This is a genomic window from Sodalis sp. (in: enterobacteria) (genome assembly GCF_036327475.1).
GTDB lineage: Bacteria > Pseudomonadota > Gammaproteobacteria > Enterobacterales > Enterobacteriaceae.
Window position 1 is genome coordinate 922,744 of the sequence record NZ_CP132913.1, and the last position, 115,343, is coordinate 1,038,086.

Genomic DNA, 115,343 nt, shown 5'->3' on the forward strand with positions numbered 1-115,343 from the left:
TACGGCTGTAGAGCTGCCGGGTGTCCGGCAGCGCATCCAGATGATGGGGTCGCTATAGGAGTAGGTGCCGCCGTAGGCACTACGGTTGTTAAAACCGTAGTGCGGAATTGTTCGTTGAACCGATGTCCCAATACGTCGCGCAACGTTTGCTCATAAAGCCACCGCGATCGAGCTGGGCCGGATCGCCATAGTTATCCGGCAAGTTGGAACATCGAACCCATGGGTATTAGCGGCATATGCTCACCGTCTACCATAACAATAAAGCTGGCCTTTCCCGTCGAGAAATTCTTCAATGACAATACGGTACCTCACATCGCCAAAGCGTTGTCGGCCAGCATATCGTTCACAGCGTATTCTGCGTCCATAGGTATAATTGCCCGCCAACACGGCAGTGGTGCCCACCAAATTGCTGATGGAATATCCATACAGGCGCTAAGCGTGCTACCGTCCTGTTCTCGGGTAGTATGGGATTTGACTAAGATAAGATAGGAGGCGTCGGATATGTCCGTCTAATTCATCCGCATTCCGTCGATTAACACTAGCACATGACTGACATTGAAGCCACGGATGAAAAGCGAACTTCACTGACCAAGACCGCCTTCTGGCCGATATCCATCCGGCGCCAGTACCGAGGATACGGGCTGTGGAAGCGGTTGGCGGTCACAAGCAGCGCCTGGCCTAGCAGCCTGCAGCGGCATTATTATCTTGTTCCTAGCTGGAAAAGGCCGGGACGGACAGCGTCACCAGTACGGTTGTTTTTTGTTTTAGACATCTCTTCGTATCCAATCGATTGGCATAACGTATCTGCCTACAGGTACTGGCCGCCTTCGGCGGACCCTGGAAGAGATGGCGCTTAGCCTGCCCATACTGTTCCGGCGATAAAAGTATCCAGGGAACAAATGCGCTGGGACGCTTACACGCCAAAACTGGACATTAACGGTTTATCCCCACAATCACTGGCAAAAGCGGTCAGTACCGCCCAATTAGCAGGAAATGACCATGACACCACAGACGTTACCTCTCGACCAGTATGAACACCAGTTGACGGAAAAAGCGAACCGTCTGCGGGAGATGATGCTAGCGTTCCAGGCGCCCGAAGCGCAGATTTTTCGATCGCGACCGGCGCATTATCGCATGCGAGCCGAGTTCCGCATCTGGCATGATGAGGGCGATCTTTATCACATCATGTTCGATCAGCGGACCAAAGCGCGGATCCGCATCGATCATTTCATGGCCGGCAGCGCTCTCATCAATACGCTAATGACCGAGATGATGACGGCCATACGCCCTGAGCCGGTGCTGCGCGCTAAGCTGTTTCAAATAAACTATCTTACGACACTGAGCGGTGAAGCGGTTGTCACGCTCATTTATCACCGACCGCTGGACAATGCCTGGCGCGATGGCGCCGCGCATCTACGTGACGCATTGCGCACCCGCGGGTACCATATCCAGCTCATCGGTCGCGCCAATAAGATTAAAATTTGCCTGGATCGCGATTATGTCGACGAGCGCCTTCCAGTCGCCGGCCGCACACTTATCTACCGACAGATTGAGAATGGCTTTACTCAGCCTAATGCCGATATCAATATTCACATGCTGGAATGGGCGTTGGCGGCTACCGAAGATGCGCAGGGAGATTTACTGGAGCTTTACTGCGGCAACGGTAATTTTTCCCTGGCGCTGGCGCGTCATTTTGGCAAAGTGCTGGCCGCCGAAATCGCCAAACCATCGGTGAAGGTGGCACAGTATAATATTGCCGCCAACCACATCGATAACGTACAAATAATTCGTATGTCGGCGGAAGAATTTACTAAGGCGATGCGGTGGGAGCATGAATTCACCCGTTTGAAGGAGATTGACTTGCGCAGCTACCGCTGCGAAACGATTTTTGTCGACCCGCCGCGCAGCGGGTTGGACGATAAGACGGTGAGTATGGTGCAAGCCTATCCGCGCATCCTATATATCTCCTGCAATTCCGACTCCCTGTGCCGCAACCTCACTACGCTCGCCGCTACGCACCGTACTGAACGGCTGGCGCTGTTTGATCAATTTCCCTACACCCATCATATGGAATGCGGCGTGTTGCTGGTACGTAAGGCGACGGCGGGTTGACGCCGACGGCACGGCACGCCGGAGCTTAACACTAGAGGCAACGCCTGGATATTCCTACAAGGCCGTGTGCCGCCCCTCGTGCGTCGTCAAGCAGAGTAAGATTACCAATACCAGGGTGGTCATGTCGATGGCGCGAAGACGTCAGACCGGCGCCTCCTGTCTAAGAAACAAGACGGTCGGACCTATGGCGGCAAGCGATTCCTCGCCCGGACTGATGCAGGCATCAGTAATTTTCATCTTCGTCCATTTGCGTCCGGCGCAGCATTTTCAGCCTCCGGCCAATCCATAATACCAGCGCTACCACCAGAATTGACGGCACAAAATTGGAGCCGATAGCGGGATATTCGGCGCACACAATGGCGCTGTACACCAACAGGCCAAGCAGAAAATTCGCCGCCACCAATAATGGATGCCCAGGCGGCATTACATAATGCTGATAACGCTGATGTAGGCGGTACAGCACCAGCGTCAGCGCGATCGGCGGAAAGAGGGAAAACAGAACGATGGCGCTAAACAGCGCGGCGAAACTGCCGTTAAGGGACAGGCCCGCACTCCACGCCAACAGCAGTGTGCCTTTCTCTGCGAGGGAATTTTGGGTCATTTGTTACCTGCCATTATTCTGGGTAAGGACGGTACCAATAAAGCTCCTTTGGAAATCATACGCAACTGCAGTACTAACCGCTCTTCCAGTTGGCTGCGTTGCTCTAGATCGACATTCAGCGCTTCGGCGCCGGCATCGAAGACGATGATAACCATCACTTCCGCCTGCGCTTCGGTAAAATTGCGCGGCATATAGTTTCACATTCCAAATAATCGGCGAGCTCGGCAATAAAGTGCTTGTTTCCCGTGCCACCGCGGCGCGAAAGGTGCTTGAGGTACCGGAGCGTTCGCGCAGCAGCGGGCAGAAGGTATTGAGGTTGTTACCGATAAATTCCACAAATGTGGCCACCGAGGTGCGGATCACATACCCCTCGTCGATACGCTGACGCGTCTGGCGCATCAATTGGCGCAACATCAAGCCGATTTCGTTCACCATGGTAGCCCCAATTCATCCACATCGCGGAAATGGCGATAAACGAGGTGGGCGCGTTACTGGATTGGCGGGCAACTTCACGCAGGCTCAGACTGGCAAAACTGCGTTCAGCGCCTAACTGGCTGAATGCCGCCTCGTGAGCGAACACCGCGTCTGCTTTTGTTGCGCTCTGATGCCCATTGTTGCGCTCTGATGCCCATACAAACTATCCACAATAATTTTCAAAGAACAACGATATCAAAATTTGTTGCAACAGCGTTGATATAAACTGTGTATTTTAACGACCTGTACGCCTTGCCACCCTCAGCGACCAGGGTCTGACAGAACGATCTGTGTTGTTACGACCCATCCACCTACATTGACAATTTGGATATACAGGTACTGAGACAACAATTAGGTTGTTAATTTGCATTCAGCAGGTTGGGACAGCTATGCAACTAAAGTACGATTACGATACCATTATTGTCGGTTCCGGACCGGGCGGCGAAGGCGCTGCCATTGTGGTCGACTAAGCGTGGCGCGCGCGTCGCTGTGATTGGCGCTATGACAACGTCGGCGGAGGTTGCACCCATTGGGGCACCATTCTTTCAAAGCGCTGCGCCAGGCGGTCAGCCGGATTATTGAAGTCAACCAGAGTCCGCCGCATGGCAATCCCCGCCTGCCCATACCGATTTCGCTGATATTCTGCGCCACGCCGATCAAGTCATAAAGCAGCAAACCCATATGCGCCACGGCTTTTACGAGCGCAATCACTGTCAGATATTCACCGGCGAGGCCAGCTTCGTCGATGAACACCGGGTGCAGATCCATCATGGCGATAATACCACCGAAAACCTAAGCGCGGAAAATATCGTCATCGCCTGCGGCTCACTCCCCTACCATCTCCAGAATGCAGATTTTGACCATGCACGTATTTACGATAGCGACTCTATCCTCGATTTAAAACACGAACCACAGCATGTTTTATTTACGGCGCCGGCATCATCGGCTGCGAGTACGCATCCATTTTCGCGGTATGAACGTCAAGGTAGATTTGATAACACCCACGATCGACTGCTGGCGTTCCTTGACCAGGAGATGTCTGATGCCCTATCTTATCATTTTTGGGAAAACGGCGTGGTCATCCGCCATAACAAGAAATCAAAGGGCTCGATGACGGAGTTGAGGTGCGTTTCGTTCTGGTAAACGCATGAAGCCGATTGTCTGCTTTACGCCAACGGCCGCACCGGCAATACCGCCCCTTTCAGTGAGATAATGTCGGGCTGGAAGCGGACAGCCGCGGCCTGATTACAGTCAACAGCATGTATCAAACCGCCGCCAGCCATATCCATGCGGTCGGCGATGTGTTGATATCCCAGCCTGGCCTCCGCGGCTTACGATCAGGGCCGTATCACCGCACAAGTGATAATCAAAGGGCAAGCTAACGTTCAGTTGATCGAAAGTCGGACGGGCGCAGTTTAAACACCTGGCACAGGCGCAAATCGTCGGCATGAGCGTTGGTAGCCTAAAACTGTTATTCCACCGCAAGACGAAACAGATTTTGGGTATTCACTGTTTTGGCAAGCGCGCCGCCGAAATTATTCATATCGGCCAAGCCATCATGGAGCAGGAGGGGAAGGCAATACCATCGAGTATTGCGTCAATACGACTTTCAATTACCCCATTATAGCGGAAGCTTGCCGGGTTGCAACGTTAACAGGTTAAACCGCCTGTTTTAAGCTAGCACCCATGTAGGCTTGCATATGGCTGCGGATACAGTCCGCCAGTTTCTCATAACGTGCACGCAGCGATGAGCCGGGGCGGTACACTAGCACGATAGTGCGTTTAGGCTCTGGTTTATAGCAATTGAGATAGCAAACGCCATCCCGTTTGCGTTCCCGGGGTACCGCCAGCGAGGGCAGCAGGGTGATGCCGCTGCCCGCTGCCACCATATTACGTAGGGTTTCCAGACTAGTAGCGCGAAAATGAGTATCTTCATCGGCGCCGGCCTGGAAGCAGAAACCCATCGCCTGGTCGCGCAGACAGTGGCCGTCTTCCAGCATCAGCAGCCGTTCGCCGGCGAGATCCGACATCGGCACCCGATCGCGATCAGCCCAGGAATGATCGGCATAGATAGCCAACTGCATCGGTTCATCGAACAGCGACACCTCGATAAACGCCTCCGACTCTTTCATCCGCGCCAAAATAGCGCAATCCAACTTGCCGCTGTCAAGCTGCTGCAACAGCTGACTGGTTTGTGACTCGTGCAAATACATTTCCAGCTTGGGAAAGGTCTGGTGCAGCGTCGGAACAATATGCGGCAGTAGGTAGGGCCCCACCGTGGGGATAAGACCCATATGCAGCGGCCCAGACATGGATTCCCCCTGCTGGCTGGCCATTTCGCGCAGAATTTTGATTTCCCGTAGTACCGTACGCGCCTGATCCACTAGCAGCATGCCAGCTTGGGTAAACAGCACTTTACGGCTGGTTCGTTCCAATAACATCACGCCCAATTCATCTTCCAGCTTGCGCACCTGTCCGCTGAGAGTGGGCTGACTAACATGGCAGGAATCGGCGGCGCGTCGGAAATGACGATGCTCGGCCAAGGCCACCAAATACTCAAGATCGCGAATGTTCATGAAGTCCTCCGTCGACGCGATAGCCCGCGTCGATATGTAGAATATCAATCAACGATTAGCCTTATCAATAGCTAAAACTAATAATAATCCCTGCAGTAGACTCAAGCCGCCGTTTTTCATCCATCCAGTTAATAACGAAAAGGATCCCGCACGCCATATTCCATACCCGCCAGGACAATCAATGAATGAGTGTGTCAACCGATGAACTTTCAACCATAAGACGATAATCGTTTTCATGCTGGCCGACTTGCTCTTCTAGCCATTTGCCGCATTATAACGAGCTGGCGTCGGGGCTGTTTGCGCCTTTCCGTTAACAGCGCTTGTTATGAATGCCTGGCAAGCGGACCAGCATGCGGACCAGCATGCGGACCACATTCGACTCATTCCCGACGGCAACGGCGAATTCACCCGCGGTATGGCATATTGGTGTAGGAGGCAGCTTGGGCTTCGGTCCCCGTTCTTAGCACTACTCCATGCTGGTGCGCAGCGGCGTAGTTGAAAATGATGTTCATTGAGCCGGACAAATCCGGCGATCCGTTTAAAGTGTCCGACACCGATACGATGCCATGTCATCTGGCGCCGAGATGTCAGGTGCAGGCGTCGATGTCATTATTTAAAACCCGGTGGCCCGTTTTGATGGTCAAACAGATGCTGGTCGAACGCGGTATGCCCTGCGAGGAAATTTTACTCGGGAAAGACACTACCTCCGTCAGCCTGCGCGCGGTTACGGGACGCGCTACGGTGCCGTAGGTGTTTCAGCAGCAAAACATATTGGCGACAGTGAAGAATCAGCGGCGTTTATAGAATGGGCGTAGGCGCGCGCCCCATGTCTAAGGCGGCAGCGCCGCGGGATGAACATTTTCTCCCCGGGCCCAGAGCCGTTCACGTCATGCCAGATGTTGTTTTGCCTCGGCGATAGCCTGGCGATCTGTTCCGGCGCCACGTCGCCTTTCGCCTTATGCGGCGGCAGGCATGACGTCACTAATACCTGATAGACATCATCACCTATCATCTAACTGAAAGCCTGCAATTGCTCAAACAGCAGCGCCTCCAGGGCAGCCCTGGCGAATGCCTCCACTACCTCTCACAGAAGAGATGGTGTGCCTTGCGAAAGGGAATACTCCGCGCCACCAGATAATCCGCCAGTTCTATGGCGTTAGTGTAGCCCTGCTGCGCCGCTTCACGGCAGCACGGCGATTCAGCTGAATGCCATCGAGCACCAACACCGCCCCATGTGCAAGCAGTCAAGCTAGGTATCCAGCGCGTCGAATAATCCCTCTTTATCTTCCTGCATACCCTTGTTACAGGCCAGCGACAACCCCTCGAGCGCCATCATCATAGTGGTCAGCGTGCCCTACACCAGGTCGTATTTACCGCGGATAAGCTCTATCTTATCGGTGTTTTTCTTCTGCGGTATCAGCAACGAACCGGAGGTGACGCGATCCGATAACTCAATGAAGCTCGCCTGCCAGTGTTAAAGAAGATAAGATCTTCGGCAAAACGGAAAACGGGAAAGATGTATCATGCCGATGGCCGTGTCCGATAACAACTCCAGAACGTGATCGCGATCGGAAACGCTATCAGGATGTTGCGGATGGCGCTAGCAAAACTCAGCCAACTAGCCGATCGCGTCGATGGCGTATGCGGTGCCGGATAACGCACCGGTGCCTCGTAGTTGTCCAGTAAGCCCGGTTTGATAATCAATGGATTCATTGTGTTGTTGAAAGAGCCTGCATCTGCGCATAACCAAAGCGGATATTGGTGTACTGTACCGCTTTCGCCGCCGCTCCATTGAGCAGATTATCCTCGGCGGCTATCACACTCAGATGTTCACCCTGCATTTTAAACCAATATCGCAAATGGCGTGCCACTACCGCTTTGAGCTTCAGCACTCCTACTCGCAAGGCCGCACTAGCGGCAGGATGCCTGAGGGCAAAATTGCCCAAATGCGGCATGAAAATCATCGGATACCCAAATGGCTGGCGATTTCAAGCTGGTAGCGATGGGTGAAGATACCGTAAAGCTGCAGACTAACTTCGCAGAAGCCATTGCGGGCGTTGCCTTGCGGCCGGCGTCGCTGACCGCATTTATCACTGGCCATTGTTCGCCGGTAGCATCTTCCTACTACTCCGCTAGACCGTATACATACACCACGGTTCAGTCAGCATGCTGGTGCTCGCACCCGTCATTTTGCAGGTAAAGTCTGCCTTATTGACGCAGTAGGCGCTGGAAAGATCAATTACCACGCAGCCGGCCGACAGAAACTGCGGTACCATCGTATGGATTACTGCATGGGCGATAGCGAGAAACACCACATCGGCACGCTTCGCCAATCATCGTCCATCGGCTGTAGCGGTAGATCAAATAATGCCTTTTAGCCGCGGATGCAGTTTGGAGAGCAATTTGCCGGCGTCGGCGCTCTGCGCGGAAACCATCAGCGCGGCAAGATTCATCTGCGAGTGGCAGGCCAGATGGAGCGCGCGCTCGGCGCCCCTATAACCGCTGGCGTCAACAATCAGCATATTCAGCATGAAATTTATTTGCCTTCTTAATCTTGTCTAAAGGGAAGTTGGGCGATTCAACGCCAATCCGCTGCTCACTCACGAGGTTAAGCGTAGTGGTCGAATATTTACACTATCCAAGGTAAAGACTGTCAACTGCAATAATAAAATACCCATTTATTGAGTTCTACTATGCACTTGTTGCCACGTCGTCCATCAGCGCCGCCGACACCACGCTGAATCAGAGTAATGGAGCGTTAACACTTTGCGAGTAGGCTGGTTCCGTGATGTGGGGTTTCAGGTTGAAGTCCAGACGGTGCCGGGGCACACAACAAGTTTAACATGCTGGCAGGCATAGGCAGCGCGGGCCGGGGATTGTTATTAACGGGCCATAGCGATACAGTCCTGTTCGACGATGGCCGCTGGATGCTGGTCCTTTTGTCCAGATCGAGCACGACAAGAAGCTTTAAGGCCTGGGTGCTGCATGCAGATAGGATCACAATGATCTGGCGGAGTACACAAGTAGATCACGCGGCCTGTGCCAATTTATCGCCCAATATTGGCATACCGATGAAATCCGTAAACACCGCCCAACGCCGGTTGATGAGGCACGTTGTGGTTCCGCAGTGGCGGAAAATAGCCTTTGGGGTGGCACGTTATTACGCGAGCTCAATGAACAAACTGGAAAAGGTTTTCATAAGACTACCAGTGGAAAATGTCCCGGCGACATTCACCACCTGGATGGGCGGAGACCGCGATGGCAACCAGAATGTTACCGCCGACATTACTCGCTGTATGCCGCTGCTCAGCTGCCGGAAGGCGGTGAGTTTTTTGTGCGCGATATACAGGTGCTAGTCTCGGAGCTGCACCCCGAGCTGCGCGCGTTGACCCTGGCGGCGAAAGAGGAACAAGAACTTTATCGCCGGCTAATGAAGCGATGGCGCGCGCAGCTGCTCAGTATCCAGGACTGGTTGGCGGCACAGCTGCGCAGTGAACATCGCGCGACGCCACCGGATTCAACTTTGTTAATCGCTTTTCGATTGTTATCAGTCGCTGCACGCCTGCGGCATGACGATCATCGCCAACGGTCAGCTGCTGGATACGCTGCGGCGGATCAAATGAATCGGTATTCAATTAGTGCGCATCGATGTGCGCCAGGAAAAGTGCCCACCATACTAAAGCGTTGAGCGAAATTACACGCTACTCGTGGCTGGAAGATTATGCCAGTTGATCGGAAACAGATAAGCAAGCATTCTTGATTTGCGAGCTTAATTCTCGGCGACTATTACTACCCCGGCGCTGGCAGTTGAGCGAAGAGACCACCGAAGTGCTCGATACTTGCCAGGTGATCGCCGACACCCCATGGATCGGTGGCCGCCTATGTGGTTCCATGGCATGCACGCCTTCGGACATCCTATCAGCACATTTATTGCTGAAAGAAGCGGGCTGTGATTATACCTTACCGGTGGCGCCGCTGTTTGAAACCATGGGCGATTTGAATAACGTCAATCGGGTCGTGACTGAGCTGCTTAATATCGATTGGTATCGCAGTACCATTCAAAGCAAGCGATTGTGATGATTGGCTATTCCGATTCCGCCAAAGATGGCGGTGTGATGGCCGCCTCCTGGACGCAATACCGCGCGCAGGGGGCGTTGATCAAAACCTGCGATGAGGTAGGTATCTTACCCTGTTTCATGGTTGCGGCAGTTCCATCGGCCGCGGCGGCGCGCTGGCCCATGCCGCACTGCTCTTGCAGCCGCTCGACAGCCTGAAAGGCAGCCCGCGCGTGACCGAGCAAGGCGAGAGATTCGCTTTAAATACGGTCTGCCGGAAGTCGCTATCAGCAATCTGGAGTGTATACCGGCACCATCCTTGAAGCCAATCTGCCGCCGCCGGAGCTTCGCCAGGAGAGCGGCGCCGCGCTGTGGAGGAGCTGTCGACGGTCTCTGCGATATGTGTCGCGGCTACGTGCGCGAAAATTCAGATTTCGTTCCTTATTTCTGTTCGGCGACGCCGAGGCTGGAGCTAGACAAATTACCGCTCGGCTCTCGGCTGGCCAAACGCCGGCCCTCCAGAGGGCGTCGAAAGCCGACGCGCCATCCCCTAGATCTTCACCTGTACGCAACCGCCTGCCTGATGTTGCCGGCCTGACTGAGCACCGGCGCAACGCTGCAGAAAGCTGTGGAATCCGGCATGCTGACCAATTGGAAACCATGTGGCGACTGGCAATTTTCTCTACAAGAATCGGCATGCTGGAAATGGTTTTCGCCAAAAGTGGCCTGTGGTTGGTTGAATATTACGATCAGCGGCTGGTCGAGGAATCGCTGTGGCCGCTGGGTAAACAGTTGCGTCAGCAGTTGGCGGACAACATCAACGTGGTGCTGACGATTTCCAACGATGATTATCTTATGGCCGATTTACTGTGGATCACGGAATCCATCGACCCGCGCAATATTTATGCCGATCTACTGAACGTGCCGCATGCTGAGCTGTTGCATCGCTCACAGCAGCAGGAGTAGCCCGATGCGCGGGTGAAACAGACTCTCATGGTCACCGTTGCCGAGATCTCGGCTGGCATGCGTAACACCGGCTGAGCAACGGATGCGTCGGCGGCGGGAGACGGCTTGAGCCAGAGGGGTGCCGGCGCCGTTACAGGATGGCACACGGTGGAGTCTGCGAGGCCGCTGTTGTTGGCAAGGGACAGTGGTCGTCAGCATGAAGTGCTGTCCTGTAGCGTCTGGTGGCCTTATCCATCGCGCATAAACGCCTGCCAGGCCATACAACTAACCCGTGGCCAGGTTGGCCGCATAGGCAGTCTTGATCTCCGGGCGCACCACAACGCATGGCAGATGGCAAAAATTTTGCTGAGAATTTTTACCATGTCCATGACGATGGAAGCCCCACCATCTCGCATAACTTTCCACCTCGAAAGAACCGGGCGATCGCCCGACTGGCGCCCGCATCCACTTTCTTTTTCAGCTTGATGAGATCCGACTGGGCGCTTTTACTTCTGGTATGCACCTTAGGATAAGCCGCCACGGAAATATCGAATCGCCCACCTTTCTTTTTGAGCAGCGCGATCAAATCAACGCCGTACATCGCTGGGCGGCAAATCGCCCCATAATCTGGCGGATCCTGCCGCTTCAGCAGTCCTGTGCAATCGCCTGCAGCTCGTGCGGAGAGGCGTCGATGCAGATCAAATGCAACGCGGCATCAATATTAATATCTTTGATAATGCTGCGAGGTATACTCGCGTTCAATAGTTCGCGCCGTATGTCGCCGAGACAAAAGTCGGTTTCAATTCGTTCAACCAGTCGATAGATTGCCATAGGGTCTGTTCCATCTCGCTAGTGCGGGGCGCAAAAGAGACGCTTATATCTAGCCCTGCAGTTTAGCCAGATTCTGATTCAACACTTCCCGCTGATTGGCGTGAAAGAAATTCATATTTATACCTCACAACACAATGTAGGGGTACAAATGACTGAATTCGCGATGTTCGTAAATCAATTCATTGTTGCCGGAGGCGAGTAATATTCAAGGCACGTGAATTAATTTCAATTTGTCCGCGCGGAGATGAACCAATTACAACAATATAGCGCAAGCGCGGCCTGGTGCAAACGGACCTGAACAGCGGCAACCATGGAAAAGCGCGGTACCACATTGTGGATTCTTGGCAAAGGTGCGCATGGCATGACAATGGGTGGCTTTGCCGTCGAGATGACTTGGAGATAGAGCGTAAAACGCACGGCTCGCATCTGGGGTCAAAGGCGACGGAGTGATACGCTAGCGGCCCCGATTGCCATGGGAACTGCTATACACTGGCGCACCGTTTAGGCTGCACCCGCACATGCCCTACTTGAAGGATATGGACGACGTACAACGCCGGCCACACTGCCATTTCTCGTCATGTTCCGCTGTCTCAGACGGCACGCCACTGCGAACTTATAGAAATTGCACCAAGCGGTTTGGATCCGACTGAATAGTCCGGGCTGTCACATTCTGTCCGGCGCTTGTCCCGCGGATAACCAACGAGTTATCATGGTACCAGTGACTCCCGATAGCGAAAACATTGTCGCAAGGCAGCAGTTAGGTCATCGGGTGTTCTCGCCGCATCGCCTCCACGCCAACTCGCACCTTGCTGTTAGCCTTGAAGCGCGCAATACAGCGTAACATCATCCCCATTTCTTTCGCCGCTTAAAACCGCTACAGCGTGTACTCCTTAAGCGCCTTGCCGCCACCTTACAAAGAGGTGCTCTATCGGCCCAGCTTCGTAAGAGAGCGCCACCAACGTTCGACACACCTGATTAGGGTCGATAGCAAATACCCCGCCTCGCGGGCTCGACGCGCGGATCGTGCTCTGGTCAGCACTTGCTGCCAAGCTTGCTCCACCAGTTCGGTAAAGGGCTCACTGCCGTCAAACTGCAAAACAGCCAGAACAAGGTGCCGGCCACCGTCGCGTTGTAAAGCCAGTGACGACCGGTTTGACGTATAAATCCGTAGCTGGCCAAATCCAGATACTGATCAGCAACATCCTAGCTGGCGGTCACATCCAGCACGACTAGATCCTCATGCGGGTTGGAGTGCATCCACAAAAGAGCTCTTCCGACCCCACAAGCATCGCCTCGTCGCTGAAGAAGGCCAGCGCCCGGCTTGCACCAACCCGTCGTAGCTAAACAGGCTGCGCTGGCTGTCAACCCGCCTATGAGAATGAATTCAAAGCCGATGCGTGCCGACAGGCTTTTGCTCGCGGGCAAAGTTCCAGAAAATGGAAACCAATATTGCCTTTGCTGAACAGCATCAGGCCGATACGTTTTCAGCGCGAAACAGCGAGGTGTGCAGTCCCTGCATGACATGCTCGGTAAGCCCGACGCCTAGCACCGCCACCAGACTGATGCCGTCTTCGGCCTGCCAAAAGAATTCAATAGGCTGATACTTCATCTGCCGATAGAAACGGCGGCTGTACAGCGGATGTTGCGCCACGCCGGCGCCCACAAGCGCCACCAGCGCCACTCCCTCGCGCAGTTGTAAATGCGCCGGCAAACCGGCCTGTTCAAGACTATGCAGTGCGCTACCGGCAACCTCCGACGTGTAACACAGCTGCAACAAACGCCGGTCGAGGTGCACCCCTACTGCTAGCGGTTTGATCTGGGCGCGTTTTAATACCAGCTCTATTTCTTTGTGGACCAGAGCGAAGTCGTGCTGCGGCGAGATAGTGAGTTCAATCAGACAGACATCATCATGACTGGTGACGATTTTCGAGCCAGTCCCTGGGGCCAATACCCGGTCAATGCGCGTGGAGCCTTGCTCCGGCTGATAGCTACAGCGCAGCAGTAAATCGATATCGCTAGCCGATACCGGCTGTAGGGTACGAGCGTGCAGAACCGGCGCCGCGAGACGCGCTAGCTCGCTGGCCTCATCCAAGCGCAGCAGCGGCAGTAGACAGGCATCCTTTACTTTACGCGGATCGGCACTGTAAACGCCGGCCACATCGCTCCAGATAGTGACGCGAGCGACACTGGCCAGCGCGCCAATTTGTGTGGCGGAGTAATCGCTGCCGTTACGGCCCAACAACACCGTATCACCCGCCTGGTTGCGGCAGATAAAACCCGTCACCACCAGCCGTTTGGTGGGATACTGGGTCAGTAACTGCTGTAACAGCGGCCAAGAACGTCCTTCATCTACCTGTGGCTGGGCGGCGCGTTCAGCGTGGAGAAAATCGCGAGCGTCCAGCCACTGCGCCTCCATATCAAGCTGGCTGAGCAGCGCCGCCATCAGCCGCGCCGACCAGATTTCACCGTGCCCAATCACCTCGGCGTAAACCGTGTCGGTGATAGGACCGTCAAGCAGTGCTGCCAGCCGCTCCAGGTCGCGAATGAGCGCAACAAGCAATCCTTCGGCATCCGCGTTGGGCAGCAAGCCGTTGATAAGCTCGCTTTGATAGCGTCGCAAATTCTGCTGCACCTGATGGGCGGATAGGTGATCACTTTGGCTCAGGGTCAACCAGCTTATCAGCTGGTTGGTGGTGCTGCCCGCAGCGGAAACCACCATTAGATCGCCAGGCTGGCTGTATTCGGCCATAATCTCTGCCACCCGCTGATAACATTTTACGTCAGCGAGACTACTGCCGCCAAATTTATGCAATTGACGACCAATCGAGTTGTCTGCGCTTACTGGTGGACTCATGCTTACCTCTGTAGTACCGGCTGAAAAGCCTATTCCAGATCAGCAATTAAATCTTCGCTATCTTCGATCCCGACCGACACCCGCAGCAGAGCTTCTGTGGGATAAGGCTCTCCACGCACCCAGCGATTCGGGTGGGGAAGCATCTCCAGAAAACCGACGCTGCGCGGTTTCGTCGCTGTCCAGTTTAAAATGAGCATCGCGCTAAAGCCGCTTTGCTGGCGGCAGGCGATGGCATAACCGGGGTCTCCTGTAGACCGGGATAATACAATTTTTCACCTGTGGATGTTGCTGTAAATAGGCGACAAAATAGCTTGGGCATTGCTTTTCTGTTGCCCTATGCGCGGCGTCAGGGTACGTATTACGCGTAGCAGCAGATAGCTGTAACGCGCTGGCGGTCACGCCAATATGTTTCCCTATTAAGCCAATTCGGTGGCGATGTCCGTCTCGTTGGCAATCACCATGCCAGCCACTGCATCGGAATGCCTGTTGAGAATTTGGTGCAGGAATGCCAACAACCAGATCGGCGGCCAGCGCCTGAGGCTGTTACAGCGCCGGACTCATAAGGTGTTATCCACCACCCGCAACAGCGGGTTACTGGGCCTTTCGGTTAATGCCAGCTTCTGCTTGGCGGCCAGCGCCTACGTGTTTGCCCGATCAACAAACTGCCTGATAGGCGCCACACCTGCTTTGACTTCCAAACAGTCGACAGCTGCCGCCATGGGCATCATGGCGCGCCGCCAACAGATCACGGGGTTAGAGAAAGACCGTGCACACCAAATGAATAGCTGATATACCGCTGCTGATCATTACCGCGCCCGCGCCGCCCTCCAGCTCCGCTAGCACCTGCTGCACCACATTGCGCGCCAGGTTACTGCCACGGGAGTAGTCGCGCGTGGCTGGTTGAAGTCTAAAATTATATGGGTACTCGCAAGGTGATTTGGCAGCACAACACAGCCGAATTGCTCATCGTTATTCAGCTCGCCGCGAACTGCGATTGTGGCCCACTTGCGCGTCATAGTGTCACACCCTGACAAATGCTAAAAATGAGATGAAAGAGTAAACCGCATTAAAGATAGACGTCAATACATCTGAACATCTAAACTTCTTTGCGTATAGGTTGAGCACAGAAACAATAACCGCTAAAATTATACTGAATTGAACAGTTAAAGTCCATTTCATCTGTTGTAAGGTAGGTGGAGGGTAGGGTTTGGTGGGTGGAGGGTAGGGTTTGGTGCGAAACGATAGGAAATGGTGATAAACAGCAAATTTGGTCGGCATTAAAGTAGAGCGTTTCCCGTACATACGGCATAATTAGCGAACTTTCTGCAATTTATATTCATTCATTGAGACACTAAGGCATCCCATGGCGGAATGGAAAGGTGAATATGTCAGCCCTTATGCTGAACATGGTAAAAAAAGCGAACAGGTCAAAAAGATAACGGTATCCATTCCGCTGAAGGTTCTGAAGATTCTGACCGACGAAAGAACCCGGCGTCAGGTTAACAACCTGCGCCATGCGACCAACAGCGAACTGCTGTGTGAAGCGTTTTTGCATGCGTTCACCGGCCAACCGCTACCGGACGACCATGATTTACGTAAAGAGCGAAATGACGAAATCCCCGAAGTGGCGAAAAAAATGATGCGCGAAATGGGGATAGCTCCCGAGACATGGGAATATTAACATCGAGCAAACCTGACAAGGTGCACAAGACCACCGTGCGCGTTAATCGGCAACAACAAAGATCATTGGCATCTTAGCTCCTCCCCGCACCGCGCGGTAACGATTCTGACGAAGTGTCAACCGACACACCGGCCTTTACTACCCCAAAGTGCCCCAAGCGGTGCCGCCTATCACCACTGCCCGCATTGTGGATTTGGCTGCCGTGAGCGCCCGGGGAATTGGCGTTAGCCGCGCTTGGATGAAGTCAATTTGAGTGAGCGATAAACAAAGCTTGGGCTTGGCATACTCCTTCTATCAGCCAGCGTACCGCGAGCTAGTTCTATTCGCCATCTTCCTTTTTTGGCATGTTCGCATGCAACTATTTAACCCTGCAGGTAGGTGGCGATATTTAAACCCGAGACGACTAACCGCCGTGGCCTGACTTACCGATCGGCATTATCTTCCATTGCCCGACGGGTAAACGAAATGACCATTGTAAGATAATAGATCACTAGACAATGAGAGAGCACGGCGTCACCCGTGCGACAAAACCTTAGCTCATCTCACATAACAGGCGGTAATAGTGGCTCGCCGTTTACAATCTTTGGTTATTATTTATCCATACACTGTCACCCGCTATTTCTGAGATGCATATTTACCGTGGCGCGCGAAGCACCGTACAGCAGATAAACATTCAAGAAAATTTATACCTTGCTTAAGGTTTTTTATAAATTATATCTCGGCCGCGCCAGAATTGGCTATATGTCATGAGGCTACAATCATCTATCGCTTTCATCTACAGAGTGCAACCAAGTTCATAACAAAACAGATTCGGTGAATAACTTTATAAAGTCATTCATCCTCATATAGAGCTAACTCCATGAAGGTTTATTTATTGCCAAAATAGCGCCCCAGACGATAAATGGGTGATTCATGCCTAAGAATCTGCGAAACACCACATTTATAGTGATCAAAAAGATCACAACGGACAATCCTAAGATCTTTAACCGCAGCGTTTGCCATGTATATAGCCATTAATTGTCTGCATTTTCCTGGCAGTTTTGCTTTGCTCAGATCGATATAGTTAAGATCTGCATAGCTCAGGTCAGCGAAGTTCAAATTTACACCGGTAAAATCTGCGTCTGTTAAATAACTACCAATAAGTTTAATGAAGGTCAAATCGGCATCGATAAAGTCGGTACCGGTAAGATTGACTTGGACAAGATTAACACAATACAAATTGACCCGGGTCAAGTCAGCGTGATTCAGTTAGGCTCGAAAAGTCGCCTCGTCAGATTAGCGCTGGCCAGTTCAGTCCCAGTCAGGCTAGCATCGATTAGCCTCGACAAAGGTCGCATTGCACAGGTCGGCTTCGATCAATTTAGCACGGTTTAAATCTGCTTTTATTCAGATTAGGCCCGCTGAGGTTGGTGCTACCAAAATCGGCACGAACCAGCCTAGTGCCTAAGTTGGCGCCTGCTCAGTTAGCCCGGATGATATTCGCATGGAAAAGATCAGCATCGGATAGGCCAGTACCGGCTTCAGCTTGTACCAGGTTAAGGCCGATAAGACTCACTTACCCTTATCAGTCAAAATAAGAGTGGGTCTTGCGCAAACCGAAACCCTTGTCTGAGCAATAGCAGTATGCCTGGACATCAATGTCATCTCAACATTTCCCTTTCCGCGACGGATACCGCCAAATGCTAAAAGATCTAAAATATGCTGGAAAGACCTAAGGGGGTTATGGCATCCTGCAACGGCATGCGCTAACGCGATGCCCGCGGCACAAGCAAATGTCAAGGTGTTATTGGTTATTAATTTCAATCATACAACCTTGATGTCTTGTAGTGTGTGTATTTGACTGACAGAGCGAATATAGGAAAAGTGCTATAAATTCAAGACTTGCAGAATCACGTTGCCTCACAACGCATCGTTAACTCATGATTCTGTGATATAATAATGACGTAATTTAAGCTATTTCCTATGTATTGATCTGCGTGCGCCGATGCAGATACCAATTAAAAAATTAATATGTTATTGATTTAAACTTGTCATAGTCGGTTATATCTATCAACACAGGTAACGCAGATTATTTGGTGTTTTTCGGAAGTACGGTAAAAAGGTGAATACTTTATTTAGCAGATTCGCGCGCGTTCATTAATGAGTTAATCCTCTACTATCGCTATAGCGCAGATAGATTTTATAAAGAGAGCCTATTTGGCCTTACTGATTCATCACAATGAAAAACGCAGCGGAATTAATATGAGGGAGCGAGTAACTCTTTTCGCCAGGCACGATAAAATCTAAATATCGGTTATTAGCTAAAAACCACGAAAACCATAGCCATATTAAAGCTAGACTAACTAAGAGAAGGTCAATAACTCTTTTATCAGAACGCAAAATGCTGATAAAAGGTGTCGGCGGCGCCTTTTCTTCTGATGGGGCAATTATTTTTTGCCGACCGGAATGCTGAAACGCTTGTTGAAGCGATCAACACGACCACCTGTATCAACAACATGTTGCTTACCAGTATAGAACGGATGGCAAGCGCTGCATACGTCCAGGTTAAGGTCGTGGCCCAGAGTAGAGAGGGTTTTAATGACATTACCACAGGAACAGGTTGCAGTAATTTCTACGTATTTCGGATGGATATCTTTTTGCATGGAAAACCTCTTCGTAAGGCCGTGTCGCTATCTGGTCTACTTTAGCCAGACATTACACGAATGGAGTTTATCACTTTAGTACCGGACGACATCAAAGGTAGCGAATCATATGAAATGCCGCTAATTTTTGCAAACACAATCTGCACACAAAAGGCAACACAGTGTACACTATCAGTGCTTTTTAACACCCAGGATGGATGCATGCCAGTTGTAAACGTTGCATTACCGGTGCCGCTGGCTCGGACTTTTGATTACTTTTTGCCTACTAACGCCGCGCCTGCGGTTGGGGGGCGAGTGCGAGTTCCGTTTGGTCAACGCCAGACCATTGGTATTGTCACCGCCATTCGCGAGCACAGCGACGTGGCCATAAATAAGTTAAAGCCTATCAGTGAAGTACTCGACGACCGGTCGCTGTTTTCCGACAGCCTTTGGCGCATACTGAACTGGGCCGTCGGCTACTACCATTACCCTACTGGCGAAGTGCTGTTCCACGCTCTACCGATCCTGCTTCGTCAGGGCAAGCCTGCTGAGATGGCGCCACTATGGCAGTGGTTCGCCACGGAACAGGGGCGCAGCACGCCACCCGATAGTTTGAAGCGAGCGCCCAAACAGCAACAGGCGCTGGCAGCGCTGCTGCGCGGGCCAGTTTATCGTCACCAAGTAGGCGAGTTGCTGCTTGCAGACCCGGCGCTGCAAGCGCTGCGCTCCAAAGGATTATGCGATCTGCGGCCCCAGGAGGTGGAGGTAAGCGACTGGCGGCCAAGGTTTGATGTTAATGGCGAACGGTTGCGGCTGAACACTGAACAGGCCAACGCCGTGAGCGCTATTCGAAGCGAGGACGATCGGTTCGCCGCCTGGCTGTTGGCCGGCGTGACCGGCTCCGGCAAGACCGAGGTTTATCTGACGGTGCTGGAGAATATTCTTGCCAAAGGACAGCAGGCGCTGGTGCTAGTACCGGAAATTGGTTTGACGCCGCAAACTATTGCCCGCTTTCGTGAGCGCTTCAATGCGCCGGTTGAGGTCCTGCATTCGGAGCTCAGTGACAGCGAACGGCTGGCAGTCTGGCTTAAAGCGCGCCGCGGCGAATGCGCTATCGTCATCGGAACCCGTTCAGCATTGTTCACCCCGTTCGCCCGGTTGGGGATTGTTGTTATCGACGAGGAGCACGATGGTTCTTATAAGCAGCATGAAGGCTGGCGCTACCACGCTCGCGACCTGGCGGTTTTTCGCGCACGGGAAGAGAATATACCGATAGTGCTTGGCACCGCTACGCCGTCCCTCGAAACCATTTATAATGTGCAGCAGAAAAAATACCGCCAGCTCACCTTGACCAAACGTGCCGGTGGCGCCCGGCCGTCCGTCCAACACTTGCTGGATATGAAGGGGCTGCTGCTGACACATGGTCTTTCGACACCGCTGCTGGATAAAATGCGCACGCATCTGCAGGCCGGCAATCAAGTCATGCTGTTTCTTAACCGGCGCGGCTTCGCGCCTGTGCTGCTGTGCCATGAATGCGGCTGGATCGCTGAATGCCAACGCTGCGCTCACTACTACACGCTACATCAGCATCAGCGTCAATTGCGCTGCCACCACTGCAACAGCCAGCGCCCGCTGCCGCATCAATGCCCACAGTGTAGCTCCACCCAGTTGGTGGCCGTCGGGTTAGGCACTGAGCAGCTGGAGGCGGCACTAACGCCACTGTTTCCAGAGGCGCCGGTGACGCGTATCGATCGCGACACTACGGCGCGCAAAGGCACGTTTGAGGACTATCTGGCCCAGATACAGCGCGGCGGTCCGCGGATTTTAATCGGCACACAAATGCTGGCCAAAGGCCACCATTTTCCAGATGTTACGCTGGTTTCGCTGCTAGACGTGGATGGCGCGCTTTTCTCCAGCGATTTTCGCGCCGCCGAACGTTTCGCCCAACTTTATACCCAAGTTGCCGGCCGCGCCGGCCGCGCCGGCAAACAAGGGGAGGTTTTACTGCAAACCCACCATCCCGAGCATCCTCTACTGCAAACGTTGCTGCATCACGGTTATATAAACTTTGCCAATCAAACGCTAGAGGAACGCCGCCAGGCGGGGCTGCCCCCCTTTACCAGTCATATCCTGTTTCGCGCGGACGATCACGACAACCGCCAGGCGGGGCTGTTCCTTGATCAATTACGCCAACTGTTGAACACCAACCCACTTCGGGATAACGCCCTATGGCTCATGGGGCCTATCCCCGCGCTGGCGCCCAAGCGCGGCGGACGATTTCGCTGGCAGTTGCTGTTGTCGCACCCCTCGCGTCTGCAATTGCAACGCCTAGTGGCTACTAGCTTACCGCTGATAAGCACCCTGACTCAGGCGCGCAGGGTCAAATGGTCTCTGGATGTGGATCCCCTCGACAGCTGACGCGTAGGTTTTGCGATTGCACTTCGGCTAGAGTAAAGATAAAAATCAGCATGAGATTGCCCTCTGCTCGTCGACGTTGAATCTGATATAAAGGGGGCCATAGAGCATAAATAGGGCCACGGTGCCACAAGAGTAATACATGGAACAAAAGAGCCGTACTAGTGACGCGACAGTGCGGGATTGGAGCTCCAGGCGGGCGTTTCCACCGCGACCGCCTCATGGGCGCTGATGCGTCCAGAAAAAGTGTTGCCGGCAACTTGCAGTGCGGGCGGCGCAGCATCGATTATGCGCCGCTTACGCCGAGTCGCCTAATAAAACGCGGACGAGAGCGCCATGCTTCTGGCGTTGGTGCTTCGATACATCTCAATGAGGTTGTGCGCGACATTCAGGAAACCGCCGCCGCGCAAGGTTGTTGACTATTACTGTTGTCGCCCAGCACCGACGCAAAACCCCTTACAACATGATCTACGGCAAAACGATTCATGGTATGTTTCTGCTCGGCGCCTGAAATATGATACCTTTTCGCATCGATGGCGATATGCGCTCAACCCTGCTTTCCGATGAATATGCGCTGGCGCTGACAACAATGCATACTGATAATTTGACCGCGGCCTGGCACATAGGACTCTATATCATGGGCCATTGTCGCATCGCCTGTATCAGCGGTCCGGCGCAGTTGCCGGCGTGCCAGCCGCGTCTGGAGGGTATCGTCTGCGCTGCGGCGTCACGGCATCGCGCCGCGATAACAAGGCGTCTTCCAAGGCGCGCTAAATTGCCAGACCGGCAAAGCGTGACTTAACATGTTGATTTAACTAATAGAGCTGCCTGCCGCTATCTTTTAGCATAGCGAGTATGATAGCGCTAGGGGTGCTGGCGAAAGTGCTCGACCTCAGAGTATCGAAAGAATTATCCCTGACTGGGTTCGGCAATTTAACGGCGGCGGCCATTGTTGCACACCACCCACGACGGCCGCGAAGCAGTGCTGTTATCTTGCGCCAATCAGACAACATGCGGCAAGGGCGACATCCTCTATCTATGCTCGACAGTGAATTGGACGTCACTGATGCACACTTCGGAATGCTAACGCTGGTCAAATATTATTGCCTTCAGTAACATGGACGGGCCTGATAATTATCTCAAATTTAGCGAAACGATAGTGGCACAAAGAGACTATGTAGGCCATGGCAAGTCTTCGGGTACGTGGCGTAAAACGACCAACCGTAAAAAGAAACGCTCCTCCTTCGGCACGTCCAAAACGATGATCGCACTGGCGGTGGCCGTACTGATTATGTTTGTTAGCGGTCTCTATTTCATCGCGCATAACAAATCGGATGAAGCGGTGATTGTGCCTAATTGCGGCAAAAATGCCGGCAGCGGGTTACCGCCCAAGCCGGAAGAACGTTGGCGTTATATTAAGGAGCTGGAAAATCGTCAGATCGGGGTGCAGTCTCCCACCAAGCTAACCGCTGGTAGAGAGGAGGTGGCTTCGCCGGCACAGCTGACCGATGAGCAGCGTCAGCTGTTAGAACAGATGAAGGCAGATATGCGGCGTGAGCCCACGCATTTGAACAAAGTGGCCTATAACGATCACGGCAAAGCGCCCGCAGTGGGCGCGGCCAAAACCCGGCCAACCACCCAAACGCCGAGCAATCCGTTCAGTCAGCAATCGGTGCAGGATATATCGCCGCCGACCACGGTCACGCCTCATCCGGCACGTCAAATCCACGCGCGCAGTCAGCCGACTCAGAAAAGCGCTGAGCAAAATGCGGCGAAAGAGTCGACAAAGGAGAAATCGCGGCGCTGGCTGGTTCAGTGCGGTTCGTTTAAAACGACGAACCAAGCGGAGTCGGTGCGTGCCAAACTGGCCTTGGCCGGCATCGAAAGCCATATCACTACCGGCGGCGGCTGGAGCCGCGTCTTGCTGGGCCCCTATTTCAGCCGCGCTAGCACCGATAAAATCTTGCAGAGCGTACGCGCTGCCGGAGTATCAAATTGCATCCCCGTTGCCGACGTGGGTTGAAAACCCGCGTTCCCGCCCCATTTAATAGTTGTCCTCGCCCCGCATTCTTTGCGGGGCGCTCACTATTGCCATTCCAAGGGGTTACTCGTGACAACAATCGTAAGCGTACGCCGCAATGGGCATATCGTCATCGGTGGTGATGGACAGGCTACTCTGGGTAATACCGTCATGAAAGGTAACGTGCGCAAAGTCCGTCGCCTGTATAATGAAAAAGTTATCGCGGGCTTCGCCGGTGGCACCGCAGATGCTTTCACCCTATTTGAGCTGTTTGAGCGTAAGTTGGAAGTGCACCAGGGCCATCTGGTCAAAGCGGCCGTTGAATTAGCCAAAGACTGGCGCACCGACCGCATGCTGCGCCGTCTAGAAGCCTTGCTAGCGGTGGCCGATGAAAACACCTCGCTTATCATTACCGGGAGTGGCGATGTCATACAGACGGAAAACAATCTGATCGCTATTGGATCTGGGGGCCCGTATGCCCAATCTGCAGCACGCGCTCTGTTGGAAAATACCGATCTCGGCGCGCGTGAGATTGTCGAAAAAGCGTTGGGTATTGCCGGTGATATCTGCATCTACACCAACCATTTCCAAACCATTGAAGAATTAACGTCCAAAGCGTAAGGATCCTGAAAATGTCTGAAATGACCCCACGGGAAATCGTCAGTGAACTCGATGGCTATATTGTAGGGCAGCACAACGCTAAGCGGGCGGTGGCCATCGCGTTGCGCAACCGCTGGCGCCGCATGCAACTGGACGAAGCATTGCGCCATGAAGTGACACCGAAAAATATTCTGATGATTGGCCCCACCGGCGTCGGGAAAACGGAAATTGCCCGTCGCCTGGCAAAACTGGCCAACGCACCGTTTATCAAAGTCGAGGCTACCAAATTCACCGAAGTCGGCTACGTAGGCAAGGAAGTGGATTCTATCATCCGCGATTTGACCGACGCGTCCGTCAAAATGGTACGGCTACAATCCATTGAACAAAACCGTTTCCGTGCAGAAGAACTGGCGGAAGAACGGGTGCTTGATGCCTTGATCCCGCCGGCTAAGAACAATTGGAGGCAGTCGGAGGAGAACGGCGAGCCCTCCAGCACACGTCAGAGTTTCCGCAAAAAATTGCGCGAAGGTCAGCTGGACGATAAAGAGATAGAAATCAATCTCGCCATGGCGCCGATGGGAGTGGAAATCATGGCCCCTCCCGGCATGGAGGAAATGACCAACCAGTTGCAATCAATGTTCAAAAATCTTGCCGGCCAAAAACAGAAACCGCGTAAGATAAAGATCAAAGAGGCCCTAAAGCTTTTGGTGGAAGAAGAAGCCGCCAAGCTAGTTAATCCGGAAGAATTGAAAGAAAGAGCGATCGAGGCGGTGGAGCAGAACGGCATCGTATTTATCGACGAGATTGATAAAATCTGTAAACGCGGCGAAGTGTCTGGGCCTGATATTTCCCGGGAAGGCGTGCAGCGGGATCTACTGCCGCTGGTGGAAGGCTGTACCATTTCTACCAAGCACGGGATGGTGAAGACGGACCATATTCTGTTTATCGCCTCCGGCGCGTTCCAGGTTTCAAGTCCGTCGGATCTCATTCCCGAGCTACAGGGGCGTCTGCCGATCCGCGTCGAGCTAGAAGCCCTGACCACCGAGGATTTTGAACGCATCCTGACCGAGCCCAGCGCTTCGCTCACCACCCAATATATCGCCCTAATGGCGACGGAAGGGGTGAGCATTGCCTTCACAGAGGACGGCGTCAAGCGTATCGCCGAAGCGGCCTGGCAGGTAAATGAGCGCACCGAAAATATCGGAGCCCGCCGTTTGCACACCGTCTTAGAGCGTTTAATGGAAAATATTTCCTATGACGCCAGCGAGTGGAACGGTAAAGCTATTTCTATTGATGCAGATTATGTTAGCAGTCACTTGGATGAGTTAGTATCTGATGAAGATTTGAGCCGCTTTATCCTGTAACCCATCTCAGGGTAATCGACATCCGCAACGGGAGACTCAGGCCTCCCGTTTTGGCTCTTCCGTTACCATAGAGAAGAGCTCAAACATGAGAGATACAGCCCACTCCTGGATGACAGCCTGCGGCTACGCGCACCATGACGATGACCTCCATTGTCACCGGTTCATAGCTGGCCGGCAGGGATAATTCCAGCTGGTGGCGGCGCTACTAGCGCTATTAATTCGCTTCCATGCTGCAAATTCTCTCCCAAGCTGGCCAACGATACCGTCAGCACCTGCTCTTATGGATACAAGGGGCTCGGCGATTGTCGGTACTGATTTTCTTCTGGTACATGGGCGTGGTAGAGCTATTACCTGCAAACCAACACCTTTCCGCCGTGGCGCGCCACCGCCTGCGGCTCACTGGCCGCGGCGGTGCTTAATATTAATAAATTGCGCGATATCAAAAGCGATCGTCAAAACGGCAAATATCCTGCGGTACGCCTGGAACCACAACGGGCGCACTATTATCACGTTTGCTTGCTAGCCGGTGCCGTGTTGTGCCTAGCGTTTTTTGTGCTGCTGTTTACTCGCAATCCCGGCGCTGTATATGCAGGCGCGCTACGTCCTGCACGAAACGGATCCGTCCGGTATCACAGGCCGATGCTGGAGAAACCGTGCAATACGTGTTGAATACTCTGTTCGCGCGCTGGGTTTTCTGCTGGCCTAAACGCCGGCATTTTTCTGACGTGCGTCAAGTTCGCCTTTAATCTAGCTATGCAGAACGAGTGGAAGGGATCATGGTTTACGGTGTAGTGCGCCAGGTGGATAACCTGGCGCACTGGATTGGACATTCAGGCTATGGCCGCTACCCCGCCGGCGGAGGTATTGGCGAAAGCGATACCCGAGTAAACTTCGACAGCATCGCCTTTTCCGGCGATCATTTCTATGTCGATAACATCGTGGTCATCCGGTTCGAAAACGTGCTAGATTTATAGTCGGGCCGGCGTCCTATGACAACGCTCGATGCCGGCGAGTGGCTCAGTGGGGATCGCTCGCCGGAGTACATCAGGTAAGGATGACAGCACTGCTGCCCGGACGAGCAGGCGGTGCACGCACCGCCTGCAAGGAAGTCATAGTAGTTCAGACCTCATCCATTTTGCTCAACAGGCCACGCAAGCGTTCTTGCCACACGTGCTGCCCCTGCTTTAGATGCTCGTTTTCATTTACCAGCGACTCGCGGTTGCTCTACACCTGCCGCACTTCCTGGTTCAGGCTCATGTTTTTCTTTTAGCTCCCTGAATTTCATATGAAAAACGCGATAGTATCAATATCCTACTGGACTTTCGCTTCCGGTTTTTCAAATATTTCAAATACCATTTGTTTTCCATTAAAGACACAAGGCGTCTTTGTCAATGGTCGCAAAAAGCCGACCGCCCAGGTGTGTTGCCGCTGTCTTTTGCCGTGACTGATACTTGATTTAAGTAGCCTTCCTACCCGTATCCATACACATTACACATTGCCTCAATAAGACATTAGCCCCGCCTATGCGCCTGTTCTCCCGCAGCGGGAAACCCGGCCATGGCGACTTCTTTCTTGTGGCCGGCAGCGAGCGCGTGCATTTTGAGAGGAAAAGGCGCAAACTAAGATACTTGGAGACGTAAGAAATTGGTATGTAGGAACTAAATTTTAAGCGAATACGCGCATTTTATGACACGACCATACATTTAGATCTCGATATTTCTCGTTTTTGCTCGTTAATGATAAATTCATATTATAATGATTATTACTATATATTTTATCAGCCTTGTTCGACACCTTTCCAACAATAGGAACCGTTTATGAGGCAATTAACATCACCGACCATAAAAGGGCAATGCATCGCCGAATTCCTCAGGACAGGAATGCTGACTTTTTCGATGCCGGCTGTGTCGCCGCCATGAAATTGGTAGAGGAATTTCTGCCAGTGGAAAATCAGCATTATCTGGGACTGGGCGTAGCAATGGCGGTCTACCTCCGTGTATTGTGGTGAAGATACTGGGGCCTTTTGCGCCGCGGCGCTGGTTTACGGCCTTTACTATAATCTGTTTTTGATTATGAGCAGGTACATTATATGGGTTCGCAGTAGCGTCGAAAGCCCGGTTCTATCTCGGTAGCCCAGGTGTTTTGGTGGAAATGGCAATTACCGCTATCCTGCTGTATCTGATCCTGGCGCCAACCGACGACGTCAACGGCATTCCGCGCGACCCGCTGATATCGTTGCTGATCGGTATTCTTATCGCGGTTATAGTCGCCTATACCGGCGGCCGGAAAATCCATTACCTCTTGGTTCCGTTGATCTCCCAAGTGGTCAGCTCCCGTCTGGGCGCCTTCGGCTACCGGGCGCTGACTGAGCTGCATTTGCCCGGTTAACTGAGCGGCGAAGAGGCCGATAATGTCGCCGTTGCCAAAGTCGCGACGCGCGCTCCGAACCCAAAGACCTGATTTCTTGAACGTCCAAAATAGCGGGAAACTTTTATATCAGTGGAGGTACTGGCCACAGCCGATATCTGCTCCGACCAAATCACCAGCATCAGCATCACCGATCAGCGGAAAACCGTAGTGGTATAGGGTAAAGAGAGCGAATATGTGCGCCACACCATGGGTCTAGTTATTGCCCCTATTTCGCCGACATCGAGATTAAATGGATCCTCGACCATGTGGAGGGTGCAAGTGAACGCGCCAAGTGAGGCGAATGACTGCGCGGCACCGTTGATAGCTAGCTCGTTTGGAAAATGAGCCATCCATGCTGCCCCAAGGTACGGCCCTCCCCGGAAATTTACGGCAAGACCAATATCGGCGGAAAGACGGCATTCGCATTCCCATTCACCGGTATCGCCGGCGATCAATGGGTGGCGTTGTACGGCCAGCTGTGCGTAACGCCAGGTATGGCGAAAATACTTACGGCATCGGCTGCTTCTTGCTAATCAACACCGGTACCGAAGCGGTACAGTCGCGTCGCCGCTTGGTGACACCATCGTCTGGCGGCCCGCGCGGCGAAGTGAATTACGCGCTGGAAGGCGCGGTGTTTGTCGCCAGCGCCGCCATTCAATGGCTACGTGATGAGATGAAACTGATTCACCATCGATTCGGAATATTTCGCCTGCAAAGTGAAAGACACCAACGGCGTGTATGTGGTGAAAGCTTTTACCGGTTTCAGCGGCTCCCTAATTGGAACCCTTACGCCCGCGGCGCCATCTTCGGCATCACTCGCGGCGTGAACACCAACCACATCATCCGCGCGACGCTTGTGTCGATTGTCTTCCAAACGCGCGATCTGAATCGAATCGATTCAGGCGGGCTCCGGCGAACGGCTGAAAGCGCTATGGGTGGGGACGGCGGCTTGGTCGCCAACAATTTCCTGATGCAGTTCCAATCCGATATTCTCGGCACCCACGTCGAGCTCCCGGAAACACGGGCAGTCACCGTGCTCGGCGCCGCTTACCTTGGCGGGTCTGGCGGTCGACTTTGGAGCGATCTAGAGGCGGTGCGTAGCAAGTGGTTATCGAACAAGAATTCCCCGGTATTGAAAATCATCGCTACGAAGGCTAGACGAAAGCAGTGATACGCGCACGTGCCTGGGAAGAACAAGATGAGAAGTAACAGCCCCATCAACCCAAGCCGGAATCCCCGAGAGGAGCGGCAGAGTGCGGTAAACTGACAGTAATATTTCTCTTGGCTGTCAGGAAAACTAAAGTCATGAAACGTGATTAGCCATTGAATTCTCCCGCGTCGGTTTTGGCCGGCTACAGCTGGCTTGGCCGCGTCGATAAAAACGCCGCAGATAACGCCGCGGTTCAGGTTATGTTCATTGCGCTGAAAATGTTCTACGTCGGTGAAGCAGTCGGTATCAGCGCCGGAGCGGCGGTGGATATTGCCGTCGACCCTATCGCCAGTACCCGCATGACCGCCTTGGAGTAGGTCGACGCCATGACGGTGCTGGCGGCCACTGAAAAGACGCATTTTACACGCGCCGGATATGTATATGGAAAATTTGTGGTCTGGCCGGCAGCGCGGGGTGTATCGATCTCACCACCCATCTGGAAGATAATTTACGCGCGGTGGCCAGTCGTCTGGGAAAAACCTGTCTGAGCTGATGGTGTCGCTGCTGGCAAGCGACGTTTCCACGACTATCCTTACCTACATGCCAAACGAAGTTGACGTCACGTACGGCATCAGGTAAGAGGTGAAGCGAAGAGAACCGCCGGATCGGCGCGAATGAGCCGGCCCATCACGCAGAGATGGGCATCATGACAAATCAGGCGCTGCAGCTGGAGGGATATTGCGCAACGATAACGTCATATTTCTGCCACCGGCATGACCAAAATGGGATCTGTTAAACAGCATCGCGCATAAAGGTAATATCCGCGGCAAAAGCCGAACCATTTACCGCATTGCTTCAAGCCACTACCTCGATCGCAAGAATATTCGCTGCATCCCTTTATCCTGTAAACCACTTGCCCGGCCAGCCGTTGCGTAATCTCTAAACGATTTCAGAACCCTGCCGGGGCATGGTTTGCGACAGTGGTAACCAGCACAGCAGAATTAGAATACCCATGGCGAAGGTGATCATCCCCAGGCTGAACTGCCCTTGCTGCGGCAGTAGCGAGGAGAAGGCAGCTACTGCACCTGAGGCGATGTTTTGCAGGCCGCCAATTAGTGCGCCAGCAGTGCCGGCCAGATAGGGATAGGGCTCCATCGCACCGGTGGTGGCCAGCGGAAACAGCATGCCAGCGCCGAAAAAGAACAGACCGGCAGGCAACAGTAGTGTCCAAAGAGTCATGATACCAAACCAGGCCGGCAGCCACATCAATACCCCCGCCAGCAGGCAGCTCAACACAGCCCGCCACATCAGCGTGCTGAACGGCCTGACCGCGCGCCTCACATACCAGGCGCCAAGAAACGTGCCCGGCAACGGCAGGATAAATAACAGGCTAACCTGTCGGCCGCTCAGCCCCATACTGCCCAACAATACGCCGCTACCGGCCTCGAAAGCGACAATCCCCGCGAGCCCGCCGACCAGCATCAATAGATAATGATTGAATACCTTCTCACTTAACAGCGGCCAAAACCCAAGGCTTCGGCCGCTGCTGGCTGGCCACATCGGACGCGTTTCCGGCAGACGAAACCAGACCAGTAGACTGACGTTGCAGCTCAGCAACAGCAAAAACGCGAAGCACGCGCGCCAGCCCAGCAAGTCGGCAAGCACGCCGCCGATTAGCGGCGCCAGCAGCGGACTGATCAAAATGCCCATATTGAGCAGGCCGTTAGCCCGCCGCAGCGAGCAACCATCGCAGATGTCGCGCGGCAATGTTCGCGCCATCACGCCACCGACGCCTGTGCCAGTTCCTTGGATACCACAGGCTAATGTCATCAGTGACAGCGATTGGCTGAGCATGGCGAGCATTGTCCCCAGACAAAAGATCGCCATACCGCTCAAGATGACTGGCCGGCGCCCGATCCGATCAGAGAGCGGGCCATAAATGAGCTGCGAGCCGCCATAGCATAGCAGATAGGCGGCCATTAGTCGCTGTATCGCGCCCTCGCGAACCATCAAATCGCGGGCGATAAGCGGTATGCTCGGTACGTAAATGGTCTGAGCCATCTGCCCAACGGCCACTAAAATAATCAAAAGCATTAGCACGGATATCGCATGCGGGTTCATCATAGAAAATACTTAAATAGCTTATTATTGATAATAAGTAGTGATATATACAGAATATTGGTCAATTTTCCGACATAAATATCATATTCAGACAACATGTCCAGTTAAATATCTTCATTATCTCGCTGTACTGGTTGTAATTTCTATTTGACAGAATGTGAATTTTTATGTACGTTCGCCTTAATTCGTCGCCGCCGCGACGTGGACTGGATGCGCTAGCGAAATTGGCTGATAATAGCAAGCTGCGGGTTAGCGCGTCCTGCAGCACAAATCTCAGATGCCGTAACAGAACGAATAAGCGTATGTTGACAGGGAATATACGGTAAGATCAAGGGGAGTTAAACACTATGGCTGAATGGGTAACGGGTAACGTGGTGCAGGTGAAGCACTGGACAGAGAGTCTTTTTAGTCTCATTATGCATGCGCCTGTCGCCCCCTTTACTGCCGGACAATTCGCCAAGCTGAGGTTGGAAATCAACGGCGAAAAAATTCAGCGCGCCTATTCCTACGTTAACGCGCCGCGAAATGACAACCTGGAATTTTACCTTGTCACTGTGCCGAAGGGGAAACTTAGCCCGCCTCTGCATACGCTTGCGCCAGGCGACAGCCTGATGGTGACCAAGGAAGCGGCGGGATTGTTCGTACTGGACGAGATTCCCCCTTGTGACAATCTATGGATGCTGGCAACGGGCACCGCGCTAGGTCCGTATCTATCGATTCTCGAGCAGGGCGAGGGACTTGAACGCTTCGAGCAGATTATTCTGGTGCACGCGGCGCGCTTCGCCCAGGACCTTAGCTATTTGCCGCAGATGCTGGAGATACAGCAGCGCTATAACGGTAAGCTGCGCGTCCAAACGGTGGTAAGTCGCGAGCAGGCTCCCGGATCTCTCACCGGTCGTGTTCCATCCCTAATTGCCGATGGCTCACTGGAGGCCGCAGTAGATCTGCGGTTGGACGCCAAAAACAGCCACGTCATGCTGTGTGGCAACCCGCAAATGGTGCGCGACACGCAGCAGATGTTGAGAGACAACCGCGGCATGCGTAAACATTTCAAGCGCAAACAGGGCCATATGACCAGCGAGCATTACTGGTAATGGCGGCACCCGCCGACACCGCACAAACTGCCCTATGTCTGCTGGCCGCCGCGCTCACTTTTTGATACCATGGTGACGCAATGCCGCGAACGGCACAATAGCCGTAATCCAACTTTGCTCATCGGTGAATTCCACGCGCCGGAGGGCCAGAGCGAACCGGTGAATCTCACTCGCACTGCCAGAAAGATTAATGGGGCATTGTATGCCTCCACGGCGCTGGAGAAAGGCAGCGACAAGAAAAACGCCGCAGTTGACCCATCTGTCAGCGGAAAGTAGTACCGAAAGGCCGCCGTGTGTTAGCTTGCTAAGCTGCTAGCAGGGTTCGCGCTTTTTCTAGCAGCAATGGGGCTGCTGGCCATGTCGTATCGGACAATGGCGATAAGGGGCTGACTTTCTCGTTGAACCCATCAAACTTGCACTGACCGAGCCCTGATTCATGCGCGATAAATGACAAAACAAAGCCACATTAGTATTTTCTCTTTATACTGAGGTCAGGCAAGGCTTGCTCTTTAGCACTTATTTTCATCTCTCGCATTCCCTGAATGGAGGAATAACAATGCGACATCCGTTAGTGATGGGTAACTGGAAACTTAACGGCAGCAAACACATGGTCAACAAACTGATCGCGGCGCTGCGCAATGAACTCAGCAGCGTTGTTGGCTGTGACGTGGCCATCGCCCCGCCGGTGGCCTATCTCGATCTGGCGAAACATCATTTGGGCGATAGTCGAATCGATCTGGGGGCGCAGAATGTTGACACCCATCTTTCGGGCACCTTCACCGGCGAAGTTTCCGCTGAAATGCTCAAAGACATCGGCGCGAAATATATCATCATCGGTCATTCAGAACGCCGCATATATCATAAAGAAAGCGATGAAGTTATCGCTGAAAAATTCGCTGTTCTGAAAGAAGCGGGTCTGATTCCGGTTTTGTGTATCGGTGAGAGCGAAACAGAAAACGAAGCCGGACAAACTGAAGCAGTATGCGCTCGTCAGATTGATGCGATACTGAACAACCTCGGTACTAAAGCGTTCGAGAATACAGTTATCGCTTATGAACCCATTTGGGCTATCGGCACCGGCAAATCCGCCACCCCAGCGCAGGCGCAGGCGGTGCATGAATTTATCCGCGGCCATATCGCCAAACATAATGCGGCAGATGCGGGAATTGCCGCGCAGGTCATTATTCAATATGGCGGCTCGGTCAACGCTAACAATGCCGCTGAACTGTTTACCCAGCCGGATATTGATGGCGCCTTGGTCGGCAGCGCATCGCTGAAAGCTGACGCTTTCGCTGTAATCGTTAAAGCCGCGGCGCAAGCGAAACAGGACTGACGGCCTACAGCTGACGGCGGGATTCACGGTCATCCTGAAACAACCTGGCTGGCTAGCGAGTGATCGGCCCGGTGTTGATGGCGATAAGCCGGCGGCTTGTTGCCCGTTAATCGTTAGCGTTGGCCAATCTGATCTAAACTGCTACCGCTGGCGAAGTGTCCCTTCTGAACTTTTGTTTAATCACCGAAGGTTTTAGCCAGGGTGAACAGTTTCAGCGTCGGAAACTCTTTCGCGTATTTCCTCACTACAGCCGCGTCGCTCGGGCAAAAATAGTTTTGCGCAACGATACACCTCTGCCTCTCGGTTGAATAGAGATAGTTGAGTGCGCCGTGGCAACATCGCGGGTTCAGTGTCATCCACCATTTTATCCATCACCGACACCGTTGGCTCGGCTGAAATCGATTCACTCGTGGTGACGATTTCAAATTAATCCTTACTGTTTCATTCATTAATCACCAACAACGCCTCATTTTCATAAGCGATAAGCGCCCATCTGGCCACGTTCAACGAAGGTATTGGTGTGGCGCCATAGGGCGCCGGAATCAAGCACCTTTACATTTTATCGTTATTATTCTGGTGCAAGTGCATAGCTCCAGGCTACCAAATAGTTCCAGCGCGTACCGCCAGACGCTTTTAGGTTAGGCGTAAGAATCGACACGCTGGATTTGATAAGATCGGATTAATCATGAATCTATTCATGAATCTATCTCGTGTTGCCTTTACGCACAGGAAAACGATGATTGATGTGTAAGGCGCGAAGTTGTCCGGCAGTCGCTTAATCCAATTTTTATTAATGCGTCCACATTCGACTCCAGCGCTCGTGTGACCATATCCGCTTCAATGCCATTGATAACGGAAATCACCTGTTTACCGGCACCGCCATGAGACCTGGGGAGCACCGTTACATGATCGCTGGTTTTTCTGCCAGTATTGACTAAACGCCTTAATTGTATTGTTGATAGAATTCACGGGTAGAGAAATATTCAAAAGCTTCACACCCTTAGCCATTACGCTTCCTGATAGCAACGTGAGTAATACGCTGGCACGCCATTTAGACATCTTTCACTCCTCTCCACTGATGTTTGGAATTGAAAAACGTTTTCTGTAGAAAATGGCAAAATATAGCCATATAAAAGAATATAAAACAATTTATATAACTAATATAATGCGAATTGCCAGCATGAGCGGAGCCCGCGCACCAAAGCGCCTGCCTTAGTAGCGAGGGCAAGCCACCTGGCCGAATCAGAAGAGTTTTTTTGCCGTTTCCAGAATATCGCTGCGGAAGGGACGCTTCATATTTTCGATGACGTCAACGATATCGTGATGCACTAACCGCTCATTTTGCACCCCAACACAGCGGCCGCCATAGCCCTGCAGCAGCAGTTCGATGGAATATACGCCCATGCGCGAGGCCAAAATGCGATCGTATGCCACCGGACTGCCGCCGCGCTGGATATGGCCCAGTACCGTTGCGCGGGTTTCCCGTCCAGTTTCTTTTCCGATATATTGCGCCAACTCGGCAACATTACAGATGTGTTCGGTGATAGCGACAATGGCGTGTTTTTTCCCCTTAGCAATACCCGCCTTAATTTCGTAGACCAGGTCTTCCGGTTTGAATTCCACCTCAGGTAGCACAATGAATTCGCAGCCGCCGGCAATAGACGCTGCCATAGTTAAATCACCGCAATATCGGCCCATGACTTCCACGATAGAGATACGTTGATGGGACGTAGAGGTATCGCGTAGGCGGTCAATAGCCTCGACGACAGTCTCCAGCGCGGTAAAATAGCCAATAGTGTAATCGGTGCCCGCCACGTCATTATCAATCGTGCCAGGCAGGCCAATGCAGGGGAAACCCATTTCAGTCAAGCGCTTGGCGCCCATATAGGAACCGTCACCACCGATCACCACCAGTGCATCCAAGCCGCTCTTAGTCATGTTTTCAATGGCGATAGCGCGAGTGCTTTCTTCTCGGAATTCTGTAAAACGCGCGGAACCGAGAAAGGTACCACCGCGGTTAATCATATCCGAGACGCTATAGCGGTCCAGTTTCGCCATCCGATCCTGAAATAGACCCAGGTAGCCGTCATAAATTCCATAAACTTCCAGGCCTTCGGAAAGCCCGGCCCGCACGACACCCCGAATGGCCGCATTCATTCCAGGTGAATCACCGCCGCTTGTCAGTACACCGATTTTTTTAATCATAACTACCTCTGAACTTAAAATACTGCTTGTATAATACAATACGTTTGTTACCGCTTTTCCAATCAGTAACAGATGCAGTGGCTAAAAAGTATAAAAAACTCCAAAGCTGAATTGATTCATGCCTACTTTCCAATGCTCAGCGAATAAATACCCGTTTGCGATACATATCATACTGTAAAACGTACCCGACCGCTTCCGCTTTAATGCGGCCACCGGTACCGCATCGGCAGCATAAATCCCTGCCGTCAGGCATGCACCGATGCCAACAAGGTGCTGTTTATGTATCAGTTTATTAACCGCCTTCGCACGGCGTGATAGCCCGCCTACCGAGGTATCAAGATTCGCCTTAATTTAAGCCGCTTAGCACCGGTTAACCGCCTCATATTATTTGTGATATAAGTCACATTGAAATCGTTATACTACTGCTGAGATCCACATATAACATGAGGTAATGACACCATAATTTCCGGAACGCATATTGCCAATGCATTGCAAATAATTTTGAATATCTAGTATGCTTGAGTACGCAAAGCCCTACCTACCTGCTTATTGAAGGTATTGTCACTTATCACTCATACTCATTTTCTTTGCTTTGAACTTACAGCCATCATCCGACTCATCGTCGTCGATCATACAAATCCGTTGGATACGCTCTGTTATTCCGTTGCCATATTGGTATTGCTGGTGACATTGTGGCTGGCAATAACTCGAGACTGATACGCGAATAGCCCCAGGTGACGGCCGGTTTTTTGTTGTGAGTGCTACCATCCGCACCGTTGCTATCCAGCTCGGTTTTCGCCGTCGCTTTTATTCGAGAAATTTGCTCTCCACCGCACGCATTTTGTCGTTGCCCTGCAGCGCGATAACTGCGGCACGGATAGCGTGATTCCTATAAATGACGACCTACTTTGCCACTGGCGGCAATGGCCGACTCAGTACACTGTTTGACCGAGGATCGCATCCACGCCCGCTTCCTGGTAGGCGTAAGCCAGACGCAATGCGTTTTCCTGGCCGAGCCCTGCAATCAATGCCTCAATCCTGGCGATGATTACTAAATTATTTTCCTGTCGGACGTCGATAGCAGCGCTAATCTTACCTTGAAACGTTTCAAGATTGACTAATTTTTGCCACCCACCGGGCGCGCAAGCTCGTGTCTTTGAAAAGGTTTGATCTTGCATTACCACTACTGAAATGCTGGCCATCTCATTCTGCGGAATAACATAGCTGACATTCACCGTATTACCAAAGCCGATATCGATATCCACAATCACAGGAGCTTTGACGACGGATGCGATTGCGCACATAACCTCCAAATGAGTTCCAATCGGAAAATATTGGCATTAGGCACCGCATAGCTGGCCGCCAATTCGAAACCACTGCCTCAGATATCGCTAAAATTCGTCTCTTCGGCATCGTTGAGCGCTGAGCGCAATATCGCGTACTTAGACATATTCACTTCTTATCGGATGAATCATGAACCGCAGCACCCGCGGGCTGGTTTTCCTTTCGCCATTCCTTTTTACGTGCTGTGGTGCTAACGTTGCCCGATAGCAGGGTAGTGGCCTCAGGCATAAGCGATGTGGCGTATGTTAACGATCAAAGTGAACAGGTCAAACGGGCTAAGGACTCATGCTACTGGCTAACTAATGAATCTACTAGGAATTCATCTTCAGCGAGACGCTGTGACGTGCCGGGTCTATTCGTCGGCAGACGCTCAACCATACTTTCTGGCGAATTTTTCATCAGATGTGCATAAATAGACGATGAATTCGATGAATGCGATAAATGCGGGAATGAAGGTCCAGCAAAACAGTAGGTAAAGCACCCCTTGCCCAATTTTGCCCAGATAAAATTTATGAACACCAAGGCCACCCAAAAAAAAACGCCAACAGTGCGGCGGCGATGCGGTTTTTACTGCCGATGACGCTAATGATGGCGCCACAGTGCGAGCAACTTCTTGCTGTTTCATGGATTTCCTTCCCACAGTCACGGCAGTAAACATAATTTCCCATCGTCATAATCCTTATTGAGTTATTTTTTATTTCAAGACGTTTAGAGATATTTTACTACTCTCAACAATCTTTACAAGGCCCTGAGATGCCGGTTGCCTCATGGCCGATGCGCCATTGTAAAATCTCTGCCATAGGTTTGTTAATCACTTAACATTCTTCAAAACTCCATTGCCGCTTGAAATGTGTTTCTTAAATAAAACGTCACGCTTCGCTAATATCAATATCTGGAATAAGCTCTATTTGCTATCGTTTTCTTCCAGTAACCTTTTTTCTAATGCATTCCAGTGTTATCACTTACGAATACCCCTCAATGATTATGAGGATTTTATGCTTATTAAAAAAGATGAAGAGAATTAACATTCTCTTATTCAAAAATTACAGTGCGCTATTTTAGCACTCCTACCAACAAGACTTGAAAATCTTGTTCACCTTGACAAACAGAAAGTGACTCACCGTGCTTTGTGCTATTTAACACTTGAACTCATATTCGATTATGCCGAGCCGAGCCGTGATAATTAGAATTATATAAATAGTGATAAATATGTACGTACATTCATCATGGCTTGGATAAACATCGATCCAACCATCGTATTAAGTTTGACCCTACATCAACTCATTATATTAATGACTATAATATCGATCTTAAAATAAAAGCTCATCTACAAAGTGAGCTTCCGAGGCACAGACGCCCTACCGTGGAGACCATCGAGACCATCGAAAGAGTCAAGAAAGTATCGTAACGTCCCCCCTCAAGATGACTGTTGTAGCACGACGGTGGAACCCTTAGGTACCAAATAAGACGGACAAGAAATAGGCTAGATCAAATACGAAATATTGGTATCAGAATAAAGATGCACAGAAACGTGGCGCCTATGAGGGCATTCTCCCTTCATTTCACTAGTCGCGATAGATAAATTTCCGCCTGTTTTTGCTCCAGCCCCAACCCCGGCTTTATCTGGCGAACAAAGGGGTAAACGAAAAATCATGCCAGAATGGCGAGGCCAACACGCTGCCAGCGAGCCAAACGACGACCATAAAGACAGCGCAGGGCTATTTATCCTAAACGCTAAGTTAGGCGCAAACGCAGCTTCAACATGGACATAGCATCGTCGTGATGATCCACTCTGATGCACGGTATGTTGAGTGTAAGCGGATTTAGAAACGTTCGGCAAAAAATATTTTGCAGTTCCGCTAACGGCAATAATTCGGCTTACAGTAAAACCGCCAGCCAGAACAGCCGAACGGGGGGGTGAGTATCGCATACAGCGGGGAAAAGTCTGACTGATTGGGCTGTTGATCTCGCGTGAAATCACCCATAACGAATTAACTCACCTTTAATCCACCTTCACGTCATCGCAAACATGCACGAACGAAAATAAAAATGGCGGAGCTGACGGATGTTTTTATCACGCTGCCTGGCGGTGTCGGGATGCAGAGATTTTCGAGTAGTGGACATGGGCTCAGATCAAGTTTAACCCTAAATCCCCCCCTTTTCTGCAAAATATCGGAAATTACGGAATATTTCGCTGATTACCGCGCGCCAGACGTCAAATGATCGAGATAAGAGAAAAGAACATGACGTCAAACCCCTAAGGCCCGTCGGTACCGCTTTTCAGCTTTGTCAGGAACAAGGCGAAACGACATTAGGCTCGGCGACTCAGAGTCGCCAAGGATCCTCAGTAACGTTGCCCTTAGGCACGATCCTATGTGGTTTCCCTAGGGCATACCTGATATCCGCTTAATTAAGAGCTGGCGGCACACGGTTATTCACAAGGCGCGGTAAGCCCGGCAATCCGCTTTAGTTGGTTCGCTGAGGTTCACTCTGCCGCAAAACAACCCACGATGATGAGGCGGGGAAGGCAGGAATTGTGTCTATGGCAAGGAGAAAGTGATTTTTATTCATTTTACTGCTGGCTTCTGGGCAGCAAGCCGAAATCCTGTCCGCCATCTGCAATTTTAAGTCATTGATCCGCTGCGGATGCTTTTATCTAGAATCTGTCGCTGTTCCGGCGTAAGCAATGCATTTGGTTGCGAACCCGAGCCATTTCACGAGCAACCTGCTCCTATTCTAACGGCGGCTTCGTCAAAAGTTTTAGCGGTCACCAGCCGTATGTAGGCGTTCCATTTCACCAATATTGATGACTTGCGAGGCTCACGAGATCCCGAAACTACTGCCGCTACTGTTCCGTAGACTTAACGCCGTCGAACATGCTGTAGTAGCTATTCTGTATCCGGTTCGAAAGGGCATCTTGTTAGTATTCTTTTTAGCGGCTACGGCATTAACAGAGACCAGAGTAGCGGCGATGAACAAGAGGATATATTTGTACATCCCGGCCCCTTGGCATGTTTCTTTGTCGTTATATGATAAAAGTTAGTTTCCCCAAGCCGCTGCAAACATGCATCAAGCGATGTAAAGCTATGTAACGTCGTGGATTGGAATGGATTGATGGCGTATTTTGTGTCAGGAGGTGAATAAAATGAATAAGATCCTTTTGGTTGATGATGACCGTGAATTAACGTCGTTGTTGAAGGAACTATTGGAAATGGAAGGCTTTAACGTCCAGGTGGTCCATGACGGGGAACAGGCGCTGAGCCAGTTGGACAGTTGCATTGACTTATTGCTTCTTGATGTGATGATGCCACGAAAGAATGGTATTGACACCCTGAAAGAGCTACGTCAGCGGCATCAGACGCCTGTGATTATGCTAACCGCCCGCGGCAGCGAGCTGGATCGCGTTTTGGGCCTAGAGTTGGGGGCGGATGATTATTTGCCTAAACCCTTTAACGATCGCGAATTAGTGGCGCGCATACGGGCCATTCTGCGCCGCTCGCACTGGACGGAGCAACAGCAAGCCGGCGAAGCGGGCACCTCGTCTCTTGAGGTGGATTTCCTGTGCCTGAATCCGGGCCGACAGGAGGCGACCTTCGACGGTACGCCGTTGGAATTGACCGGAACCGAATTTACTTTGCTGTATTTATTGGCGCAACATCTTGGCCAGGTCGTGTCGCGTGAGCATTTAAGCCAGGAGGTCCTGGGTAAACGATTGACGCCGTTTGACCGGGCGATTGATATGCATATTTCCAATTTGCGTCGCAAGCTGCCGGAACGCAAAGACGGGCAGCCCTGGTTCAAAACACTGCGCGGTCGGGGCTATTTGATGGTATCCGCTGCATGATTAATAGTTTGACCGCACGCATATTTGCCATATTTTGGTTGACCCTTGCCCTGGTGCTTATGTTAGTGCTTATGGTGCCCAAGCTGGATTCTCGTCAGATGACGCAATTGCTCGACAGCGAACAGCGTCAGGGCGTGGTGTTGCAACAGCATGTTGAGGCGGAACTGGCCGCCGATCCGGCTAACGATTTGATGTGGTGGCGTCGGCTGTTCCGCGCCATCGATAAATGGGCGCCGCCAGGACAGCGTTTGATTCTGGTGACCAGCGAAGGGCTGGTCATCGGAGCCCAGCCCAACGAGATGCAGATCATCCGCAATTTCATCGGCCAATCTGACAATGCCGATCATCCGCAAAAGAAAAAATATGGCCGCGCAGAACTGGTGGGGCCTTTCGCCATTCGCAACGGCGAGAACAGCTATCAGCTTTACCAGATTCGTCCGGCCGGCAGCGCCCAGTCGGACTTCATGAGCCTGCTGTTCGATCGCCCGCTGCTCTTGCTGATTGTCATCATGTTTATCAGCATCCCGCTGCTATTATGGTTGGCCTGGAGCCTGGCCAAACCAGCGCGTAAACTGAAGCATGCCGCCGACGAAGTGGCACGCGGCAATCTTCGCCAACATCCTGAGTTGGAAGCGGGGCCGCAGGAATTCTTGGCGACCGGCGTCAGTTTTAATCAGATGGTTAGCGCGTTGGAGCGCATGGTGACCGCCCAGCAGCGTTTGCTGTCCGACATCTCTCATGAGCTGCGCACGCCGTTAACTCGACTACAGCTGGCTACTGCGCTGATGCGCCGGCGGCACGGCGAAGGACATGAACTCGCGCGCATCGAGACCGAGGCGCAGCGGCTCGACTCAATGATTAACGATCTGCTGGTGTTATCACGCAATCAGCATAAAAACGAGCTGTCGCACGAGATATTGAAGGCCAACGATCTATGGTCGGATGTGCTGAACGACGCCCAGTTTGAAGCGGAGCAAATGGGCAAAAGCCTTGAGCTTACCTCGCCACCGGGCAATTGGCCACTGATGGGGAATCCTTCCGCGCTGGACAGCGCGCTGGAGAATATCGTGCGCAACGCCCTGCGTTATTCGCACCAGTGCATCTCGGTCGGGTTCAGCGCCGATCAGCAAGGTATTACCATTACCGTGGACGATGATGGCCCCGGCGTCAGCGAGGGTGACCGAGAGCAGATTTTCCGACCATTCTACCGCACCGATGAAGCGCGAGACCGAGAATCCGGCGGCACCGGCCTGGGGCTGGCGATAGTCGAAATCGCCGTTATGCAACACCGTGGCTGGGTAAAGGCCGAGGACAGCCAGCTCGGTGGGCTGCGGCTGATTATCTGGTTGCCACTTTTACCCCAGCGCTGAGAGCGCTCAGACGCAGGCTTCTGACCGGGGTGACGGCATGCCCGTCACAGTTCGCCAGGGGCTCCAGGGGCTTGTCATAGCACGACAGGAATAGGCAACCCCACGCCGCTGACCCTCAGAGTCTCACGCTTTTCCAAGCACCAGAAGAGGTGGCAGGGCGAACTATTTTGCTATTCGGTACTCTCCTTAAGGGGATATCATGTTGAATATTTTGTCATACAGGCTGGAGGTACTTCCCGCCACCGGCTGTGCACGAATACCGGTTCAGCTCATTGAAGCGCTGGGATTTATCTGGGACGACAAGCGCCTGCGTCGCATGGGGTTGGATTATCGTGAATTTGCCGCGCTCAGCATCATCGATCACCCTGCTGGCGCAGGCGTAGCCGGCGTGCTATTTGCGCTAACGACCAAAGGCCCACCGGCGCACAGTGCGGTAGCTATCAGGCTGAGAGCTATTTGTTATTCTGGCCAGGGAACCTATGGGCTGTCGCCGTCGATTCTTTGCGCGCTGCCCATGGCGCAGAAAATTCGTATTTCAGACAGACAGCCGCAGCATGAATCTGTCCAATGCGGTGTTGCTTGTGGCGCACAAAGGCCGTGCGCCAGCTTGAACTACATCGGCGCACGGCAATAAACACCGTCAGATGTCGTCGCCGAATTCAAGACCAGGGCAGCTGAAAGACTGATCTATCTCCTCGGACGACCAGTCACTGTCTGGTTTGTCTACTCCACCAGTCAATAGGTGGGCAGCGGTGGTAGTGTCGGTACTACGCGTAAGATGACCGAACCGGCGCCAATCATCACCCACTCACGGGTCTTGCGATGGCGATCGCCGCTGGTCTTACCAGTGCCGTCTATCTACGCCGAAGTAGACGGAAATCTACGCCGAAGGAGACGGAAATCTGATCTTGGCAATAGTTACGCGCCTGGCGATTTTACTACAGCCAATGGCCGATACGGTAAGCCGTAGGGGGTGGAATGCATTAAGATATAGCAACGTCATCCACTAATTGCGCAGCCGCACTGCATGGATGTCGCCCGCGGGAGATATCATGCCAGAATCGGCGCTGTAGGCTCCCTCTCTTCCATCTCATGAATGGCGATGGCCGACATGATGGGATTGTTAAGTTTATTTGCCAGCATACAACTTAATGTACTACCCAGGTTTTCATACTTAGCAGGGTGCGTAGAAAAAACTTGCCAGCATGGATTCACAATCAACCAGCAATCGTGCTTCAGCTTAAGTGTTGTTCCATACAAATTTCGATTCTGCTGCCGATATACCGCACACCTTTTCTGTTGCTAGGTAACCGGCCCTAGCCACCGGCCCTTTCATCTTTCTGCGCGCGGCCCAGCAGTGTCAGCGCCGCCTGATGCGCATTTTTATTCTGATACAGCACCTGATAAATCTGTTCGGTAATGGGCATTTCCACCCCGTAACGGTTGGCCAGCGCCAATACCTCCTTGGCATTTCGGTAGCCCTCAACCACTTGCCCAATCTTTTCCTGCGCCTCCTCGACGCCGGCGCCCTGCCCCAGCAGCATGCCGAAACGGCGATTGCGCGACTGATTGTCGGTACAGGTAAGCACCAAATCCCCCAACCCCGCCATGCCCATGAAGGTACCTGGCTCGGCACCCATCGCCACGCCAAGGCGCGACATTTCCACCAGACCGCGAGTGATCAATGCGGTGCGCGCGTTAGCGCCGAAACCGATGCCGTCGGAGATGCCGGCGCCGATAGCAATAACGTTTTTCACAGCGCCACCAAGCTGAACGCCAATAAGGTCTGAATTATTGTAAACCCGAAAACTTTTCCCGCAGTGTAACAACCGCTGTAAATCGGCGCTGAACGTAGCGTCGGTGGCGGCCAATGCGATGGCAGTTGGCAAGCCTGCCGCCAATTCGTGCGCGAATGTCGGTCCCGACACAACCGCCAACGGCATCTCGTTGCCCAGCACCTCACGCGCCACCTCCTGCAATAGCCGCCCAGTATCCGCCTCCAGCCCTTTGGTGGCCCAGACAATGCGCGCATCCTGCCGCAGATGCGGTTTGAGTTGCGTTAGCACGTTGCCAAATACGTGGCTCGGGACAACAATCAACACATCGCGGCTGGCGGCCAGCGCTGTCGGCAGCGATACTTCTAGGCGCAGCATCGGCGGAAATGGCATATCAGGCAAAAAAGCCTGATTGCAGCGCGCCTCCTCCAGCGCCTGGATATGGGCCGGATCGTGCCCCCACAGTAACACCTCATGACCGTTACGCGCCAAGGTGATAGCCAGGGCCGTACCGTAAGAGCCGGCGCCAATAACAATCATTGAAGCATCGCCAGGCATAATTAGGTGTCCTGAGCCGGCTGGCTACCTTCACCGTCAGCCTGATGCCGCAGGCAGTTCATGAACAGCGCGTCAAAGTTGACCGGCGCCAAGTTCAGTTGCGGGAAGGTGCCGCGAGACACCTGACTGGTGATGCACTCGCGGGCGTAGGGAAACAAAATGTTCGGGCAGTAGGCGCCGAGGCAGTGCGCCATTTGGGTGCCGTCAATGCCTGAAATGGTAAAGATGCCCGCCTGCTGGACTTCGCATAAAAACGCAGTGTCGTCCCCCAGCGCCGCCGTCACGGTGACCCGCAGCACGACTTCATAAATCTCTTCCACCAGCTGGCTGGACGCGGCATCAAGATCCAGTTTGATGTCAGGCTGCCACGCCTGCTGAAACACCTTAGGCGCGTTCGGCGCTTCAAACGAAACATCCTTGGTGTAAATGCGCTGAATCTGAAACGCCATCTCGGTATTATTTTGTTCTGACATGAAAACCCTTTTAAAGTGCCGGGTACGGGCGTTTTGACGCCCGTACCCGTGGTTTCTGTTTATTTAAGCAGTGGATCCAGGCCGCCGCGCGCATCAAGTGCATGCAGATCATCGCAGCCGCCCACATGCTTGCCATCAATAAAAATCTGCGGGACCGTGGTGCGGCCAATGCGCTTGATCATCTCTTCCTGTAGATCTACGTCGCCATCGATGGGGATTTCCTGAAACGGCACTTGTTTGCGAGTGAGTAACGCTTTAGCTCGATGGCAATAGGGGCAGGTTACTTTGGTATAAATTTCGATATTGGCCATGGTCTTCCCTTCTTTAAATGAGTCAGTCACCCCGGACCAGTGGCAAATTTTCCCCGCTCCAGCCGGATATGCCTTCTTTAAGTACATAAACCCTCTCAAAGCCGGCTTTGATTAGGTTTTGCGCCGAATCATTCGAGGTAGTACCTCTGGCGCAAACGACAATGACCGGTTTACCCTTCTCTTTCTCCAGCTCACCCAGATTGCCAGATTTGATGTCTGACGCTGCCAGATTCAGGCTATTGACAATATGCCCTTTACGGTAATCATCCCGGTTACGCAGATCAACAATCACTGCGTCTTCCTTGTTGATCAGGTGGATAGCTTCACTGCGAGCGATATCGCTCACCTTGGAAAACCGGCTTTTGAAAGTGGTAAAAATCACGGAACCCACAAGGATCACCCACTCTAAACTGAGCACGGGGTGGTTGCCGACAAATTGCATAATTTCTTGCATGGGGTAAAAAGACTCCCATTAATAAATGTCCACGCATCAAAGCATTCAAGTATACCTTCGCCGTCGGGCAAATTCAGCCAATATACCGATACACTGCCAAGAAACTGATGGCAATGCGCGTCTCGACGCAAATCTCGGATGAAACCGATGCCTAAGCTCTGATAGATGACTGGTAAGCCGCTGTTCAACGTGAAATAATCGCCGCCATGAGGGAAAAAGCGCCGTTGAAAAATTCATATCCTATGCGCGCCGGCGATCGGCAGCGCGCCACCGAATTCAAATATCGTCTCTGCGCCGGCACACTTTACGCTGGCTCACTGCTGTTGCCTGTCGGCGGCCACGCCGCGGATCACAAGCAGCAGCTTGAAATGGCGCAACAATCTATTTTCGCCAAAGAAAAAGCGTGCAACAACAGCAAAAACAGCGCGCTACTTTGCTCGACCAACTTAAACGGCAAGAGCAGTCCATCGCTCGCTCCTCCCGTGCCCTGCGGGATACCCAGCGCATGCTGGAGACGCTGAACTGCAACATCGATCAACTGACGTTCTCCATACACTAGTTGCAGGACCGTCAGGTCGCGCAGCAGAAATTGCTAACGCAGCAGTTGGACGCCGCTTTGCGCCAAGGGCAGCATCCTGGCTACATTGATCTCAGCAATGCGGAAAGCATGCGAAGTGAACGCATTCTGGCCTATTCCAGTTACCCTAATGAAGCGCGAGCGAAAACCATTAATGATCTGCGCCAGACCTGTACCGACCTCGCGGCGAAAAAGCGCGAACAGCAGCAGAAACAACAGTAGCAACAGCAGGTGTTGCAAAACGCCCGCGCCGTGCGTCAAAAACCCTAAGTGGCCTGAATTCGTCTATTATGGAAGATAAGCAGCGCCTGGCGGAGCTGCGCCAAAACGAAGCGAGACTGCGCGATACCATCACCTGGTAGAAGCGCGAGAAGCGCAGCGGGTGTGTGACCGGGAAAAGCCGCGGCAACATCTATAAACCAAGCGCAAGCGAGCGGGCGCTAGTCGCCAGTACAGGCGGCGGCCTCGGTCGTCCGGCGGAACAAGACTCTGGCGGTGCGGGGCCGCACACTGCACAGCTTCGACGAGCCTCAGCGGGGAGAGCGACGTTATAAAGGGCTGGTGATTGCGACGCCGGAAGGCAGCGAGAAAGCAATCGCCACCGGCCGGGTATTGATGGCCGACTGGTTGCAAGGTTTTGGGCTGGTGGTCGTAATAGAACACGGCAAGGGCGATATGAGCCTGTATGGTTAAACCAGAGCGCGCTAGTCAACGTCGGCGTCAGGTCGGGGCGGGACAATCTATCGTCCTTGTCAGCGCCAGCGGTGGCCAGGGCACGCCATCGCTTTATTTTGAAATTCGCCTCTAGGAGCAAGCAGTCAACCCTATGCCCTGGTTAGGAAGGTAGCTTGTCAATTAAAACGTTCAGCACCGCAATAGTCATACTTCTGCTGCTGGCAAGCACTGCGGCACGGGCCGGGAAATTAGCTATCGTCATTGATGATTTCGGCTACCGGCCTGCGACTGAAAATCAGGTATTGGCCATGCCGGTCAATATTTCCATCGCGGTGCTACCCGATGCGCCCTATGCCCACACAATGGCGGTGAAAGCTCACCAGCAGGGGCGCGAAATTCTGATACATTTGCCGATGGCGCCGTTAAGCAAACAGCCTCTGGAGCGCAACACGCTTACGCCGGCGATGAGCCGCGAACAGGTGGCGGACATCATTCACCAAGCCAGCCAGAAAGTGCCTTACGCTGTGGGACTGAATAACCATATGGGCAGCGCCATGACCTCAAGTCTCAACGGCATGCAAAACGTCATGCAGGCATTGAGTCGCTATTCCTATTATTTCCTCGATAGCATGACCATCGGCAACAGCCAGTCGGTACCCGCCGCCGCCGGCACCGGTGTTCGGGTGCTTAAGCGGCGGGTATTCCTGGACGACACCGACAACGAAACCGACATCCGCGCACAGTTCAACCGCGCGGTGGCCCTGGCTCGCCGCAACGGATCCGCTGTCACTATCGGTCATCCCCATCCAGCCACCGTGCGTGTGCTACAACAGATATTGCCATCCCTACCCGGCGATATTATGCTTGTGCGTCCGAGTATGCTGCTCAACGAGCGGTCCGAGCCGGGTACCGTGGCGGCGTCGATGGTCAAATCGGCGCCGGCGTGCCGGCCTCCTTTCCGCGGTGTGCCCTACTGTTCGAGCTGCCAGGCGCCGCCGGTCTATGCCGACGCCATGGTAAGCGCCATCGCATCAAGTATCGCCGAGACCTGGTGGGGGGTTTTGCGCAGTGAGACTACGTCCAAGGCAGGTAAGCCTGATCTCGGTAAACCTGACGAAGGTAAGTCCGACGACAGTAAGCCAGGCATCGATAAATCCAACAGCAGCAAGCCCAATGCTTGTTCGCCTGCGGTCGGTAAACCTAAAAAACCGGCGTCGGTAAATAGCCGGCCGACAAACCGCGCGACCCGTTCCATCCCTTCAGATGAAGGGGAAGTCTTACCAGCGAAAGGTCGTTAGGGAAAAGGCACGCTTGCCTCACTTCCTGTAACCACAGCCGCAACACCGCGCGTTTAGCCCGCGCGATACGCCTTTCCCCGCCCAAGTGACAACAAGCGACGCTTGCTGCCTTACCGCGGTAACATAATCTCGGTAACATAGTGCATGGTTGTCATCTATGTTACTATGCGCCCAACTTAATAGATGCTCTGTCCTCTGTCCGTTGAGAAAGCATGACGATGCTACAAGGTCGGTTGAAAATTCTACTGTTGGATAATGGCAAAGAATTGGGCGGCGGCTCTAACAGTCCGTTGGAGCTTCTCAAGCGTATCGATCGCTTTGAGGTTAGTTTTACTATAATTATCACCGTGACAACGAAGAAACCATCGGCAACGTCCTGAACACCATGGGTATTCCAACGCGGTTCATTGTCCAGCGCAGGCAGCCGTTGTGGGTCAAACTGGGCAATCTTATGCGGCCTATTTGCTGCACAACGCTGACTGGCGCAAACGCGCCGTGAAAGCCATCGACCAGCGCTGGCGCGCGCGCTCAACGCCCGCCGTATTGCCGACCTGCTGCGTGCAAGGAAATATCGGCTGTTGTATCGGGTGGCGAGCAGACCAATTTGGCGCGCCAAGCGGCGTAATTGGGTCTCGGCAATCGCGTAATCTTTACCAGCTTTTAGCGCAAAGCCATGGAATGCCTGTCCGCCTTCGACACGCTGATATTTGCCTCGCGCAGCGAGGGGTTGCTGCGGGTGATGTTGGAAACTATGCTGCTCGGGACGCCGGTTATTGGCTCGGCGGTCACCGGCATCGCCAAATTGTGTGTCATCAGGACACCGGCCTGCTTTTCTTCCTATCTTCCTATGGCGACGTGGTGCAATTGGCGCGCCATCTGGTCACCCTTTATAGCGATGCCGACCAGCATTGTTTGTTGGCCCGGCGCACCGATGGACGCCTTCGCCGGTAGTTTACCATTGAAATTGTGTCGCCGGCGCGTGCTCGCAGACGGGTATTTATCCTGAAGCTGGGCATGTTGCATTATTCAATGCTAATACCGCCGCATCCGCACGCGCCACGACAGGACATCTTAACCGGTCGCCGGCGGTTTGCCTCTCTCGTCGATGGGCGCCGATTATATTGCGAAATCGTTGCTCAGCGCATTCGTACCTGAGACGGCACTGACTTATTATCGAGATGCGGTGCGGTCGAAACTGGTGGACCATGTCAATGGCGCCTTTCTTGCCTCCACCCGTCAGACCTGGCTGCGCATGTACCCGATATGGATCGCGCTTTTCCACGACACCTGGTCGCGCATGGGTGGGGTTCCCACCGACCGATCAATTGCCCACCCTCGACCTTCCATCGCAGGTGGCGGGCTCACGGCGACTCTTCCCTCTGTCGGAAGAAATATCTTCAATCACGGGATCAAGCCGCAGCCGACACCCGTAAAGTACGTTATCTCAGCAATGACGGCTTGCGCATGCTGCGGCACCGCACTCGCTGTCGACCGGGAAGATATAAAGCCAGGGGAGGAAATGCTATGATAAGACCTTTACGGGAGCTGACGTTGTGCCGGCTCCAACAGTCACGTAAGGCTAACTCATGATAGTTGTCACTGGTGGGGCCGGTTTTATCGGCAGTAATATCGTCCAGGCATTAAATCAGATTGGCTACAACGATATTTTGGTGGTGGATAATCTGAAAGACGGCTCCAAATATGCCAATCTGGTCGACCTTAATGTCACTGATTATATGGATAAAGAGGGTTTCATCGCCAGCATCGTCGCCGGTGATGATTTTGGCGATATTGATGCGGTATTCCATGAGGGCGCCTGTTCTTCCACCACCGAGTGGGACGGCAAGTACGTGATGGATAATAATTATCAATACTCTAAAGAGCTGTTGCACTACTGCATGGAACGCACTATTCCCCTCTTGTACGCCTCTTCCGCGGCAACTTACGGCAGTCGGACGGAAAACTTCATTGAGGATCGGCAGTACGAACAGCCGTTAAATGTTTACGGCTATTCCAAATTTCTCTTCGATCAGTACGTGCGTGCGCTGTTGCCGCAGGCCGAGTCGCAAATTTGCGGCTTCCGTTATTTCAATGTGTATGGCCCGCGCGAAGGGCATAAAGGCGGTATGGCAAGTGTGGCTTTCCATTTGAATAACCAAATCAACGCCGGTGAAAATCCAAAACTGTTTGCGGGTAGCAAAGGCTTCAAACGCGATTTCATCTATGTAGGTGACGTGGCAGCGGTAAATCTTTGGTTCTGGCAAAACGGCGTCTCGGGGATTTTTAATTGCGGCACCGGCCAAGCGGAATCTTTTCAGGCCGTTGCGGACGCCGTGCTGGATTATCATAAAAAAGGCCAGTTAGAATACATTCCGTTCCCTGAAAAACTGAAAGGGCGCTATCAGGCCTACACCCAGGCGGATCTCACACAGTTACGCGGCGCCGGTTATCAACAATCGTTTAAAACCGTCGCCGAAGGGGTCGCGGAATATTTGCGCTGGTTGAACCATAACTATTGATATCCTTCAGGGTACAAAAGAGAGCGGCGGCATGAAAATACTGGTGATCGGGCCATCCTGGGTCGGCGATATGATGATGTCCCATAGCCTGTATCGCCTGTTGGCGCAGCGCCATCCCGACGCGCAGATCGATGTAATGGCCCCGGCCTGGTGCCGCCCTTTGCTTCACTGCATGCCGGAGGTCAACCAGACGCTAGCGATGCCGCTCGGCCACGGCGCCCTGGCGCTGGGGGAGCGCTGCCGGCTAGGGCGGGCGCTGGGGAAAAGCGGCTATCAGCAGGCGTTGGTCCTGCCCAATTCGTTCAAAACAGCGCTAGTGCTGTTTTTCGCCAGCATCCCGCAACGCACCGGCTGGCGCGGCGAGATGCGCTATGGTTTGCTCAACGACATCCGCACGCTGGATAAGCAAGCCTTTCCACTGATGGTGCAGCGCTACGCCGCCCTAGCTTTCGATCGTCAGGAGATACGCACCGCATCCGATTTACCCACGCCGCTGCCCTGGCCGCGGCTGACGGTCAGCACGACGGACATCAATCTGGCCCTGAGCACTTTTGTGCCCGACAGCGCACGTTCACTTATCGGCTTTTGCCCCGGCGCGGAATTTGGCCCCGCCAAACGCTGGCCACATTACCATTATGCCGCGCTGGCCAAGGCGCTCATACGTCGCGGCTATCAAATAGCGCTGTTCGGCTCCGACAAGGACCAGGCGACCGGAGAGGCAATCAGCGCCGCGCTGCCCGCGGAGTATCGCGACCACTGCCACAACCTGGCGGGCAAAACTTCGCTGGAGCAGGCGGTAGCACTTATTGCCGCCTGCCAAGGGATCGTTAGCAACGATTCCGGCTTGATGCATATTGCCAGCGCGTTGGACCGTCCTCTGGTGGCGCTGTACGGTCCCAGCAGTCCGGATTTCACCCCGCCGCTTTCCCACCAGGCCCGGGTGATTCGTTTAATCAGCGGTTACCATAAAATACGAAAAGGTGATGACGAACAAGGCTATCATCAGAGCATGATCGCTATCCAACCTGCCCAGGCGCTGAGCGAACTGGAAACATTATTGCCCATCGAGAGGAGAATTAATGCAGGTTCTGATCGTCAAAACGTCCTCGATGGGTGATGTATTGCATACGCTGCCTGCGCTGACAGATGCGACGCAGGCCTTGCCGGGGATCCGTTTCGACTGGGTGGTAGAGGAAAATTTTACCCAAATCCCCACCTGGCATCCGGCGGTGCGGCAGGTCATTCCAGTGGCGATTCGCCGCTGGCGTAAAAACTGGTTCGGCACGACCACGCGGCAGGAGCGATGCGATTTTAAACGGCAGTTGCAGCAAGAGCGTTACGACGCGATTATCGACGCGCAGGGCTTGATGAAAAGCGCCGCACTCGTCACCTGTGTGGCGCGCGGCGAAAAGCACGGTCTTGACTGCAAAAGCGCGCGAGAACCCTTCGCCAGCTGGTTTTACAGCCAGCGACACGATGTGAGCAAGCAACAGCACGCCATAGAGCGCATACGCCAGTTGTTCGCCGCTAGTCTGGATTACCCGTTTCCCATAACAACTGGCGATTATGCTATTGCCAGCCACTTTACCACTGGGACAGGCGGCGAAGCCTACCTGGTTTTTCTGCACTCAACCACCCGCGCCAGTAAACACTGGCCTGAAACCCATTGGCGCAAGCTTATCCAGCTTGCCGCTGACGCCGGTTACCGCATCAAGTTGCCCTGGGGGACAGAGCAGGAGCAGCTACGCGCCCGGCGTCTGGCCGAGGGATTTAGCACCGCGCAAGTGCTCCCGCCATTGTCGCTGGCGGAGGTGGCGGCGCGGCTGGTGGGCGCGAGGGCGATTGTGTCGGTGGATACCGGCCTCAGTCATTTAGCCGCGGCCCTCGACCAGCCGAACCTGACGCTGTACGGCTCCACCGATCCCAAACTTATCGGCGGTTACGGGCGCCACCAGCAAGCGCTACGCGCTGACGATGGCAATATGGAGAGCCTGACGGCGGAGCACGTCTGGCAGACGTTGCAACCGATGCTGCCGCCAAGGTAGCATGGATAGCCCATCATGAATTATCCGTTCATCTTTCTTCCGCTAAAGCTGATTCAGCGACCTACGGGCAAAAATCTGGTTATCCAGACGGTAGAAAGTTGGCGATTACATCAACCAAATGCTGTTTAGCAAGATCCGCCTGGCTTATGTCTAATAAGCCGCTACAGCCACGTCTACCTGCTGAATCCAAACAACGGTGATTTGTTTATGCTGCCTGCAACGCACCTGACAAACTGTTTCTTAGCACCTACACGCGGCGCTGATACCACAGGTTGTTTTATCTCGCCGCCAGCCGCCCTTAGCTAGCGCAGCCAGCCAAAACACGCCACCTCGCTGCTCAACGCCACACCAGGAGCTGGCCGTTCCCTCTATACCCTTAACATCGGCATCAGCATCTCCGCCGGGAATAAAGCCAAGACGCTGCCGCCGTCGGTATGGGAAGAAATTACGCTGTTGTCCAGCCTGCCGTGCCGTTATTATGTCTTCGGTCACGCCAATGAACCGGGCTATCTTGATGCGCTTATTATTGCGACGTCGGCAACGAGAAATCCTCAGCTCGATAGGCTTACTGCCTCTGGATGAGGTCTCGGATGCCGTTCGCTGTGTGGACTGCTATATCGCTACCGATTCTGGCAAATTTATATTTCCGATGCGTTACCGTGTGCAGGTGATCTGCTTTGCGAGGCTGAAGAACAACGGCCACTAAACAATGCCATGATAATTCGCCCCAACGCTATTGCTTCCTCATTTTTTCGCCGCGCTGTATCATGCGCTCAATCGGCGGCGGAACTTCACGCGCTAATCACGAAGGATCGGGTGAATATTGTCAATTTGTGGGAAGCCTGCCCGCCAGACCGTCTGAGTTAACCTGAACGCTATGGCGTAAGAATCAAGAAATGAGCACATTTTAAGCAGATATACCGTGATACCCGACCGCGTGCTTACCGGCACAACGAAAGCCTCTGGCCTTTTTGTCGCATCACCCGCGCCTCACAGGCAGCATCACCCAACTGTGCTATCAGGGCAGCCGGTACCGCTGGTACCGCTAACCGACTGGCATCACTGTTTCAGTGGCGATACACTTATCACCGCCACCGGCCCCTCAATCAACGAGATGGATTTCGCAGGGCTGCCGTCGATGACCGTCGTGGGCGTAAACGGCGCTTACGCGCTTAAGGATCGGTTGGATTTTCAGTTATATGTCATTGTCGATATGAGCTTTATCGATCGCCGCACCGACGTTGTGCGGGCCATCATTGCCGATCCGACGCTGACCTTATCACGCTGGCGGCAGTGCGCTGCCGACTGGCGCTGTTGAAGACGCCTGTTATCGCATCCATCAATCTCGTGTACCCAGCGACAGTGTAGGCCATCACTTCGGCCAGGACCCCCACATTCAGTTCAGTCCTGACCATCCTGATATCGCCTTTACCACCGACATTCGCAGCGGCATATTCGATGCAGGCACGGTGGTGTTTTGGGGCGCTGCAAATCTTGCTTTATCTGGGGTTCACGCGTTTGTACATCACCAGGCTGGACATGACTAACTTCCACCAGCCACGTTTTTGAAACCGATCACGACAAGCTGCCATCGTTCTTGGCGAAGAAATTCGCATCGATCATCGTACCCGCCTTTACCCTGGCCAGCGAGGTGCTGCACCACCACGGGGTGGAGGTGAAAAACTTATCATTGAACAGCGCGTTAAGTAGCGAGATTTTCGAGAAGATCAGTTTTGATGATGCTTTTCAGGATCAGCGTTCATGCAGAGAAGGGCTGTGAGGTACTATTTCCGCTATTTCTTTTCTCCAGTGCTATTACGGTTATACAAGTCAATAATCTCTTTCACCTGTCCGCTCCGTGCCTGTTGAGGATGCTGGCGGAAAATTCCGTCCTGCGACGTTGACTCTTCAACGATCAGCGATTCAATACCTAGCTGTCGCTGACCGCTGTGATGCTAGGCTACTTTTCCACATTATGGTCCTCCCAGCCAAACGACTTGGTTTCCGACCTCACCCACGCTCTCTATCTGCTGCTATTTATGATTATGTACCGATCCATGGTCCAAGGCCATCGACGACGCGCTATGGGCCGTGGCCACCGGAATCATAGTGCTGGTAGCGCTGGATTTTTGACCGTCAATACTCAACCTACCCCAAGCAATCGCCTGACTGACGGTTTTTCGGCGCACCGGTTAACGTTATCGATCTGGCGGGCTATTTCCGTATTGGGCATCTTTATGTGCCTTATCATTATGCGCAACACGGGCGCGCGCTGACTCTATTTGCTGGTCGCTGTGCTGTTGCTGACCCTCTTGCTTACCCAAAGTCGCGGCCCTTTGCTGTCGTTGCTCTGCGCGCTGCCCGTTCTGTTGACCTTACGATCGTCAGTGCGTCGGCGCCATCTCGCAGCAGTAGCGCTGATAGGGGTAAGGCAGCCCTGCTGTTTATGACCCGTTGGCGATATCTTGTGCAGCGCATGGCGAACGGCTGCCAGCAAAGTTTCATCCGTTTCGGCATTTGGCGCCACACGTTGGAACTGGCGGCACAAAACCCTTTTGACTGTTGGCTAGATGAACAGCTGTCGTTTATCAACCTGTGGGGCGATAGCATCACCACTACCCATAGCCTGTATCTGGCCGCGCTGCTGAAAGGTGACGCAACCGGCGCATTGCTGCTTGCGCTGCTCATAAGCTACAGTTTCATCATGGCCAAACGACAGTGTGATCGTCGTCAGAGTCTAGAGGGAGCGCTATGCCTATTCGCCGTCGGGTTTTACCTTACCCAGGGCATGTTTTTGTTATCGGCAATCCCAACGTCGCCTGGTAGATGTTCCGGTTTCCGCTGGAGGTGGGATAACGCTGACGTCGCCCGCCCATCAGACCGAGGTTGCCGATTGCCTTAGGCGATGCTGATAATACTGCGCCAGAGTCATACCGATTACCCGATTTTGCAACTCGTCGAACAGCACCTCTAAATCGTGATATAGCCGCTCTATGGCAGTCTCGTCCTTGAACGTCGGGCTACCGCCCGGCATAAACTCGGACGAGTGCAGCATAAACTCCACATGATCACTTCCGGCGGCCAGGCTCTGCGCCACCACCTTGCACATTTGCGCAGCGTTGCCGCCAGCGGGCCGCAGCCACTGCACCGAAGGGTTACGCCGTTTGCCGCGCAGACGATCGTAAACCTGACTGACCGCATTCACCCACGGGGCGTGCTTGTAGGCGGTAGTCACCGGTACTTCCAGCAGCCGTGAGGAACCAGGACGTGAAATATCCTCGGGATCGATAAAATAGGCGCGATCGGGAAAACGATGGTAATTGCTGCCGCCCACCCCTGATGGCGCACCGGGGGAGCGATGCCAATCCACCCGTGGAGTGACAGAGCAATCCACCTGATAGCCCAGCTCAAGCAGTACTGCGGCGTAGCGCTCGTCAAACGCCCAACGGCCCGCGCGATGGCTTAGTATCTTTGTCTGGAAAGTCTCTTCCAACAGTTGCGTCATAAACAGAATTTTCTCCCGCATCACCGCCTCGGGATATTCAATCAGGTAAGGTTTATGACACCCGTCATTGCCTGTGAGCTCGTGGGCAGGTGGGCTATTCCAGGCGTGCAGATGCATGCCGATTTCTGCGTTACCGCGTGCTATAGCGTCGCGGGCGAAGTCCACAAAGGCGTCGTCCATCGCCATTTCATAATTGGTGAGATACACCGGCTTGAAGCGATACTTTTCGCATAATGTCTGGAAATACGGTAGAAAATGGGCGTTCTCGGTAGTAATATGCCCGTGATTTTGCCAGAGATTATCGCCTTCCGTGTCTATAGTAATAATAAAAGCAGGTGTAGCCATACCGAGTCCAGTCCGAAATCAGAGAAATCCATGTTAGGCAACCGCCGTTAACAGCGAAGTTGGGTTGTGGTTTCGATGAAACTTAAGGAGATTTTCATTTCGCCTTGGGGTAGGATCACCGATAAAACAGACCGTGTACAGCAGCATACAGTGGAAATCAGCATGCGTATATTGATGATCATTGATGGCTTGCCCGGCGGTGGCGCAGAGAAAGTGCTGCTAACGCTCGCACATGGGTTAGCGTCCCAGGGCCATCAAGTGTCAATATTTTCGCTGCGAGAAGTATGCGACTACGCGCTACCGGACGGTATTGAGTATCGGATAATCACTGACAACGCTAGCACACCCTGGCGCAAACTGACGGAGCTATCGCGCCGGGCACGGGCGCTGGATAAGGCGGTGCTGGCATCGCAACAGCGCAACGGCAAATTCGATCTAGTGTTCTCACATCTGTACAAAACTGACCGCATCGTGGCGCTCAGCCACGTGTTACCGCGGGATCGTATCTGGTTCTGCCTGCATACCATGTTCTCATTGGGCTATTTGGGCCATCGCACGAGCTTCTCCCACTGGCTGAAACGCCAGAAAATCCATGCGCTCTACCAAAACCGTAATATTATCGCTGTCTCGCGCGGCGTCCTGAATGATATGTGTCAGGCCTTCAGCGTAAAGCCGCGCCATGCCGAAGTGATTTACAACCCCTTCGATTTCAGCGCTATCCGTCGGCTGGCAGAGGTGCCTTGTGAACTGGCCGGTCAGGATTACCTCATTCACGTTGGCCGTTTGCATGAAAATAAACGCCAGGATCGGTTGTTAAAAGCCTACGCCGAAAGCGGTATTCAGGCGCGGCTGGTTATTCTTGGTAAAGGTAGCGACGCTATGCTGAGGCGGCTTAAGTCCTTGGCGCAAGATTTGCAAATTACCGATCGAGTGCTGTTCAGAGCGTTCAACACCAATCCTTATCCCTATATCCGCCACGCCCGCATGCTGATCTTGAGCTCCGATAGCGAAGGGTTTGGTAATGTACTGGTGGAAGCGCTTATCTGTGACACGCCGGTGGTCAGCACCCGTTGTCCCGGTGGTCCGGAGGAAATTCTGGACGGCGAGCTTTCCGCGGGGTTGGCGGAGTTGAGTAGCGTTTCGCTGGCGAAAACTATGCGCACAGTTTATGACCGGCCGCCGGCGATTTCCTCTTCCAGTCTACAAGCCTATGAGATAGCGACGATTTGTCGGAAATATATCGCCTTGGCGCAAAGCGCGTCCTGACACCAGCAGTAAGCGACATGCGCTTTTGTCCGATAAAGACCCATGACGACAATGACGCAACCGGAATCCGCAACGTTAAGCTTAGCGTCATCGTTCCTTTGTATAACGCCGACGCCATGTTTTACACTTCTAACCCTTCCCTGTTGGCACAAACGCTTACTGACTTGGAAATCATCTTGGTCAACGTCGGTTCTGGTTTGGAAGGGCCGGCGCATGAATGCGCTGAGCGCTATACCCATGTCCGGGTAATTGACCAGCCCAACGGTGGAGCATCGCGCGCAATGCCGGCGTGGCGACGGCGCGCGGCGTTATGCCACCCCTCTCAACACTGACGATATGCTCTATCCTACCCTATATCAGTAATTGTTGACGATCATAGCAGAGTGACCCGGATGTTTCCCGACTCACAGCGGATTAAGACGCTTATTCCCCTTGAGTGCCTGAGCTCGACCGACGTACTGAGTGGTCACCCTGCGTTACCTGCATGTGATCTAGCTCGGCATCTATCTCCCTGTCGTTGATAAAACAGTTGGATTTGCGATTTGAGACGGGCCTGCATCATCAGGATATACCCTGGATCACCGAGCTGATGTCCAAGCTCGCCGCATGCACTATACCCAAAACGTACTGTATTGCTATTACATCCACGCGATGTCCATCAGCAATCGCAAAACGAGCCGGCGTTAAAACGTCGAATATCAGCAGCATTATTTTTCAACCGGCGCTATCATGAGTTTGCACAACAGGTGACCCACGAAACGCTGTCCGTTTGCCATGTAGCGCGAACCAAATCTGGCGCGTGGCTAATGATTATTAGCGATATTTTCAGCCGCGGCGCCCATAAACGTATAATCTGCAATGCACGCGGCATCCACCAGTGGTACTAACTGCTGCCGTGGCTGTGTCGTCTCTACGCCTGGCGCCGGCGATAACCAGAGCGCCATTACCACTCTCAGGTGTGGTCCCTATCCTACTGAGGTGAAAGCTTAGCCTTTTCCATTTGACCCCACACACTAGGCCACTTGCCATGCTTCAGTACCGCTCGCAATGATCATGAGATATTGCGCAGTGCGACTCCGCCGCGTAACCTCGTTCTGAACGTGGACTAGGGCGCTCATCGCCCGGTTTTCCGTGTTTATCTGCTTCTCTGACTAGTGTTTGCTTGAGGCTGCACGCCTGTTTATGGCGTCGATTCTGTGCCCATGCATATTGCGGCGCTGGACACCCCTACGTGGCACTGTTCGGCCTGACTAAACTGCAGAGAGCTGGCGTCCCTAGAGCGAAAAGAGTATCGTGCTACGGGCCGGCGATTATGTCAAACTGCCGGCTTCGGATACGATTGATACCCAAACCCGGCAGTGCTACCTCAGCGTGACACCGCTGAGCCGGTGTTGACGACAGCGAGAGGCCATTTATCAGCACTCGATCCGCTGATGGTAAGGGATCTTGCGCCGTAAACGCGCAACCCCGGCGGAAACGCGCCATCATCCTACCGCGCGGTGCTGGCAAGGTCGTTTACACCATTGCAAATGGCCACCGGCGGATCGCGGCGGCAAGGAAAACTCCGACATGACAACTATTCGCCTGGCGATAATACGGCAAAAATATCGTCCCGACGGCGGCGCGGAACGCTTTATCTCCCGCGCCTTGGAAGCGCTTGATAACAGCGGACTGGAACTGAACATCATTACGCGCCAGTGGTCAGGCAAACCGCAGCCAGACTGGCATGTGCACATCTGTAACCCGCGCAGTGGCGGCCGCATCGCACGCGAGCGCGGTTTCGCCGATGCTGCGCGGCGGTACTGGCAGCAGCGCCATTTCGATCTGGTGCAAAGCCATGAGCGCATCGCCGGCTGTGATGTGTTCCGCGCCGGTGATGGCGTCCACCGGGCGTGGCTAGCGCAGTACGCGCGCATCATTCCCGCCCATCAGCGCTGGCTGACGCATATTAGTCATTATCACCGCTATGTGCTGTCGGCGGAACGCGACATGTTTCAATCCCAGCAGCTAAAGAAAATCATCTGCAATTCGGTGATGGTGCAGAACGATATCATGCACTATTACGGCGTAGAAGAGGATAAGTTCGCTCTGATTTACAACGCCATCGATCCAAAGCGATTCGTCTCCGCCGACGGCGGGCAGCGCCGGGCGGCCCGGGAAGCGCTATCGATTCCTAAGCAGGTCTGCGTGCTAATTTTCGTCGGCTCCGGTTTTGCGCGCAAAGGGCTACGACAGGCCCTTTGCGCGGTAGCCGACACCGATCGCTACCTGATTGTCGTCGGACGAGATAAACACCAGCGGCGCTATCAGGCCCTGGCGCAAAGCCTGGGCTGCCTGTCGCGCGTGCGTTTCACGGGGGTCCGCCAAGATGTGCTGCCCTGTTACCACGCCGCGGACGCGCTCATCCTGCCGACGCTGTACGACCCCTTCCCAAATGCGATCCTTGAGGCCATGTCCTGCGGCCTGCCGGTCATCACCAGCCAACGCTGCGGGGGCGCGGAATTTATTGAACAGGGACGCGAGGGCTTTGTCTGCGATGCGCTTGATATCGCTAGCCTGAAGACGTTCGCCGCTGAAATACCGTCCCGTGAGCGAGATCCAGCAATGGGCGCCGCCGCGCGCCAGCGTGTAGGCACTTGCACGCCAGCGAATCTTTCACGTCAGCTTATGAGCCTTTATCGGCAACTGTTATCATAGCCGTTTGCATCGGTCTAGGTGGCTCCGCGTCATAGCCGGCAACCAGCACTAATCAGATAAGCACTTGCCTGCTAATGAGGGATAATGACTTATCTGCTAGCATATTCCAGATTTTGTGGAAATTCACATTATCTGATTAAAAACTCACTCAGCACATGGGTCGCTGCGCCTTACAATCGTTAATTATAATGATATACAATATAATTATGTATTTAATTCAGCCGCTGGTGTGGATACGGTTATTATGGCGCAGTAGAAAAGCGCCCGCCTACCGCCGCCGTTGGCTCGAACGTTACGGCTTTTGCCAAGGTAAGGTGAAAGCCGGCGGTATCATGTTGCATTCCGTGTCTGTGGGCGAGACGCTGGCGGCCATACCGCTGGTGCGCGCCCTGCGCCACCGCTACCCGTTCCTGCCTATTACCGTTACCACGATGACGCCCACCGGCTCCGAACGGGTACAGTCGGCGTTCGGCAATGATGTCCATCATACCTATCTGCCCTATGATCTACCCGGGTCGATGAACCGCTTCCTCGATCGGGTCAATCCCAAGCTTGTCATCATCATGGAAACCGAGTTATGGCCAAATCTTATCAAGGCACTGCACCGCCGCAATATCCCGCTAGTGGTCGCCAACGCGCGCCTCTCGGCCCGCTCCGCCGCCGGTTATAAGAGGTTTAGCGGTTTCGTCGCCGACATAATGTGCCGCGTTACCCTCATCGCGGCGCAAAACGAAGAGGATGGTACACGCTTCCTCGAGCTTGGCCTGAAAAAAAACCAGCTGGCAGTCATCGGCAGCCTGAAATTTGATATTTCCGTGCCCACCGAGCTGATGGCGTGGGCGCCGTGCCGCCCACTGACGGCGCGGCGCCCAGTATGGATAGCCACCAGCACCCATGAAGGTGAAGAAACGCTACTATTACAGGCGCATCGCCAACTGCTGGCCAACTTTCCCGATTTGTTGCTTATCTTGGTCCCGCGCCACCCGGAGCGTTTTTCGGCGGCGCGGGAGATGACCATGAAGGCTGGTTTTAATTACGTCATGCGCAGCAGCGGAGACATTCCATCCGCCAGCACGCAGGTAGTGGTGGGCGATTCTATGGGCGAGCTGATGCTGCTGTACGGCATCGCCGATCTGGCGTTCATAGGCGGCAGCCTGGTGGCGCGCGGCGGCCATAATCCCCTGGAAGCGGCGGCGCACGCCATTCCGGTGCTAATGGGGCCGCACACTTTGAATTTTCGCGATATTTGCAACAAATTGGATGAGGCTGGTGGGTTAATCACCGTCACCGACGTGCCGTCGCTGGTCAACGCGGTATCCACGTTGTTGACCGATGAGGACTATCGCCTGTATTACAGCCGTCATGCCGTCGAGGTTCTGCATCAGAACCAGGGCGCGCTGCAGCGCCTGCTGAATTTGCTTGAGCCTTATCTGCCACAACGGAGTTACGGAGTTAGTGAATGTCGCAAAGAAAGCGTCTGTCGGTAGTACTAATTACCCGCAACGAGGCTGAGCTCCTGCCGGATTGTCTGGCGTCAGTAAACTGGGCCGATGAAATTGTGGTGCTGGATTCCGGCAGCAGTGATCAAACGCGCCATATCGCCGCGCAGGCTGGCGCACGCGTTTTCCAGTCCACAGACTGGCCGGGTTTCGGTATACAGCGCCAGCGGGCTCAGGCCTATGCTAGCGGCGATTATATCATGATGCTTGACGCCGACGAGCGCGTCACGCCGGCGCTACGCCGGTCGATTCAAGAGGTACTGCGACAGCCAGACTTGGAGATGGTCTACAGTTGCGCACGGCACAATTTGTTTCTTGGCCGCTTTATGCGCCACAGTGGCTGGTACCCTGACCGGGTGGTGAGGCTGTATTCACGTGAGCACTATCGCTACAACGCGCTACCGGTTCATGAATCCCTTGAGACCAGCGGCGCCGGCATCGTTGCCCTGGCGGGTGATTTGCAGCATCTGGCGTGCCGCGATTTGTCGGCTTTTCAGCGTAAACAGCTGCTGTACGCCGAAGCCTTAGCGCGGGAACGCCATCGCCAGGGGCGGCGATGCGGCATGTTAGCCATTATTAGCCATACCTACGGCGCTTTCCTTAAAACCTGGTTGCTACGCGCCGGTTTTCTGGACGGCAGGCAAGGTTGGTTGCTTGCGGTGGTTAACGCACAATACACTTTCAATAAATACGCCACACTATGGGCCTTAAATCACGCTGAAAAGGAAAATAATCTATGACCACCAAAGCCATCTATCCTGGCACCTTCGATCTGCTGACCAATGGCCATCTGGATTTAGTGACCCGCGCCGCACAGATGTTTGATGGAGTCGTGTTGGCGATCGCCGCCAACCCCAGTAAACGGCCGCTGTTTGATTTACATGAACGAGTGGCGTTGGCAACCCAGGTGACAACCCACCTGCCCAATGTGACGGTAACCGGCTTTAGCGACTTAATGGTCGATTTTGCTCGCCAGCAGCAAGCAAATATCCTGATCCGCGGTGTACGTACTATGACGGATGTCGAGTATGAGATGCAACTGGCAAAAATGAATCGTCACTTAATGCCGACGCTCGAGACCGTGTTCATGATCCCTGCTGAAGCCCTGTCTTACATCTCCTCCACACTGGTGAAAGAGGTGGCGCTGCACGGCGGCGATATAGATCACTTTCTGCCCGCGCCTATCGCAAAAGAAGTCCGGGCACGGCTGCACCCCTAATGGGCAGCACATAACGCCGCGCCACTACAGGGAAGCGCGGCATCGCACCCTTCATGCTGACACGCAGGCAGAAAACGTGCTTCGCTGGCCGTGCTTGGCGGCCAGTATCGGCGTTCCGCACGCTCGGCAAGGTTCGCCACCAAAATAGCCCGGTTTTCCGTCTGACTGCAGGAAATTTCGCAGCGTGGTGCCACCCGCTCAATCGGACGAAGCAAAATACCGCCTTGATGCTTTACGCCAGCAACGTAGCATCATCTTTGCTTAAGGAATTGACGGCGCAGCCGGGCAAATGCCGGCAACGAGCAGCGATTCGCTGGCGTAGATATTGCCGACGCCAACTACCAACTGATTATCCACCCCATGGCTTGATCGGAGAACGTTTATTGGCGGCTTCTCATAACAGCCAGCGTCCGTCAAACTCGGGCCTCAAGATGAGCTAGCACGCAGCTGGTGAACAGATCATCGCTCCATAGTCAGGCGCCAAAACGCTACGGATCGGTATAGCGGATGATACAGCTGTTGCTGATGACCAGATCGACACGATCGTGCCTTTCAGGCGGCTACGAAAGCACTGGCAAACATCCCGACGTACCGAGATGGATAAGCCAGCCCTGATCCAGCTTCAACAGCAGATATTTAGCCCGGCGCTGTACGCTCAGTACCCGCCTATCCCGCAGCGCGATAATTTCTTCCTCCACCAGCCAGCGCAGCAGCACATTGCGTACCTCCTCCCCAGAATCGTCTGTCCCTCGACACCAGGTTCAATCCCTCGGCCGGCCCATAAAAACCTGGTCGGAACCGGGTTTTTGGCCAGTCGCCAAATTATTTGATTTTGGCCTCTTTGTAAATCACATGCCGGCGTACAACCGGATCGAATTTTTTCAATTCCATCTTTTCAGGTTTAGTACGCTTGTTCTTCGTGGTAGTATAGAAGTGGCCAGTACCAGCAGAAGAGACTAACTTGATCTTCTCGCGAACACTCTTAGCCATGATTTCGTTCCTCACTTAATACTTCTCGCCGCGGACACAGAGATCAGCCAAAACCATTTCGATGCCCTTTTTATCAATTACACGCATACCTTTAGCAGATACGCGCAGTGTAACAAAGCGTTTCTCTCTCTCAACCCAAAAACGATGAGAGTGCAGGTTAGGCAGAAAACGGCGTTTGGTCGCATTCATTGCGTGGGAGCGGTTGTTGCCGCTCACCGGGCGCTTGCCAGTAACTTGACAGAGTCGGGACATGTCTATTCTCCAAAAATCAAATCAGCTCGAGCTCTAAGAACGATGGTGGCCGCCTCGTCAAACTTTAGAGCCCATCGCAGTATATTCACTGAGGAGAGACTTCCAACAGAGAGGCTCTGCTAAGATAGGCTCTCAATGCTACACCCAAGATTTTTAAAGGTGGCGTAGCATACGCCTTGGCGCGCGACCGTTCAAGTCTGCACGGCTAAAGATCCCACAGAATCGCCGAAAAGGCTCCAGTCTTTTCGGCAAAAGAAACCATTCCCACGCGCCGATAATCAGATGGTCCAGCACCCGAATATCGAGAAACAGGCAGGCTTTAACTACTCGTGCTGTTACTTCGCGGTCGGCGCGAGGCTCGGTTCAGCGTTAAGGATGATTGTTCGCCAAAATAATCGCCGCCGCATTGATCTTGAGTACCGCGCGAACAATTTTCGCGGATGAACCTCAACGCTATTCACCGTAAACAACTCATGGTGATTGATAAGGCGATTGAGGATGTCGAGAAACATGACCACAAACACCTTCCTTCTCTCGGTATACCAGAATTTGCTGCAGGTAACACCTGGATATATCCTGGCTGGTCGTTGCATCCTCGCGCATCAGATGCGAACGAAAAATGCGCCGCGCCATTTCGCCAATCGCCCGCAGCTGCGTACACTTTGAGCCCCCAGACTGTACGTAACGCCCAGGATTTGGTAGTCAGCAATCATCAATTTATCGAATGAATCGAACTGCGCCAGCAGTTCTTCCGAGAACTGCAGCACATCTTTTCTCTGAGTGCCGGTGCACAAAAACAGCGCCCATAATCCAATGTCCGTCAGCGCGTCAGATCGAGAGCAATCCACTGCTCATGCAGTGCCAGCGTTGACGGCCAGCTTTTGTTACTACGCTTTTCCATTGTGCGGCCCACCGCCCTGATTTTATCATGCCAGCAGCAACACTGTTGTTCGACATGGTACGGTAAAAAGCTGAATGACGATTCCAAAGCGGTCGTAAACAAACAAATGACCGTGGCATTGAGGGTTATGATAAAATGCCTATAACCATATTTTCACCTGGACATGCAAGATGACGGGACTGGCCGGCAAACATATTGTTCTGGGCGTAAGCGGCGGTATCGCCGCCTACAAGGCCCCCGAACTGGTGCGCCGTTTGCGCAAGCGGGGCGCCGAGGTGCGCGTGGTGATAACGGCGGCAGCGAAGGCGTTTATTACTCCCCTGAGCCTGCAGGCGGTATCGGACTATCCGGTGGCGGACGACCTGCTGGATCCCGCCGCAGAGGCAAGGATGGGGCATATTGAGTTGGCAAAATGGGCTGATCTCGTACTACTGGCGCCCGCAACCGCCGATCTTCTGGCGCGCCTGGCGGCGGGAATGGCTAACGATCTGCTCACCACGCTTTGTCTTGCGACGGCGGCCCCCGTCGCGGCGGCGGCGGCCATGAACCAACAAATGTATCGGGCGGCGGCAACGCAGGCGAATCTAACCACGTTGAGCGGCCGCGGCGTGCTACTGTGGGGACCCGATAGCGGCGATCAGGTTTGCGGCGATATTGGCCCAGGGCGGATGTCCGATCCGCTGGTGCTGGTGGACCACGTGGCACAGCATTTCACCCCCGATCGCTCGCTAGGCCACCTTAATATCATGATAACCGCCGGGCCGACTAGAGAAGCGCTGGATCCGGTACGTTTTCTCAGCAATTACAGCTCGGGCAAGATGGGCTTCGCCATCGCCTGCGCCGCTGCAGCTAAGGGCGCGCGTGTTACGCTGATAGCGGGTCCGGTCTCAATACCAACACCCGCGGATGTGGAGCGTATCGACGTGACCAGTGCGCTGGAGATGCAGGATGCGGTAATGCGCACCATCTACCAACAACACATTTTTATCGGCTGTGCGGCGGTGGCGGACTACCGCGCTAGCTGTTTTTCACCGGAAAAAATCAAAAAGAAAGACGATGACCTGATAATTACCCTGATTAAAAATCCTGATATTGTGGCGGCCGTGGGCGCACTAACCAAACAACGTCCTTATGTCGTCGGATTTGCCGCCGAAACCCACAATATAGAAGAATACGCCCGGCAAAAGCGTATCAATAAGCAAATGGATTTGATTTGCGCTAATGACGTTTCCAAAGCCGGACAAGGGGTTAACAGTGATAACAATGCGTTGCATCTGTTCTGGCAGGATGGGGAAACCTTGTTACCTCTGAGCGATAAATCACTGCTTGCTCAACAACTAATTGACGAGATTGTCAACCGTTATGATGAAAAAAATCGACGTTAAGATCCTGGACCATCGCGTTGGCGATCGTTTCCCGCTGCCAACTTACACCACCACAGGGTCCGCCGGCCTGGATTTATGCTCTTGTATCGATGAGCCGGTGGTGCTGGCGCCAGGTGAAACCACCTTAATCCCGACCGGGCTGGCGATTCACATTGCCGATACCAATCTGGCGGCGGTTATCCTGCCGCGATCCGGTTTGGGTCATAAACACGGTATCGTGCTTGGTAATCTAGTAGGTCTTATCGATTCGGACTACCAAGGGCCGCTGATGGTCTCGGTCTGGAACCGCGGGCAGAACATTTTTACTGTTGAGCCAGGGGAGCGCATGGCACAAATGGTCTTTATGCCGGTCGTGCAGGTGGAGTTTAACTTGGTGGAATCCTTCGATGCCAGCGAACGCGGCGATGGCGGGTTCGGGCACTCCGGAAGATAATAGCCTTGACGATTCGAAACGTAACCGCCGCAAAGAGATTTTACAGGTATTGGCACAGATGCTTGAATCCAGCGATAGTAGCCAACGTATTACCACCGCAAAGCTGGCAGCCAATGTTGGCGTTTCGGAAGCCGCGCTTTACCGCTACTTTCCCAGCAAAACCCGGATGTTTGATAGCCTGATCGAATTTATCGAGGACAGTCTGATTAGCTGGATTAACTTGATCCTACAAGATGAGAAAGAGACTCTGATTCGTCTAATATTGTTGTTGATTTTAGGCTTCGCGAAATCCGGGTCTTACGCGCATTATGAGCGGTCACGCGCTAATGTTTGAACAAGACCGACTCAGGGGCGTATTAATCAGTTGTATGAGCGTATCGAAGTGCAGCTGCGCCAGGTATCGCGTGAGCGCAAACTGCGCGAAGGGGAAGCGTTTGAGCTGGATGAGTCGCTGGTCGCCAGCCAGTTGCTGGCTTTTTGCGAAGGTATGCTGTTGCGCTTTGTACGTACTGAATTCAAATACTGGCCTACGCAGGAGTTCGAGCTGCGTAGGCCGCTTTGGTGGCGTAGCTCCACTGAGCGGCGCGGTGGAAGTGGCGCTCCACCGCCAGTCAACGTGAGCGCTTCACTACCGGCATTAAGAGCGGAACGTCCGTCACGCCCGGTCAGCTCAGATACTATACTGCTGCTGATAGGCACAGACCGCAGTGAGATGGTCGACCATTTCGCCTTTTCTTTCAGATAGGCCATCAGATCTGCAAACGTGATAATAGCTAACACCTTGCAGTGATAATTCCGCTCCACTTTCTGAATGGCAGAACCGGTGGGTTAAACAAGCTGCGGCATGCGGTACCTAAAGGTATCAGCGCCGATACGATAATAAAGTGGCCGTTACCAAGATGCCAGCTATAAACCGAACACCGGCGAGTGAGTACCGGTTGGTAGTATCGATCAGATGTTCTTTTAATTCTTACTGGCTTAGATTCTATTTGTTAAAAACTTACGTAATTCTGCTATCGACAACTTCCCAAATCTTGTTACCGAATTGCTCGCTCTGACTTAATCGGTGTCACCTATTTTCAGCAGCACACCATTTCTCAGCGGCATGTTGATAGCAATGGCTATGTGAACCCGTTAAACGAGCTTGGAACGATAGTGATGGCAATATCAACATTAAGTAGATGCCTGGATCGGTCTCTGTGTTACTTCAGGTAAACATCTTAATCTATCGGCGTTAATGCTTTTAATAGTGATTTAATATGTGCCAAAGTCGTTTTTGTGAAGATTATCACAATCCAGCGCTTGTTGATTAAATTTTCAGTCTTTTAATTTCTTTATCTCCGCCAAGCACACGAAATAATCATATATTTTCTTTTAGATTTTTGATAACGCTCTCAATCTTTTGCAAAATGTTCTCAATTGGTCGTTTGTATCGAATTATCTTCTCCCTTAGACAGAGTATCTGGTATAATATAGATGTATAAGCATCGTAACGCTAATTTAAGAGTACAACCTGACAGATTAATTATACATTGTTATCTTGTTAAATCTTACCTCGATTAACAGCGAGGGGGCTATTATGCTAATGTCGTTTTTCTATCAATGAGCTCGCCTCTGCTCTTTCCATCAAAATTGAAATATTCACATTACCCGAAAATTATTTTCTTTTTCTGTTTTCAAGGAGTAATGATAAGCTGTAGCGTCATCAACACGCTCCTTGAACACGCTCCTTGAACACGCTCCTTGCGGATCTGTTCAATATGCGCAAATCGTCCTGTGTAACCGGTGACAAAGTGACCAAAGTCCCTCTAAAGATGCTGGCGATATCATGAGCTTACAACTTAGCTGCTTTCAGCAGCGTTTGGTCGATTTTGCAAGCCTGGTCAATTACTTAACATTACCCGACTTGCAAAGGAGGTCTTTATTATTAATCTTGTTGCTGTCCGGGCAACCTCACAAATATTCACACTCTGCTTTCCTGACCATGTTGAAGTTTTGCTTGGATACTTTCGTTATCAGGTACAAATTTTGTCTGGACATCGACCTCTTGCAAGATAGATAACGATTATTCTAAGGGTATTGAGATTGAGATGTTTTATGTTGTTCAACTTCTTCCAGTGAGGAAAACGTCCATACGTTTTGTCATACTTGTTGGACACTCAGTCCTTTCCCTGAAGAGGCCGCTTTTCTTCACTGAGACAAGTGATCTGACGAGATGCTTGACCCATTTGGTTTGCTTGAGAATCATGAGATTGACTTATCTGGTATAAAATATATAATTAAAATTAATCTTTTATAATAAAATTATTAAGTTTCGATAGTAATAGATACAGCAATTTGTTACCTACCTTCAATTATTCACACGATGATACGAGTTAGTGGCAAATTGTCAGATTGCGTGCCTAAACAGATAGAAAATAGCGGTGGTTAGGCTGATTAGGCTTACTTAAACCGACTAGGATTTAATTTGCTTATGAATAATCTCCCCTAAAAGTGCCATTCCTCAATACTACGATTACGCGAGACGGTAGAAACAGTGTTAAACGTCAAGCTACGGCAGGTTAATGACCTTGTATTTGTCCCTTATGGCGACAAAGAGTGGTGTGTCCTTCAATATGGTCTATACCTTCTGACGAGTTAAACAGTGCCACGACAAAAACTGAAGGATCAATGGCACTTTTAAGGATGGTCGGTGGGTATCATGAGACCGCTGAATCGGCGGATTATCATTTATCTGCCGGCAATATGCGCCGAGGCTTAAGACAGTTGGCCCTAACAGTAGCGGGAATGTAAAGTGTGAAGGGTGGACGGCTCATGATTGTCGAGCGTAACGGCGCCAGGCAGTGAACAACATCACGAAATTAGGCGCGAACTTATGCTGCCGCCAGCGCGGCTTTTTGCGCTTGGATCAAGCTGTCAATGCCGCCGCGCGCTAATTCGATCAGCGTAATCAGTTCCTGCTGACTGAAAGGCTCACTTTCGGCGGTTCCCTGCACCTCAATCATGCGACCGCCTTCCATCATCACCACGTTCATATCGGTTTTGGCGGCCGAATCTTCCACATACTCCAAATCACACACCGCTTCACCGGCCACAATGCCGACGGAAATCGCCGCGACGAATCCTTTCATCGGGTTGGTTTTCAGCTGGCCCTTTTTCTGCATGTTGGCAAGGGCATCAGCCAGCGCCACGCACGCGCCGGTAATGGACGCGGTGCGGGTACCGCCGTCAGCTTGTAACACATCGCAATCGAGGGTAATGGTGTATTCGCCCAATTTATTCAAATCTACCGCCGCGCGCAGAGAGCGGGCGATAACACGCTGAATCTCCAAGGTGCGACCGCCCTGCTTACCTTTTGCCGCCTCGCGAGGATTGCGGGTATGGGTCGCGCGCGGCAGCATGCCGTATTCGGCGGTAATCCAGCCCTGTCCCTGCCCCTTGAGGAAACGCGGCACACTCTCTTCCACTGACGCGGTGCACAGTACGCGAGTTTCGCCGAATGCTATCAGCACCGAGCCCTCTGCGTGTTGGGTAAAATGGCGGGTAATGGTTACTGGACGTACTTGCTGTACGCTTCTGCCTGCTGGACGCATAGAGGTATCTCCGGCTCGTAAATCATGGGTTGGCTGCGCATTATACGGACTTCCCAGCCTAATGCCTATCTTGCCTGCCGCTGCGGGACTATAATTGCAGCAACTCTTATAAAACAGGTACTCCTATGATCCGTAGTATGACCGCCTTCGCCCGGCGTGAAATTAAGGGCGCTTGGGGCACTGCCGCCTGGGAACTGCGCTCCGTTAATCAGCGCTATCTGGAAACCTACATACGTCTACCGGAACAATTCCGCGGTCTGGAGCCCGCCATTCGCGAACGCATCCGCCTGCGCCTCACCCGAGGCAAAGTGGAATGTAATCTGCGCTTCGACGTAAATCCCGGCGCGCAAAGCGCGCTGATCCTCAATGAAAAACTCGCCAAACAATTGGTGGAAGCCGCGCAGTGGGTGAAAATGCAAATCGACGAAGGTGAGATCGACCCGCTGGCTATTCTGCGCTGGCCGGGTGTCATGTCCGCGGCGGAGCAGGATTTGGACACTATCAGCATCGAATTACTTGCCGGGCTGGACGCTACCCTCAGCGACTTTATCAGCGCACGCGAAACCGCGGGCAACGCTCTCAAAGTATTGATAGAACAACGGCTGGCGGGTGTTAGCGCTGAAGTAGCCAGCGTGCGCCAGCAGATGCCGTCGGTGCTGGTCTGGCAGCGTGAAAGACTGCTAAACAAACTTGATGAGACCCAGATTCAACTGGACGGTAATCGCCTGGAGCAAGAACTGGTGATGCTAGCACAGCGGATAGACGTCGCGGAGGAGCTGGATCGTCTCGACGCCCATGTTAAAGAGGCCTACCAGATTTTGACCAAAAAAGAGGCGGTAGGCCGGCGGCTGGATTTTATGATGCAGGAATTTAACCGCGAGTCGAACACGCTGGCGTCAAAATCCATTAATGCCAGCGTGACGGCATCCGCTATCGAACTGAAAGTTTTGATTGAACAAATGCGCGAGCAGATTCAAAACATCGAGTAATCACTGCACCGGTCCATTATCTACTCCCACTCCCTTTTCCAGGGCGTGTTTTATAGTACTGGGTAGGTCTGATCTGTCGCGAGCGATGTTAGCTTCAGCCGACGAGGCCCGATAGAAGTAGAAAACAGCTGTTCCATCATCGAACGTCACATCAATAAACTGAGGAATCCCTACCGTCGTGGAGGCGTTTGTTTTACTGATTTCGATGTTTTATGTTGTCGCTGATACCGACCTTTATGGCATGCGTCACATTCCATAAAAGCATGGAGAAGTGATATTATGTAATAGTCGATTCACGGCGTTTCATTTGGCGGCCACGTATCCCTTACTCTGAAAGGTTGGCGATTTTCTGTATGACTGTCTTTGCCAGTGGCAATATTAATTAAATGTCCCCATAGAAATGCATACAAAGAGGGAGAGCTGCGGCCATCTCAACTTAGTCATTATTGATAAAGTATTCACGGTCATCAACATAGGTTTAAGACCAGCCATAATCCCAATCATTTACCAGCGTCGCAAAATAAAGGCAAACAATGGCAATGGTTGGTAAGGTAGTAAAATAGCGCGGCAGCGTAAATAAGCCATAGTGAGCCTATATATCAACGCACAGATTTAATTTAAAGAAGTCATCAAAATCATCATCTTTTATCAATTGGTCAACAAAAGGAGACGCCGTATCTTGTTTCATCCAAAGACTGATGGCATTTGATAATGCTGGTAAAACGCGCGTTTCCGACATTAGTTTCATTACACGTTCATTTTGCATGTTATATGCCCTTTTAAAACAAGCTACGAACCTGTTGTGGCTCCTGATCAAGGAAATCCAAATTGGTAAATCGATAGTAATATGCGTTAGCATAAACATGCCGTAGATGGGTAGGCTTCGAAATGATTTCTTATCGGCTTGCAGGCAAGGTCTTTTCATTTGCAGGCCATTATATCTGACCATGTCAGCGCTATTTCTTTTATGTCCGTGCTACATATTCCGTACCTATGACAAAGGGGAAACGATTTTCCGGATTGGCATATCATGATCACCGCGGTTGATGTCGTACAAGGAACTACAGGATGCTATGCTATTGTTCTCATAAACTCTCTATATATAAACAATATGATAATTAATTAATCAAAAGATTTTTGATTGTGACCACTAATCCGCTGGAAGCAGAGAGGCCATTAGCCGACGACTGCGTTTGCCATAAGATAAAGGTCATTAGCGCTGATATATCAGGCTGAAGATGAGTGCCTTCGATTAAATATCGATTCGATGAAAATACTCTGTAAGCTTAATTAAGCTCTCTAACACTTAAACATTAGCGTGCAAAAACGCAAGCGACAAGGTAATGAGTTGGCATGGCTGTAATGTATCGATCGCTATCTTAGCCTAACCGTATCCGATCTTTTGTGGTTATCCTCATGAAGGAGTGGCAATAAGCACGCTTCTCTCTGGGGTGACTTTTGGCGTTGTCGTTTTAACAAGAACGTGCCGTGACACCGCTCCAGGTCCAGGTGTGAAAATTCGCCATAACATACTGACCTCCTATTGCCATATCGCTGTTCTGACTAACAACTTAAGTAATAGCGTTAAGCAGAAAATGCAGGAAATATTCATAGCGCCCCATTTCATAGGATATTCTCGCGGTGATTACCAGCAGGTTGAACATCGCCTCGCCATAAAGGTGGTTATCGTCGTAATTTGCCGTACGCTGCAGGAAAGGGTAGAGGAATATAAATAAAACCGTTATTTATATACGTAATAGCTAATAGCTACAGGCTTAAACATATATTTCTTTTCCTCAATACCGATGAATGGATCCGCTATTAGGTTAAAGATACCGGTTTTCATTCCGTCTGGACAAGCGCGTACCGGGAAACTGCTGGCGCCCATAATGCGTCGGATAATCTCTGCGTTCACGCTGGCAGCCCGTATATTCTCGGCGATCTCACCAAGCATTTGCGAATTGATTTCGATTCTCTTTTAGCCACGACACGCTAGTCAATCGCGCGGCGCATGACGCCGGCGCCTGATGCATTCCCCAAGCCCAGGCCACACGCTCGGAGACTATAATTACCCGTCCAATACTCACCGCGTCCCGCTGTATCACAGCACAGGCTCAGACCACCAGTCCTACCTCGTCAAAGCGGCAATATGGCAATTGTCACCCTGCATATCCAATAGAGGCACTGCTATTCGAGTATGAATACCGTGCTGTGAAAAGACAACAATTGCCGGCGCGCTCACGTCACTATTGTGCTAGTCGCACCAGTTTACCATTGTGATATCCCCTTCTATCTATCTGATTAATGACCTATTCTTCGATCAACCCCGGCGCCGTACGTACAGCGATAACTTGCACTTATAAGTGCATTATGCCTGAGAGACAGTGTTATCAATGAGGTAAAAATGAAACAGAAATGGCACGATCGGCATTGCGCCTTATGGCGGCTCCGTTGGCGGCTGGGGCGTCTTGAAAGCGGTTGTCGACGCCATTCGTGGCAAAACGCGGTGAATCAGGATGTTATTGCCCTGTTTGACGTTAACCAACCGCAGGGATTTGACTGTCCAGGCAGCGCGTGGCTGGATATCCGCTGATTTTGAATTTTACGAAAACGGCGCCAAAGCGGTCAGCGGGGAAGCCACCGGCAAACGGGCTACACCGGACTTTTCGCCGTCAATACTGCAAGTGAGCTCTGGCAGCGCCACAATTTCGATTTGGAAAGGTAAGGGCGACTAACCCAACCGATGCAATACGATGCCGCTACGGATATTTATCGCCCTATCGAATATGAGGTTGCTTTTCGCAAAATTGGCGCGACGTTGCAGCGCTACACCGACCCTGATTGTGTGGAGTTTACACCCCCGGACGCACATCAAATGAGGCGGCACTTCTTTTATCAGCTTTTGCCCGCGAATACGGCACCAATAATATCCCAGACTGTTCCAATATGTGTCACGAACCCACCAGTGTGGGGTTTACCGACCTCCATCGGCGTAGGTAAGGCAAAGGCGCCGTCACCATTGTGGCTTCATCCCCTGTAGGAGCGAGGCTTGAAATACTCACGCTTAGCGCCACCGAGCTGTTGTCGATCGATTATAAAGTCCGGGTCGGCGGCGATGCCGCCATGCGAAAGGCATTATGAAGGCGCTGCTACCCTGCATCGAGATGCGCTGACCTGCGGTGATAACGGGATAATCGATGAGGCGTTTATCGCCGAACATACCCAGGATTTTGCAGTCCCCAAAGCCGATTTGGACAACATGCCGTGGCAGGACATCATCATGGTTTCCGGATTAAATCACGGCTAAATTTTATATATCGCCCACCTATATGCCAATACTGAGCGGACCATTATTTGCTACGGCATGAACATCACTCAGCATCAGCATAGGACGCAAATGCGCAAATGCGCAAATGCGCAACAGCTGGCCAATTTTCTGCTTCGTGGGAATATCAGCAAGCCTGGCGAGGGAAAGCGAAAGCGGCGCCACACAGACCGGAGCGAGCCGCTTGTGGCGCATCGCGCTTTGAGTAGGAAACGGAATATCGTTGGCGGTGGTGATCGGTTTGCCGTTGAAGCTGGCCAGATACCAGTGGAAGGCGCGTTGCTTGAACAAGCGGTTGCAAGACGAAGCGGCTCAATTTCCGAGACCAGGTTCATCATGGAAAATCTTGACCCAGCAAAATGTGAATGCGGTGAGTTCAACGGAAAATACCGCTTGGCCCGACGCGTTATCGCGCGCCAGATATGGCTAGAACGGTTGCGCCGCCCCGCTTACCTTGACTATAACGTACTGCTAAGTATCAGCTATCCCCACGTTGCTTTCATCTCGATGGCGGGAGGGAAAGCGGTGGCACCATTCAAGGTTGAATACCGAAGGTCGTTTCCTATGTCTGATAGTAGGAGGTCAGCGCCAGTCCGCCTGCCAGGCGAATCAGCATCGCGCTCCAACTGATATTCTAGCCGGGGCGTGTATAGCACTGGACACGATAAGTCTTCATGTACCCTCGCTGCCAAAGCATCGCCAATACGCATATCCGACGTAACCATCTCATGGGATAGAGCGCGGGGCGCCGAACGCTGTGTCGTCAAGTGATGATATCGCCGAGAGTAGGCAGTTGTAATACCGCGCTGTTAGGCCACCACACACCCGTGCCGGCCCTGCTCGGGCTCCGCGCCGGCTATTAAGCACTGGAGGGGGCGCCAGCCGCAGTCGACAGCCGGAAGAAAGCGGTAGACAACCCCTCTAAGGACAGCTGAACGCGAAAAGGCTCATCCGGCGCCGCGCCCTCAGGACACGGTAAGCCGGTGCGCGCCGAAGGTCACGCACGCAGAATGCCTCGTCGGCGCTTACTTCATTATAGCCGCAGCACCAGTAATTGACAGCGCCGTCAGCCGCGGCGTATCAAAACACTGCGACAAGCCGTCATTACTACGCTGATCGGCCTGGAATTCCGGCGCGTCAGCGACACAAGGATGCGTAATGCCCGATACGGTACCGACGGTATTTCACTAGCACGCCGCCCAACGCCGACCCCACCAGGTACGCGACGTTGAAAATCACCGAATTCAGCGCCAGCCAATTCCATGTAAATCAAAGGCGCTGATTAGCCCCAGGCCGGTCGCAATAGCTATCGCCAGTGCGCCAGTAATCAGATAATTGAGCGTTAACACCGGTAATAACGTTACCAACACGGTGATGCCAATCTGTGTCGTGTCAATACCAGCCGGCGGCGATCTCAGCGGTCAACAATCACGCTGCTAAACAGGCCGAAGATAAAATCGCCACTTGGCTGCAAACGCCAATGTCCCCAGCATGCCGAGATGACGACATGTCCAACCGCCAGATAAGCCAACCGAGAGCGACGGTATGCACCTAGTTGCCGATGGCCGACAACAACTGTCCGCTAAAAATCAACGATAATTGGCGTGCCGCAAGGCGTTGCTTGATCCACTCTACGGTAACATGGAAAACGGGCAGTATTCAAGGAAACTTCCAGAAACAACCGCGCGCGGCATCATCACAGAAAGAACGCTGGCCAGACAGGGCCCGGGCAGCGCGGCCTGGGCGGTAATAACTGGCATCTGACGCGATGGTAAAGTAGTGAGATGCAGTTGCGAGTCCTTCCAGGCATCGCCCTCCGATTCCTAGCCCACGGTGACAAATGTCGCCCCACCTATTATTGGGTTGATTTTCAAGTCGATACTCATCTCAGCCAGCTGCGCCTGAATGGCTTTGGCCATTGTTTCGCCGTCGGTGGAAGTAGATAGGTCCAGCCTGAGCTATAAACCCGAGCTTTTTGCTGCGCGCCCGGCCAGCGGCGGCAGCGCCAAACTATACGCCAGTTTCACGGTGCTGCCGAAAGTAGCGTCCAAAATAGCGAGTACATCGATAGCCCGCTGAATAGTTCGACGCACCTGCAAATCTTTCAGTTTAGGATGATCCACATTCATTCCGAACCAGGTGTAAGCCAGCGCCGGAATATTTCACGTCTCCGGTTGTCATTTCGTCAAAGCCGCCGGTCCACGTGATGCCGGGATGCAGCGCTAAACGGATAGTGAGCGGGTCTGAAATGGATAGTGAACATCACCGTTTCATCATACCAGCCGCTGTGGTGGTGGGGTCAGATTGTCATTTTGTACCCGTTTTTGACTATCAGCAGCAAAGGCTTTCGCTGGGCACCACCCCCCGGTAAGCCGGATGGCCAGCGGCCGAGCACTGCGAGCATTTTAATCAGCGCGCGTCTATTCATTGACAAGCCTTTCATGCATGCGTCTCCTTGAAGATCATGACACCTGACCGGACGGGGGAAGTGCCGCGCTGAGAAGAGGAAAATGACAGGCAACGTGCTATTCGTCGGCTAACGGCCGTAGTAAGGGCGCGCCAACGCGACAGTGCGCCTGCGCCGGCGGGCAACGAGTGCAGCGGTCGGCCCGCTTCGACAATGCGCCCAAGATACATGATGGCAATGTCGTCTGTAACATGGCGTGTGATAGCCAGGTTATGTATGATGGATTAAATAGCTCATCTCCAGCTCGCGTTGCAGGGCGGTGAGCAAGTTCAGCAACTTACCTTGTACCGACAGATCCAGACCAACGGTCGGCTCATCGGCAATAATCAGCTTTGGCCTGAGCGCCCACGCCACCGCGACGAGCCTTGCCTGTCACCCGACTCATGCAGGTAGCGTCAATAAACGCCACCGACAGCCAGACCATGGACAATAAACGCTCGCCTCCGCACGACGGTTAATTTCGTTGCCATTGACACTAAAAGACTCAGTCACCTTTTTACGTGCATGCGCGGATCTAGCGCCGCCATGGAAGCTTGGAAGATCAGGCCGGCACGCCGCCGGATCCCGCGCCAGGACCAGTCGCTGGCGTCCTGCGACTCGCGGCCGTTAATCTGTACCGTGCGCCGCTAATCAGCGTCAGGTCGTCACCATCCGGTAGGGATCTCTTGCCACCACCGCTTCACCGGTAAGGCCAGCGTCTTTGCCGACGCCACATGCAGGCTGACCCGCCAAGATATCCACATAGCGCACGGCGCCAAGTTTGAACCGACTCAGAAGGTTACCGGTGGAGTAGCGTACCACCGGATCGTTAATTTCAAACATGTGGACATACCCTATGGCAACGTACCGTCCAGTCGCCTTGACTGAGGATGGTCAGAGTCGGTATCACAGCGAGACGGAGCCCGAAAGCCGAGGCGCAACGTAGCCGAAATGGACACTTGGCCCGTTTTTCGTCGCCGGGCAACGGGACCACACCGGCAATAAACGGCAACTCGCGGACGATGTCGTGCCGGGAATGCGCGCCGAATCGCAGACCAGCAGCGACCGGGTATAGGGGCGCAATGGCGCGCTAAAATGCTGTCTATCGGTCCCGCCTCTACAATTTCGCCGGCATACATCATCGCCACCTTGTTGCGTAATGCGCTGATCAGATGCAGATCGTGTGTGACAAAATAATCGCGCTGTCCACCGCTTCGAACTGGTCTTAAGGACTTCTATCATCCGTATTTCGCGGTGGTCGGCTCATCGGCTATCAGCAGTTCCGGTTCGGTTAGTAATGTCGTGGCGATAACGATACGCTGACGGATGCCGCCGCTCAGCTCATGAAGACATTGGCGCAGACGGCCGCCCGCCGGGTCCGATATCCCCATGCATTCCAGCATGTAACGGGCGCGCTGGCGTTTTCCGCGCGCGTACCGGCTTTATGATGTTGAAAAGCGACAAGCTGTTTACCAATCACCACAACCGGATTAAACACGATAAACGGATCTGTGAATGGATCTGCGAGACGGTGGCGATACCATGACTTCCCCAGACGATGTTAGCAGATCGATACCGTGATAGCGCAATTCACCTCTGGCCTGGGTCATTGGGAGGCAGTAAGGTCAATATGACGCTGACCAGGATGAATTTTCCGGAACTGCTTTCGCTACCAGATCCAGCACCTCACCTTTTATTAAGCGACAGGCTGATATTGCACACCGCCTGTAGCGGCCTGCGGAGAGAGGCGTAGCTGACGGTTAACTGATTGATATCGATCGGCGTCATGTGCGATCACCTCCGGTGTGGCTATGGGTGCGTGGATCCAGCGTGTCACGTAGCGTCTCGCTGAGAAAGGTGAATCTCAAGGTGGTGAGAACGATCAGCATTCTGGCGACAATAACTATATGTTTCGCCTAGCGGAGCTATGAGTAGTTATCGTTGAGTCATCGTGCCCGAACTGGCGTTCGGCGGCTGAATCCCTTGTTCGAGGAAGCGCAAACCCAACTCGATGGCGATAACCGCGGGTATATCCATCGCCACTATGACCAGTAGCATGCCGGTCAAATTGGAAATCGGATATCGAAGACGGCGCGGACCAGCGACGTGCCCATGGCCCGGAATAATATACTCTATGCGCTTAAGTACCCGCGTTTGGCTGCGCACAACCCGGAAATAGCCCAGCACCATGAAAGTAATAATGATAAGAACAATGGTGGCTAGACTGGAGCCGGCCAGCATCACCACCGCCAGGGCAAACAAAATCATGGGAATCAACATCAGCGAATCACACAACAGCATCAACAGCGTGTCGAGCGGGTGTGGCCCGTAGCCGGTCACCAGTCCCAGCAGTAGCGCCCAGTCGGTGCCGGCAAACGGCCGTCATCGCGATGCACGCACCGTAAATCAGCCTCGACAAAGCCCCTGACGGTAAAAGACATCTCCGCCAGCACCGCCCCCGCAAGCAATGAGCCAATACTGACGCCCAGTACCGATACCACCGTGACACCATCGCGATCGGTAGCGCGTAGTGCAGGGCGATCAGCCGATCGGGCATACCGAAAGTGCGAATATGCTTTTCCTTTAGAATAGAACCTCCAGCATGGAAGCACGCACCAGGTGGGAAAGACAACCGATCCAGCCTACCGTCAACGACGGCGGCACAAGCGCGTGGAGCTATGAAGCCACATCGCGTGATGCCTGGCGCCATTACCAAACCGATGGTGCACCGTGCCAGAACAAACGTATTGAGCAGGGCGCTGGCCATGAGTTGTAATACGGCCGGTGGGTCAGCACATCTTCATCTAAATCGCCGCGCACCACTCTGGAAAGGAAACGGCCGATCTGCATCGGTGCCGGCTGATCCAATCCAACGGGACACGCAAAGCCTGTTTTGTGCCTCGCTGGCGCGCGGATCCAACGCCACCGATGCAGGATGCCGGCACAAAGAATACCAGGCAAAACAACAACGAAACGGCTGCCAACATAACCGACGCCGCCAAAACAGCTAGCGGAGCCGATAAATTAGTATAGATGCAGCCTGTAAAGTATTATGGTGGAACGCCGGCCAGGAGTGAAACCGCCGGAATGCGGTTGGAAACGGTTATGAGCTTGCCAGTCTTTTTGGCGATAAACGTCATGTTGGCGACCTTATTGGTGAGAAATGCAACATATAAGAACGCTATATGTCGCGATGTCTCGCGGCGCCGTCGCTTGAGAAAGGATGACAGGATGACCGGGTGCAGCCAGACGCTCAGGACCCAACCGTATAATCGCACGTCGGCGTGCGCTCTGGCGCACGGCATTGGGTCTTTATTCGGACGCGGGAGACAAACGGGCTGCGCTAGGCGTGCGCCGGGCTGGAACGTTGACTGGTAGCAGCAAAAGATGGTGCTCGTCATCGACAAGTCGGGGGTTAACACCGTGCCGGTAAACGGCGCGACGTCGACGGCAGATCAGGCACGGCTTAGCCGTTTAAGCATAGATATAGATAAAACAGAGTTTGTTTTCCTCCGGATCACAGCAGTAGAAATCTAGCGCTTACTGTGTCCGTGGCCCCAGTTCACTTTCATTGATGGTGTCAAAGGGTAAGCGCCGCCGACCATGCCGCCGCCGTATCTGGCGAGGGTGCGGCGAAGCTTATCTTCCTGCTGTTGGCTCAAGCGGCAGACAGGTCATTGAGTGGCGCGCGTCAACCGAGGCCAGCGCCAATCAGCATGACGCCGATGACCCCGCCTCGCCCACCCGCTCTTCCGCTACCCGCACCACGCCAAGTTGGGCCAAGACCGAATTAGAATTATAGAATTGCTGTATGCGTGTCAGGTCCAGTACGCCAAGCTGCGGCGCCAGCGACACCTATAGCGACACCTAATACCGCGCGTTGGCCGCTTGCCTATTTCTACCGCCTCTTCGCCTGCCACTCTTCGGCGCTGAAATAGTCTTGTTACCGCCTGGTAGATTAAATTTCGGGCGATATCGCCGCAGAGAAGCACTGTGTCATGATTAGCCTAACCCCTTAGCGATAACGGCGGCTCACGTGAACAGGGGAATCCTGCCGTTGCCGTCGTCTGTTTTGCCCCATACAGGCATTTTCACCACAATAGCATGGCGCCTAATAGGCGTTTACTCTTGCTGATAACGCCAACGGTAGCGTCGGCAAGCAAACGGCATTAACCTGATAGAATTGACAACAGGATATCAGTGGATATTCCGTTATCATCTCATATCCATAAGCAAGCGTAGACCCTGACCGCTTTAATGATTGCCTGAAAAGAAACAATTTTTCTAGCTATTTTGCTCCCTTATGCCACCGCATGAGCAAAGGGATGGCGCCCGCCAGACGCCAGACGCTGTTGTTGCGCCAATAGATTGGACAATTACTTGATTTTAATGATAAAATACAATAATCCTTTGTTGAATTTAGATTTTTACGAAAAAATAAAAACATAATAATTATCAATTACAGCAACTTAGCTGAATTGCGCCAAATCAAATTAAGGCATATTGAAGGTTTTTATCTTTTGTGAGTTTTTAATTTACGATAACTACTGCAACGAAACCGGCACAATGTTTTATCTAAAAAATCTAAAAATCCTTTTTATACAATATATTGCAGCAAACAGATCTATAAATTCCAGTAAAATTAGCAGAATATTAATATACACAATTACTAATAAGATATAAAAGATATATTTGCCATTATATTTTCATAATATATGCGTCTTTTTCTTATTGTCATATTTCAAATTTTTAAAAACTTCGATAAACTGCTCTGGCAATCGGTAATGAAGCAGGGGTCCGATCATACTCTGATTGGGCATTCATAATAACATGGAAGTAACGCATACTTTTCTGTCTCCAGGATGTCCCCATTAATGGGGGTTGAGAAAATTTCAATATTTTTTTGATAACATGTATTTCTTGTTAGCGTAAGCTGACAACATTGCTTGTTTAGAATATTTCCCTGTGTTATCGATTCTACTTAAGTATAATATTTATCTGATACCATTAAAGCCATCTGTAGTACTAAATGGAAATCTAACGTGCTTTGGGAATAACTGATAGCGAATAAATAACATATAGAGATTAGAACATGGATAAATCAACCGATATTTCAGTAATGGTAGAGTCTCTGTCGCGTATCTATCATCGTCTGAGAAAAGAAGTGAATGGTCAGCTGGTGAACGAAGGCCTCTCGATGTCAAAAATGAAAATTCTGCATCTGATTACTACCGGCAAAACCAGTGCCACTGATATCAAAAACTATATGGGCTTCTCATCCCGTACCGTGGTCACCGTGCTTGATGCATTGGAAAAAGAGGAGATGCTGAAACGCCAGCAAAGCCCTACCGATCGCCGTGTAAAGTATGTCTATATCACGGAAAAAGGTCGTGAGAAATTGCGTATCGCCGAACAGGCCCACAAAGTCATTCTGGATCGCATGTTTGCTCCGTTATCCGAGATGCAGTTAGAGAAGTTCAGCGAAGTCTGTAATGTACTTGAAGCTCAGCAAAAATAGCACGGCTCATGACATTATATCAGCATTGAAATCCGCAGTAAAAAAGGGCCGAACAGTTGTAGTCACTCGTAACCGGACTAACGGGTCTGGCAGCATTCCAGCTACCAGCTAATAGATGCTTTATTGCGATTTCTAATACTTAAAGTGGTTTTTTACTGGTGGATTTTTGCGGATAAATATCTAAAACGTTCCAGAAGGGAGGTTGTCGGGGTTTACGTCTTCGACGGGTGCCCGTGCTCCCTTAATTTCTTCATAACCGATGCTTCACCCCTCCGTCGGCCCTGCTGATGCCACTACGTCGACAGCTGCATCGCCTCTCAATGCCGTGTATAATAGAAACGTGCACTGTCGTTCTTTCAACCTATACTGACTATTTCATAATGATTCAAGGTACGCTCTATATCGTTTCCGCCCCGAGCGGTGCGGGAAAATCCAGCCTCATCCAGGAATTGCTGAAAACCCAGCCGCTTTATGACACCCAGGTGTCAGTCTCCCATACCACCCGGGCCATGCGTCCCGGTGAAGCGCACGGACAACATTACTTTTTCGTGCCGGTGGCGGAATTTGAGCGCATGATTGCCGAAGATGCCTTTTTGGAATACGCTAGGGTGTTTGGCAATTATTACGGCACCTGGCGTGAAACCATCGAGCAGGTGCTGGCGACCGGTGTCGATGTGCTCCTTGATATCGACTGGCAGGGCGCGCAGCAGATCCGGGGCAAAATGCCCGACGCTCGCAGCATCTTTATTTTGCCGCCGTCCAAGAAGGAGTTAGATCGCCGGTTGCGCGGACGCGGTCAGGACAGCAAAGAGGTCATCGCCCGGCGCATGGCACAGGCGGTGGCTGAAATGACTCACTTTGCGGAGTATGATTACCTCATCGTCAATGACGACTTCAATACCGCATTACTTGATCTGAAAACCATTATCCGAGCTGAGCGGCTGCGCCTTAAGCGTCAGAAATTACGCCATGACGCATTAATCAGCAAATTATTGGCAAACTGATACAACTTTCAGTATGATGCCAAGTCATTCTTCATTTGTGGAGTTAGCTCACACATGGCACGCGTAACTGTGCAAGACGCCGTCGAGAAAATTGGTAACCGTTTTGACCTGGTACTGGTCGCCGCGCGTCGCGCCCGTCAGATTCAGGTGGGCGGTAAAGATCCACTGGTTGTGGAAGAAAATGATAAACACACTGTTATCGCCCTGCGTGAAATCGAGGAAGGCCTAATTACCAATCAGATCCTAGAGTTACGCGATCGCCATGAGCAGCAAGAACAGGAAGCCGCCGAAATTCAGGCGGTCACCACGATCGCTGAAGGCCGTCGTTAACAGCAGGTTACTACCCTACCTTGTATCTGTTCGAAAGTCTGAATCTTCTAATTCAACGCTATCTATCCGAGGATCAGGTAAAACTCCTCCGGCAGGCTTATCTTGTCGCTCGTGATGCGCACGAGGGACAGACTCGTTCCAGCGGCGAGCCTTATATCACCCATCCGGTAGCGGTCGCCTGCATCCTGGCCGAGATGCGCCTCGATCATGAGACGCTGATGGCGGCGCTGCTACATGACGTTATCGAAGATACTCCAGCCACCTACCAGGACATGGAACAACTGTTCGGCAAAAGTGTCGCCGAGCTGGTGGAAGGGGTATCGAAGCTGGACAAGCTGAAATTTCGTGATAAGAAAGAAGCCCAGGCGGAAAACTTCCGTAAAATGATCATGGCTATGGTGCAAGATATCCGTGTCGTGCTGATCAAGCTTGCCGATCGCACCCACAATATGCGCACCATCGGCGCCCTGAGGCCGGACAAACGACGTCGCATTGCGCGCGAAACGCTGGAAATCTATAGTCCTCTGGCCCACCGGCTGAGTATCCATCACCTGAAAACCGAGCTGGAAGAGCTGGGATTCGAGGCGCTGTATCCCAATCGCTATCGGGTTATCAAGGAAGTGGTTAAAGCGGCGCGCGGCAACCGCAAGGAGATGATCCAGAAAATCCTCGACGAGATTGAGGGTCGCTTAACTAAAGCAGGCATTCCCTGTCGCGTCAGCGGACGGGAAAAACATCTCTACTCGATCTATTGCAAGATGCATTTGAAAGAGCAACGTTTTCATTCCATCATGGATATTTACGCTTTTCGGGTGATCGTCAGCGAAGTTGACGCCTGTTACCGGGTGCTGGGCCAGATGCACAACCTGTATAAACCGCGCCCGGGGCGGGTGAAAGATTATATCGCCATCCCAAAAGCCAACGGCTACCAATCGCTGCATACCTCGATGATAGGTCCACACGGTGTGCCGGTGGAGGTACAAATTCGCACCGAGGACATGGACCAGATGGCGGAGATGGGGGTGGCGGCGCATTGGGCGTATAAAGAGCAGGGCGAAATCGGTACTGCGGCGCAAATCCGCGCGCAGCGCTGGATGCAAAGCCTCCTCGAGCTACAGCAAAGCGCCGGCAGCTCGTTTGAATTCATTGAAAGCGTTAAATCCGATCTTTTTCCCAGCGAAATCTATGTATTTACCCCAGAAGGGTGCATCGTCGAATTACCGGCGGGAGCTACGCCGGTAGATTTCGCCTATGCCGTGCATACCGATATCGGTCACGCCTGCGTGGGTGCGCGGGTGGACAGGCAACCCTATCCGCTGCCACAGTCGCTCACCAGCGGTCAAACCGTGGAAATTATTACCGCTCCGGGCGCGCGGCCCAACGCCGACTGGTTGAATTTCGTCGTAAGCTCCAAGGCGCGGGCCAAAATTCGTCAAATGCTAAAAAACCTCAAGCGCGATGACTCCATCAGCCTCGGACGTCGCCTGCTTAGCCATGCGTTGGGCGACAGCCTTAAACTGGTCGAAATGACGCCGGGAAATATCCAGCTCACGCTGGATAGGATGAAACTGGCGACGCTTGAAGAACTGCTGGCGGAAATCGGACTCGGTAACGCCATGAGCGTGGTTATTGCCAAAAATTTGCAGGAAGATCGGTTCAACCTGACGCCGCCTTTCGGCTCGCGTACGCTGCCAATTAAAGGCGCCGACGTCGTGCTCATCACATTCGCCAAATGCTGCCGACCCATTCCAAGCGATCCGATTATCGCCCACGTCAGCCCCAGCAAAGGGCTTGTGGTACACCATGAATCTTGCTGCAATATCCGGCGCTACCAGAAAGAACCCGAGAAATTTATGCCGGTGGAGTGGGAGATGGTGAGCGAGCGGGAGTTTATCGCTGAAATCAAGGTAGATATGTTCAACCATCAGAGCGCGCTAGCCAATTTGACCGCGTCGATTAACGCTGCCAATTCCAATATTCAGAGCCTTAACACCGAAGAGAAAGACGGCCGGGGGGTGTATAGCGCGTTTATACGCCTAACGACCCACGATCGTATCCATCTGGCAAATATCATGCGTAAAATCCGCATCATGCCGGATGTCATCCGGATTAACCGTAACCGTATTAAGCCATGATGCCGGACCGTTTGCCTGGCAAGGCGACATGCCGCCGGCCACCGGCCAAGTTCTGATGCCGGTTCTCCTATGCCGCGCGGCGAATTTCCACCCTCTTGATTATTGCCGTTCGACCTGTATCCTTGAAAGGAGCGGGTCGCCGCGCGCAAACGCTCTGTCCAACTGGATAGCAGTCCCGGCGGCGAAAGAACCTCCCCACAGAAGGGTGGTCTGATGATAAGCCACGGAGAGCTGATATGACCGAAGGCCGCCTGTTAAACGCCATTCCGCTGAATACGCTATCAGGGATCGGCCCGAGCATAGTCAGTAAATTAGCCCGACTAGGACTGGAAACCCTACAGGACCTGCTGCTGCATCTGCCGGCCCGCTATGAGGACCGCACCAAACTTTATCCTATCGGCGAGGCGCTGCCGGGGATGACGGTGACCGTGCAGGGCAAAATCATGAACAGCGATGTCAGTTTTGGCCGTAAACGCATGCTCACCTGCCGCCTGCGTGATGACAGCGGTATTCTGACGCTGCGCTTTTTTCATTTCAATGCGGCGATGAAAAATAGCCTCTCCCCAGGCCAATGGGTGACCGCCTATGGCGAAATCCGCCGCGGCCAGCTCGGCGGCGAGATCATCCATCCCGAATATCATGTTATCAGCGAGTGCAATCAGGTCACGCTTGCTGCCGCGTTAACGCCGATATATCCCACCACCGAAGGCGTTCGACAGGCTACGTTGCGCGGCGCCATCGATCAGGCCCTGAAATTGCTCGATATCACGCCGGTGCCCGAGTTGCTGCCTCCGGAGCTAAGTAGCGCTTTGATGAGCCTGGCCGATGCCTTACGGATGCTGCACCACCCGCCGCCGGAAATCTCTCTGGACGATTTAGCGCTGGGCCGTCACTCGGCGCAGCGCCGGCTGATTCTCGAAGAGCTGTTGGCCCACAACCTCAGCATGCTAGCGGTAAGGGCTGGGGTGCAGAAAGACAGGGCGTTGCCGCTGCGCGCCGATAATCTTATGTCCCGGCGCTTTCTCGCTTCACTGCCGTTCTCCCCAACCGGCGCACAACGGCGTGTGGTGGCAGAAATCACCCAGGATCTGGCGCGAGATGTCCCGATGATGCGGTTGGTTCAGGGAGATGTGGGATCCGGCAAAACACTGGTGGCGGCGCTGGCGGCGCTATGCGCCATTGGCGATGGTCGCCAGGTGGCGCTCATGGCGCCCACCGAGCTGCTGGCCGAACAGCATGCGCAAAATTTTCGCAACTGGTTCGCGCCGCTGGGCATCACGGTCGGCTGGCTTGCGGGCAAGCAAAAAGGGAAAGCGCGCCAGACGCAGCAGGAGGCCATTAGCGATGGCCGGATGTCGATGGTTGTGGGCACTCACGCTATTTTCCAAGAGAAGGTGCGCTTCGCCGGGCTGGCGCTGGTGATTATCGATGAGCAGCATCGTTTCGGCGTTCATCAGCGGCTGGCGCTTTTGGAGAAAGGCGTGGCGCGGGGCCTCCATCCGCATCAGTTGATTATGACCGCCACACCAATTCCCCGGACGCTAGCGATGACCGCTTACGCCGATCTGGACACCTCAGTCATTGATGAGCTGCCGCCAGGTCGGACGCCGGTGACCACGGTGGCAATCCCGGATACTCGGCGTGCGGAAATTATTCAGCGTGTCCATCAGGCCTGTCTGCAGGAGCAGCGTCAGGCTTACTGGGTATGCACTCTGATAGAAGAATCGGATGTGCTGGAAGCGCAGGCGGCGGAAGTCACCTGGCAGGAATTGCAAAGCGCGCTGCCCGAGCTTCGGGTCGGGCTGGTACATGGACGCATGAAGGCGTCGGAAAAGCAGCAGTTGATGCAAGCCTTCAAAGCGGGCGAGGTCCAATTGCTGGTGGCGACCACGGTTATCGAGGTGGGCGTCGATGTGCCTAACGCCAGCCTGATGATCATAGAAAACCCCGAGCGGCTCGGACTGGCGCAGCTGCATCAGCTGCGTGGACGGGTTGGTCGCGGTGCAGTGGCTTCCCACTGCGTGCTGCTGTATAAGTCGCCGCTCAGTAAAACCGCACGGTTGCGTCTGCAGGTTCTACGCGACAGCAACGATGGCTTCGTCATTGCCCAACGCGACCTGGAAATTCGCGGCCCCGGCGAGCTGTTGGGCACCCGCCAAACCGGCAATGCCGAATTTCGGGTCGCGAATCTGCTGCGCGATCAAGCGATAATTCCAGAGATACAGCGTCTGGCGCAGCATATCCATCAGCATCACCCCGACTCGGCACGCGCCCTGATTGAACGCTGGATGCCCGAGCGCGTACGCTATACCTTCGCCTGAGTGGTATGCCGCCGTTACCTTGTACCACGGCGCCGCTATAATGCGGTTACGGAACGCGGTCGGTTTGCCCCGTCTTGGATCGATATTTTGAGTAAAGCGTGCTTTCGCACCCGCGTTTGCACCGTCGCCTCAAGATCGACATCCCCTCGGCAAAACTGATCGTCACACCTGCGTGACGGCCTTAATCTAACTAGCGCACGCCGAACCGTTGATCGACGTCACGTACCCGCCATCGATGGCTTTTCCCTTCAAGATGATTAAATACCCTCCTTGCCGTCCAGAACGTTGACACCGCCCCGCCTCCGCTGACAGCACCTCCAGCGACTGATTTGCCGCCTCGGCGACAGGCCGCCTCTGCCGCAAACGTTACTCGCCGCCTGTCAGCATCTGCTGGCAATGTTTATGGCGGTCATCACCATGGCGCTGCTGATCTGTTAGGCGTTGGAGCTGCCGGCGGATGCCATATTATCAGCACGTCGCTGTTCGCTTCCGGGCTTGCGTCCATCCTAAAAATCAAACATGAAAAGCAGTGGTATTGAGCCTTCTATCAATACAGAGGGCGCCAGCTTCAATTTCATGACGCCGCTGACTATGTACGGCGGTCTGTCACTGAAAAACGGCGGCGCCGATGGACAATGATGGCCGCGCTGTTCGGCCCTTCATGGTGGCCTCCCGCATCAAAATTCTGCTCTCGCGGATTCTGCATTTGGTCCAGCGCATCTAGGCGGAGGTTTCAGCCTAACCTTTATCCGCGCATTGTATCGCTGGTAATCGCTATAGTGGTAGAGTCGTTGATTGTGGTTCAGGCGCCGCTTTATTAGGGGTTGGGCTTCGCTGGAATTTACTTGTTCCGCTGCTTGCTGGTATTTGTGGTCACCTCAATCGAGACCATTAGCGATATTACCGCTACGTCGGACCTTGTTGGAACAACCGATTCGCGGTCCCCTCTAGATGCAGCGTCTGAAAGTCGGCGTGTTGGCCAACGGCGCGGTGACGATGAGGCCGCAGATTCCCAGCGCCGTCATACGGCTCGAATGGAGAATGAATCGCTCCAGATAGCACTGGATAACATCGCCGGTGCCGGTATAAAGCCGGTGAAATGAAGTGGCGCAGCTCAATTTATCGGTATTATCGTCAAAGAAAACCGCACCGTCCGCCATCGCTCCTTCCTGCTCAAGTACATAGCGATAAATGGCCTGGTCCGGTTTGCGCATGCCAAGATCCTGCGACAAATAAAATTTGTCCACGCATTCTTGCACCTCGGGATACTGACTCGGTCAGTAATCGCAATACAGACGGTTGTATTGGAGAGGATCTCACGCGATGCTCCTGTTCGCGCGGCCGGGTCAAAATCCCATCTCTGGCCGCAGGCCGACGAGCACCGACTGCCAGTCGGCGGCAAAGGCTTCATCGGCAATATTCCCACGCTCATGCTGTTCAAAAGCCTCACCTATGACGAACTCTTTTGTAAAGTGGCCAGCGGGACACGACTGAAATTGCTCCAGACCCCAGCACGTGGTTAAAATCGATATCGATGATGACACTCCTCAGATCAAAATATATAGTATGGGCCCTCCCGAATCCTCTATGAGATCTTCACAAGAAACAACCTAACTAAACAGTGCGATCATGCCATTAAGATAACAAGGCACATACCGGCGCCTCCAACACGCTATCAGGAGCGCCCGTACGCTTACGCTCCTGATAGCGTAGCTCTCCACAGAAGTAGTAGATAACAGAATAGTAGCTAACAAGCGAGAACACAGCAGCAACATGCCGAAAGATCGTTGCATGGAGTCAAAATGATCGGACGCATAATCCCGCAGCGCCGGCACTATCGTTGCGCCAACGATGGACATCACGACCACTGCCCACCACTTCAGTATGTCGATTCTATGCCGTTTTAAGCGTGCCGGAGACGATCAACACTTTCTACACATTATAACGCATCATCAGGCAATTAGAGATGAATTTGCCGATAAAAGCCAATAAAACTGTAGATCATAAAAATTGGAGGCATGGCGCTCATTATCGGTCCCCAGCGTTAGCGCCACACAAATGGTGAACGACCTTACCGCCCATCTGCAAAAATTGCGCCAGAACCCCCGCGGTGGAACCGCCGACGATTGCCAGCCAGATAGCGCGCGCTGCACGGGGGTTTATACCGGCTTGAGGAGCACATTGATGTCGAGAACGACAGTTAGGGGATCCAGGCACAATTGCAGGATACGCTGTTTTACCCCATGGTCAGCGGCCGAGAAGGGGCGCCAGCCTGAGTCTCTCCATCTCCCGCGGTCTGATCGATCAGAATTCAAGAAAGATTGAATTTAACAGTTGATCGGGACATACCGAGTTTTTACCTCTTCTCCAATTATGCAACGAGGGATAGTCTGGAACGTCGACGACAATAGCTCCATCCGCTGGGTTCTTAAACGCGCACTCACTGTGGCCTGGTGACCTGCATCGCCTTCAAAGGCGGTAGTCAGGTGCTGGCACGCTCGCCACCCAAACGCCGGGCGTGCTGTTGTGCAATACTCGTATTCCAGGCATGGACGGGTTGAAAACAAATCAAACAACATCACCCAATGCTGTCGGTTATCATAACCGCTCACTCCGATCTAGATGCCATAGTAAGCGTTTGTCAGCGAGAGGCGTGTGACTATTTACTGAAACCGTTCGATATCGACGAAGCTGTGGCGCTGGTGAAACGCGCCGTTAGCCACCACCTGGAACAGCTGCCGCCCCGCAGTCAGTCCGCCAGCGGCCCACTGCTAACATCATCGGCGTATCAGAGTTCTTATCAACGGCGGGCCGGAACCGGCAAAGAATCGGTGGCCAACGCCCTGCATCGCCATAGTCCATGCGCCAAGGCGTCGTTTATCGCCATCAATATGGCGGCGATCCTGAAGTGATTTGATTGAGTCAGCATTATTCGGCCATGAAATGGGCGTTTACCGGCGCCGGTCAAAGTGGAATCATCGCCGCCATCCACTAGACTTAGAACTGCGTGCGCAGGAAGGCCGCTTTCGCGAGGGTTTATTCCATCACCTGAACGTGATCCGGGTTCATCTTGCCGCCGCTACGCGAGCTGCGTAACGCTGAAAAATCTGCACCCAGAACTTAAACAGAGCTGACCCACATCCACCTCCACTCGACTGGGGGCGTGCGCCAGTTGGAAATACCTGTCGCTGATTGACCGTAATGTCCGCCGGACAAGAAGTGCTGATTTAGGATTTGCCGCCGGAGCTGTTTGAAACCACCGCGCCGGATACAGGTGGCGGCCAGGAAGCTGGGCTATACTGCTGGCGCAGTAGGTGGATGTGCGTTGCGCTCAGGCTACCAGAACCTGCTGTCGGAAGCGCAGCCGGATATGGAGCGCACTTTGTTGACCACTGCGCGGCGCCATATCCAGAGCACAGGCACAGGAAGCTGCCCGTTTGCTCGGCTGTGTCCGCAACACGCTGACACGCAAGCTAAAAGAGCTTGAGATAGAGTAATTCCCTAACGCCAGAGAGTGCGCCGCGATGCAAATTTTCGTTTAAACGGGTTACATCACAGTCCGGCTCAATATTATTGCTGAGCACAAGAAGGAGGAGCCATGTTGCAGACCATTAACTTGTAGCTGTTGCTGCGGATAACCAGAGACGCCGGGAGGGCTATCAAAGTGACCACCGTAGAAGGCCGCTAAGCGCGGGATTGAGCGCCGCCTTGCGGCGAGCGCAGGGACTTACAACATCTGTACTGGATGCTGAGACGTTCCGCCACTACCGCGGCACGAGTTGACACTAAAGCACCGAATATCCGTATACCGATCCTCAGTTAGGTTACCTATTATCACTTATTAACAAGCAATAATATTAAGCTAAAACATTCGCGCTGCCCTCTACTCGTGGTAAGGCAGCGCTGGACTATCCACGCTTGCGTCCTGACCATATGGGCTGAAAACAACTGGAAAATCATATGGATAGTGAAGAGTCGCGGTTTGCGTGGTATAGCCATTGCGGATAATATCCTCGCAATGGCCTATCTAGCACATTGATTTGGGTTGGCGCGCGATGGCCTAAAGCGCGACGCCGCATTGGCGACCCAGGCCCCTATTTCAGCAACAGCGAGTATTTCCATGGAAATGCGGCGTGAAGAACGGATTAATAGACTACGATAGGCGCTAAAGCGAACGGACAAACTGCATCTGAAAGATGCCGCCGCGCTCTTTGGCATTTCCGAGATAACTGTCCGCCGGAATTTAAGCGATGAATCGACGTCGGTGATTCTGCGCGTCGGCTATGTGGTCAGCGCCGTACAACAACGACTTCCGCGCCGTCTGTACACAGAGCCGAGCCACTACCTTACCATGGCTGTTGGAGATCAGCAAGCCGTTCTGGCGCTGGCCAATTTCCCCAGGGCGCGCGTCGTCGCAGTGGCTAAAGAGAAATATAACAAGTTCCGTGCTAGAGATCATGGTCAGAAAATCAGTACGAAAACTCATCAGCCCCGGCTGGGAATTACGTAATCCAGACGGATACAGCCTTTGTTATCCGGCAGCATGTCACGCATCTCGCCTTTACGGATGCCCATGGCTTTCATGACCGGCACCTAATGCTGCTCTTAATATCCAGCGTCATCGACTCAAATGGCTCCTGCTTAGCGCCATTAATAGCACGAAAATGTTCCACGCGCTACGCCACGGTTGTGCACCAATTCTTTATTCAAACGCTCTATAATCTAGCGGGAGGTAACGTATTTCCATTCTTTGCCGCACGCAGAACGGCGAGGTATTGACACCGAACGACATGGAGACGGTCGGTTCGTCAACCGTCAGTGGCAGCAGCGCTTCAAAATGGTATCGGAGACATTCAACTCACCCAGCTCTGTGATCGTGATGATATCGCTGGTTTCCGCCAGTGTAGCTTCAATATTCTGCAGACCTATATGGCTGGAACCTGGCCTACTTTACCATTGCGGGTTTGCCTTCGCTGTTCACCACTGTCACGTTCTAGTGGGGCTGGGTTTCACAAAACCGCGTTTAATGCGGCCGACGCCGATAACGCTACGCAGCTGTTGTAGTCAAGTTGGAAGATCTGCATCTGGAACGGTCTGTCGACGTCAATCTTTAGCACCTCGACGTTTTCACGATGGATTCAAGCAGCGGGCCATGTCGTCAGCTATCTCTTCATGTTCCAGACCGGCAATACCGTTCAGCGCGGATGAGTAGATGATCGGAAGGTCGAACTGCCGGTAGTGTCCGGGTTGATAAACAGATCGAAGACCTAATCCTAATCTACCGCCCAGTCGGGTTGCGCACCAGGGCGATCAGCTTTGTGACGACCAAGACAGGTTTCAGACAATAGGCTAACGCTTTCTGCCGCGTCACGAAGCGGGTCTGCGGTATCGGACCACTATGGCATCGAGAAGCAATACCGAGTAACCATCGACGACATCACACGTACTCAACTGCGCCGCTGAATACGGTAGTTGATAGCGGTATTTTAGCGAGAATGGTAATCCCACTCCATGCTCTTTCCCCAAATCGTTGGGAGTCCATTACGCGTTCGGTTGCATCGTTGCAGTCACTGAGCGAAAATAGCATGTAGTGGTACACGTATTAGGCGAGGAACTAAATCAAGATCCTCCGTCCTTCTTGGTGATTGCGTCATTTCGCGTTCCGCCCCGCTCCGTGAAATCTCATCCCGCCTATCCCATGCACTAAAATAGTGCCCACCTGTTCGTCAAATGCACTAAGATGGATCAATCCGACCAATCTGGCGAAGCCACACGTGCAGAAAATGACGGCGACGTAGCGTTTCGCACTGATTTGGAATGTTGGCACAGTTTTAGCTTTAAACCATATAAACCAGAAAATCCGACCATAGAAATTCGTTCCACGACAACAAGCAACATCTCGGGGGAATATAAGTTATGTCCGTTGAACAAGTCATGTCGATGCTTAAAGAGCATGAAGTAAAATTCGTCGACTTACGTTTCACCGACACCAAAGGTAAAGAGCAGCACGTTACCATTCCTGCACCGGTCAAAAAGGAGGAGGTGGATGACTTCTTTGAAGAGGGAAAGATGTTCGACGGCTCCTCCATCGGCGGCTGGAAAGGCATTAACGAATCCGACATGGTCTTGATGCCCGACGCATCTTCTGCCGTGATGGATCCGTTTTATGAAGAATCGACGCTCATTATCCGCTGCGACATCCTTGAGCCGGCAACCATGCACGGCTACGATCGCGATCCTCGCTCTATCGCCAAGCGTGCGGAATATTTTCTGAAATCTTCCGGCATTGCCGATCAGGTGCTGTTTGGACCGGAGCCGGAATTCTTTCTGTTCGATGACATCCGTTTCGGTACCTCTGTTTCCGGCTCGCATGTGGTAATCGACGATATCGAAGCGGCTTGGAACACCAGTAAAACTTATGAAGGCGGCAACAAAGGCCACCGTCCTGGCGTGAGGGGTGGTTATTTCCCGGTGCCGCCGGTAGATTCCTCGCAGGATCTGCGCTCAACCATGTGCTTGACCATGGCGGAAATGGGCCTGGTCGTGGAAGCGCACCATCACGAAGTGGCTACTGCCGGCCAGAATGAAGTAGCTACCCGCTTCAACACCCTTACCAAAAAAGCCGATGAAATCCAGATCTACAAATATGTCGTACATAACGTTGCCCGCGCATTCGGTAAAACCGCGACCTTTATGCCCAAGCCGATTTTCAGCGATAACGGTTCCGGCATGCACTGCCATATGTCACTGAGCAAAGACGGCAATAACCTGTTTTCCGGCGATAAGTACGGCGGCCTGTCTGGAGCGGCTCTATTCTATATCGGCGGCGTTATCAAGCATGCTAAAGCCATCAATGCCCTGACCAACCCGACCACAAACTCCTACAAGCGCCTGGTCCCGGGTTATGAAGCACCGGTCATGCTGGCTTATTCCGCTCGCAACCGCTCCGCCTCCATCCGTATTCCGGTGGTTGACAGCCCGAAAGCACGCCGTATCGAAGTGCGCTTCCCGGATCCTGCCGCTAACCCGTATCTGGCGTTCTCCGCGCTTCTTATGGCCGGCCTGGACGGTATCATCAACAAAATCCATCCCGGCGACGCCATGGATAAGAACCTTTACAATCTGCCGCCGGAAGAAGCCAGCGAAATTCCAACCGTAGCTGGCTCTCTTGAAGAAGCATTGAATGCCATGGATGTGGATCGCGAGTTCCTGACCCGCGGCGGCGTATTCACCGACGATACCATCGATGCCTATATCGCGCTACGCACGGAAGAAAATGATCGCGTACGCATGATACCGCACCCGGTAGAATTCGAGCTGTACTACAGCGTTTAATTGCCCGAGCTTCTGTTGTTGTGGAAACTTTTACGGAAAACTTGGCGCGCAGCCATGCACAATCACTGATAACCGATGCCAGAAGCTGGGCAGATCTTTAATTCTCTCATCACGAGTATTTTGCTGCTGGATAATAATCTGGCGGCGCACTACGTGAACCCGATGGCGTAGCAGTTGCTGGCGCAAAGCTCACGTAAGCTGTTCGGCACACCTCTGCCCAGCAGAGGCTGCCCGGAAGAGACTATTCTGATTGAGCTGGCGCCGATGGATAATCAACGCCGTCTTAGCCAAGAACAGTTCCAGCATGCCCAACAGGTCGTGGCGCGGGATCTACTAGTGCGCAGCCAGCCTGGGATGCACGTGTACAAAGTATTCATCAAGTCTGCGGAATCAAGTCTGCAGACAGAACGTTTAAGCGGGTGTCGCTTGAAATGCCGGATAATGTTACCCTGGTGAGGGACCAGATCCCAGCTTGCCGGAGTTGACCCACGATCTAGATCAGATGGAGCAGGTATTGCTGAATATCACCCACAACTCGCTACAGATGTTGTGGAGGAGGGCGGCACATTACCCCAGAACACGTACCGCCTTCCAGCTAGCGCTCGGCTTGGACACGGTTTTAATGCGGTTATGTGCGCTGTGCTCATCAATTCATTGCATTAATCTGTCGTCCGCACTCTCATGACGTCCCTTTTCTCCTGATGGCGGAAGGGGGTGATTTATCACCCGTGGAGACTGAAGAAAGGGCCTCATCCTGCTCAAGACGCCGCAATAAGGTATCCAGACAGTCGTCATTCTCCAAACACGCCAACTCCTGTTCGGTCGTTTCCCACAGCTTTGGTAACTACGGCGCTGATACAAGAGATTTGGGTTGGACCATTCTTCCCTCAGCTGTCAGCAGCACGAGTTTTTCGCCGATACGGCTACCCCGCGGCGTACGGGCATTTGGCGCACAGCCACCGCCCTGACTACGTGAACCAGTGGGGCCAGCTCACGACGTTTTTCTGTTGCTTATGCCTCACATCCTTCGAGATTTCAACTCTTCCGGGCTTTTACGTACGCTGCTTTTCGCGTGTCCTTCGGACTGACCACGGCCGTCTCATGCTGATGAATTCATAATATTGGCTCTTTTGGCTCTTGGGTAAAGGTAATGACGTCTACCGTAACGGCCGTTGCGGCGAGATCTATCAAAAAAACCGTGCAAGAAAAAAGATGACCGCGCCCGTGAGCGAAGATAAAAAACGCATTCCGGTACATAACCGATATAATTGTCGTTAATATGCCCAACTCCGGAGAAGAGTGTACCATTGACCAAATCTTATAACTACCAGGCAACCCATTTCGTGACCAGCGCACCGGATATTCGTCATTTGCCGATCGACAGCGGGATCGAAGTCGCCTTTGCTGGGCGTTCAAACGCCGGCAAATCCAGCGCGCTTAACGCCCTGACCAACCAAAAAAACTTGGCTAGGACCAGTAAGACCCCTGGACGCACCCAGCTTATCAACCTGTTTGAGGTGGAGCCGGGCATCCGGCTGGTGGATCTTCCCGGCTATGGCTATGCCGAAGTGCCAGAAGAGTTAAAACGCAAGTGGCAGCGTGCCCTGGGCGAATATCTGCAAAAGCGCGACAGCCTCAAAGGGCTAGTAGTATTGATGGATATCCGCCACCCGATGAAAGATCTCGACCAGCAAATGGTGCAGTGGGCGGTGGATGCCAATATTCCGGGTCTTGTCCTGCTTACCAAAGCCGATAAACTGGCTTCCAGCGTGCGTAACGCGCGGTTAAGTCAAGTGCGCGAAGCGGTGCTGGCATTCATGGGTGATGTCGAGATTGAAACATTCTCGTCGCTGAAAAAACAGGGCGTGGATAAACTGCAGCAGAAACTTGACGCATGGTTTAGCGTCATCCCGCCAGCAAATAACGCCAGAAGCGCCAAGAATTTTTTGTAGTTTACTTTCACCTTTCACGTGTAAGGAGTGCTCATTGCATCACTCTTTAATGTAGCTTAATTACAAAAGTGCTTAGTCATTCGCCACTTAGTGAGCTTGGTCCCAGTTTTCACCGACCCCCACATCTACCTGTAACGGCACATCCAGCGTAAAACACCCCTCCATCAACGTCTTAATCCGCGCTTTAGAGCTCTCTACCGCATCCCTTTTCACCTCAAACACCAACTCATCATGAACCTGCATAATCATGCGAACCGGCGGCGCCTCCTGCTGCAACCAGCTATCAATCGCAATCATCGCCCGTTTGATGATATCGGCGGCGGTGCCCTGCATAGGTGCATTAATGGCCGCGCGCTCCGCACCTTTCTTACGCACGCCGTTGCGCGAGTGAATATCCGGCAAATAAAGTCGTCGCCCATCCAGGGTGGCAACATAACCCCGATCGGTCGCCTGCCTGCGAATGCGTTCCATATAGTCCCAAACGCCGGGGTATCGCTCGAAATAAAGATTCATATATTTCTGTGCTTTCGAGCGCGGCACTGACAACTGGCGTGCCAGACCAAAGGCGCTCATGCCGTAAATCAGACCAAAGTTGATAGCCTTGGCGCTGCGGCGTTGATCCTGTGTCACCTCCTCCAGCGGCAACCCGAAGACCTCGGCGGCAGTGACGCGGTGAATATCCTTGCCGACGGCAAAGGCGTTCAGCAATCCTGGATCGCGCGCGAGATGCGCCATAAGGCGCAGTTCAATCTGCGAATAGTCCGCCGCCACAATAAACGCATCCGGAGGCGCGATAAACGCCTGGCGTATGCGCCGTCCCTCATCATTACGCACCGGAATATTTTGCAGGTTCGGATCGCTAGAGGATAGTCGTCCGGTAGCGGTAATGGCCTGATGATAGGAGGTATGCACACGTTTCGATACCGGGTTGATCATCTGCGGTAGTTTATCGGTATAGGTGGATTTAAGCTTGGCCAGGCCGCGGTATTCCAAAATCAACCTCGGCAGCGGATAATCTAGCGCCAGCTCCGCCAGCACCTCTTCATTGGTGGAGGGGGCACCGCCTGGCGTTTTTTTCAGCACAGGCAGTTTCTGTTTATCGTATAAAATCATCTGCAGCTGTTTGGTAGAGGAAAGATTGAACGGTTTTTCAGCCAGTTGATGTGCTTCCCGCTCCAGCGTTTCCAGACGTTTAGCTAACTCCACCGAGTGCGCGGCGAGAATGTTTTTGTCAATCAGCACGCCGGTGCGCTCAATACGCGATAGAACAGGCACCAGCGGCATTTCAATTTCCTGAAAAACCTTTTGCAGCTCCGGCACTTGCTTAATGCGCGGCCACAGCGTCTGATGCAAACGCAGCGTTATATCGGCGTCTTCGGCGGCATAGGGGGCGGCCTGTTCCAAAGCGATCTGGTTAAACGTCAACTGATTGCACCCTTTACCCGCGATCTCCTCAAAGCTCACGGTGATGTGTTGTAAAAAACGATCCACCAGGCTGCTCATATCGTGGCGGCCAGCGACGCTGTCCAGCACGTAGGATTCCAGCATAGTATCGAATGCGATTCCGGCCAACTCAATGTCATATCGTTTTAATACCCCGCGATCGAATTTGAGGTTCTGGCCGATTTTGCCGATACTGGCATCTTCCAGCACTGGTTTCAACAATGCCAGCACTGCCGCGCGATCAAGCTGGTTCGGCGCATCCAGATAGTTATGCCCCATCGGCAGATAGGCGGCTTCACCCGGCTTCACGGCAAAGGACAGCCCTACCAAATTGGCGGTCAGCGTATCCAGCCCATCGGTTTCGGTATCGAAGGCGAACAGGCCGGCGCAACGAATAGCGGTAATCCACTGCTCAAGCGTCGTCATGTCATAAATGATTTGATAACCGTCTTTTATCCGTGCCTCAGTTGGCATCTCCGCTGCGGCCTGGCGAGGCGCGGTAAAGGGCGAAGGCGGCGCGACGGTGCTCTTGCGGCCCTGTAGACGCTTACCCGTTTCTAGGTCGCTCAGCCAATGTTTGAATTCATAACGCTGAAACAACAGCATCAGCGCTTCGGTCTCGGGCTCTTTAACTGTTAGCTGGTCATAGGGTAAATCCAGCGCCACATCGGTTTTAATCGTCGCCAACTGGTAGGAGAGGAAAGCCATCTCTCGGTGCTGCTCGAGTTTGGCGGCCATGGTTTTGGCGCCGCGGAAGCTCAAGGTGCTGATGCTATCAAGCTGTTGATACAGGGTTTCCAGCCCCCCTACCCTCTGCAATAGTGCCTGCGCGATTTTTGCCCCCACTCCCGGCACGCCTGGAATATTATCCGAACTATCGCCCATCAGTGCCAGATAGTCTGTAATAAGCTTGGGCGGCACGCCGAATTTCAATTGTACCTCTTGCGGACCAAGGATGGTGCTCGACATGGTATTGATCAGGGTGATTTTGGACGATACCAGCTGCGCCATATCTTTATCACCAGTGCTTATCAACACGTCGCGGCCGTCGCGCGCCGCCGCCAGCGCCAGCGTACCGATAACATCATCGGCCTCGACGCCACTGATAGCCAGTAGCGGCAGCCCCATCGCCTTGACCATCTCACGCAGCGGCGCTATCTGGCCGCGCAGAGCGTCTGGCATGGGCGGCCTGTGGGATTTGTAATGCTCAAACAATTCATCGCGAAAGGTTTTGCCCTTGGCATCAAACACCACCGCCACATGGCTTGGTCGGTATTGCACCAGCAGGCTTTTAAGCATATTCAATACGCCGTACATCGCCCCCGTGGCTTCCCCCCCACTGTTGGTCAGCGGCGGGAAAGCATGATAGGCGCGGTAAAGGTAAGAAGAACCATCCACTAGAATTAATGGGTTTTCTGCGATTTGAACCATGGTGTATTCGTTCTTTTTAGTCAGCAAACACAAGGAGTAGCATGTCATAGCCGGCAGACGGAGATGATGATTAGTATAGCATAAGTATTAAATACCGTGTAAGGAAAATACCGGGAATGCGGCGAGATCCATAGGATCATATTGTGGATAACTTTGTGAGTAAAATTATAGTTTTTATTAACAGTCGCGATATTTGCGAAGCTTCTAAATAAAAAGTTTTATATCAATTTTTAACTCATTAACCTGTCAATGGCAAAATTCATCACAAGGATATTACCATTGTGGATATAAACCTGCCATGGCCCGTTGCGGATAAAGGAATTATCCTCTAATAGATTAAGGAGATACCACGATTTCTATTGACGTCAGAAAGGACAACGCCAGCGTTGTGTTTCCACCCGTAGGCGGATATTACCCTTGACTAAGAAGAAATTTCACAACATCGGCGAATTGTTTGGTGTAAGCGTCCATCGATGACATATCCAATCCGTCATTCTTCACCATATATTTACCATTGACGAACATTGCCGGTACACTGCGCAATTGTAAATCGGCGTCCGCTTTCTTCTGCTGCACGACTAAGGATTTCACCACAAAGCTGTTCCAGGCGAAATCATATTCCTCCTCGCTGACGCCCGCTTTAACGAAGAGCGCGCGAACGTCATCCGGCGTTTGAATCACCTTCGTTTTCTGTAGGCCATCAAACAGTAGCGGGCTGACTTTATCTTCTACTCCAAGCGCCATGGCTACCGCCCAGGCCTGGGTGAGCTGTTTACCCATCGGCCCCAAGAAGTCCACGTGATATTTGGTCATTTTAGTTCCTGCCGGCAGCGCTTTGTTTACCTTACTAGAAATGTGATAGACTTGCTCGAATTGATAACAGTGCGGGCAATAAAACGAGAAAAACTCTAGCACCTGGTGTTTACTGGTTACCGGCTTGTCGAGCTGGACATATTGTTGACCTTTAGTAAACGATGCGGCCGAGGCACTGAATGCCAACGCGGCGCCCATCAACGCAAACCATATTTTTTTCATAGACAGCCTATCTCCAAAATGAATCATTTAGGCGTAAAAGCAATCAATAGACCGGCATCAACTGCAGAGAAGGTTGTCGCAGGACTGTTCGATGAATAGCACAGTTGATTGCAACCAAAATTCCGTCTCAACCATACGGGAAATTATGCTGAGAAACCGAATCGCTCCAGCGACGACTAACACAGACTAGATAATGGATCATCTGCATTACGGCTCAATAAGCGTCGGCTACCGATAAATCTATAAATTCAGCATAAGCGTCCAACAACAGCGACAATTAATACAGTCTGTCGTGAAGATCGCCGTTAATAAGCAGCATCTAGAGATCTTGGACAGATGGGCCTTACGGGCATCGTTGAGATCAACCAATGTCTGGTGGTCGCGCCACAAGATGTTGCACCTACGCTATGAGCTAGTCGCATGCCTGTAAAAATATCGCTTATCGCTTTCTGTCGGCCAGAGGTGGGGGTACTGTTTTCCAGCTTGCGGCGCAGCAACGTCAGATATTCTTTCAGTCCCATGGTCGGGTGTGCGCTAAAATAGCGGCTGCCGTTGTATCGATGAATACGGTCAAGAAACACCCTACTGGTCTTCGTTATCCTGCTCAAAAGCCCACCCACCAACACTGGTGAACAGGAGGCAATAGTAGCCAAGATGTTGTGCAGTGTTATATTATTAATGACCAGCGGCGCTACATCCACGACCAGTATTTCGGCCTCCGCAAGCTCTTGCACCAACTGGTGCTCTTCTAAAATTTGCTCGCCAGTGTTCGGTGCGGTAGAATTTCACCGTATAACCGCTTTCTCTCTTCGTTCTGTGCTCATCACCCACTGCTTAGCCAAGCTTGCTCTTTGATAATACCGCAGGCGCGCAAAATGGCCGTTTTAAACCCTTCTTCATAATCTTTTGCTAGCCCGGGAATTGCATCCGTTTTATCGCTGCCACGCATTTTCAAATGATAGATCAGAATATCATCGGTTAGGCCGCTCAAATCGTCCTACACAGGCGAGACGTAACAGCGCCACTAATTCATTAACGCAATGGCATTTCATGATGCCTTCCTTAGTGAACGTCTAACAGTACTGTAGCAAGATTCGCGAACGAGGATAAACAGCATTATCCTACATTCGCTAATATATTGTGGCGGTGAAGATAAAGGCCTGCTGCAAATCAATCATAAGCCATTATGCCGTCGCGCTTTGACGCCAGCGCTAGAGGCGTTTCTACACTACGGAGGGGCCGTTCAGGCCTTATTCACGCTCTCGGCACAGCGAGTGGTTTTAACACTTCCCGGTACGAATCTCAATACACTGAAGGATCTTAACCTGTGGTCACATGGGTAATTGCCATGACCATGCCCCTCCATCGCTGGGCCATCGCGCCTATAGTGGTATCGGTAGTTATACGCTATGGAGGGCCGGCGCGCAGCAGACGATGGTGGCCAGTGCGGAGCGCTGGGCGCCGATGACTGAAAACGTACCGGCGTAGATGCCTTCTCTAGTCTGGTTAGCCAATCAGATGGATCCGTTGCTGCACGATGTGATCTTGGTAAAAGGCTTCAAGAATGAGCCGGTCAGTAAATATGTTCCTCGAACGGCATATCATTGCGGTCACCAGCAATATGGCATTGGACTGTACGCTTCTGCAGCTAGATATTAATCAGCTTATCGGATCGCCCCTTTTATCATGACCTGTTCAGGGCGAACGTAAGCTTGTCGTCACTGGGGGCGCTTGTGAATCAATTATTGCCACTGAGCTCACTCATCGGGAATATAGCCCTGCCTTCCCGGCCTTGACTGTGGCAACGTTTGCTTCTTTGACAAGAAAAGCCCTCTGCGTGAGCGGAGGGCTTTTAAAATGGATACCTGGCAGTTTCCTACTCTCGCATGGGGAAAACCCCACACTACCATCGGCGCTACGGCGTTTCACTTCTGAGTTCGGCATGGGGTCAGGTGGGACCACCGCGCTAGTGTCGCCAGGCAAATTCGTTGTCTGCACCGCTTTCGCCGTACGGAGGGCTCCGGGCTCTGGCTACCCAACCCTCACTTACGTGATCATCGGGCGTTATCCGGAACATCACTGATGGTGTCTCGTGTCTTGTCTCTTAGCACATGAGCGACCACATTTTGCCTGCATTTGCTGCAGGTGTTGGTGGTATTACCTGCACTTTTGTGGCTCGCTCTCAAACAGCTCAGGTGTTGTAAGGTTAAGTCTCACGGGTCATTAGTATCGGTTAGCTCAACGCCTCGCAGCGCTTACACACCCGACCTATCAACGTCATCGTCTTTAACGTCCCTTCAGGAGGCTCTAGACCTCAGGGAAGACTCATCTTGAGGCAAGTTTCCCGCTTAGATGCTTTCAGCGGTTATCTCTTCCGCACGTAGTTACCGGGCAATACCATTGGCATGACAACCCGAACACCAGTGGTGCGTCCACTCCGGTCCTCTCGTACTAGGAGCAGCCCCTCTCAATCTTCCAGCGCCCACGGCAGATAGGGACCGAACTGTCTCACGACGTTCTAAACCCAGCTCGCGTACCACTTTAAATGGCGAACAGCCATACCCTTGGGACCTACTTCAGCCCCAGGATGTGATGAGCCGACATCGAGGTGCCAAACACCGCCGTCGATATGAACTCTTGGGCGGTATCAGCCTGTTATCCCCGGAGTACCTTTTATTCGTTGAGCGATGGCCCTTCCATGCAGAACCACCGGATCACTAAGACCTGCTTTCGCACCTGCTCGAGCTGTCACTCTCACAGTCAAGCTAGCTTATGCCTTTACACTAACCTCACGATGTCCGACCGTGATTAGCTAACCTTCGTGCTCCTCCGTTACTCTTTGGGAGGAGACCGCCCCAGTCAAACTACCTACCAGACACTGTCCTCGGTCCGGATGACGGGCCTGAGTGAGAACATCAAACATTAAAGGGTGGTATTTCAAGATTGGCTCCATGCAGACTGGCGTCCGCACTTCAAAGCCTCCCACCTATCCTACACATCAAGGCTCAATGTTCTGTGTCAAGCTATAGTAAAGGTTCACGGGGTCTTTCCGTCTTGCCGCGGGTACACCGCATCTTCACGGCGAGTTCAATTTCACTGAGTCTCGGGTGGAGACAGCCTGGCCATCATTACGCCATTCGTGCAGGTCGGAACTTACCCGACAAGGAATTTCGCTACCTTAGGACCGTTATAGTTACGGCCGCCGTTTACCGGGGCTTCGATCAAGAGCTTCTCGCAAGCGATAACCCCATCAATTAACCTTCCGGCACCGGGCAGGCGTCACACCGTATACGTCCACTTTCGTGTTTGCACAGTGCTGTGTTTTTAATAAACAGTTGCAGCCAGCTGGTATCTGCGACTGGCTTCAGCTCGGGGCGCAAGGCCCTCCACCTACACACCAGCGTGCCTTCTCCCGAAGTTACGGCACCATTTTGCCTAGTTCCTTCACCCGAGTTCTCTCAAGCGCCTTGGTATTCTCTACCTGACCACCTGTGTCGGTTTGGGGTACGATTCGATGTGACCTGGAGCTTAGAGGCTTTTCCTGGAAGCGTAGCATCAATTCCTTCACCACCGTAGTGGCTCGTCATCACGCCTCAATGTTAAGAATGAGCGGATTTGCCTGCTCATTCCACCTTCACGCTTGAACCGGGACAACCGTCCCCCGGCGAACCTAGCTTTCTCCGTCCCCCCTTCGCAGTCACACCCAGTACAGGAATATTAACCTGTTTCCCATCGACTACGCCTTTCGGCCTCGCCTTAGGGGTCGACTCACCCTGCTCCGATTAACGTTGAACAGGAACCCTTGGTCTTCCGGCGAGCGGGCTTTTCACCCGCTTTATCGTTACTTATGTCAGCATTCGCACTTCTGATACCTCCAGCAGCCCTCACAGGTCACCTTCACAGGCTTACAGAACGCTCCCCTACCCAACAACACATACGTGTCGCTGCCGCAGCTTCGGTGTATGGTTTAGCCCCGTTACATCTTCCGCGCAGGCCGACTCGACCAGTGAGCTATTACGCTTTCTTTAAATGATGGCTGCTTCTAAGCCAACATCCTGGCTGTCTGGGCCTTCCCACATCGTTTCCCACTTAACCATGACTTTGGGACCTTAGCTGGCGGTCTGGGTTGTTTCCCTCTTCACGACGGACGTTAGCACCCGCCGTGTGTCTCCCGTGATAACATTCTACGGTATTCGCAGTTTGCATCGGATTGGTAATCCGGGATGGACCCCTAGCCGAAACAGTGCTCTACCCCCGTAGATGACTTCACGAGGCGCTACCTAAATAGCTTTCGGGGAGAACCAGCTATCTCCCGGTTTGATTGGCCTTTCACCCCCAGCCACCAGTCATCCGCTAATTTTTCAACATTAGTCGGTTCGGTCCTCCAGTTAGTACTACCCAACCTTCAACCTGCCAATGGCTAGATCACCGGGTTTCGGGTCTATATCCTGCAACTAAACGCCCAGTTAAGACTCGGTTTCCCTACGGCTCCCCTATATGGTTAACCTTGCTACAGAATATAAGTCGCTGACCCATTATACAAAAGGTACGCAGTCACACCCCGAAGGATGCTCCCACTGCTTGTACGTACACGGTTTCAGGTTCTATTTCACTCCCCTTGCCGGGGTTCTTTTCACCTTTCCCTCACGGTACTGGTTCACTATCGGTCAGTCAGGAGTATTTAGCCTTGGAGGATGGTCCCCCCATCTTCAGACAGGATATCACGTGTCCCGCCCTACTCATTGAGCTCACAACAAGCGCACCTTCGGATACGGGGCTATCACCCTCTGTCGCCGGACTTTCCAGACCGTTCTCCTGATGCGCAAGCTGATGATGGCTCTGGGCTGTTCCCCATTCGCTCGCCGCTACTGGGGGAATCTCGGTTGATTTCTTTTCCTCAGGGTACTGAGATGTTTCAGTTCCCCTGGTTCGCTTCGTCAGGCTATGGATTCACCTGACGATGATGCAACGAATTGCATCGGGTTTCCCCATTCGGACATCGCCGGCTGATAACGCTTCATATCAGCTCACCGGCGCTTTTCGCAGATTAACGCGTCCTTCATCGCCTTTGACTGCCTAGGCATCCACCGTATACGCTTAGTTACTTAACCTCACAACCCTGAGCTGTCTGCATTTGGTTCGACGGTCTGCCACGACTTCCGGGCTTTCAGTCACTTGCGTCGTCTCGCTTGAGTCTCACCATACAGGCGAGACTCGGCACAGTCTGTGAGGACCGGGCTGAAACGACAGCGCCTATCGCACGACAGTGATAACGTTAAGCGTTATCTCAGGTTTGCTTACTTCGTTTGAGAGACTCACATGCTGAGCTTGCACTTCAGCATGTGTTTCAAATTTTCAGCTTATTCCGGATTGTTAAAGAGCACGATATTTCAGAGCGCGTTTATCAAACGCGCTCTGAAACAAATCAACGACAGAAAAATCGCTCATCCCACAAATACATTCCATGAATGGTGGAGCTAAGCGGGATCGAACCGCTGACCTCCTGCGTGCAAAGCAGGCGCTCTCCCAATTGAGCTATAGCCCCAAGTCGTTCATCTTGCATATGCCTGGTCTACCTGCATGCCAGGTAATGCTTCGTTCACCACAGTCAATAAACAGGGCGACAGCCAATCTTCTTTTCACCGCATGCTGAACACAGCCTGACACGTTTGCCTGACAACAACACGCTGCGGTCTCATTCATCGGGATAAGTGTAACTGGTAGGCCTGAGTGGACTTGAACCACCGACCTCACCCTTATCAGGGGTGCGCTCTAACCACCTGAGCTACAAGCCTATAGGAGGTTTCTTGCTCGTGGTAGTTATCAGACAATCTGTGTGGGCACGTCACTTAACGTATCGTTTAGGTAAGGAGGTGATCCAACCGCAGGTTCCCCTACGGTTACCTTGTTACGACTTCACCCCAGTTATGAATCACAAAGTGGTAAGCGCCCTCCCGAAGGTTAAGCTACCTACTTCTTTTGCAACCCACTCCCATGGTGTGACGGGCGGTGTGTACAAGGCCCGGGAACGTATTCACCGTGGCGTTCTGATCCACGATTACTAGCGATTCCGACTTCATGGAGTCGAGTTGCAGACTCCAATCCGGACTACGACGCACTTTATGAGGTCCGCTGACTCTCGCAAGATCGCTTCTCTTTGTATGCGCCATTGTAGCACGTGTGTAGCCCTACTCGTAAGGGCCATGATGACTTGACGTCATCCCCACCTTCCTCCGGTTTATCACCGGCAGTCTCCCTTGAGTTCCCGACCGAATCGCTGGTAACAAAGGATAAGGGTTGCGCTCGTTGCGGGACTTAACCCAACATTTCACAACACGAACTGACGACAGCCATGCAGCACCTGTCTCAGAGCTCCCGAAGGCACCTAGGCATCTCTGCCTAGTTCTCTGGATGTCAAGAGTAGGTAAGGTTCTTCGCGTTGCATCGAATTAAACCACATGCTCCACCGCTTGTGCGGGCCCCCGTCAATTCATTTGAGTTTTAACCTTGCGGCCGTACTCCCCAGGCGGTCGATTTAACGCGTTAGCTCCGAAAGCCACGGCTCAAGGCCGCAACCTTCAAATCGACATCGTTTACGGCGTGGACTACCAGGGTATCTAATCCTGTTTGCTCCCCACGCTTTCGTACCTGAGCGTCAGTCTTCGTCCAGGGGGCCGCCTTCGCCACTGGTATTCCTCCAGATCTCTACGCATTTCACCGCTACACCTGGAATTCTACCCCCCTCTACGAGACTCTAGCCTACCAGTTTCAAATGCAGTTCCCAGGTTGAGCCCGGGGATTTCACATCTGACTTAATAGACCGCCTGCGTACGCTTTACGCCCAGTAATTCCGATTAACGCTTGCACCCTCCGTATTACCGCGGCTGCTGGCACGGAGTTAGCCGGTGCTTCTTCTTCGGGTAACGTCAACAGATGGCGCTATTAACGCCATCGCCTTCCTTCCCGCTGAAAGTGCTTTACAACCCGAAGGCCTTCTTCACACACGCGGCATGACTGCATCAGGGTTTCCCCCATTGTGCAATATTCCCCACTGCTGCCTCCCGTAGGAGTCTGGACCGTGTCTCAGTTCCAGTGTGGCTGGTCATCCTCTCAGACCAGCTAGGGATCGTCGCCTAGGTGAGCCATTACCCCACCTACTAGCTAATCCCATCTGGGTTCATCCGATGGTGTGAGGCCAGAAGGTCCCCCACTTTGGTCTTGCGACGTTATGTGGTATTAGCTACCGTTTCCAGCAGTTATCCCCCTCCATCGGGCAGATCCCCAGACATTACTCACCCGTCCGCCGCTCGCCGGCAAAGAAGCAAGCTTCTTTCCGTTGCCGCTCGACTTGCATGTGTTAGGCCTGCCGCCAGCGTTCAATCTGAGCCATGATCAAACTCTTCAATTAAAAGCTTGATGCTCAAAGAATTAAAACTGGTATTCCTATGAATATTCGTTGTTCACTCTTCAAGACTTGATATTTCGTGTATCGATACTGTCTTATGAGTGCCCACACAGATTGTCTGATAAATTGTTAAAGAGCGTGTCCGGGAGGGTAATTCCTCTACCGGTACAAGTGGCGTATACTACGCTTTTCCGCTGCAGAGTCAAGCTTTTATTTAACCTTCGTGGACCGCTTGCCTCTGGCTGAGCCGGTAAGTCGCAACGACTGCTCCCGGTCAGTGGAGGCGCATTATAGGACCTTCACGACCGGTGACAAGCGCTATTTTCGCCGAATGGCGCCTTACACAAATATGTTGCGCCCGACACGCCGGCACCGTGCCGGAACCAACATTGTAAAAGTAGACATCGCCGCGACAGATATTCCGGCACTGAACTATGTGCGTCAGCGGGCCGCGCCGATCGTTATCAAAGCGGATGGTTTGGCTATGGGCACAGTTGTCGCCATAATGCTAGTGGACGCAAAATACGCTGTGAACGATATGCTGGCCGACAACGCTTTGGCGATGTGAGGTACCGTATTGTCATTGAAGAATTTCTCGACGGGTAAAGACCAGCTTTATTGTTATGGTAGACGGTGAGCATATGCCGCCAATGGCTATCAGCCAGGATCATAAACACGTAGGAGATGGGGCCAGAATACCGGCGGTGTGGCGCTTATTCACCGGCGCCGGTCGTGACCGTGAGGTCTGAAATGGATGGCGACAAAGGGGGATGTCTATGCCGGTTTTCAGCCTGATGATAAGCCATGATGGCCAGCCGAAAGTCATTGAGTTTAACTACCGCTGGCGATCCGGAAACCCAACCTATTATGTTGCGCATGCGATCCGACCTAGTCGCCTACTGCTTGGTGGCCACCGAAGGAGGTTTGGACGAGGAAACCTCCAAGTAGGATGAACGGCCGGCGCTGAGCGTGGTATTGTCGGCAGGAGGTTATCTCGGCGACTATCGTACCGAGGATGAAATCAGCGGTCTACCGACAGACGAGGTGGAAGGGGAAAATCTTTCATGCACCTGCCTACATCAGGGTAAGGTGTTGAGCAAGGGAGGCCGCGTGGAGGCGACCGTCGCCGACGCGCAGCGCCTGGCTGATTTCCAGCACACGGCGGATCTCGAATGCACACAGCGTCCACACTCGCGCTGCATGAAACTCAGCTTACCATGCTGGTCAAAGCGTAGCTGTAATGTTTTAGGTTGTTCTCCGCTTTACTGTCGGTAGATCTGACGCACCTCGTCCCGTTGATGTTCATAACGAGTCACGCCGCTGACGCGGCGTGATAGGGGCTGTAGACATTTTCAATCGTTATACGCTCGCTGGCGGTATCGTCTTCACTCCAAAGACGAACGGCGCTGCGATCGGCGATACAAGCGGTAAAATAAATACGCGCGGAGGTCATGGAAGCCGCATGCCGTCAGCATCAGAGCCATAAGCCCTATTCCACAAAGCCGTACAGACAAAAGGGCATGAGTGCCCCCTGCTTATTGTATTCACCTGAACACTGCGTTTATTTGACCGCGTCTTTCAGTGCCTTACCAGAAACAAAGGCAGGTACGTTGGCAGCTGCGATTTTGATTTCTTTGCCAGTCTGTGGATTGCGGCCAGTACGTTCGCTACGATGATTAATTTTGAAAGTGCCGAAACCAACCAATTGTACTGCATCACCCTCTTTAAGAGACTCGGTAATTGCTGCCAAAGTGGATTCCAACGCAGACTTCGCTTGTGCCTTAGAAAGATCAGCTTTATCAGCAATTACATCAATCAATTGAGTCTTGTTCATATATTATCCTTACAGTATGTTTATCGCTTGCTAAACATCAAGTGCGGCGGATATGCCGATTGATAGCACTCTCTTGCATACACGCACCTGTAGCCACTTTTCACGCCACAAATGTAGACCAGACAGGGTGCTAATGTGAAGCCTTATGGACCAACAAAACGGGTGTTAAATCACGTTTTTCTGCCTTATTGCTGCAAATTTATCCTAATATTGCTAATTCCAGCCTCGCGCAGATCAGCGCGTAATCCTTAATAAATCTAATGTCTCGTTCTTTGCTGGCCGTCAATAAACGGAAAATTTCCCATTTCATATCCCACTCCTGCTCAATGCCCGGCAATGCATTTAGTTCTTCTTCAGTCATCTTCCGTTCTGCTTGTGTCATTCCACTATCACCACACTACAAACAGATGTCTCCATTATGGTGACGGCATGCGCTAACGTTTCTCCACTTAGGCGAGAAGCGAAGAAGTTCACTTAAAGTGACATAGGCGTATATTGCGGGATAAACGCCGTAAAATTATAATCATTGGCGACCGGGATCACCTCCTCAAGTTTTTCAGCTGCAAATCGAAATTGACCTTAGCATCTTTTACTACCATCGTCTCCAAGACGAAAATGCGTCGTAAAATCGCCGCGCCGCAAAAGGCGGCTTGTAGACAAAATAGCTGATAGTTAGGATACATGCACTTTATAGAGGGAGGCCATAAACATGATATGTTGCCAGCTTTCCAGCTTTTCCAGACGCAAATGTATCGAGTTACGTAACATTGGGTGTCCCATTACTCTTTATCTTGCGCGCAGTTTACCTGAAATTTGCGCCAGACCCTATGGCGGCGGGGAAAGTCCGCTTCATCCGCCCCTACTGCCATCGCTGAAAGGCCGTGTTGTTCGATGCCATCGCATCCGCCCATCGCGTCGGCTATGACAGGGGGTAGCCGCGTATGCAAAGTTGCACCCAATGCAGGGCTAACTCAGCCCTACCCGATGCCGGTGGAAATAAACAGCGGATTACAGCGTGATTTTCTGCGCCACACCCAGGCCAGTTGCCCGCCTTTGTTCATCAGCGACTCCAGCGCCTCCTGCTCTTCCACCAGCGGCGAGAATTGACCGCATAAGCGTCGCTTAGCCACGCTGATGGCTGGATATCTACCAACAGGCCGAAAGGCTCGCTACGCCAAAACGCCGCCGAAATGTCGTGACCGTCCACCAGCAATGAATCGGGACCGTATCCAAGCTGGTCTCATATCACCAATAGTGCCGGATATTCGCGAAACGACAAAAGTCTGGAATAATAGGGTATTGTCGTGGCGACAGCGACGCCTGATATTCCAAGGGCTCAAAGCCGACATCGACGCCGGCGATAAGTGCAGACGAGGTAAAGGTGAAATCGTCGTGGCGTATAATTTTCCCGCTGTTGTTATCTGTTCGGCGTGCAGCGCTGCGTATCCGTACGTCTATGTCCTAATAACAGGGCTGCGAGACAGCCGGTGTACTGCCTCAACGAAATAGCCCGCGTGCGCCGGCGACACATCCTGATAAATGCCGTGCCAAAGATTGAAGATATGCCCCTCGCCCGTGGCGAAATCCTCCAGTATAGAGGCCACTTCGCGCTCGATTCGCGCCTGGGAGCCATAGAGCACCGACGGGTCCATATCCCTGTGATGTCACCTTGTCACCAACCCGGCAGCGAGCGCCCGCGATATCGGTGCTCCAGTCAAGGCCGAACGCATCGCAACCTCTGGCGGTCATCGTTTCTAGCCATTGGCCGCTGCCTTTGGTGAGTAGCGTTACCGGCACCCGGAGACCCTCATGTTTACACTGGAGGCCGTCAACAATTTCGTGCATAAGTACAGGGAAAATTCTCGATAATCCGCGTTGGCCAACGTGCCGCCCCACCGCCTGGGTGCCTGCGCAGATTTGGCCGGTTCAGGTACAACACCGCCAGTTTGTCCAGCAGCAAAGACAGCGTTTCCAGCTCGACGTACAGCATCCTTTTAATTTTGGTGAAGACCTTGGAGCTGCAGCTTTCCGCCATATTTGCGTGGCCAGGCACCGTGGCTGCCAGAGAAACCGATTAACGGTACCGCTCATCTAGACCTCCCGAATGATGTGCACCGCGTTCATCACATAGCCAAGCCCTGCTCTGGATCAGGGATTGGCAGGTGTCTACGTCGCGGTGGCTTTATATGGGGCGCGTAAAGCGCGGCCCTTCGCCCTGCTCAAACCGCAGGCCTAGTCCCATGGCATCATGGGCTGTGAGAATATCAGAAAACAGGATGGCGGCGTCCGGCGGGTAGCAGCGCAGCGGTTGCAAGCGTCACCGATCCCGGGCGGCGGCTGGTAGCGCGTCGTAACGATACCGGCCGGCGTTGAGAAGCTCATGCGGATCATGCTGGATGTCGCCCCGGTCATAATCGGCTAAACGCCATCATCAGTGAATGGGAAACGGCCAGGGCTAGAAAGGGTCACATAACACACATTTTTGCACCTGTGTTTCCTCCATCACTTCACGCGCACCTGTGTTTCCTCCATCACTTCACGCGCGACGCATTACTCCAGCATTTCGTCCACTTCAACAAGGTCGGCCAACACGGTATAGATTTCTCCGCGATGGCGGCTGTGGCGCGCCAGAAAAATCTAGTCATCGCGGCGGAGGGTCACGTAATGCAAGGGGCGATTTGACGCCCGCGCGGATTACGGGTAATAACGTTCGTGGCAATGGTCGTGCAGGCACATTCCATTTTGCTCAAGCGCACCTGGTGGCCGTAATAACCGCAATGACGATATGAACGGAAAACCCCGAAAGTTGCACGCCAAGCCAGACCAGTTAGAACAAATCTCCCTCGCCCATTCGCCGATGGGTAGCGCCAGCATGCCGATCAGTCCTTATCCATCGCGCTGCCGAAAGGCAGTTCCACCTGCGGCAGCCAAAATTTGGCCTCCTGGCTGACCACCCACTAGTCCCGTTCATGCCTGCTAAGTTCGTGTGCCATTTTAGTTGTACTACCTCTTATTTTACAACAAGCTAGCAAGCCTTAACGTTTTTTTTATTTATCCGTTATATTTATCCGTTATATTTTATCACCTTGAAGTCAATCATGCGAAATGCGTTACTGGCAATAATGAATTTATTGATTAATGGTCATAAGCCCGCAAGGGACTTTTGGTGGCGTACTACTAGTGGCGTGCTACTATTTGATCGGCTTAAATCCCAAACAAAGAAAAGCATGCTCCCATGGACGAAGAAAGCGCTAAACGCCTTTTGCCATCAATTGGTGGATTATCTTTCCGCCGGTCATTTCACGTTTACGATCGTATCGTGCCGGAGGGGATACGACGTCCACGCTGCTTTGCAGCGCTCTACAGGAAAACATGTAACGGATCACGGCGCGCTGACGACAATCATTCTGAAAGCGCCATTGTCCATGACAGCTTCTGGCGTTTTAGGAAGCGTCAGGCGTGGGTGAAGCGTTGTCGGTACAGTGTGAAGGCCGCATCGGCCCTCCCTTTGTTCACGCTATTGTTCCTGCTTTGAGGGGCGCGGCCGTTCTTCTTCCGAGCGGTTTTGCTTTTGTCAGCGATGAGGGACAATGCTGGCAATCAGTCGTCGTTGCCGCCCAGACCCGTGTTCAGCAGTTCAGCCAGGTTGGCAGAAGCTTCATCGGCGGTAAGCTGCGGTGCGGCAGGCGCTTCACCTTGATGACGATGACTGGCGCGTTCCTGATGATAAGCATAACCGGTACCGGCCGGGATTAACCGTCCGACGATGACGTTTTCCTTCAGGCCACGTAGTTCATCGCGCTTACCGGCAACAGCGGCTTCGGTCAGCACGCGCGTGGTTTCCTGGAACGACGCCGCGGAGATAAACGACTCCGTAGCCAGCGAGGCTTTGGTGATACCCAGCAGATCGCGCATGTAGGTCATTTCCATCTTACCATCGTTTTCCAACTGGCGATTGGCGATCTTGATGCGCGAATATTCCGCCTGTTCACCTTCCAGGAACTCAGAGTTGCCGCTGCTGGCGATCGTCGCTTTACGCAACATTTGGCGA

78 protein-coding genes, 2 tRNA genes, 3 rRNA genes and 42 pseudogenes (1 of these 125 running past the window's edge) are annotated in these 115,343 nt (G+C 52.8%); 65 read left to right on the forward strand and 60 right to left on the reverse strand.

Going from position 1 to position 115,343, the window contains the following annotated elements; genetic code table 11:
• Positions 1 to 512: 512 nt before the first annotated feature.
• Positions 513 to 599 (reverse strand): annotated as a pseudogene (locus GPOALKHO_RS05050) (TonB-dependent receptor plug domain-containing protein); the annotation flags it as partial.
• A 400-nt stretch (positions 600 to 999) separates the two neighbouring features.
• Between GPOALKHO_RS05050 and trmA the strand changes: the two are divergent.
• Positions 1,000 to 2,112, forward strand: a complete 1,113-nt coding sequence (trmA, locus tag GPOALKHO_RS05055) for a tRNA (uridine(54)-C5)-methyltransferase TrmA (RefSeq protein ID WP_406703284.1) — start codon at positions 1,000 to 1,002, stop codon at positions 2,110 to 2,112.
• Between the two features lie 223 nt (positions 2,113 to 2,335).
• Here trmA and GPOALKHO_RS05060 read toward each other — a convergent pair whose 3' ends face one another.
• Entirely contained in the window at positions 2,336 to 2,713 is a 378-nt protein-coding gene (locus GPOALKHO_RS05060) for a YijD family membrane protein (RefSeq protein ID WP_406703285.1), read from the reverse strand.
• Between the two features lie 13 nt (positions 2,714 to 2,726).
• A pseudogene (gene fabR / locus GPOALKHO_RS05065) lies at positions 2,727 to 3,325 on the reverse strand (HTH-type transcriptional repressor FabR).
• Between the two features lie 543 nt (positions 3,326 to 3,868).
• On the opposite strand from fabR, the gene GPOALKHO_RS05070 reads away from it, so the two are divergent.
• Entirely contained in the window at positions 3,869 to 4,330 is a 462-nt protein-coding gene (locus GPOALKHO_RS05070) for an FAD-dependent oxidoreductase (protein ID WP_406703286.1), read from the forward strand.
• Positions 4,331 to 4,634: 304 nt separating this feature from the next.
• Positions 4,635 to 4,814, forward strand: a complete 180-nt coding sequence (locus tag GPOALKHO_RS05075; protein WP_406703288.1) for a hypothetical protein — start codon at positions 4,635 to 4,637, stop codon at positions 4,812 to 4,814.
• A gap of 31 nt (positions 4,815 to 4,845) precedes the next feature.
• Here the strand turns inward: GPOALKHO_RS05075 and oxyR are convergent, their stop codons facing one another.
• Positions 4,846 to 5,763 (reverse strand): DNA-binding transcriptional regulator OxyR, encoded by a 918-nt coding sequence (oxyR, locus tag GPOALKHO_RS05080; protein WP_406703290.1) that lies wholly within the window; start codon positions 5,761 to 5,763, stop codon positions 4,846 to 4,848.
• A 122-nt stretch (positions 5,764 to 5,885) separates the two neighbouring features.
• Between oxyR and GPOALKHO_RS05085 the strand changes: the two are divergent.
• A pseudogene (locus tag GPOALKHO_RS05085) lies at positions 5,886 to 6,578 on the forward strand (redoxin family protein).
• Between the two features lie 104 nt (positions 6,579 to 6,682).
• On the opposite strand, the pseudogene GPOALKHO_RS05090 reads toward GPOALKHO_RS05085, so the two are convergent.
• Both GPOALKHO_RS05090 and GPOALKHO_RS05095 read right to left on the reverse strand, forming a co-directional pair.
• Positions 6,683 to 7,432 (reverse strand): annotated as a pseudogene (locus tag GPOALKHO_RS05090) (lyase family protein); the annotation flags it as partial.
• Positions 7,433 to 7,472: 40 nt separating this feature from the next.
• Positions 7,473 to 8,294 (reverse strand): annotated as a pseudogene (locus tag GPOALKHO_RS05095) (N-acetyl-gamma-glutamyl-phosphate reductase).
• Between the two features lie 131 nt (positions 8,295 to 8,425).
• Here GPOALKHO_RS05095 and GPOALKHO_RS05100 point away from each other — a divergent pair.
• The 7 genes and pseudogenes from GPOALKHO_RS05100 to GPOALKHO_RS05130 all read left to right on the forward strand — a co-directional run.
• Positions 8,426 to 8,731: pseudogene (locus tag GPOALKHO_RS05100) on the forward strand (acetylornithine deacetylase); the annotation flags it as partial.
• A gap of 108 nt (positions 8,732 to 8,839) precedes the next feature.
• Positions 8,840 to 8,887 (forward strand): annotated as a pseudogene (locus tag GPOALKHO_RS05105) (hypothetical protein); the annotation flags it as partial.
• A gap of 118 nt (positions 8,888 to 9,005) precedes the next feature.
• Entirely contained in the window at positions 9,006 to 9,119 is a 114-nt protein-coding gene (locus tag GPOALKHO_RS05110) for a phosphoenolpyruvate carboxylase (RefSeq protein ID WP_406703391.1), read from the forward strand.
• Positions 9,098 to 9,451, forward strand: coding sequence for a hypothetical protein (locus GPOALKHO_RS05115; protein ID WP_406703292.1), 354 nt, complete (start codon positions 9,098 to 9,100; stop codon positions 9,449 to 9,451). Before GPOALKHO_RS05110 ends, GPOALKHO_RS05115 begins: the two co-directional genes overlap by 22 nt.
• A 68-nt stretch (positions 9,452 to 9,519) precedes the next feature.
• Positions 9,520 to 10,141: pseudogene (locus GPOALKHO_RS05120) on the forward strand (phosphoenolpyruvate carboxylase).
• Complete coding sequence (locus GPOALKHO_RS05125; RefSeq protein ID WP_406703392.1) at positions 10,123 to 10,416, forward strand: phosphoenolpyruvate carboxylase; 294 nt, start codon at positions 10,123 to 10,125, stop codon at positions 10,414 to 10,416. Before GPOALKHO_RS05120 ends, GPOALKHO_RS05125 begins: the two are co-directional and overlap by 19 nt.
• 62 nt (positions 10,417 to 10,478) lie before the next feature.
• A complete protein-coding gene (locus tag GPOALKHO_RS05130; RefSeq protein WP_406703293.1) occupies positions 10,479 to 10,784 on the forward strand; it encodes a phosphoenolpyruvate carboxylase in 306 nt (101 codons plus the stop codon).
• Between the two features lie 384 nt (positions 10,785 to 11,168).
• Here the strand turns inward: GPOALKHO_RS05130 and GPOALKHO_RS05135 are convergent.
• The 3 pseudogenes from GPOALKHO_RS05135 to GPOALKHO_RS05145 form a co-directional block, all read right to left on the reverse strand.
• A pseudogene (locus GPOALKHO_RS05135) lies at positions 11,169 to 11,709 on the reverse strand (methylenetetrahydrofolate reductase); the annotation flags it as partial.
• A 498-nt stretch (positions 11,710 to 12,207) separates the two neighbouring features.
• A pseudogene (locus GPOALKHO_RS05140) lies at positions 12,208 to 14,448 on the reverse strand (bifunctional aspartate kinase/homoserine dehydrogenase II).
• Positions 14,449 to 14,477: 29 nt separating this feature from the next.
• A pseudogene (locus GPOALKHO_RS05145) lies at positions 14,478 to 15,464 on the reverse strand (PLP-dependent transferase).
• Between the two features lie 347 nt (positions 15,465 to 15,811).
• On the opposite strand from GPOALKHO_RS05145, the gene metJ reads away from it, so the two are divergent.
• Positions 15,812 to 16,129 carry a met regulon transcriptional regulator MetJ gene (metJ, locus tag GPOALKHO_RS05150; protein ID WP_406701538.1) on the forward strand — a complete coding sequence of 106 codons (318 nt, stop codon included), beginning with the start codon at positions 15,812 to 15,814 and terminating at the stop codon, positions 16,127 to 16,129.
• An 867-nt stretch (positions 16,130 to 16,996) separates the two neighbouring features.
• On the opposite strand, the gene GPOALKHO_RS05155 is transcribed toward metJ, so the two are convergent.
• From GPOALKHO_RS05155 to rpmE, 3 genes are all read right to left on the reverse strand, one after another.
• A complete protein-coding gene (locus GPOALKHO_RS05155) occupies positions 16,997 to 17,377 on the reverse strand; it encodes a pentapeptide repeat-containing protein (RefSeq protein ID WP_406703393.1) in 381 nt (126 codons plus the stop codon).
• Positions 17,378 to 17,434: 57 nt separating this feature from the next.
• Entirely contained in the window at positions 17,435 to 17,515 is an 81-nt protein-coding gene (locus GPOALKHO_RS05160; RefSeq protein ID WP_406703395.1) for a pentapeptide repeat-containing protein, read from the reverse strand.
• A 1,040-nt stretch (positions 17,516 to 18,555) separates the two neighbouring features.
• Complete coding sequence (gene rpmE / locus GPOALKHO_RS05165) at positions 18,556 to 18,771, reverse strand: 50S ribosomal protein L31 (protein WP_406701539.1); 216 nt, start codon at positions 18,769 to 18,771, stop codon at positions 18,556 to 18,558.
• Between the two features lie 201 nt (positions 18,772 to 18,972).
• On the opposite strand from rpmE, the gene priA reads away from it, so the two are divergent.
• The 7 genes and pseudogenes from priA to GPOALKHO_RS05200 all read left to right on the forward strand — a co-directional run bounded on the left by priA (position 18,973) and on the right by GPOALKHO_RS05200 (position 26,123).
• The gene (priA, locus tag GPOALKHO_RS05170; RefSeq protein ID WP_406701541.1) at positions 18,973 to 21,168 is read left to right on the forward strand and encodes a primosomal protein N'; all 2,196 of its coding nucleotides are present in this window, start codon (positions 18,973 to 18,975) and stop codon (positions 21,166 to 21,168) included.
• Positions 21,169 to 21,679: 511 nt separating this feature from the next.
• Complete coding sequence (locus GPOALKHO_RS05175) at positions 21,680 to 21,967, forward strand: hypothetical protein (RefSeq protein ID WP_406701542.1); 288 nt, start codon at positions 21,680 to 21,682, stop codon at positions 21,965 to 21,967.
• 357 nt (positions 21,968 to 22,324) lie between these two features.
• Positions 22,325 to 23,188, forward strand: coding sequence for a cell division protein FtsN (gene ftsN / locus GPOALKHO_RS05180; RefSeq protein WP_406701544.1), 864 nt, complete (start codon positions 22,325 to 22,327; stop codon positions 23,186 to 23,188).
• Between the two features lie 87 nt (positions 23,189 to 23,275).
• Positions 23,276 to 23,806 (forward strand): ATP-dependent protease subunit HslV, encoded by a 531-nt coding sequence (gene hslV, locus GPOALKHO_RS05185; protein WP_406701546.1) that lies wholly within the window; start codon positions 23,276 to 23,278, stop codon positions 23,804 to 23,806.
• A gap of 11 nt (positions 23,807 to 23,817) precedes the next feature.
• The gene (gene hslU / locus GPOALKHO_RS05190) at positions 23,818 to 25,149 is read left to right on the forward strand and encodes an HslU--HslV peptidase ATPase subunit (RefSeq protein WP_406701547.1); all 1,332 of its coding nucleotides are present in this window, start codon (positions 23,818 to 23,820) and stop codon (positions 25,147 to 25,149) included.
• Positions 25,150 to 25,410: 261 nt separating this feature from the next.
• Positions 25,411 to 25,818 (forward strand): annotated as a pseudogene (gene menA, locus GPOALKHO_RS05195) (1,4-dihydroxy-2-naphthoate octaprenyltransferase); the annotation flags it as partial.
• 107 nt (positions 25,819 to 25,925) lie between these two features.
• On the forward strand, positions 25,926 to 26,123 hold the full coding sequence (locus tag GPOALKHO_RS05200; protein ID WP_406701548.1) for a hypothetical protein: 198 nt from the start codon (positions 25,926 to 25,928) through the stop codon (positions 26,121 to 26,123).
• Between the two features lie 145 nt (positions 26,124 to 26,268).
• On the opposite strand, the pseudogene zapB reads toward GPOALKHO_RS05200, so the two are convergent.
• Positions 26,269 to 26,457, reverse strand: a pseudogene (gene zapB, locus GPOALKHO_RS05205) (cell division protein ZapB).
• A gap of 509 nt (positions 26,458 to 26,966) precedes the next feature.
• Here zapB and GPOALKHO_RS05210 point away from each other — a divergent pair.
• The 3 genes and pseudogenes from GPOALKHO_RS05210 to GPOALKHO_RS05220 all read left to right on the forward strand — a co-directional run.
• Positions 26,967 to 27,390: pseudogene (locus GPOALKHO_RS05210) on the forward strand (aquaporin); the annotation flags it as partial.
• Between the two features lie 622 nt (positions 27,391 to 28,012).
• A complete protein-coding gene (locus tag GPOALKHO_RS05215; RefSeq protein WP_406701549.1) occupies positions 28,013 to 28,729 on the forward strand; it encodes an FGGY-family carbohydrate kinase in 717 nt (238 codons plus the stop codon).
• A gap of 173 nt (positions 28,730 to 28,902) precedes the next feature.
• Complete coding sequence (locus GPOALKHO_RS05220; RefSeq protein WP_406701551.1) at positions 28,903 to 29,085, forward strand: hypothetical protein; 183 nt, start codon at positions 28,903 to 28,905, stop codon at positions 29,083 to 29,085.
• Positions 29,086 to 29,647: 562 nt separating this feature from the next.
• Here the strand turns inward: GPOALKHO_RS05220 and emrD are convergent.
• Positions 29,648 to 30,832, reverse strand: a complete 1,185-nt coding sequence (emrD, locus tag GPOALKHO_RS05225) for a multidrug efflux MFS transporter EmrD (RefSeq protein WP_406701552.1) — start codon at positions 30,830 to 30,832, stop codon at positions 29,648 to 29,650.
• Positions 30,833 to 31,176: 344 nt separating this feature from the next.
• On the opposite strand from emrD, the gene fpr reads away from it, so the two are divergent.
• The 3 genes from fpr (at position 31,177) to tpiA (ending at position 33,256) form a co-directional block, all read left to right on the forward strand.
• Positions 31,177 to 31,923 carry a ferredoxin--NADP(+) reductase gene (gene fpr / locus GPOALKHO_RS05230; protein WP_406701554.1) on the forward strand — a complete coding sequence of 249 codons (747 nt, stop codon included), beginning with the start codon at positions 31,177 to 31,179 and terminating at the stop codon, positions 31,921 to 31,923.
• A gap of 69 nt (positions 31,924 to 31,992) precedes the next feature.
• Positions 31,993 to 32,199 carry a DUF1454 family protein gene (locus GPOALKHO_RS05235; protein ID WP_406701556.1) on the forward strand — a complete coding sequence of 69 codons (207 nt, stop codon included), beginning with the start codon at positions 31,993 to 31,995 and terminating at the stop codon, positions 32,197 to 32,199.
• 280 nt (positions 32,200 to 32,479) lie between these two features.
• Complete coding sequence (tpiA, locus tag GPOALKHO_RS05240) at positions 32,480 to 33,256, forward strand: triose-phosphate isomerase (RefSeq protein WP_406701557.1); 777 nt, start codon at positions 32,480 to 32,482, stop codon at positions 33,254 to 33,256.
• Between the two features lie 113 nt (positions 33,257 to 33,369).
• Here tpiA and GPOALKHO_RS05245 read toward each other — a convergent pair.
• Positions 33,370 to 34,315 (reverse strand): annotated as a pseudogene (locus tag GPOALKHO_RS05245) (sulfate ABC transporter substrate-binding protein).
• A 183-nt stretch (positions 34,316 to 34,498) separates the two neighbouring features.
• Entirely contained in the window at positions 34,499 to 35,461 is a 963-nt protein-coding gene (pfkA, locus tag GPOALKHO_RS05250) for a 6-phosphofructokinase (protein WP_406701558.1), read from the reverse strand.
• 527 nt (positions 35,462 to 35,988) lie between these two features.
• On the opposite strand from pfkA, the pseudogene GPOALKHO_RS05255 reads away from it, so the two are divergent.
• Positions 35,989 to 36,189: pseudogene (locus GPOALKHO_RS05255) on the forward strand (phosphate-starvation-inducible PsiE family protein); the annotation flags it as partial.
• Positions 36,190 to 36,393: 204 nt separating this feature from the next.
• On the opposite strand, the gene GPOALKHO_RS05260 reads toward GPOALKHO_RS05255, so the two are convergent.
• The gene (locus GPOALKHO_RS05260) at positions 36,394 to 36,786 is read right to left on the reverse strand and encodes an isocitrate lyase/phosphoenolpyruvate mutase family protein (RefSeq protein ID WP_406703397.1); all 393 of its coding nucleotides are present in this window, start codon (positions 36,784 to 36,786) and stop codon (positions 36,394 to 36,396) included.
• 389 nt (positions 36,787 to 37,175) lie between these two features.
• A pseudogene (locus GPOALKHO_RS05265) lies at positions 37,176 to 37,473 on the reverse strand (TM2 domain-containing protein).
• 2,477 nt (positions 37,474 to 39,950) lie between these two features.
• Here GPOALKHO_RS05265 and cpxR point away from each other — a divergent pair.
• The 3 genes and pseudogenes from cpxR to GPOALKHO_RS05280 all read left to right on the forward strand — a co-directional run bounded on the left by cpxR (position 39,951) and on the right by GPOALKHO_RS05280 (position 42,630).
• Complete coding sequence (gene cpxR / locus GPOALKHO_RS05270) at positions 39,951 to 40,649, forward strand: envelope stress response regulator transcription factor CpxR (protein ID WP_406701560.1); 699 nt, start codon at positions 39,951 to 39,953, stop codon at positions 40,647 to 40,649.
• Positions 40,646 to 42,019 (forward strand): envelope stress sensor histidine kinase CpxA, encoded by a 1,374-nt coding sequence (gene cpxA / locus GPOALKHO_RS05275; protein WP_406701561.1) that lies wholly within the window; start codon positions 40,646 to 40,648, stop codon positions 42,017 to 42,019. Before cpxR ends, cpxA begins: the two co-directional genes overlap by 4 nt.
• A gap of 199 nt (positions 42,020 to 42,218) precedes the next feature.
• Positions 42,219 to 42,630 (forward strand): annotated as a pseudogene (locus GPOALKHO_RS05280) (tRNA (uridine(34)/cytosine(34)/5-carboxymethylaminomethyluridine(34)-2'-O)-methyltransferase TrmL).
• A gap of 29 nt (positions 42,631 to 42,659) precedes the next feature.
• Here GPOALKHO_RS05280 and cysE read toward each other — a convergent pair.
• From cysE to GPOALKHO_RS05305, 5 genes and pseudogenes are all read right to left on the reverse strand, one after another.
• Positions 42,660 to 43,247, reverse strand: a pseudogene (gene cysE, locus GPOALKHO_RS05285) (serine O-acetyltransferase).
• Between the two features lie 88 nt (positions 43,248 to 43,335).
• Positions 43,336 to 44,352 carry an NAD(P)H-dependent glycerol-3-phosphate dehydrogenase gene (gene gpsA / locus GPOALKHO_RS05290; RefSeq protein ID WP_406701562.1) on the reverse strand — a complete coding sequence of 339 codons (1,017 nt, stop codon included), beginning with the start codon at positions 44,350 to 44,352 and terminating at the stop codon, positions 43,336 to 43,338.
• Between the two features lie 2 nt (positions 44,353 to 44,354).
• The gene (secB, locus tag GPOALKHO_RS05295; protein WP_406701564.1) at positions 44,355 to 44,825 is read right to left on the reverse strand and encodes a protein-export chaperone SecB; all 471 of its coding nucleotides are present in this window, start codon (positions 44,823 to 44,825) and stop codon (positions 44,355 to 44,357) included.
• A 59-nt stretch (positions 44,826 to 44,884) separates the two neighbouring features.
• The gene (gene grxC, locus GPOALKHO_RS05300; protein WP_406701566.1) at positions 44,885 to 45,136 is read right to left on the reverse strand and encodes a glutaredoxin 3; all 252 of its coding nucleotides are present in this window, start codon (positions 45,134 to 45,136) and stop codon (positions 44,885 to 44,887) included.
• A 22-nt stretch (positions 45,137 to 45,158) separates the two neighbouring features.
• Positions 45,159 to 45,590 (reverse strand): rhodanese-like domain-containing protein, encoded by a 432-nt coding sequence (locus tag GPOALKHO_RS05305; RefSeq protein WP_406701568.1) that lies wholly within the window; start codon positions 45,588 to 45,590, stop codon positions 45,159 to 45,161.
• Between the two features lie 224 nt (positions 45,591 to 45,814).
• On the opposite strand from GPOALKHO_RS05305, the gene GPOALKHO_RS05310 reads away from it, so the two are divergent.
• From GPOALKHO_RS05310 to GPOALKHO_RS05360, 11 genes and pseudogenes are all read left to right on the forward strand, one after another.
• A complete protein-coding gene (locus GPOALKHO_RS05310; protein WP_406701570.1) occupies positions 45,815 to 46,111 on the forward strand; it encodes a hypothetical protein in 297 nt (98 codons plus the stop codon).
• Between the two features lie 38 nt (positions 46,112 to 46,149).
• A pseudogene (gene envC / locus GPOALKHO_RS05315) lies at positions 46,150 to 46,975 on the forward strand (murein hydrolase activator EnvC); the annotation flags it as partial.
• A gap of 40 nt (positions 46,976 to 47,015) precedes the next feature.
• Positions 47,016 to 47,891, forward strand: a pseudogene (locus GPOALKHO_RS05320) (divergent polysaccharide deacetylase family protein); the annotation flags it as partial.
• A 461-nt stretch (positions 47,892 to 48,352) separates the two neighbouring features.
• Positions 48,353 to 48,520, forward strand: coding sequence for a hypothetical protein (locus tag GPOALKHO_RS05325; protein WP_406701571.1), 168 nt, complete (start codon positions 48,353 to 48,355; stop codon positions 48,518 to 48,520).
• 293 nt (positions 48,521 to 48,813) lie between these two features.
• On the forward strand, positions 48,814 to 49,146 hold the full coding sequence (locus GPOALKHO_RS05330) for a glycosyltransferase (protein WP_406701573.1): 333 nt from the start codon (positions 48,814 to 48,816) through the stop codon (positions 49,144 to 49,146).
• A gap of 99 nt (positions 49,147 to 49,245) precedes the next feature.
• Positions 49,246 to 49,668: a hypothetical protein gene (locus GPOALKHO_RS05335; protein WP_406701574.1), complete on the forward strand. Its 423-nt coding sequence runs from the start codon at positions 49,246 to 49,248 to the stop codon at positions 49,666 to 49,668.
• 58 nt (positions 49,669 to 49,726) lie between these two features.
• Positions 49,727 to 50,659, forward strand: coding sequence for an ADP-glyceromanno-heptose 6-epimerase (gene rfaD / locus GPOALKHO_RS05340; protein WP_406701576.1), 933 nt, complete (start codon positions 49,727 to 49,729; stop codon positions 50,657 to 50,659).
• Between the two features lie 31 nt (positions 50,660 to 50,690).
• Positions 50,691 to 51,776, forward strand: coding sequence for an ADP-heptose--LPS heptosyltransferase RfaF (rfaF, locus tag GPOALKHO_RS05345; RefSeq protein ID WP_406701578.1), 1,086 nt, complete (start codon positions 50,691 to 50,693; stop codon positions 51,774 to 51,776).
• The gene (rfaC, locus tag GPOALKHO_RS05350) at positions 51,739 to 52,704 is read left to right on the forward strand and encodes a lipopolysaccharide heptosyltransferase RfaC (protein ID WP_406701580.1); all 966 of its coding nucleotides are present in this window, start codon (positions 51,739 to 51,741) and stop codon (positions 52,702 to 52,704) included. Before rfaF ends, rfaC begins: the two co-directional genes overlap by 38 nt.
• A 915-nt stretch (positions 52,705 to 53,619) precedes the next feature.
• Positions 53,620 to 54,484 (forward strand): annotated as a pseudogene (locus GPOALKHO_RS05355) (sugar glycosyltransferase).
• Between the two features lie 666 nt (positions 54,485 to 55,150).
• A complete protein-coding gene (locus tag GPOALKHO_RS05360) occupies positions 55,151 to 55,606 on the forward strand; it encodes a hypothetical protein (protein WP_406701582.1) in 456 nt (151 codons plus the stop codon).
• Here GPOALKHO_RS05360 and GPOALKHO_RS05365 read toward each other — a convergent pair.
• Complete coding sequence (locus GPOALKHO_RS05365; RefSeq protein WP_406701583.1) at positions 55,580 to 56,554, reverse strand: deacetylase; 975 nt, start codon at positions 56,552 to 56,554, stop codon at positions 55,580 to 55,582. The genes GPOALKHO_RS05360 and GPOALKHO_RS05365 overlap by 27 nt on opposite strands.
• Positions 56,555 to 56,716: 162 nt before the next feature.
• Here GPOALKHO_RS05365 and GPOALKHO_RS05370 point away from each other — a divergent pair, with 162 nt between their 5' ends.
• From GPOALKHO_RS05370 to coaD, 6 genes are all read left to right on the forward strand, one after another.
• Positions 56,717 to 57,820 (forward strand): glycosyltransferase, encoded by a 1,104-nt coding sequence (locus GPOALKHO_RS05370; RefSeq protein WP_406703399.1) that lies wholly within the window; start codon positions 56,717 to 56,719, stop codon positions 57,818 to 57,820.
• Between the two features lie 17 nt (positions 57,821 to 57,837).
• A complete protein-coding gene (locus tag GPOALKHO_RS05375; protein ID WP_406701584.1) occupies positions 57,838 to 58,152 on the forward strand; it encodes a glycosyltransferase in 315 nt (104 codons plus the stop codon).
• Positions 58,153 to 59,389: 1,237 nt separating this feature from the next.
• Positions 59,390 to 60,517 carry a glycosyltransferase family 4 protein gene (locus GPOALKHO_RS05380; RefSeq protein WP_406703401.1) on the forward strand — a complete coding sequence of 376 codons (1,128 nt, stop codon included), beginning with the start codon at positions 59,390 to 59,392 and terminating at the stop codon, positions 60,515 to 60,517.
• A gap of 188 nt (positions 60,518 to 60,705) precedes the next feature.
• A complete protein-coding gene (waaA, locus tag GPOALKHO_RS05385) occupies positions 60,706 to 62,004 on the forward strand; it encodes a lipid IV(A) 3-deoxy-D-manno-octulosonic acid transferase (protein WP_406701587.1) in 1,299 nt (432 codons plus the stop codon).
• Complete coding sequence (locus GPOALKHO_RS05390; protein ID WP_406701588.1) at positions 61,977 to 62,756, forward strand: glycosyltransferase family 2 protein; 780 nt, start codon at positions 61,977 to 61,979, stop codon at positions 62,754 to 62,756. Before waaA ends, GPOALKHO_RS05390 begins: the two co-directional genes overlap by 28 nt.
• Positions 62,753 to 63,235, forward strand: coding sequence for a pantetheine-phosphate adenylyltransferase (gene coaD, locus GPOALKHO_RS05395; protein ID WP_406701590.1), 483 nt, complete (start codon positions 62,753 to 62,755; stop codon positions 63,233 to 63,235). Before GPOALKHO_RS05390 ends, coaD begins: the two co-directional genes overlap by 4 nt.
• Positions 63,236 to 63,286: 51 nt before the next feature.
• Here the strand turns inward: coaD and GPOALKHO_RS05400 are convergent.
• The 4 genes and pseudogenes from GPOALKHO_RS05400 to radC form a co-directional block, all read right to left on the reverse strand.
• Positions 63,287 to 64,049, reverse strand: a pseudogene (locus GPOALKHO_RS05400) (DNA-formamidopyrimidine glycosylase family protein).
• An 8-nt stretch (positions 64,050 to 64,057) separates the two neighbouring features.
• Complete coding sequence (gene rpmG, locus GPOALKHO_RS05405; protein ID WP_406701592.1) at positions 64,058 to 64,225, reverse strand: 50S ribosomal protein L33; 168 nt, start codon at positions 64,223 to 64,225, stop codon at positions 64,058 to 64,060.
• 15 nt (positions 64,226 to 64,240) lie between these two features.
• Entirely contained in the window at positions 64,241 to 64,477 is a 237-nt protein-coding gene (rpmB, locus tag GPOALKHO_RS05410) for a 50S ribosomal protein L28 (protein ID WP_406701594.1), read from the reverse strand.
• A 240-nt stretch (positions 64,478 to 64,717) separates the two neighbouring features.
• Positions 64,718 to 65,325: pseudogene (radC, locus tag GPOALKHO_RS05415) on the reverse strand (DNA repair protein RadC); the annotation flags it as partial.
• Between the two features lie 223 nt (positions 65,326 to 65,548).
• Between radC and coaBC the strand changes: the two are divergent.
• From coaBC to slmA, 3 genes and pseudogenes are all read left to right on the forward strand, one after another.
• Positions 65,549 to 66,763 (forward strand): bifunctional phosphopantothenoylcysteine decarboxylase/phosphopantothenate--cysteine ligase CoaBC, encoded by a 1,215-nt coding sequence (gene coaBC / locus GPOALKHO_RS05420; RefSeq protein WP_406701595.1) that lies wholly within the window; start codon positions 65,549 to 65,551, stop codon positions 66,761 to 66,763.
• Positions 66,741 to 67,196 carry a dUTP diphosphatase gene (dut, locus tag GPOALKHO_RS05425; protein ID WP_406701597.1) on the forward strand — a complete coding sequence of 152 codons (456 nt, stop codon included), beginning with the start codon at positions 66,741 to 66,743 and terminating at the stop codon, positions 67,194 to 67,196. The genes coaBC and dut overlap by 23 nt, the downstream gene beginning before the upstream one ends.
• Positions 67,168 to 67,755 (forward strand): annotated as a pseudogene (gene slmA, locus GPOALKHO_RS05430) (nucleoid occlusion factor SlmA); the annotation flags it as partial. The gene dut and the pseudogene slmA, both read left to right, overlap by 29 nt.
• A 111-nt stretch (positions 67,756 to 67,866) precedes the next feature.
• On the opposite strand, the pseudogene pyrE reads toward slmA, so the two are convergent.
• Positions 67,867 to 68,015, reverse strand: a pseudogene (pyrE, locus tag GPOALKHO_RS05435) (orotate phosphoribosyltransferase); the annotation flags it as partial.
• Positions 68,016 to 70,069: 2,054 nt separating this feature from the next.
• A complete protein-coding gene (gene rph, locus GPOALKHO_RS05440) occupies positions 70,070 to 70,789 on the reverse strand; it encodes a ribonuclease PH (RefSeq protein ID WP_406701599.1) in 720 nt (239 codons plus the stop codon).
• Between the two features lie 125 nt (positions 70,790 to 70,914).
• Here rph and GPOALKHO_RS05445 point away from each other — a divergent pair, with 125 nt between their 5' ends.
• Complete coding sequence (locus tag GPOALKHO_RS05445) at positions 70,915 to 71,778, forward strand: YicC/YloC family endoribonuclease (RefSeq protein WP_406701601.1); 864 nt, start codon at positions 70,915 to 70,917, stop codon at positions 71,776 to 71,778.
• A 592-nt stretch (positions 71,779 to 72,370) separates the two neighbouring features.
• Here GPOALKHO_RS05445 and GPOALKHO_RS05450 read toward each other — a convergent pair.
• Positions 72,371 to 72,544: a hypothetical protein gene (locus tag GPOALKHO_RS05450; RefSeq protein ID WP_406701602.1), complete on the reverse strand. Its 174-nt coding sequence runs from the start codon at positions 72,542 to 72,544 to the stop codon at positions 72,371 to 72,373.
• Positions 72,545 to 73,519: 975 nt separating this feature from the next.
• Positions 73,520 to 73,732 carry a hypothetical protein gene (locus tag GPOALKHO_RS05455; protein ID WP_406701603.1) on the reverse strand — a complete coding sequence of 71 codons (213 nt, stop codon included), beginning with the start codon at positions 73,730 to 73,732 and terminating at the stop codon, positions 73,520 to 73,522.
• A 469-nt stretch (positions 73,733 to 74,201) separates the two neighbouring features.
• Between GPOALKHO_RS05455 and GPOALKHO_RS05460 the strand changes: the two are divergent.
• Positions 74,202 to 75,250: pseudogene (locus tag GPOALKHO_RS05460) on the forward strand (CbbBc protein); the annotation flags it as partial.
• Positions 75,251 to 76,347: 1,097 nt separating this feature from the next.
• Here GPOALKHO_RS05460 and GPOALKHO_RS05465 read toward each other — a convergent pair.
• The 8 genes and pseudogenes from GPOALKHO_RS05465 to GPOALKHO_RS05500 all read right to left on the reverse strand — a co-directional run bounded on the left by GPOALKHO_RS05465 (position 76,348) and on the right by GPOALKHO_RS05500 (position 81,404).
• Positions 76,348 to 76,473: a hypothetical protein gene (locus tag GPOALKHO_RS05465; protein WP_406701604.1), complete on the reverse strand. Its 126-nt coding sequence runs from the start codon at positions 76,471 to 76,473 to the stop codon at positions 76,348 to 76,350.
• A gap of 588 nt (positions 76,474 to 77,061) precedes the next feature.
• Positions 77,062 to 77,226 (reverse strand): hypothetical protein, encoded by a 165-nt coding sequence (locus GPOALKHO_RS05470; protein ID WP_406701605.1) that lies wholly within the window; start codon positions 77,224 to 77,226, stop codon positions 77,062 to 77,064.
• 554 nt (positions 77,227 to 77,780) lie between these two features.
• Positions 77,781 to 77,924 carry a hypothetical protein gene (locus GPOALKHO_RS05475; RefSeq protein ID WP_406701606.1) on the reverse strand — a complete coding sequence of 48 codons (144 nt, stop codon included), beginning with the start codon at positions 77,922 to 77,924 and terminating at the stop codon, positions 77,781 to 77,783.
• Between the two features lie 282 nt (positions 77,925 to 78,206).
• Positions 78,207 to 78,392 (reverse strand): hypothetical protein, encoded by a 186-nt coding sequence (locus GPOALKHO_RS05480; protein WP_406701608.1) that lies wholly within the window; start codon positions 78,390 to 78,392, stop codon positions 78,207 to 78,209.
• Between the two features lie 395 nt (positions 78,393 to 78,787).
• Positions 78,788 to 78,961: pseudogene (locus GPOALKHO_RS05485) on the reverse strand (ATP-binding cassette domain-containing protein); the annotation flags it as partial.
• A 523-nt stretch (positions 78,962 to 79,484) separates the two neighbouring features.
• Positions 79,485 to 79,889: a hypothetical protein gene (locus GPOALKHO_RS05490; protein WP_406701609.1), complete on the reverse strand. Its 405-nt coding sequence runs from the start codon at positions 79,887 to 79,889 to the stop codon at positions 79,485 to 79,487.
• Positions 79,886 to 80,050 (reverse strand): hypothetical protein, encoded by a 165-nt coding sequence (locus GPOALKHO_RS05495; RefSeq protein WP_406701611.1) that lies wholly within the window; start codon positions 80,048 to 80,050, stop codon positions 79,886 to 79,888. Before GPOALKHO_RS05495 ends, GPOALKHO_RS05490 begins: the two co-directional genes overlap by 4 nt.
• 1,210 nt (positions 80,051 to 81,260) lie before the next feature.
• Entirely contained in the window at positions 81,261 to 81,404 is a 144-nt protein-coding gene (locus GPOALKHO_RS05500) for a hypothetical protein (protein ID WP_406701613.1), read from the reverse strand.
• Positions 81,405 to 82,641: 1,237 nt separating this feature from the next.
• Here GPOALKHO_RS05500 and GPOALKHO_RS05505 point away from each other — a divergent pair.
• The 6 genes and pseudogenes from GPOALKHO_RS05505 to GPOALKHO_RS05530 form a co-directional block, all read left to right on the forward strand.
• Positions 82,642 to 83,067, forward strand: a complete 426-nt coding sequence (locus GPOALKHO_RS05505; protein ID WP_406701614.1) for a MarR family winged helix-turn-helix transcriptional regulator — start codon at positions 82,642 to 82,644, stop codon at positions 83,065 to 83,067.
• 380 nt (positions 83,068 to 83,447) lie between these two features.
• The gene (gene gmk / locus GPOALKHO_RS05510; protein WP_406701616.1) at positions 83,448 to 84,071 is read left to right on the forward strand and encodes a guanylate kinase; all 624 of its coding nucleotides are present in this window, start codon (positions 83,448 to 83,450) and stop codon (positions 84,069 to 84,071) included.
• Positions 84,072 to 84,125: 54 nt separating this feature from the next.
• A complete protein-coding gene (gene rpoZ / locus GPOALKHO_RS05515) occupies positions 84,126 to 84,401 on the forward strand; it encodes a DNA-directed RNA polymerase subunit omega (protein WP_406701617.1) in 276 nt (91 codons plus the stop codon).
• A gap of 20 nt (positions 84,402 to 84,421) precedes the next feature.
• Positions 84,422 to 86,536: a bifunctional GTP diphosphokinase/guanosine-3',5'-bis pyrophosphate 3'-pyrophosphohydrolase gene (gene spoT, locus GPOALKHO_RS05520; protein ID WP_406701618.1), complete on the forward strand. Its 2,115-nt coding sequence runs from the start codon at positions 84,422 to 84,424 to the stop codon at positions 86,534 to 86,536.
• 236 nt (positions 86,537 to 86,772) lie between these two features.
• The gene (gene recG / locus GPOALKHO_RS05525; RefSeq protein ID WP_406701619.1) at positions 86,773 to 88,857 is read left to right on the forward strand and encodes an ATP-dependent DNA helicase RecG; all 2,085 of its coding nucleotides are present in this window, start codon (positions 86,773 to 86,775) and stop codon (positions 88,855 to 88,857) included.
• A 324-nt stretch (positions 88,858 to 89,181) separates the two neighbouring features.
• Positions 89,182 to 89,805 (forward strand): annotated as a pseudogene (locus GPOALKHO_RS05530) (solute carrier family 23 protein); the annotation flags it as partial.
• On the opposite strand, the pseudogene GPOALKHO_RS05535 reads toward GPOALKHO_RS05530, so the two are convergent.
• A pseudogene (locus GPOALKHO_RS05535) lies at positions 89,805 to 90,420 on the reverse strand (glucose-1-phosphatase). The pseudogenes GPOALKHO_RS05530 and GPOALKHO_RS05535 overlap by 1 nt on opposite strands.
• Before the next feature lie 584 nt (positions 90,421 to 91,004).
• Here GPOALKHO_RS05535 and glnL (GPOALKHO_RS05540) point away from each other — a divergent pair.
• From glnL (GPOALKHO_RS05540) to GPOALKHO_RS05550, 3 pseudogenes are all read left to right on the forward strand, one after another.
• Positions 91,005 to 91,195 (forward strand): annotated as a pseudogene (glnL, locus tag GPOALKHO_RS05540) (two-component system sensor histidine kinase NtrB); the annotation flags it as partial.
• 35 nt (positions 91,196 to 91,230) lie between these two features.
• A pseudogene (locus GPOALKHO_RS05545) lies at positions 91,231 to 92,354 on the forward strand (response regulator).
• 623 nt (positions 92,355 to 92,977) lie between these two features.
• Positions 92,978 to 93,151, forward strand: a pseudogene (locus GPOALKHO_RS05550) (DeoR family transcriptional regulator); the annotation flags it as partial.
• Positions 93,152 to 93,193: 42 nt separating this feature from the next.
• Here the strand turns inward: GPOALKHO_RS05550 and GPOALKHO_RS05555 are convergent.
• A pseudogene (locus GPOALKHO_RS05555) lies at positions 93,194 to 94,417 on the reverse strand (translational GTPase TypA); the annotation flags it as partial.
• Positions 94,418 to 94,773: 356 nt separating this feature from the next.
• On the opposite strand from GPOALKHO_RS05555, the gene glnA reads away from it, so the two are divergent.
• A complete protein-coding gene (gene glnA, locus GPOALKHO_RS05560) occupies positions 94,774 to 96,192 on the forward strand; it encodes a glutamate--ammonia ligase (protein ID WP_406701620.1) in 1,419 nt (472 codons plus the stop codon).
• Positions 96,193 to 96,267: 75 nt separating this feature from the next.
• Positions 96,268 to 96,653 (forward strand): annotated as a pseudogene (gene glnL, locus GPOALKHO_RS05565) (two-component system sensor histidine kinase NtrB); the annotation flags it as partial.
• A 218-nt stretch (positions 96,654 to 96,871) separates the two neighbouring features.
• Here glnL (GPOALKHO_RS05565) and GPOALKHO_RS05570 read toward each other — a convergent pair.
• Complete coding sequence (locus tag GPOALKHO_RS05570) at positions 96,872 to 97,027, reverse strand: GTPase-activating protein (RefSeq protein WP_406703403.1); 156 nt, start codon at positions 97,025 to 97,027, stop codon at positions 96,872 to 96,874.
• Positions 97,028 to 97,499: 472 nt separating this feature from the next.
• Here GPOALKHO_RS05570 and yihA point away from each other — a divergent pair, with 472 nt between their 5' ends.
• A complete protein-coding gene (gene yihA / locus GPOALKHO_RS05575; RefSeq protein ID WP_406701621.1) occupies positions 97,500 to 98,144 on the forward strand; it encodes a ribosome biogenesis GTP-binding protein YihA/YsxC in 645 nt (214 codons plus the stop codon).
• An 87-nt stretch (positions 98,145 to 98,231) separates the two neighbouring features.
• Here yihA and polA read toward each other — a convergent pair whose 3' ends face one another.
• The 9 genes and pseudogenes from polA to GPOALKHO_RS05620 all read right to left on the reverse strand — a co-directional run bounded on the left by polA (position 98,232) and on the right by GPOALKHO_RS05620 (position 109,461).
• The gene (gene polA / locus GPOALKHO_RS05580; protein WP_406701622.1) at positions 98,232 to 101,018 is read right to left on the reverse strand and encodes a DNA polymerase I; all 2,787 of its coding nucleotides are present in this window, start codon (positions 101,016 to 101,018) and stop codon (positions 98,232 to 98,234) included.
• A gap of 411 nt (positions 101,019 to 101,429) precedes the next feature.
• A complete protein-coding gene (gene dsbA, locus GPOALKHO_RS05585) occupies positions 101,430 to 102,053 on the reverse strand; it encodes a thiol:disulfide interchange protein DsbA (RefSeq protein WP_406701623.1) in 624 nt (207 codons plus the stop codon).
• A gap of 305 nt (positions 102,054 to 102,358) precedes the next feature.
• Complete coding sequence (locus GPOALKHO_RS05590) at positions 102,359 to 102,790, reverse strand: hypothetical protein (protein ID WP_406701624.1); 432 nt, start codon at positions 102,788 to 102,790, stop codon at positions 102,359 to 102,361.
• 86 nt (positions 102,791 to 102,876) lie between these two features.
• Positions 102,877 to 103,105, reverse strand: a pseudogene (locus tag GPOALKHO_RS05595) (DUF1040 family protein).
• Positions 103,106 to 103,916: 811 nt separating this feature from the next.
• A 5S ribosomal RNA gene (rrf, locus tag GPOALKHO_RS05600) occupies positions 103,917 to 104,033 on the reverse strand.
• Positions 104,034 to 104,255: 222 nt separating this feature from the next.
• Positions 104,256 to 107,164, reverse strand: a 23S ribosomal RNA gene (locus GPOALKHO_RS05605).
• A gap of 358 nt (positions 107,165 to 107,522) precedes the next feature.
• Positions 107,523 to 107,598: transfer RNA gene (locus GPOALKHO_RS05610), tRNA-Ala, on the reverse strand.
• A gap of 173 nt (positions 107,599 to 107,771) precedes the next feature.
• Positions 107,772 to 107,848 (reverse strand) — tRNA-Ile (locus tag GPOALKHO_RS05615).
• Positions 107,849 to 107,919: 71 nt separating this feature from the next.
• A 16S ribosomal RNA gene (locus GPOALKHO_RS05620) occupies positions 107,920 to 109,461 on the reverse strand.
• Together the 16S, 23S and 5S rRNA genes with 2 tRNA genes alongside form the textbook arrangement of a ribosomal RNA operon.
• A 418-nt stretch (positions 109,462 to 109,879) precedes the next feature.
• On the opposite strand from GPOALKHO_RS05620, the pseudogene GPOALKHO_RS05625 reads away from it, so the two are divergent.
• Positions 109,880 to 110,622 (forward strand): annotated as a pseudogene (locus GPOALKHO_RS05625) (phosphoribosylamine--glycine ligase); the annotation flags it as partial.
• A gap of 148 nt (positions 110,623 to 110,770) precedes the next feature.
• Here GPOALKHO_RS05625 and GPOALKHO_RS05630 read toward each other — a convergent pair.
• The 7 genes and pseudogenes from GPOALKHO_RS05630 to nudC form a co-directional block, all read right to left on the reverse strand.
• Complete coding sequence (locus tag GPOALKHO_RS05630; protein WP_406701626.1) at positions 110,771 to 110,911, reverse strand: hypothetical protein; 141 nt, start codon at positions 110,909 to 110,911, stop codon at positions 110,771 to 110,773.
• A gap of 108 nt (positions 110,912 to 111,019) precedes the next feature.
• Positions 111,020 to 111,292, reverse strand: coding sequence for a nucleoid-associated protein HU-alpha (gene hupA, locus GPOALKHO_RS05635; RefSeq protein ID WP_025246531.1), 273 nt, complete (start codon positions 111,290 to 111,292; stop codon positions 111,020 to 111,022).
• A 185-nt stretch (positions 111,293 to 111,477) separates the two neighbouring features.
• Positions 111,478 to 112,060, reverse strand: a pseudogene (locus tag GPOALKHO_RS05640) (YjaG family protein).
• Positions 112,061 to 112,071: 11 nt separating this feature from the next.
• Positions 112,072 to 112,203: a hypothetical protein gene (locus GPOALKHO_RS05645; protein ID WP_406701628.1), complete on the reverse strand. Its 132-nt coding sequence runs from the start codon at positions 112,201 to 112,203 to the stop codon at positions 112,072 to 112,074.
• A gap of 11 nt (positions 112,204 to 112,214) precedes the next feature.
• A pseudogene (locus tag GPOALKHO_RS05650) lies at positions 112,215 to 112,728 on the reverse strand (endonuclease V); the annotation flags it as partial.
• Between the two features lie 18 nt (positions 112,729 to 112,746).
• Positions 112,747 to 113,606 (reverse strand): annotated as a pseudogene (locus GPOALKHO_RS05655) (uroporphyrinogen decarboxylase family protein); the annotation flags it as partial.
• Between the two features lie 24 nt (positions 113,607 to 113,630).
• A pseudogene (gene nudC, locus GPOALKHO_RS05660) lies at positions 113,631 to 114,222 on the reverse strand (NAD(+) diphosphatase); the annotation flags it as partial.
• Between the two features lie 244 nt (positions 114,223 to 114,466).
• Between nudC and GPOALKHO_RS05665 the strand changes: the two are divergent.
• A pseudogene (locus GPOALKHO_RS05665) lies at positions 114,467 to 114,620 on the forward strand (Rsd/AlgQ family anti-sigma factor); the annotation flags it as partial.
• 272 nt (positions 114,621 to 114,892) lie between these two features.
• Here GPOALKHO_RS05665 and rpoC read toward each other — a convergent pair.
• Positions 114,893 to 115,343: the final stretch of a DNA-directed RNA polymerase subunit beta' gene (gene rpoC, locus GPOALKHO_RS05670; RefSeq protein ID WP_406701629.1), read on the reverse strand. Its footprint extends 3,770 nt past the window's final position; only the last 451 of its 4,221 coding nucleotides appear in the window; its start codon lies beyond the right edge, outside the window — the gene reads right to left on this strand; the stop codon is at positions 114,893 to 114,895.

Excerpts from the sequence above, each read along its gene's own strand:
- GPOALKHO_RS05215 (WP_406701549.1), top strand. The coding sequence starts at position 28,013 with ATGGGTGGCGTTGTACGGCCAGCTGTGCGTAACGCCAGGTATGGCGAA.
- tpiA (WP_406701557.1), top strand. The coding sequence starts at position 32,480 with ATGCGACATCCGTTAGTGATGGGTAACTGGAAACTTAACGGCAGCAAA.
- GPOALKHO_RS05630 (WP_406701626.1), bottom strand. The coding sequence starts at position 110,911 with ATGACCTCCGCGCGTATTTATTTTACCGCTTGTATCGCCGATCGCAGC.
- rpmB (WP_406701594.1), bottom strand. The coding sequence starts at position 64,477 with ATGTCCCGACTCTGTCAAGTTACTGGCAAGCGCCCGGTGAGCGGCAAC.
- oxyR (WP_406703290.1), bottom strand. The coding sequence starts at position 5,763 with ATGAACATTCGCGATCTTGAGTATTTGGTGGCCTTGGCCGAGCATCGT.
- polA (WP_406701622.1), bottom strand. The coding sequence starts at position 101,018 with ATGGTTCAAATCGCAGAAAACCCATTAATTCTAGTGGATGGTTCTTCT.
- GPOALKHO_RS05455 (WP_406701603.1), bottom strand. The coding sequence starts at position 73,732 with ATGCTTGGTGAGATCGCCGAGAATATACGGGCTGCCAGCGTGAACGCA.
- GPOALKHO_RS05325 (WP_406701571.1), top strand. The coding sequence starts at position 48,353 with ATGACGATGCTACAAGGTCGGTTGAAAATTCTACTGTTGGATAATGGC.
- coaBC (WP_406701595.1), top strand. The coding sequence starts at position 65,549 with ATGACGGGACTGGCCGGCAAACATATTGTTCTGGGCGTAAGCGGCGGT.
- GPOALKHO_RS05110 (WP_406703391.1), top strand. The coding sequence starts at position 9,006 with ATGGGCGGAGACCGCGATGGCAACCAGAATGTTACCGCCGACATTACT.
- GPOALKHO_RS05645 (WP_406701628.1), bottom strand. The coding sequence starts at position 112,203 with ATGGGCGGATGCGATGGCATCGAACAACACGGCCTTTCAGCGATGGCA.
- GPOALKHO_RS05390 (WP_406701588.1), top strand. The coding sequence starts at position 61,977 with ATGTCGCAAAGAAAGCGTCTGTCGGTAGTACTAATTACCCGCAACGAG.
- coaD (WP_406701590.1), top strand. The coding sequence starts at position 62,753 with ATGACCACCAAAGCCATCTATCCTGGCACCTTCGATCTGCTGACCAAT.
- grxC (WP_406701566.1), bottom strand. The coding sequence starts at position 45,136 with ATGGCCAATATCGAAATTTATACCAAAGTAACCTGCCCCTATTGCCAT.
- GPOALKHO_RS05480 (WP_406701608.1), bottom strand. The coding sequence starts at position 78,392 with ATGTTTGAAATTAACGATCCGGTGGTACGCTACTCCACCGGTAACCTT.
- GPOALKHO_RS05365 (WP_406701583.1), bottom strand. The coding sequence starts at position 56,554 with ATGGCTACACCTGCTTTTATTATTACTATAGACACGGAAGGCGATAAT.
- GPOALKHO_RS05330 (WP_406701573.1), top strand. The coding sequence starts at position 48,814 with ATGGAATGCCTGTCCGCCTTCGACACGCTGATATTTGCCTCGCGCAGC.
- GPOALKHO_RS05505 (WP_406701614.1), top strand. The coding sequence starts at position 82,642 with ATGGATAAATCAACCGATATTTCAGTAATGGTAGAGTCTCTGTCGCGT.
- dsbA (WP_406701623.1), bottom strand. The coding sequence starts at position 102,053 with ATGAAAAAAATATGGTTTGCGTTGATGGGCGCCGCGTTGGCATTCAGT.
- rpmE (WP_406701539.1), bottom strand. The coding sequence starts at position 18,771 with ATGCAAAAAGATATCCATCCGAAATACGTAGAAATTACTGCAACCTGT.
- priA (WP_406701541.1), top strand. The coding sequence starts at position 18,973 with ATGCCAGTTGTAAACGTTGCATTACCGGTGCCGCTGGCTCGGACTTTT.
- GPOALKHO_RS05370 (WP_406703399.1), top strand. The coding sequence starts at position 56,717 with ATGCGTATATTGATGATCATTGATGGCTTGCCCGGCGGTGGCGCAGAG.
- trmA (WP_406703284.1), top strand. The coding sequence starts at position 1,000 with ATGACACCACAGACGTTACCTCTCGACCAGTATGAACACCAGTTGACG.
- GPOALKHO_RS05200 (WP_406701548.1), top strand. The coding sequence starts at position 25,926 with ATGGTTTACGGTGTAGTGCGCCAGGTGGATAACCTGGCGCACTGGATT.
- fpr (WP_406701554.1), top strand. The coding sequence starts at position 31,177 with ATGGCTGAATGGGTAACGGGTAACGTGGTGCAGGTGAAGCACTGGACA.
- gmk (WP_406701616.1), top strand. The coding sequence starts at position 83,448 with ATGATTCAAGGTACGCTCTATATCGTTTCCGCCCCGAGCGGTGCGGGA.
- glnA (WP_406701620.1), top strand. The coding sequence starts at position 94,774 with ATGTCCGTTGAACAAGTCATGTCGATGCTTAAAGAGCATGAAGTAAAA.
- hupA (WP_025246531.1), bottom strand. The coding sequence starts at position 111,292 with ATGAACAAGACTCAATTGATTGATGTAATTGCTGATAAAGCTGATCTT.
- GPOALKHO_RS05445 (WP_406701601.1), top strand. The coding sequence starts at position 70,915 with ATGATCCGTAGTATGACCGCCTTCGCCCGGCGTGAAATTAAGGGCGCT.
- rfaC (WP_406701580.1), top strand. The coding sequence starts at position 51,739 with ATGCAGGTTCTGATCGTCAAAACGTCCTCGATGGGTGATGTATTGCAT.
- rfaF (WP_406701578.1), top strand. The coding sequence starts at position 50,691 with ATGAAAATACTGGTGATCGGGCCATCCTGGGTCGGCGATATGATGATG.
- recG (WP_406701619.1), top strand. The coding sequence starts at position 86,773 with ATGACCGAAGGCCGCCTGTTAAACGCCATTCCGCTGAATACGCTATCA.
- secB (WP_406701564.1), bottom strand. The coding sequence starts at position 44,825 with ATGTCAGAACAAAATAATACCGAGATGGCGTTTCAGATTCAGCGCATT.
- rpoZ (WP_406701617.1), top strand. The coding sequence starts at position 84,126 with ATGGCACGCGTAACTGTGCAAGACGCCGTCGAGAAAATTGGTAACCGT.
- GPOALKHO_RS05360 (WP_406701582.1), top strand. The coding sequence starts at position 55,151 with ATGACCCGTTGGCGATATCTTGTGCAGCGCATGGCGAACGGCTGCCAG.
- cpxA (WP_406701561.1), top strand. The coding sequence starts at position 40,646 with ATGATTAATAGTTTGACCGCACGCATATTTGCCATATTTTGGTTGACC.
- rpmG (WP_406701592.1), bottom strand. The coding sequence starts at position 64,225 with ATGGCTAAGAGTGTTCGCGAGAAGATCAAGTTAGTCTCTTCTGCTGGT.
- GPOALKHO_RS05175 (WP_406701542.1), top strand. The coding sequence starts at position 21,680 with ATGATACCTTTTCGCATCGATGGCGATATGCGCTCAACCCTGCTTTCC.
- GPOALKHO_RS05070 (WP_406703286.1), top strand. The coding sequence starts at position 3,869 with ATGCGCCACGGCTTTTACGAGCGCAATCACTGTCAGATATTCACCGGC.
- GPOALKHO_RS05235 (WP_406701556.1), top strand. The coding sequence starts at position 31,993 with ATGGTGACGCAATGCCGCGAACGGCACAATAGCCGTAATCCAACTTTG.
- dut (WP_406701597.1), top strand. The coding sequence starts at position 66,741 with ATGATGAAAAAAATCGACGTTAAGATCCTGGACCATCGCGTTGGCGAT.
- cpxR (WP_406701560.1), top strand. The coding sequence starts at position 39,951 with ATGAATAAGATCCTTTTGGTTGATGATGACCGTGAATTAACGTCGTTG.
- rph (WP_406701599.1), bottom strand. The coding sequence starts at position 70,789 with ATGCGTCCAGCAGGCAGAAGCGTACAGCAAGTACGTCCAGTAACCATT.
- GPOALKHO_RS05075 (WP_406703288.1), top strand. The coding sequence starts at position 4,635 with ATGAGCGTTGGTAGCCTAAAACTGTTATTCCACCGCAAGACGAAACAG.
- hslU (WP_406701547.1), top strand. The coding sequence starts at position 23,818 with ATGTCTGAAATGACCCCACGGGAAATCGTCAGTGAACTCGATGGCTAT.
- waaA (WP_406701587.1), top strand. The coding sequence starts at position 60,706 with ATGATATACAATATAATTATGTATTTAATTCAGCCGCTGGTGTGGATA.
- metJ (WP_406701538.1), top strand. The coding sequence starts at position 15,812 with ATGGCGGAATGGAAAGGTGAATATGTCAGCCCTTATGCTGAACATGGT.
- emrD (WP_406701552.1), bottom strand. The coding sequence starts at position 30,832 with ATGATGAACCCGCATGCGATATCCGTGCTAATGCTTTTGATTATTTTA.
- pfkA (WP_406701558.1), bottom strand. The coding sequence starts at position 35,461 with ATGATTAAAAAAATCGGTGTACTGACAAGCGGCGGTGATTCACCTGGA.
- GPOALKHO_RS05335 (WP_406701574.1), top strand. The coding sequence starts at position 49,246 with ATGGGCGCCGATTATATTGCGAAATCGTTGCTCAGCGCATTCGTACCT.
- GPOALKHO_RS05380 (WP_406703401.1), top strand. The coding sequence starts at position 59,390 with ATGACAACTATTCGCCTGGCGATAATACGGCAAAAATATCGTCCCGAC.
- GPOALKHO_RS05450 (WP_406701602.1), bottom strand. The coding sequence starts at position 72,544 with ATGCAAAATGAACGTGTAATGAAACTAATGTCGGAAACGCGCGTTTTA.
- GPOALKHO_RS05060 (WP_406703285.1), bottom strand. The coding sequence starts at position 2,713 with ATGACCCAAAATTCCCTCGCAGAGAAAGGCACACTGCTGTTGGCGTGG.
- GPOALKHO_RS05375 (WP_406701584.1), top strand. The coding sequence starts at position 57,838 with ATGCGCTTTTGTCCGATAAAGACCCATGACGACAATGACGCAACCGGA.
- GPOALKHO_RS05130 (WP_406703293.1), top strand. The coding sequence starts at position 10,479 with ATGTGGCGACTGGCAATTTTCTCTACAAGAATCGGCATGCTGGAAATG.
- rfaD (WP_406701576.1), top strand. The coding sequence starts at position 49,727 with ATGATAGTTGTCACTGGTGGGGCCGGTTTTATCGGCAGTAATATCGTC.
- gpsA (WP_406701562.1), bottom strand. The coding sequence starts at position 44,352 with ATGCCTGGCGATGCTTCAATGATTGTTATTGGCGCCGGCTCTTACGGT.
- GPOALKHO_RS05305 (WP_406701568.1), bottom strand. The coding sequence starts at position 45,590 with ATGCAAGAAATTATGCAATTTGTCGGCAACCACCCCGTGCTCAGTTTA.